Genomic DNA, 115,343 nt, shown 5'->3' on the forward strand with positions numbered 1-115,343 from the left:
TGATGGTTTCGTTAAAGGTGCGCTCCCGCTCTTCTACGGACGAGAGCCTGTCGTCGAGCTCCTGGGAGACTTGCAAAAGTTCGTTTTCCTTTCGGACGAGTCCCTCTTCCCGGAGGTCGAGCTCCTGCGAGCGCAGTTCGATCGCCTGCAGGCGTTTGGCGATGCGGTCGGCGTCGAGGTCTCCGTCGTCCACCGGAAGCGTGGACACGCCGGTTCTCGGATTCAGGCCGAACAGCGAATAGACGGGGGCGAAGATATGCCGGGACTGGAGGATTCCCAGATAATCGAACCACAGGATGCCCCCGGTCGCCAGGACGAGAATCAATATGAGAAGAACAAACACGCGTCCTATCGTACCTCGACCAGCCACTTTTCCTCCCTCCAGCGAAAGCTTGCGCCCTCAATCTCGACAATTATATCCGTCTGCATCCAAGCGCACAAGTATTATTTACGGCCGCCCGCAATAAGTTCTTGAATCGGGCGCTCGAATCACAAGTCAGAGTTGAACACGGCGCCTACGGACCAATAACGGGAACCGCCCCGGAGAGGCACCGTGTATTGGAACTCCGCGCCGAACACGGTTCTTGAAAGGATGCCGATTATCGGAGTTCCGTGCAAAGAGGCCGAACCGTATACGGAGTCGAGCCACAGGGGGTCGCCGCCGAAGCCGAACAGGGCTCCCTTATACCCGGCTTCCATGAGGAAGCGGTTGAAATACACGGGAAGCAGGGGGACTCCCTCTTGTATCTCGAGAGAAAGAACCTTAAGCGTTCCTACCGCACCGAATGCGGTATCGGTAGCCCGGGCCGCTTCATAGGCGTTCTTGTACTCGGGGAAGAGGGGGATATAGCGCTTTGTTCCGGCAGAGTATTCACGTGCGCGGTCCGCATTAACCCAGGTTCCGTCGGGAGCGAAAACAAGCCCCCGAGCGGCAGAAGCCGAAAGAGAAATTTCTACGGGAAGAACAGGCGCAAACATGCGGAGGAGGCCGTGAAGAGCCGGAACCGGAGTTTCGCCCGGAAGGGGGAGAATCAGATCGCCGGAAACGGCGGAGAGCCAACCGGTGCTCGTGTTTCTAAAGAGGGGAAAGCCCTGCAAAGCCGTTGTTTTCACATCGGAGAATTCAAGCTCTCCGGAGAGGAAGGCCGAAAACGTTGAAAATTCTGCGGAATACGGGTCTGCGCCGACGATGCCTCCGGCGAAACCGCGCACGCCTGCGTTCAACGAAGAACTCAGGGACGTTCCGTAATTCCATGCAGTAAAGGTTCGGGAAATACCGGTTGAAAAAAGAAGCTCGCGGTAGGGATCGAAGACGGAGACGGCGGGAAGCAGGCGATCCGAGACGGCAGCCGATACCGTGCACGAGTCGAAGGCGAAGGCTGAGGAGAGGGAGTATTCCAGAAATCGAGGATCGACATGAAATACGGGACTGAAGGAGAGGGTCGCGAATTCTCCGGGATCTGACGTTATCCAGGCGAAGCCTCCGGTCCACTCCCCGTTTCCCGCTCCGAGGGGCTGGCTGGAAAAGAGGGGATAGAAAAAGCCGTCGCCGAACCATTTCCAGCCACGGTAGGGCTTCGCTTCTATTGCGCCGAGGGAAGCGCCTTCGACGGGGTTCCGGGCGCGGTTAACCGGTTTGGCATCCATCTGCTCCGTAGGAGGGAAACCTTCGGCGTAAGAGGCGGGATTCAGGGGGACGCGGTCGAGCCGGCGATAATCCGGGAAATCCGCTATCCATACGACCGAATCTCCCGAGGGGCCCAGAACGGGTGAATGCAGGACGCCCGGATAATCCTCCTCTTGGAGAAGAAAGGTTTCGGCATTCATATCGTAAAAGCCCCAGCGGATGAGTCCCTGTGGTCCTGTCCAGGCGAAGCTCAAGAAATCGCCGGTTTTGATTGAAAGCGATTGAAGGTCGCGTACCTGCGGAATCGCGCCGGTCAACAGCGAGACTTCTCCGGTTTCAGGATCTACCGAGCCGATCCAGCGGTTGGGGCCGTCGCAGCCGAGGAAGGCGATCGAGCCGGAAGGCATCCATGACGGAGAAAACACCAGCCCCGGACGCTCGGACAGGCCGGAGGTCATCAGCGTGCGCTCTTCTCCTCCGGAACGGGAAAGAAGCACGAGGCTCGATTCCTGGGAGCGGGTTCGCACGCCGACGATGCGCCGAGAATCGCCGGCGAAGGCGGCGTCGCGGAGGCCGCTGAAGCGTTCGCCGGTAAACCGCCGGTTTTCTACGTCGTAGACGCGTACTTCCTGGACGATCTTCCGCCCGCGCGCGGAGACGCCCGAAACGAGAAGAAAATTGCCGTCAGGGGAGAAGGAAAGGCGGTGCAGGCCCGAGGAAGCGCGAAAAAGGCGGTCCGGTTTCTGTCCGTCCCGCGCCAGAGTTACCGCTCCCGAATCCGGATCGAACCAGGCGACTCCAGTATTTCCGGAGGTTAGTACGGAAAATCTTCCCTTCTCCCCTCCGGGAACGGTTTCAGGAGAGCGGGAAGAGAGAACCGGCAGGGCGAAGGATTCGGAGAAACGCGTCCATGCGCTGTCGAGGGTTTCACCGTAGGCATCGCGAAAGACCGCGCGAAGCCCCGGATGGAGGATGTGGAGGCCTGAGCCTGTCTTCCATAACCGGGCGTACCGCTCCATCCCGTATTCCTTCTGAAGCCATGCGGAAAATGCGCCGCCGTAGATATAGGCGGTTTTTGCTCCCGGATAGACGTCGCGGGCGCCCGAGGCTTCCTTCCAGCTCAGGAAACGGCCGGAAAGCCGCTCATGGACAAGATAGGCTTGTATCCGGTCGTCGTTGAGACGGCCTTCGCCTTTCGCGCTCTCGAAGGAGACGGTGACGCCTTCGATGAAGGAGAGGGGCATGGTGAAAAACTGGTTCACGGAAACGATGTCGCCGAAAACGACCGATGCGAGCTGCCAGAACGGAGTCCGCATGGTCAGGGACACGGCGTGGGTGAGTTCGTGATAGAAAATCATGAGAAGGGAGTCGGAAAATACCGCGAGGGATCCTTCCAGGGGAACGGTGTCGTAGAGATATATCCTGCTGTAGGGATGCCCGGTATAGTATCCGTTTATGTCTTCGACGCGGGCGTCAAGGTAGACGGGGATACGGTCCTTCAACGGGGCGTTCAGAAATGAACAGATCTCGTCTGCGAAGCCGTCCGCGTATTCGGCCAGAAGCAGGGCCGCCGCTTCGGAGGGCGGCGAATAGATGATGTCGAAATGGCGGGTGGAGAGCACCTGTTCCGGGTCTTTAGCCGAAGAAAACGCGGACCACTGCAGGGAAACGAAGAGCAGAGCTGAAAGAAGTAATAATCGTCTCATAATGCGGATAAGGGTATCCCTTAGAGGGTTCTCTTTCAAGGGAGACGAAAAAAAAGGCTGATCCGCGTCGTACAGCGGAACAGCCCATTTTTAGATGCGTTGATCGATTATTTTGGCAGGAAGGTCAGGGCGCATCCGGTTTTTCCGGCCCTGCCCGTGCGGCCGATCCGGTGCACGTAGTCTTCGTACGTGTTCGGCTGGGAGTAATTGATGACATGGCTGATGTCCGACACGTCGATTCCGCGGGCGGCGACGTCTGTGGCCACCAGGATGTCGATTTCGTCTGCTTTCAGCCGCTTGATGGCGCGGGTGCGCTGGGCCTGGCTCTTGTCTCCGTGGATGCGGTCCACGCGGAAGCCGCGGGCGTCGAGCTCCTTGGCGAGGCGCTCGACGAGGCGCTTGGTGTCGTCGAATATGATGGTTTTAACGCATCCGTTTCCGATGAGGATGTCGTGCAAACGCTCGATCTTGTCGTCCTTATCCTTGTACCAGACCACGTCCTGGCTCACGTTTTCCGCGGTCGATCCCACGCGGACGGAAACGGTGACCGGATCTTTCGAGAAGCGGGAAATGAGGTTTTTCGTGTCGCCTTCCAGCGTGGCGCTGAAAAACAGGGACTGGCGGTCGGGATTGAGTTTCGAGAGAATCGCGGTGATGTCGCGAATGAAGCCCATGTCCAGCATGCGGTCCACTTCGTCCAGCACGAGGCGGTTGAAGCCGGAAAGGTCGAGCGTCTTCTGGGAGATATGATCCTTGATGCGGCCGGGAGTGCCGACTACGATCCTGGGGCGGGCGCGGAGGTCGCGGGTTTGGATGTTCATCGACGCGCCGCCGATGAGGAGCGCGATCTTGAGGCCGCAGCCCTTCGAGAAAATCAGCATTTCCTCTACGATCTGCTGAGCCAGTTCGCGGGTCGGTGCCATGACGAGGAGGCGGTTGTCCATGTGGGTGACCAGATCGTGGATGAGGGGGATCGAGAAGGCTGCCGTTTTGCCGGTGCCGGTATTGGCGATTCCGGTGACGTCGCGGCCGGAAAGCACCTGGACGATGGTCTGGTCCTGTATCGGCGTGGGAGTTTCATATCCGCGCGCGAGCAGGTTTTCGATGATCCTGGGATGGACCTTGAAGTCCTGGAAGCGGTGCTGGGGGATGTAATCGTCGCGGACAACCTGTTTGGCCTCGCAGACGAACTTTGACGGGTCAATGTACTGTTTGACGCGGCCTCCCCGTCCCTGCGCGCCTGCGGTCTGCGCGTTATTGGCGTTTCTCTGGCGCGGCTGGGAATAAGATGGCGTCTTCGCGGCGGGCGATGCCCGTCTTCCTCGTTCTGTAGAAGATGTTCTCTGTGCTATTGCGTGGTCCCGGGTTCCGGGAGCAGAATGTCGTTCTGTTGTTCTGGATGCCGAAGGGCGGCGAGGAAGGGCCGCGGAAGCGTCCGATGAGACTGCCTTGGCGGCAGAAGTTCTTGATTGCATGAAAATCCTTTTCCGTTTTACGGAAGTTTATGATAATATCTGACATATAATACCATTTAATTGAACGAGAGTCACCCTTCCCCGCTCTATTCCCCGCCAAATTTATCACTTTTCGGCGTTTCTGCTTTGCCATACCGGATATCCATGCTATACTCCGCATCCCATGACATTCGACTATCAGGCTGAATTGAATCCGGAACAGTACGAGGCGGTTTCTTCAATAGAAGGACCCGTATTGATCATCGCGGGAGCGGGATCGGGAAAAACCCGCGTCATTACCTTCCGCATGTCCTATATGCTCGACTCGGGCATTCCCCAATCTCAAATTTTGGCGCTCACCTTCACAAACAAAGCCGCGAAGGAAATGTCCGAACGGGTAAAGCAGTTGACCGGAAAAAAACTCCAGATGCTGACGGTGAGCACCTTCCACGCCTTCGGCGTAAAAATTCTCCGCGAGGACATCAACCGGCTCGGATGGCGGGAAAATTTCAGCATCTACGACGACGTGGACCGGAATCAGCTGATAAAAGAAACCGGGCGGGATCTGGGCTTCACGGCCGAGGCTCTGGACGTATACAAGATCGGCACCCTCATCTCCCAGGTGAAAACAGGCATGAAGCACTGGGGAGACGGCGCGAACGACCAGTACAAACAGCTGTACGAGGAATACCAGTCGGGACTGAAGCTCTATAACGCCGTCGACTTCGACGATCTCATCATCCTTCCCCTGAAACTCTTCCGGGAACACCCCGACGTTCTGGCAAAGTACAAGGACCGGTATAAATACATCATGGTCGACGAGTTCCAGGACACCAGCCTCCAGCAGTATCAATTCATGCATTCCCTCGCGGATCGCAACGTATGCGTCGTGGGCGACGACGACCAGTCCATCTATTCCTGGCGCGGGGCGAATTACGAAAACCTGGTGATGTTCGAAAAGGATTTTCCCGGACTGAAAGAGATCAAGCTCGAACAGAACTACCGCTCTACCGGCACGATTCTGGCCGCGGCGAACGGAGTGATTAAAAACAACACCAACAGAAAGGAAAAAGCGCTCTGGTCCGGGAACGGTTCTGGAAAGCCGATCGAGATTTACATTCCGGAAAACGAATCGACCGAAGCGGATTTCGTCGCCGAATCCATTCAGGGAATCAGGATGGAGGAAAAGCGGAGCTACGCTGATTTCGGCGTGCTGATACGCTCGAACACCCTGTCGCGGGCAATCGAAGAAGCCTTCCTCGAGCAGAACATCCCCTATGTCATGTCCGGAGGAACGAGCTTCTTCCAGCGCAAGGAAATTAAAGACGTCATCAGCTATCTCCGGGTGATCGCGAATCCGGACGACGACATCAATCTGCTCAGGATCATCAATACTCCCCGCAGGGGAATCGGGCGGAAAACCATAGAAGATATTTCAGCCGTGGCGAATGCCCAGCATTGTTCTCTCTGGACGGCGATGAACGCCCTAGTAGCGGCCGCCGATACGCCGATTTCCGAGAAAACCCGCGTCGATCTTGAGCTTTTCATCAATTTCGTCACCGAGCACCGCTCTACCATGCTTTCAGGAAAGGATCTTTCCGCCAAGGTGAAGAAAATGGTCGACGAGATCGACTACTGGAGCTATCTGGTGCAGGAATACCAGAAGAGCGAGAAAGCGGCGAGATACAAATTCCTCAATATCGACAGCCTCATCAATTCGATCTCGACCTGGGAGAAGGATCCGGACAACTTCAAGAAATCGCTGTACGATTACCTGAACCGCATTACGCTCATAAGCCGGGACGATATGGAAGACGACGAAGACAAGGGAAAGGTGAACCTGATGACGATCCACGCGTCCAAGGGCCTGGAGTTCCCGATCGTGTTCATCATCGGATGCGAAGAGGGAATCATTCCGCACGCCAGAAGCCTTGAGGAAGGCGAAGGAAACGTTGAGGAGGAGCGCAGGCTCTTCTACGTCGCGATAACGCGGGCCCGGGACAAGCTGTTCATATCGAGCTGCCAGAGAAGGCGGAAGATGGGAGGGGTCATGGAATGCACGCCGTCTCCCTTCCTTCAGGAAATACCGGAAAATCTGGTTGAATACCATGAACCCGCCGAACCGCTGGAAACTGAAGACGCCCTCGATGTTCTCGCTAAAATGAAAGCCCGTTTCATCATGTGATGCAGACGGGAATTCGCAATAATAAAACAATGCTCTTACACTTTAGTGCAAACCCATCCGGAGGTCTTGATGAAAAATATCTTCGCAAATCTGCGTTTAACCGCGAAAATGGTCCTCTTTATCGGAGGAGCCGTCCTGGCGGTGCTTTTCATAAGCGGATTCATGGTATGGAGAGGCGCCCGGGCCAATACACGGGCCATGGCGCTCGCGTACATGGCGACTCTGACGCAACGGGAGGCGGCGATGCTCGACAGCGAGCTCGAAGCCGCAGTGAATATCGGAAGAACAACGGCTCACAGCCTCGCGTCGCTTATGGGCGTAGACGCGGAAATCCGCCGCGCCCAGGGAAACGAACTGCTGCGGGCGGTTCTGGCCGGGAATCCGCGTTTCTACGGAATTTGGACCTGCTGGGAGCCTGACGCCTTCGACGGACTCGACAGCGAATACGCAGGATCCTTTCTGCATGACGAAACAGGGCGCTTCGCTCCCATCTGGAGGCGGGACGGCAGCGGCACCCCGAAAATATCCCTCCTCGACGGATACAGAGACGGCGGCTATCTGACAGAAGCGTACAACGCAAGCATTTCGTCCGCGGAAGAGAGCGTTCTCAAGCCATGGACGCTGATAACCGGCGAATCGACGCTGTTGATGACGACCTTCGTCCTGCCTATAAAGAACCGCTGGGGACGGGTGATCGGAACCGTGGGGCTTGAAATGAGGCTCGACGCCTTCTCGCGGATAATCGGAGACACCAGGCTCTACGAAACCGGCTATATGCAGCTGATGAACGCGGACGAGACGCTCCTGTATCATCCGATAGAAGAAAAAATCGGAACCGAAGCGATCGAATTCCGCGACCCAAAGGAAGCGCCCGTCTGGGAAAACATTCTCTCCGGCGCCCAGGAAACGAAAGAATATAAATCCTCCGTATCGACCGACCTGGTGAAAAGCTTCGTGCCGGTATTCATCGGCAATATTTTCGACCCCTGGGTAGTGTGTTCAGTCGTGCCTCTTCCTGAAACGATGAAAGAAGCGAACGCCCTCGTCTCATACCTGCTTCTGGTGTTCATGGCCGGTGGCGCGTTCATACTCCTCGCGGTTCTCGCCCTGGCGAGGTCGCTGTCCAGGCCGATCATCCAGGCAGGGGCCGCTTTGGAGGAAATAGCCGGAGGAGGAGGAAACCTCACGAACCGGCTTGCCGTCGCCGGAAACGACGAAATCGGAAAACTCGCGAAGGATTTCAACCGCTTCCTGGAAAGCCTCGCGCGCATCGTCAAATCGATACGCGGGTCGGTGCATCGGCTTGAAGAAGTGGGCATAGGACTCGCCTCCAGCATGGAGCAAACGTCGGCCGCGGTGTACCAGATCAACGCCAACATTGAAAGCGTAAAATCCCAGGTGATCCACCAATCCGCCGGAATCACCGAGACGACCTCGACGGTTGAGGAAATCTCGCGCAATATAGACGGACTCTCATCGGGCATCGAATCGCAGGTTCGAAGCATCACCGACAGTTCCGCAAGCGTCGAGCAGATGGTGGCGAACGTCGAATCGGTAGCGAAGAATCTGGAAAAGAACGAGACGCACTTCAACGGTCTGACGGCGGCCTCGGAAACCGGCTATTCGAAGATTAAAGACGTAATAGACCGGATTACCGTCATTGAAAAACAGTCTCAGGGCTTGAGCGCGGCGAACTCGATCGTATCGGCGATTGCAGCACAGACGAACCTCCTTGCCATGAACGCCGCAATCGAAGCCGCGCATGCCGGAGACGCGGGCAGCGGTTTCGCCGTCGTCGCGGACGAGATTCGAAAGCTTGCCGAAAACGCGGCTCTTCAATCAAAAACGATCTCCCGGGATCTGAAGGAGCTCAAACGGTCGATCGATCAGGTGGTCAGCAGCAGCACGGACGCGGGAGACGCCTTCAACGCCGTGAGAACCTCCGTCGAGACGGTTACCGAAGAGCACCGGCAGATCAAGATCTCCATGGAGGAGCAATCCGTCGGGAACATACGAATACTCGAAAGTTTGGGAAAAATGAAGGACGAGACGATGAGCGTGCAAACGCGGTCAGACCAAATCCGCGAGGGAAGCGGAGCGATACTTTCGGAAATGCAGGAACTAGTGGCCATCTCGCTGAAGATCAAGGAAAGCATGGATGAGATGACCGTCGGCACCGCGGAAATCAATAAGGCGGTCAGCGAGGTCGTCGCTTTGGCTCAGCAGAACAAGGAAGGAATCTGCGAGGTTTCGCTCGAGATAGGAAATTTCACCGTAGACGAATGACGGAAAAAAGGATTTCGGCAGGGCCTTTCAAAAGGGAGGCCACAAAAAAACGAAGATTCTAAAACGGCCGCCACTCCAAACGCCCTGACGAAGCGGCAAACAGGCTGTATTCGATTCCCGGTTCGAACGAACGGATCGTTACGCGCTCATGATGGAGGCTTCCGAGGATGCGGGGCATCCATCGTTCCGTCCGGACGATGAAAAACAGGCGAGACAGGGATTTTCTTTCCGCCTGCTGCAGAGCCCCCTTATCCCAGATTGCGGGGAATCCGTTTCGATTATAAATCTTCAACAGGTTTACGCCCCGATCAGGACTCGATTCGTCGCTGTAGAGCGTGTACGGAAAAACGAGCCACCCGTTCCCCGTTCCCACCACGATGCAGTCCAACACCAATTCCCAACCGCTCCAGGATCGCTCGACGGTTCCGAGGATTTCGCCCACAGGATTGTAGATCGTGAGCCGGGCGCTTATGGTGTCGCTCGAGCGGCCGAATACGGTTATGCCGACCGGCAGGCGGCCCGCCTCCATGGCGACGGACGGAAGGTGCTTCTCCAGCGAGCCGTTCCAGAAAAGCGAAGCGGACGCAAGTCCGGCGACTGCGCCGATGCAGAGCGCGGATGCAATCAAAACGAGGGATAGACGGATATGAACCGGAAACCGGTTCATAGGTTCAGCTCCATCTGCGGCGCCGCCGGGCTTCCCGCGGTTGAAGGACCGTCCTGCAAGAGAGCGAGGAACTCTTTTTCACCGATGACCGGGATTCCCAGAGACTCGGCCTTTCGGTTCTTGGAGGAGCCGGACGAAGGATCGTTGGTTACCAGATATGAAAGCCCCTTAACAACGGATGTTTTAATAATTCCGCCCAGATCCTTCACCTTCTGCTCGGCCTGAGGCCTCTTCATGGAGGAAAGTTCGCCGGTGAAGCAAAAGGACAGGCCGGACAGAATTCCGCCCGCAAGCGGCGGCAGTATGCGAACAGCCCCCGACTCGAGCAATCTCTCCATCTCCAGGCGGACCGAGGCGAGTCCTTCGAAGAAATCTTTCGCCATGATCGGCCCGAATTGGCGCACACGGGAGAAATCTTCCGCCGAGGCGGAAAAAAGCTTATCAATGGTATCCAAGCCGGCTTCCACCAGTTTTTCGACCATGGCCTCCCCGATGCCCTCGATGTCGAAACCCGCGATAAACGCGGGCAGGCTCACCTCGGGACGGGAACGCAGCGATTTGAGCACCTTCGCCGCGCTCAGCTCGCCCATGCGCTCGAGCGAGGAGAGTTCTTCCTCCGTCAGGGTATACAAATCCGGAATCGAGCGGACGCGGGATGAATCGAAAAGACGGCGGATTAATCCGGTTCCGAAATCGCGAATGTCCAAAACGGAAATCCATTTTTCCAATCGATGATGAATTCTTTTAGGGCATAAGGCATTGGGACAATAAAGCCGGGTGCCTTCGTCCGCGAGCGCAGTTCCGCAGGAGGAACATGAGGCCGGCTGCTCGATGGGAGCGGCATCAGGAGGATTTTCGACCAGGGATTCGATTTTGGGAATGATTTCACCCCGCTTTACGACGACAACCCTGCTCCCGATTTTCAGATCGAGCGAAGCTATTATGTTCGGATTCGCGAGATTTGCCCGTTGCACCGTCGTGCCTGCGAGCTGAACAGGATCGATTATCGCTATCGGCGTATAGGTGGCGCCCGATTCGCTCCATTCGACCTCCCGCAAAACGGTCACGGCCTCTTCGAGGCTGAATTTAAAGGCTATTTGTTTTTCAGGCCGAGAACGGGCCAGATCGGCGTAATCTATATCGAGTCCCTTGACTACCAGTCCGTCGATATCGTAGGGAAGAGACGGCCTCATGTCCATGACCCGGGAGCGGTGCGCGATCACTTCGAGGTCTCCCCGGCAGAGTTCAGCGGGCACCGTATCGAAGCCGGCATTTTTCAGCCGCTCGAGCTTCTCCTGTTCGCTGCGAAACAAGGGGTCATCCGATGAAGCGCCGGAAGACGAAGCGTCGTAGCAGATGACGCGCAGATGCTCGCAGCCCGCGCCGTCCTTGCGTTTCATAAGCCCGTTCGCGGCGTTCCTGCAATTCGCCTTGTCGGGAAAATAACGTGCATGAACGTCGCGCGTCATGATTACTTCGCCCCGGACGCCTCCGGTAAAAGGCGTTTTCCCCTCAGGACCCCAGTCTCCGGAAAGAACATGGACGACGCCCTTCATTTTTTTTGCGTTGAAACTGATGTCGTCCCCGATTTTTCCGTCGCCGCGGGTGACCGCGCGCGAAAAAACGCCCTTTGAATACTGAAGTTCCAGGCTCGCTCCGTCCAGTTTGTATTGGACGAAAAAAAGATCGAAGCTCATTTTTTTCGCCCAGGCTGAAAAGGATTCCGGGTCTGCGGCTTTTTCCTGGCTCCCCATCGGGATCACATGCGCGGCCTTTGGAAAACCGTCGGTTGATTCCGGGCTTACCTCTGAAAAAAGCGGATTATCGGGTTCTATCGAGCGAAGTTCATCCCAGAGAGAGTCGAACTCGTGATCGGGGATTTCAGGCTCCGCGTTGTAGTATTTGTCTTGATGATAGCGCACCAAGGCTTCGAGCTCGGCCGCCCTCGGACTCCGCGCAGGCATTCAGTCCTCCCCGGGAAGCTTCCGGAACATCAATTCGCATATCCGGTGATTGGCCTTGATGCCCTTCTCTTCGAATCTCGTCTCCGGCCGCCAGGTTTGATGAGGAGCGAATCCTTCGTACATGCTTTGCAGTCCGGGCGTGGCCGCGAGCTGCTGCCAGGCTTCCTCGCCGTACTCCTCCCAGTCTGTGGCCATGTAGAAGTAGCCGTCGGGCATGAGCTTGGACGCGAACAAATCGGTTCGCGGCCGCTGGACAAGACGCCGCTTATGATGGCGTTTCTTGGGCCAGGGATCGGGGAAAAAGACGTGAAAAGCCGAGATGGACGAGTCGGGAATCATGTGCGTCAATACTTCCAGGGCGTCGTGTTCGATGATTCTGAGGTTCGACAGGCCCCGCCGCTCGATTTCACCGAGAAGCCGGCCGACCCCGGCTCGGTGGACTTCGATGCCCAGGTAATTGCGGTCGGGGTTTTCAGCGGCGATTATGGCGGTTGCCTTGCCCATGCCGAAGCCGACTTCTATCGTGACCGGAGCCGTATTTTCGAAAATATCTGTCAAGTTTAATATCCGCTCCTGGAACGGAAGACACCAGCGGGCGGAATGAATGACGTAATCCCTTTTCTGGGCCTCCGTCATTCTGCCTGCGCGCAAAACGTACGTATGAATTTGCTGAGGATACAATACGCTCTTGGAATTATCTTTTTCCATAATTAGCACCGATTCTACCGTATTTTAAGGGGTGTCAACAATACCCCGGCCGTGCTTCCCGAGTTTTCGACATAGCAGCGGACCGTCTCGGCCTTCGAGGACAGAGACTTCAAACTGGCGACCCGGCCTTCGACGGTCGTCTTCGCGGCGGTGTCGGGAATGCGCCATGAATACAGCAAAACATCGGCCGAATCGTATAAAAAAAGATAAAAACGGGAAAAAAGCAGCGAATCGGGATTCTTTTCCATGATCCACTTATCTCCCTCGATGCGGAAACTCATGGGAGCACGCTCCGGAAAATCAGGCGGAGCGAGATCGAAATTCGACAGGGATTCGTTTCCCGCAAGGTCTGTCAAACTAAGCGTATACCGGCCGGTCGGAAAGGAGAGTCCTCCCGGCCCCAGAAGGCGGTTCGAACCGACCCAGCGATCCTTCCAGCGCAATCTCGCCTGAGCTTCCTGAGCCGGAACAGTCCATTGCAGGCCTGTTTCGTCGTGAAAAAGAGTCAACGAAGAAAAATCGGCTTCGCCGTCGCTGTCCTCGAAAAAAACAAAGAGAGACAGCCGCTCCACGAAAGACCCGTCGGCCTGCTGGTCGCGATACACCTGCCAGGAGGAGGAGCGGATTTCAGGATTTCCCTGAGAGCAGGCCGTTGCAATAATTGAGAATACAGAGAGAACCAGAAAAACGGGAGTTTTTACCGCCGAATGCATATAATCCTAAAAAAAGAAGGTTAGATTGATGACGGTCAAATCCGAATCCCTGAATTGATTCGCCATTGATTCAAATTTGACATTTACCTTATCGCACGCTTCGCTCAAATACGAAAGATAGTACATGCCGAGGTTCGTGTCTTCCTCGCCGTCGGGGGTTTCTTTGTAAAAATCGATGAGGGACTTCCGCTTGAGATCCGCGTTCTTTTTATCGTTGATGGTTTCGCGAACCTGCTCGGACTGATCGTCCTTGTTGTACAGGGTGATCTGGAGTTTACCCTGCGTTCCGATCGAGGTGCTGCCGCCTCCGAGCTTCCAGGACACGAATACCAGCTCGTGCTTGCGTTCAAGCTCCGCGATCACCTTTTTCCTGATGTTGGGATCGAACATGACCGTATTTGGATCGACCGTCCCCTTGTACATATTCTTTACTTCTTTGCGGAGATTGGTGTTCTCCGCGTTCACCACCAGCTCCATGAGCATCAGCGAGATGTATTCGGCGATCTTCGCCTTGTCCATATATTCGGTCAGGGCAGAGCGTATAGTGCGAAGGATAGATTCAAAGCCGTCGGCATCCTTGAACTTCGTGATGATGAACCAGGTGAACGGCCGTAGATTGTTCATAAATTTTTCGCTGAGCAGAAGCTGAATATTTTTTTCTTCGGGAAGCAGGGAATTATTTTTATTAATAAAGGTGTACAAGGGAGATAATATTTCCTGCTTCGCCTCGAAAATAATCTTTTCATTCTTTTTTAAGACGTTTCTCAGGAAATTTTCGTTGATATGCGTCTTTTCGTCGATAATATTCGCCGGATTCAGCCGATTCCATTTTTTAATCACATCGGAGCTGAGAACCTGATGGAAAATATAGGCGTCGTACTGTCGATATAAAACGGAATACACGATGAGCTTCGACAAATCCATCGTTTCCTGGCGCGAAGTAATGAACTCGGGCTTTGAAATTTCTATTTTCGAGATGTAATCGATGAGCAGAAGACGCTGAACAGTCGCCGGAGTGAACTGGTCGAGAGAAATCCCGTATTCCTCCACATTGTCCGCGAGCTTGAATTTCAGAAGCTTCTTGTTTTGACGGATGAAAAAAGTCGAGCCTTCTTGAGTAAGGATCAGCTTCAATGGAAGGTTCAGTATAGTCTTTCTCTCACCCGCTGCCATGCCATCTCCCCCGTCCAACCTTGGTAGGTGTTTTAGTATATCCCACTTCGATTTATTTGTACATGATTTATGAATTCGCTTCTAATATCGGCCTCGAACGAGGATATCTTGAACAAGCGAAAAACGACCCTTGACTGCGCGAGTCTTGAAACCCTATCCTATACCGATATGTCCCGAAGTGTTGGATTGATCGCACTGTGTTTTCTCCTCATTCTTCCCCGCATGCACGCTGACGGCTCCCCTTCATGGAGGGAGTTCGGCCCCTCGGACGGCAAAGCGCTGGTCGTCGCCTGGAGGGCCGACGCGGGAGCGGAGACGGAGCGGATCATAGACGCGCTTTCCGAAGAATTGTCCCGGACAGTGCTCGCCTCCCGGGTGTGCCTCGCGCCGCTCGCTTCGAATTCCCTGACCTTCCGCGGCGATTCCCGCGAAGAAATCGGGTATTCTTTAAAATCGCTTGCCGCTATCTCGGAAGCGGGGCCTATTCAAGCTGTCGTTTACATCGAAGCCGGAAATGACGATAACATCAGCGCTGAATGCGGCGCGGGGGGCCTAACGAGCCCGCGATGGCTTCTGGAAAAGGTTCTCGCCCTGGAGAATCCTCAGGTCCGTCTCGCGGAAACGCGAATGAGCCTCTACCGCCTGAAATGGGTTCCCGGCGACCCGGTGCTCGCAAACCTTTTAAATGACGGATATTCGGCGATTTTGCTCAGAGGCGGAGAGGGACTCGCAAGCGCGCTGAAGCGGCTCGCGGTTGACGACTCGAAACAAGACATGAACGGATACGACAGGCACTACCTCCTCTTTCAACGAACCAACGGATTGGCAGTGATCAGCGAAGGAGTCATCGTATTCGCAGCCATAACCGCAGCGGGCTTCGTGCTGTTCTCGGTCTTTTTCCTGGGTTTTCTGTTCGGAAAATCCCGCGACCAGAGGCTGAAGGATTTCCGGAGATTCTGGTGGCTTCCCCTGGTCTACCTGTTCGTAAACATACTCTGTCTAACCGCGGGAAGGCTTGCCGTCCAGCTGCTTCTTTCTTTCAGGTTCGCTCATTCGGCCGCATGGACGCTGCTGCCGCAATTCGCTCTCCTGGCCAAGCTGGCCCTCGCCCTTTTTCTCGTCGATCTCATCTTTTCCCTTAACCAGTTGATCCGCTTTCCGTCGGACGGCTTTATTTACGGATACTTCGCGAGCCTTGCCTGCGGCGTCAATATTTTTCTTTTTTCCGCTACGGACTTTTCGCTGACGTTCTACTTTCTCGCTTTCTATCTCGTTGTTTACATCGCTTCGCATAATTCGCATCCGGCTACGAGCTTCGCGGCGGCGATTCTCCTCGTCGCGCCGGTGATCCCCTGGGCGCGGGAGCTTCTCAAAAACGACTGGAGAACCATCTCTCCCCTTTTTACCGGAACCGATCTATGGGACGTAAAAATCTCCTTTTATCTGATACCGATCCAGTTTCTCGTATCCCGGCTTCTCCATTCGGCGGGAAGATTCGGAATGAAAAACAAACTGTATATTCCCTTGAATGCGGTGCTGATGTCGATACCCGCTCTCGCCTCGGCCTTCATGCTTTTATACGTTCCTGCATGGTCGGCGGATAGGCCGGTGCATGTGCTGATCAGACAACGCATCGGAAAAGAAGGTTCAAATCTTACGCTGGAAGCGCCGGCTGTTCCCGAAGGACTCTCGCCTGCCATGGATCCGGATGCGCGAACTTCTTCTCTTCCCGAAGATCCCGAAGCGCTGCTGCCGTATACGCTCGCGAATCGCCGTTTCCTGGAGCGGAACATCAATACCCTCGCTATCAGTCCCCGCATCTTCGCCGAGCGTCTTATCATAGAGGTACGCTCTGCAGAGGGGGTATCGGTTTTCAGCGCCTCGGAAAACTTCATTCTCGCGGACGCGGGAAAAACGGCAAGGTTCGGCATCGATACGCCGGACGGAAAAGGCGCGACGATAGAGTTCACATCCGAAGCGGGCGTTCCGCTTGAAATTTCGATCACGGCGTTGACGACGAAGAATCCGTGGGGGATTATCGTCGAGCATCCGGCCATCACATCGTCCTATATGCTGGAGGTAGAGCGCATCGTAGTCGCGAACGCCGCCGATCAAACCGGAGAAGCCGAATGACGGCGCAACCCGTTTTTTTTCATGCCGATCTGGACGCGTTCTTCGCGGCGGTCGAGCAGCTCGATCATCCGGAATACCGGGGGAAACCGGTCATTGTCGGCGGTGAGCGCGGGAAGCGCGGGGTGGTCTCCACCTGCTCCTACGAGGCCCGCGCATTCGGCGTGCATTCTGCGATGCCGATGAACCGGGCGGAGGCGCTCTGCCCGGACGGAATATACGTTCGCGGACGAATGCACCGGTACCATGAAAAATCGAGGGAGGTGATGGCGGTATTCAGCCGCTGGTCTCCCTCCGTGCAGCAAATCTCCGTCGATGAAGCCTTCATCGACATGACCGGGACCGAACGGCTATTCGGTCCTCCCGAATTGGCGGCGGCGAAGCTCAAAGCAAGCGTAAAAGAGGAAACAGGACTGACCGTTTCCATCGGCGTCGCTCCTAACAGGTATGTAGCTAAAATCGCTTCCGGATTGAACAAGCCCGACGGACTGACGCTCGTCCCCTCCGGCGGAGAGCAAGAGTTCATGAGAGCCCTCAGGCTGAAGGATGTATGGGGAGCCGGGGAGAAGACGAGGCAGAGGCTCGAGGAAGCAGGACTCGGGACAGTCCCGCTCTTGCTGGAATGCTCGGAACCGCTGTTGCAGGGCATACTCGGAAAAGCGGGCGGTTCGTTTTTGTTCAACGCGCTCAGAGGCTGCGATCCGGGGATTTTCACCGGATCTTCGGCCAGCCGTTCGATATCGAGCGAGCATACCTTTCCCTTCGATATAAAAGATGCCGAAACCGTCGAAACGGCGATACTCGAACTAGCGTCGGACGTGTCCTACCGCATGATGGACTCAGGACTTTCGAGCAAAACAGTGCACATTAAAATCCGCTACGACGATTTCACGACGGTCTCGATTCAGGAAACCTTCGACACAACGATCAAGGACATGGACGATCTCTTCCGGCGTTCATGCCTCCTTTTCCGCAGAAAATACGCGAACGGCGTTCCAGTCAGGCTCATCGGCGTCGGCGTGTTTAATCTGACGGACAAACCGGAAGCGGATCAGCTGGATCTCTTCGCCGCGCCGGATTCCGGGAAAAAGCGCAAGGTGCAGGAAGCGGTGCGCGCGCTTGAAAAAAAGCGAGGTAAAGGCCTTGTAACCCGGGCGCGCCTCCTCGACCGCCCGGGAGGGCGGGAAGAATGAAAACCCGCGGCGCGGCGCTGTGCGCATCTTTCCTTCTCGGCCTCTTTCCGCTTTCGCAGGCTCAGTCTCAAACCGCCGACGATCCTGTTCACGACCTTCCCGAAGGGTTGGATCCGGACGCCGCGCTCCTTGCCAGAATCAGCGGTCTGTTCAGCAGAGAGGATCCGACCTCTCTGTATCAGTTCGGAGTCTACGACGAGGAAGTAGAGTTCATACTCGACGGTTCATGGGAAGCTTCGTTCACCGGTTCGCTCGGCCTGGCCTTCTCGGACGGAGCGGCAGCACTGTCTTTTTCGCCCCCCGTATTCACCCAAAGCGTCGACATGTCTACCTGGATTTTCATAGACGGGCGCTGGTATTTTGAAGCGAATTTCGCGGAAGGGTTCTCAAAGAACACCGTCGCCGCCGGATATGTCGGAGGAGAAGACGAAAACGTGAAGCACGTTCGCCTGGGAAACAGCGGGATCGCCTTCCCCGACGAGTATCCCTTTATCGCTGCGGGCGGCGGCAAAGCTCCGGGACCCGGTATTTCTGGAACATTCGCCGGGAAAAAATGGAAAGCCGACGCGGTAGTCAGATGGGACGCGGTGTCATCCGAGGAGCTTCTGCTTTCCGGAATGAACGAAGCCGCTGATTCATGGGTTTCGGCGGCTAATCCCGTGCGCGGCAAATGGTTCATTCTTCCCGTGACAGCGGCGACGGGAGGGATAACCGTCTACGTGGAAGATTCCAAGGGAGACTTCAGCGACTCGGAGGAAGGAGTTTCCTGGAGGCGGTTGAACGAGGCCGAGTACTCGCTCGACGGCTTAAGCGGCATGCTCGAGCTGGCCGAAAGCGCCTCAGGCAGGGTCGCGGTCGAACATCAGCAAAGCGTTTCGCTGCCTGCGTTGACTCAATTTCTGGAACAGGAGCGGGCGTGGTTCGAGTCCGTTCTCGGCGACGAAACCATCCTTGCCCGCTATTTTCCGGAAGGCGCCGACGAAGCGGCCGTAACAAAGAAATACCTCAGGACTATCTCAGGCCGGACAGCCCTGGTTCTCCGGCAAAAAAGCGCCTTCTCTCCCTTCGAAATCCTATCGCGGTACGACACCGGCGGAGAAGAAGCCGAGCCCGTGTGGAAGGAAAGCGGAATCGCCGCGAAGGAATGGATTACGCAGATCATCGAATCCGAGTGGACAGCCCTCCTCCCCGCGGAAGGAATCTCTTCGCCCAGGGATCAGCAAGCGCGCTATCCGCTTCTTGCGGGCAAAGAAGCGCTCTGGATTCCGGAGATATACTTGAGCGCGCTCGGAGGCGGAAAGGCCGAAACCGATTTGTCACTGCGCGCAAGAAAATGGCAGGCGATCGAAACGATAAGCCTCGGAGAAGACGCGATAGCCGGCACCGTGCAAGTCTACAGAAACGGAATCAGATCGGCGGATTTTACTCTGGACGACGCGACCGGCATCCTCTCTCTCGGACAACCGCCCCAAACCGGCGAAACGATACGCATCACCTGGAAGAAAACCGACGCCTCCGCCCGCAACGGCACGCTCACCGCAGCCGGAGGAATAGCCTGGACCCCTGTGCCAGAACTGAATCTCCACGCGGCGCTGGGCTTGATCTGGAACCTGTCGGGCGCATCGTGGACGGACTCGGCGAACGACAGCCCGGGAACCTTGACTGCGGCAGCCGGGGGTACATGGACAAAGGGAAATCTTGAACTTTCCTCCGACTTCGCATGGCAGGTTTCAGTACCGGACACCACCGGCGTGTATCGGATCGACGGAATGGAAACGACGCCGACGACCCTCTATCCGGACAGCTCCTGGTACGCACCGATAGCGGCGAATCTCCTGCCGGACATTTCGGAAGCGCATAACGCCGAGACTACGCCCGTATTAACCCTTGACGGCCGGGTGGAGCCTTCTTCCGGCGGAACGATACTTCCCCGAACCGAATCGGGAGTATCAGGATTCATCCTGCCCATCGCCGCGACGATTTCAGCCGGAGAATGGACGGGAGCGGACATACTCGCCGGGGACGAAACCGGCCTTACATTCGCAGAAGCCGCGTCAGTCTCCGTAGCGTTGAAGAACAACGGTTCGTCGGCGCCTCCCGAATACGATCTCTGGATTCAGTTGGGAGCGGCCCGAAAACAAAGCGATGAATTGCCGCCGTACATCAGAACCTGGAAAATTCCCGCATCCGAGCTGCCCTCCGGAGGAAGCGGATGGAAAATCATCACCATTCAACTGGACGACGAGGACAGGTCACTCCTTGCCTCCGCGGGCAACATACGGCTTTTGGCTACGCCCACAGACGGGATCGGAGCCTTCGATTCCGCGGAAGTTTCCCTCCTTTCGGGTCCGCTCGAATTAGGAAAAACGGGATACTCCGCGCGCGCCTTTCCGTCGATCGAGGACGCTTCGAATATCCGGCTCGAAGAATCGACAGGCTCCGAGGCCGACACCCTCGTCAAACAGTTCGACATGCCTTCGCGCTTCAATGCCGGAGGACGAAACAGCGTCCTGAAGCTCTTCTTTTCGCCCGAGCCCGATACCGAAAGCCTGAGCATTTCCCGGACAACAAGTCTGATGCCCCTACATTCCTATGAAAAACTGATGTTTCATGTATTTCCCGTAGACACGGGAGAGGATTCTCAATCGCCGGAAGGACTGCCCGACGACGCGATGCTCGCGCTTTCTTTAGAAGGAAGATCAGCCGATACCGGAGCGGCCGTAGTCGTCGGGAGGCTCGAAGTCCGGGCGAACTCGCTGAAAACCGGCGTGTGGCAGGAACTGGCGGCAAATATGACAACCGGAGAGGTATCTCTCGACGGGACTGTTCTTCCGGGGGCGCAAGCCCGATTCAGCTATGCGAATCAGCGGGTATCGCCTAACCGGATCATCATTTCCCTTGAAGGCTGGCCCGACGCGCTAACCTCGACGGGAGAAGACGCGGCATACGAACTTTTGCTCGACGAACTCTATCTTTCAGGCGTTCAATCGATAACAGCGCTCCGGAACAGAAGCTCAGCGGAGTGGAAGAAGGACGGACCGGTTATCGGTTCAGGATCCCGCGCCCTGCTGGCGAATCCCTCGTTCTCGGGGGTCTTCGAATCCGTTGCCGTGCCGGGAGAATCGCAGACGACGGCGAGCGGCTCGCTGAAAAGCGGCGTTTCGGTTCTCGGAGCCTCCCTCGAAGGAGGGATCGCGGCCGCGTCGACTACAGAGGGGGCAATCTCTTCCGCATGGCATGGAATCGCGGTTCCGCTCGCCTTTATCGACGCGAAGGAACGGTTTTCAGTGGATTTCGCCGGAGAAAGCGTCGAGAGATTGAACGAAGTGTCCGTGCAAGGACCGGTGCCGCTAAAAATGATCGGCAGCGTCTCGCGGAGTTCCGTAAAGGAAACCTCGTCCGTCTCGGCGAGTTCGGCGCCCTCGATTCGGCTTCCGGGAAACGCCGCGCTCGGCTTTTTCGCGGAAACGAAACTGTCTCAAACGAACAGCGCCGACTTCGACAGCGGCAGGGACTGGTTCGGTTTCTGGCGCTCGAGCGGCGAATCCTTTCTCTCGGAGGGCGAAGAAAGCGCGCTGAAGAGAAAAGAAAACGCCTCTTTCAAAGCCGAACTTTCGCGGCAGAAAGGCGACCAAGGGAAATTCAGCTTCGCAGGAGCCTCGGTGAAGGCCGAGGGAATAAGCGAGTACGCCGCGTCGTCGGGGCGAGAGGCTGCGGGAAAGCTTTCGATAGCGATACCGGTTTCAATCGGCTATTCAAGCCTCGAGTTCATTCTCGCGCGCAGCTATGCGCTCTCCACGAGCGGGTATACGGGCGGCAACTACTATTCCGACGCAGACAACCTGAAGGAAGCCCTGAACTCGGGCGGATGGTTTTTCGCGTATTATCCGTTCATCGATCTATTCGACGAGACGCTCTACGCCGAGGCATTGCGTAAATCGGAGACCCCTGCGGTCCTCGTCAGCCTCTATCAGGCGGTGTGGAAACGCCCGTCTCCGGGGCTTTTGCAGGACTTGTTCCTTCCCTCGTCCCTTACCGCGGAAACGGGAAGAACGGTCAAGGCCGATCCGGTTTCGCAAACAGGAAGCGATATTCGCAACGCCTCGGTCCGCATGGGTTTCAGCGCCCTGAACATGGCGGGGACGGCGGGAATCGTACCGCTGTTCGACTGGTACGAACAGGATGAGATCTCGCAATTGTACAGCGCGTCGTTTGAGTGGGGAAGCGGATTTAAAACCTGGAACCTCGACGCGTGGCATTCGGTAACGGTTCTCTTCCCTCTTTCCGGATCGGCGGCGGCTGAAAACAGTTTCCATTACAATACGCCCGATATTTCCGGAAAGGACGAATCCATCAGCAATACTACGAGGATGATATGGAAACGCCCCGGAAAAAAATCCTTTCCCGGGTCTCTTCTCGAGAAATACTTGAAACGGAAAATTCCCGCGAGCCGGGAGAATACGCTCAGCGGAACCTGGGAGCGTACGGAAGGAAGCTCGGATATACAGGAATCGCTTCGCGTAGAGGCGACTCATCTTCTGGCCCTGCATATGTCTGCGAAGGCCCAGGCGCGGCTGTCGGGTTCGTTCGCCGTCGACCGGGACGACGAAGAAACAGTCCTCATGCTCAGCCTCGGAATCGGCGGAAAAATAACCTTTTAGGAAGCGCAGAGATGCGCGGCGCTATTGAAGGGGAGCGAAATACCCCGTTTCGTCGCGTCCGGAGCGGTTCATCAAATAGGATTCGACCTCGACGGGAAGAAATCTTCTTCCAAAGTCGGTCGGGAGAGCCGAAGTATACGAAAGTACGTAGCAGCCGTTCGCCGCGGTGCGCAGTTGATCCACCGCGGCCGACAAGCCTTCGTTCCGCCATATATACCAGGATTTTCCGCCGGTCGCCGAAACGAGGTATTCATACTCTCCAGGCGGCGCGGCGCGGTCCAGATACACGGCGGAGAACACCACGCCGTTGTTTCCCATATTTGCGGCCAGATCGTTTAAGCCGTAGCGATTGAAGCCGTTCGGAGAAACTTCCCCCGTTGTAAGGAAAATGACTCCTCGCTTCTTTGCGCCCTTCACTAAATCGTTGACGGACAGCCTGAGCGCGAGATCGAAGGACCAGGACGGCGACGGCTCGTTGCCGAATGAAAGAAACTGAAAATTTCCCGCGTCGGGAGGTCCGGAACCTTCCTGTACGGGAATCTTCCCGGCGGAAATTATCCTGAGCGTTCCTTTTCCCTTCATCGCGGCCGCGATTTCCGCGATAGCGGATTTGATCTCCTCCTGAAAGGATAGCGAACGCTGAGATCGTTCCACGATCACCGTGATATCGGACGAATCTTCAAGATAGCCGGCTCCCATGAACTGAAAATCAGCAACCGGCCGTTTTTCCTCGGTTACGAAAAAATTGGCGGATTTCAAGCCGACCAGGGGATTTCTCGAACGATCCTCGACCCTGACTTCCAGCACAACCTTGGGAAAGGCATCGGAATGAACCCTGTCTATCTGAACGAATAAACCGCCCGCAAGATCGTTGGTGCGCGATACGATCTGCACGGTGTTTCCCTGATAATCGGCGAGAATCAGGTTTCCGTTCGCGTCGGGAGCCGCTCCCGTTATTCTCATGGGAGCGTTTCCAAGCCGCGATGCGTCGAAAGAGGCTCCTGAAGCCGGATCGACGACGAGCACGCGGTTTTTCAAGGCCGCCAGAAGATAGCCGTTCCACACGCGGAGCGATTCTGCTCCTTTGATGCTTCCCGCCGGCAACAGGGTTTCGCGGTAATTACCGGAAGTATCGAAGACATGGAGGGCGCCCGAAACGGAATCGGCTATGTAGAGCCGTCCTTCGAGGAACGCTATCCCGGCGGGCGCGGCGAAACCGGCAAAGGCAAAGCCGGCCGTGCCGAAGGAAAACAGGGGCTTCCCTTCAGGATCGTACACTCCTACCCGCGCGTTGCCGTAATCGGTGACGTAAAAATTTCCCGCGTCGTCCGCGGCGACAAATTGAGGGCCGGATAAATCGCCGAGCCCCCGGCCCTTTTTCCCGAAGGAGAAAAGAAAGGAGCCGGAGGGAGAAAGCACGCTTACCCGGTCTGCGGCGACTTCCGTCACGGCCAGACGGCCGTCTTTCAGGCGAATAATATCGAAGGGACGATCGAAGCCTCCGACGGGACCGCGGGACCGGTCCGCCACGATTCCGTTCACGTCGAATCTGAGAATTTCATTGGAACCGTAGGCCGCTATCCAAAAGGAGCCGTCGCTCAAGGGAGCGACCGAAACCGGTTGGCGGAACAATATCCCGTTTTCGTTTTTTGCCCGGATAGACGCTGTTTCAACGAAGGGAGGCGCGTCGATGAACGAAGGCCTCAGCGTTCTCCGCTCGCGGACCACTTCGATGCGGTTCGATAAAAGGGTTCCCCCGTAACCTGCGTCCAGGGCGAATTGCCACTGTTGCAAGGCGGCGCCTTCGACTCCGGTTCGAAAATAGGATTTGCCCAGCCAGTCGAGAATGAGAGGCTCTCCCGGTATGAAGGAAAGAGCTTTTTCGAACACCAGAACCGCGTCGTTGAACGCGCCGCGGTGAAAGGCCTGAACGCCGCGCCTGAATTCCTCTTCGGCGAAGGCCTTGTCCGAAGCGGAAGGAGCCTGCGCAAAAACGGACGCGTGAATAAGGCCGATGCAAGAAAAAACGAAAAGGGTTCGCACGAGTCTGTTCATCGTCTCGCTCCCGGTGAGTTGATCGAGTGTTCAAGTATCTCCCGGAGATGGGAGCCGATTATCTGATTGTCCGGGGCGAACTCGCGCGCGCGCCGGGTATGATTCTTCGCCTCCGGCGAGAGTCCCAGCTTGAAATACACCCATCCCAGCGAATCAAGGTACGCCGGGTTGTCGGGCGAAGAATCGAGGGCTTTTTTGCAGAAGGATAAGGCCCGGGTGAGATCCCTGCCGGTATCGGCCAGAACATAGCCCAGCCCGTTCAAGGCGGTCGCGTTCGCCGGTTCAAGGCTCAACGCCTTTTCGTACCACTCGATGGAGGAATCGACGTCTCCGGTCTCCCAGGCGATGTATCCGAGAGAACAGAAAACCTGAACCGACTCGTATCCGGAATCGATGAGTTTGCGCAGCTCGAAATCGGCCAGGCGGGTTCTGCCGGTAAGGGTGTAAATCACGGACAGAAGCATCCGGCACTGGTAGACCCTGGCGAGATCGGTATCCGCGGTGACGACCTGCTCAAGATACACGAGGGCGTCGTCGTGGCGCTCCAGGCGGGCATAGCACAATCCGATGTAATAGGCCAGTTCGAGGTTGTTTTCGGGTTTGCCCGAAGGCACCTCGAGAAAAGCCGCGAGAGCGTCCGTAAATTTGCGTTCCTTATATAACTGAATGCCTTTTTTCATCGTATCAGCCATGGCTCCCCCCGGATCGACCCATTATAAACGAAACAAACGCGCTTGACCCGCATCGGGCTCGAGCGCGAACGGTTGGGACGCGATACGGGAAATCGACACGCAGCCCGACTCCACCGCTTCGAAATCGCTCTTTTCATCTCCGTCCGTTTGAATGTCTCCGCCCCTGAAGAAACTGTATTTGCAGCCGTCAGGCCCGTCGTGCATCAAGATGCTGTCACGGTAATCACGGCGGGAGACTCCGGTCATGCGGACGCCCGCGTATTCAGAGATTGAAGGCGCGTTCACATTTACGAACACATCCCGGGCGCACAACGACAGTAAAGCGCTGAGATTGTCGCGTATGAAGCCGGCGAGCGGCTGCCAGAGATATTCGTCCGTTTTGCTCACGAGGCTCACCGCTATCCCCGGAATTCCCGCGAACGAAGCTTGGCGGGCGGCGGCGGCCGTTCCCGAGTAGACTATGTCGGTGCCGAGGTTCGCGCCGCGGTTAATGCCTGAAACGATTGCATCGGGAATACAGGGCATGATGCCCTGGGAGCCGGTGATGGAACAGTCGACGGGCAGTCCGGTGCAGGAAAACTCTTTCGGACCGGATTGCTTAAAGCGCAGCGGTTCGTCCATGGTGATGCCGTGGGACACGCCCGAACGGTTCATCGATGGAGCCACGATCCACACGTCGTGATCCCGGGAGAGAGCAGAAGCGAGAACCTGCAAACCTTCAGAACTGAGCCCGTCGTCGTTGGTAACCAGAATATTCATAGGGCTCAGTATATCATAAAACCCGGGCGCCGCCAGCGGGCGCGACGATATGGCGGACCGGCTTGAAACCGAATATCCGTTCGTATTCCTCGGTGCGCTGGATATACACTGCCGCGTTTTCTTTGGGAACGATGGCGTAGGTGCAGCCGCCGAAGCCCCGTCCGGTCATGCGGGAGCACACCAGATCCGGCTGATCCGGAACGATGAACTCCAGAGCCCGCTTGACCAGCCAGTCGAGTTCCGGGCAGGAAATCTCGAAGCGGTCGCGCAGGCCTTCATGGGAGCGGTTGACGATCCGCGAAAAACCGAAGAGATCTCCGGCTTGGAGTGCGTTTACAGCCTCCCGCACGCTCTCGGATTCCCGTATGATGAAGATAACCCGGCGGCGAACCGATTCGGGAATCGATACGATTTCTTCCAGAATCTCTTCCGTCAATTGGTTAAAATCTGCAGGCGCGTCCGGATCCATTTTCACCGTCTCGTAAGCCCGTATGCACTCCTGTATTCTCCGGTTCAGCTCCTCGCGGGCGAGGAGGCGGGGAACGCTCGTGTCGGTGAGCACGATGGAATAGTTTTCGGAGGGAAACGCGATGAGTTCGGCCGTCACCCGGTTATGGTCTGTTTTTACGCAATAGCCTTCCCGCGCGGAAAGGGCGCACAGAATATCGGCCCGATGGGCGTAGGTTTTCAGGAAATGAGTGTTGGCGCGCTCCAGGATGGCGACGAGGACTGCTTCTTCCAGATCGGGAGCGTAGAGTTTGCGCAGAACGAGGGCGGTCGCCACTTTCAACGCGTTCGGCGTGCCGAGGCCGGCGTCGGCGGGAATCTCGGAAAGGATGGTGAAATTCAAGCCGGGTATCTGGATGCCGTATTCCATGAAGGAAGAAATCACGGCCTTCACGGAGTTAGCCCAGCGGTCTTCCTTGCGGTATTTCAGGTTCGATGCGGATATTTTCTTCCGTTCGTTGAGAGCCACGGAGTACAACCGGTAATTGGAATCCGTCCGGTGAGACACGCCGACAAAAAGCTCATGATTTATAGCCATCGAAAGGGTGTTTCCCCGGGCGAACCAGGTATGCTCACCCAGCAGGTGAAAACGTCCCGGTACAGCGGCCATCGCCTCCGGTTCGGTCTCAAATTCGCTGACATGGAAGGGCACAATTTTCTGCATAGCACTATAATATGGTCAATATTGAAACAATTCAACAAAAAACAGTAAAATAGATTCAATTATGACCCTACCAACCGCTCTTTTCATGACGGTCCTTTCGGCCGGTCTTCTGGTGCTGTCCATTCCGAACGAACTCATGCCCTTAGGTTCGTTTTCGATCGGCCTGATCGCGCTGGCCCCTCTCTATCTGGCTCTTCTCGGCAACAAAGGGAAAAGCCGCGCCGGATTGATGGGCGGACTGTTGATGCTGCTAGTGCATCTGGGGTCGAGCTTTTGGCTCGCGTACTTTAAGGAATTCGCGATATTCACCCTGGGGGCCTCGGCTCTCGGCTGTTTTCTCATCGGCGTACCGGCGGGCTTTGTATTCCGCTCGAGCGTAAAAATACGGCGTCCGTTGCGTCCCTTTCTGTTCGCGGCAGCGTGGACTGTGTGGGAATGGGGAAAATCGATCGGTTTTCTGGCCTACCCCTGGGGAACGGTGTCGATGTCCGCGCACCGGGCCTTGATTCCGGCTCAGATCGCGGAAATCACCGGCACCTGGGGAATATCCTATCTCATGGCTCTATTCTCCGCGGTTTTTGCCGAATGCGTATTCTCTGTCGCTTCAGGATCGATCAGAAACGATCTGAAGCGCAGCGCACCGCTTTTTAAAACGCTCGCGTTCTCCGCCTTTCTCTGGGGCGCGGCACTCTGCTTCGGTTCTTACCGGCTCGTCGCCCCCCGCTCGCCGTCCGGAACGCTCGCGGTGACCCTTGTGCAGCAAAACGCCGATTCGTGGGCCGACGGCGGGGCGAAAAAGGCGATGGAGACATCGCAGCGGCTGACGGGAGAATCCATCGCCGCCGCGGGCAAAAAGCCCGATCTCATCGTGTGGAGCGAGTCCACCCTTCCCTTTCCCTTCGCCGAATACCGGAACCGGTTCAAGCGCTTTCCTGAATCTTACCCCTTTCTGGATTTCTTGAAGGATACCGATGTTCCCCTCCTTGTCGGCGCTCCGGTGGTAGTGGACGAGGAAAACTGGGGGCTCTCGAATTCGGCCGTTCTCATTTCTCCTGAAGGAGTCGTGACTGATTGGCACGCAAAGGTTCAGCTGGTGCCCTTCGCCGAGTACATGCCCTTCACGGAATACGAGTGGGTGAGGAATTTCTTCGACGCCCTCGTCGGTTTCTCGCGAGGCTGGGTTCCCGGAACGAAGATCAAAAGCCTTGTTCTGCATACCGAAAATGCCGGAACCGTGCGCTTCGCCGCGCCCATTTGCTTCGAGGACGCGTTTTCTTCGCTGGTTGCCGGCTTCCATAATACCGGGAGCAACCTCCTCATAAACATGACGAACGACTCATGGTCGAAAACCGACAGCGCCGAATATCAGCACCACGCCGCGGCTCTCTTCCGGGCGATAGAACTTCGAACGACGCTTATCAGATCGACGAACGCCGGCTATTCGACCGTCATAAACGCCGAAGGCAGAATACTCGCCGATATGCCCCTGTTCGCAGAGGCCGCGATCACCGTCGACGCTCCTCTGTATCAGAACCGAACGACCTTCTACGCCCGATTCGGGAACTGGCTCCCCGCCCTCCTGGCTCTCGCCCTGATATTCGTTTTTATTTTCGTTCCGGAAACCCGAAAAAGAACTGTCCTTTTGGAAAAATGAAACAACGCCCCCTATTTATTGACACTTTCCGCCTCTTTCGTTAACCTGTTTTCATAAATGGTTAACAACAACTATTCCGACACTTCTGTATCCCAGCCGATGAAACACGGCTCGTCTGAAAGCGCGGCCGAAGGCCGCGGAAAGAACACCCGGGCGAAGGTCCTGGACATGCTGAGAAGCGCCGCGGGTGGCATCTCAGGCGAAGCAATGGCGGCCCAAATCGGAGTCAGCCGCGTAGCAGTGTGGAAGGCCGTCAAGGGACTGTGCGAGGCGGGATACGAAATAGCGGGAAATCCCGAAGGCTATGCGCTGGTGCGCGATAAGACGGACAGCATCGACGAATGGGAGTTCGGAGCGGACGCCCCGCGCTTTCGCCATCTTGAATCGACCGACTCGACGATGAACCGCGCGTTCGACGAGGCGCTCCGGGGAGCCGCGCACGGATTGGTGGTCACCGCCGACAGACAGCTCACCGGGCGGGGCATGTCCGGGAAAGCCTGGAATTCTGCCGCGGGCGGGCTTTTTTTCACGATTGTTACGCGGCCCGGACTCGCCGTATGGGATTCCCACCGCATGGTCATGGCGGCCCAGTGCGCCGCCGCAGAGGCTGTCCGCTCGGCGACGGGAGTCGAGTGTTCTCTGGATTGGCCGAACGATCTGCTTGTCGGATCAGGCAAAATCGGAGGAATTCTCGGAGAAGGACTGTTTTCAGGAACCACCCTGTCCTTCATGAATCTGGGGGTTGGCATCAATACCGGCGAACGTCCGGACATGCCCGGCACAGGCGCCGTAAACGGCGGCAGAAAAGAAATTCTCGATTTCTTTTTGAAAAATTTCGATCGCATTGATCCCGAGTCTCCCGGCCTCGCCTCGCGCTGGAATTCGAAGTGCCCGCGGATCGGACAGAGCATAATCGGGAAAACAGTCGGCGGCGCCCGGGTAGAAGGAGCTTTTCTCGGCATCGATGAAGCAGGACGCGCGCGGATACGGGAAGATAAAGACACAGGCGGTTATGGAGAACGGCTTTTTTCGCCGGGTTCCTTATCAATAGAAACAAAAGGATGGAGAAGATGAATCAACTCAAGACCAGCACCCTCAAATCGGTGTTCACCGCGGTATTCGCGGCTCTCATTTGCGCAGGATCGATTATGGCCGTGCCGATAGGGCCTGTCCCGATAGTCCTGCAAAACGCCTTCGCGGTATTGGCGGGCCTCCTGCTCGGACCGGTCCAGGGAGCCGGGGCGGTGGGACTCTTCCTCATCGCGGGGATGATCGGGCTTCCGGTATTCTCAGGCGGTAAAAGCGGATTCGCCGTGATCGCAGGGCCTACGGGCGGATACCTCGCAGGATACTTCATCGCCGCTCTTATCGGCGGCTACGCGGTGCAGCGCGCGTCCAAGGACAATCCGAAGCAAGCGCTTCCGATAATAATCAGCGCGTCGATAGCGGCCTTCGCCTGCATTTACATACCGGGAGTCCTCGTGCTGAAGAGGAGCCTCTCCTTGAGCCTCGCGGACGCGATCGCGAAGGGATTCATACCCTTTCTCATCGGCGACGCCGTGAAGATCGTCGCAATCGTTCCGATAACCCTGAAGCTCCGGCCGATAGTGGCGAGATATTTGTCCCAGGATGATTAAGCTGGATAACCTCAGGCGACGCTTTCCGGGGCAGGATAAGGACGCGCTGAAGGGCGCGACCTTCTCGGTACGGGACGGCGAGTTCGTCGTCATCGGCGGGGCGAACGGCTCCGGAAAAAGCGTGCTCATGCACCTGATAGCCTCCCTCGACAAGCCGACTTCAGGCATAGTCTCCTGCACGGACGCCGAAGGAAGGCCTGCTCGCGTGGGCCTCGTGTTCCAGGACGCGGACGCGCAGATTCTCGGCGACACCCCGCTTGAGGACGTTTCCGTGGGACCGAAGAACCTCGGCTTCTCCCGAACGGAAGCCGCCGCTATCGCGCGCGGGGCTCTCGCGCGTGCCGGTCTCGAAGGAAAGGAAGGCTTTCCCGCGAGAAGCCTTTCAGGAGGAGAAAAGAGGAGGCTCGCCGTCGCGGGGATTCTCGCGCTAGACGCCCCGATAATCATCCTTGACGAGCCGTACGCGAATCTCGACTGGCCCGGAGTCGCCCAGGTAAACGGAATAATCAGGCAACTGAAAAACGAAGGACGGACAGTCATCGTGCTTACCCACGAGCTTGAAAAGGTGCTGGCTCTCGCCGACCGGCTGATGGTTCTCTATCAGGGAGAAATCGTGTGGGACGGGGAACCCCGGGAGGGACTGCGGAGCGCTCCGCTTGAAAAGTGGGGAATACGAAATCCGCTTGCCTCGTATTCGGGCGTCCAGGATCTTCTGTGGGAGTCCGGCGTATGAAATCCGGCCATCTTTTTTCCTATAATACAGCCGAAACTCCCATCCACCGCCTGCCCGCGCTTTTAAAGCTCGCCTGCGTTACCGCTTTAACGGCGGGGGTGTTCTTTTTTCCCGCGGCAGCTCTCGCGGGAGCGACCGTTTTTCTGGCCGTTTCGGCCGTTATCGCGATGATCGGCCTTGATCGCGCCGCTGCCCTGGCAAAAACGTTCGCCGGATACAGCCTCTTTATCGTTCTGGTCCGCTTCCTTAAAATCCCGGAGAGCACTGAAACCCTCGTCCCGGAATTGCGGGATACCCTGCTCTATCTGTGGCGCCTCTTCCTCGCCCTCGGCTTTGGAACGATTCTCTACGCCACCACTTCCGCGCTCGAATTGCGCAACGCCCTGGAAGACCTGCAGAATTCGATATACTCGCGTCTGAAATGTTCCGCCTTTTTGCCGGACATCGCGTTTTCGCTCTCGCTCACGATCGCCTTCATCCCGAGAATTTTCGATCTTTGGCAGGAAATCAATCTCGCCTGGAACGCCCGGGGAGGCGGCCGTTCGCGAAGCCCGGCAGCCGTATACAGGCGTATTGCTTCCCTTGTGCCCCTGCTGCTCATTCGCCTCCTCGACGCGGCAGCCCGCACCGAGCGCGCCATCCGCAACCGCAAGCCTCTGTAGCGAGAAACCGTTTCTTCAGGAAGAGTCAAGCTCTCTTCACCACAAAAAATTCCCTATAAATCTCATTGTCAAACACCAGCAATGGTGTTATAGTGAGTCTTGTTGTTCAGATACACCATATCTGGCACACTACAGATAGAGGTAATAAAGATGAGATGTCCCCACTGCGGGAGTTTTGACGACAAGGTCATAGAATCGAGAACCCTTGCAAACGGAGACAGCATACGGCGCAGACGGGAATGCATCGGCTGCGGCTACCGTTTCACCAGCTATGAACGGATAGAAGAAAAACAGTTCATGGTGGTAAAACGGGACGGAAGACGCCAGCCCTTCGACCGGAAAAAACTGGAGCATGGAATCCAGCGGGCCCTGGAAAAAAGACCCGTCTCCGGCATGACGATAGAAAACATCGTTAACGAGATAGAGGACCAGGCGGTGATGGCGGGCAAGGCCATCCACGAAATCCCGACCTCCGATCTTGGAGAAATGGTGCTCGCGAAGCTCTCGGCGGTCGATAAGGTGGCCTATATCAGGTTCGCCTCGGTATACCGGCATTTTGAAAATATGGATGAATTCATAGCGGAAGTTAATAAAGTGGGAGGCGAACATGGCAGCATCTGAATCTACGGAACAAACTCAGGGAGTTTTCCCCGAATGGAAGCATTTTCTCGGCACCTCGAAGGACCCGGAGACGCAATCGTTCATCCGCAACGTTGTAAAACGATCCGGAGAAATCACCTCCTACGATAGATCAAAGATAGAAAACGCCGTCGGGAAGGCCCTGGCCGCCGTAAAAGGCGCGGCTGATCCCGACCGCGCGAAGGAACTCACCGACAGAGTCGAGGAGCGCCTTCGCGTCATGATGGCCGGCAGGCACTCCCACTCCATCCCCGCGATCGAGGAAATTCAGGATATTGTAGAAAGCGTATTGATCGAAGAGAAGGAAGTCCAGGTTGCGAAAGCCTACATCCTCTATCGAGCGCGACACGACGCAATCCGCGACGCGGAAAAACTCCTCCTCGACATCGACGAGACGATGGACGGATACCTCAGCCAGGCGGATTGGCGCGTAAAGGAAAACGCGAACGTCAATTATTCGCTCGGAGGCCTCATACTCCACAACTCGGGAACGATAACCGCGAACTATTGGCTCAAGAACATATACCCCGAAGAAGTGGCCGAGGCTCATAAAAGCGCGGCCTTCCACATCCACGATCTATCGATGTTCTCGGGATATTGCGCGGGATGGTCGATCCGCCAGCTCATCGCGGAAGGCCTCGGCGGTGTTCCCGACAAAATCACCTCGAAACCGGCTCGGCATCTTTCGACCCTCATACAGCAGATAGTCAACTTTCTGGGCATCATGCAGAACGAATGGGCGGGAGCCCAGGCATTCAGCTCCTTCGACACCTATCTCGCTCCCTTCGTTAAAAAGGACAGCCTTACGGACAAGGAAGTAAAGCAGTGTCTGCAGAGCTTCATTTACGGAGTCAATACGCCGAGCAGATGGGGAAGCCAGGCGCCGTTCACGAACATCACGCTCGACTGGAACTGCCCGCTTGATCTGGCTTCCAAGCCCGCTGTGGTCGCCGGCGAGGACATGCCCTTCACCTACGGCGAATGCCAGACTGAAATGGACCGAATCAACCGCGTGTTCATCGAGCTTATGCTCGAAGGAGACGCGGCGGGACGCGGTTTCCAGTATCCCATTCCGACCTATAACATCACGGCCGACTTCGACTGGTCGAGCCCGAACGCTCAGCTTCTGTTCGAGATGACGGCCCGATACGGAACCCCGTATTTCCAGAACTTCCTCAATTCGGATTTGAACCCCAGCGATGTGCGCTCCATGTGCTGCAGGCTCCAGCTCGATAAGCGGGAGCTCCGCAAGCGAGGAGGAGGACTGTTCGGCTCGGACGAGTTCACCGGCTCGATCGGCGTAGTCACCATAAACATGCCGCAAATCGCCTATCTTTCACGCACAGAGTCCGAGTACTTCTCGAGGCTCGACTTTTTGATGGAACAGGCGAAGATCAGCCTTCAGCTCAAGCGCAAAGTAATCGAACGCCTGCTCGAGGGAGGTCTTTTTCCCTACACCCGGCGATACCTTACCCATCTCAACAACCACTTCTCTACCATCGGAATCTGCGGCATGAACGAGTCGTGCCTCAATTTCCTGGGCGTCGACATCGTCAACCCGCGAGGCAAGGCTTTCGCCGAAAAGGTGTTGATGCACATGAGGCAGAAACTGGCCGATTTCCAGGAACAAACCGGAGACCTGTTCAATCTCGAGGCGACTCCCGCAGAAAGCACCTCGTACCGCCTCGCGCGCCACGACAAGAAAAAATATCCGGACATCATCGTCTCGGGAGACGCCGATCCCTTCTATACGAATTCGAGCCAGTTGCCGGTGCAGTACACCAGCGACATATTCGAAGCCCTGGATCACCAGGAATCGCTTCAAACGAAGTATACCGGCGGAACCGTGTTCCACATCTATCTCGGCGAAGCGGTCAAGGACTGGGAATCATGCCGGGACTTGGTCAAATCGGTCGCGGCGAACTACCGGATACCCTATTTCTCGGTATCCCCGACTTTCTCGGTATGCCCCATACACGGCTATATCAACGGGGAGCATTTCGAGTGCCCGACCTGCAAGGCCGAGCGCGAGGAAGTGCTGGCGATGCGGCTTTCCGAGCTTGAACTCGAACGAAAAACCGCGGAAAAAAGCGTATAAGCGCGCAATGAAAACACGCAGATTCTGTTCGGGCTGTCAGCAAGCGAACAGGATCGAAAAAATAAAAACGTCCCGGGAGGGGAAAGTATGAGAACAGTAACAGAGATCGACGCCGACATCGCGAGGGTCAGGGCAGAGATGCAGAACGTGCATGGAACCACGACGGAAGTCTATGCGCGGATCGTCGGATACTATCGATCGGTGCGGAACTGGAACCGCGGAAAACGTGAAGAATATAATCACAGGAAATTGTTCATCGCCGATGAACAAAGAATTGAAGAACATATGGGCGCTTTCGACCTCGTCCAGGTTCCCGGAAAGAACAGCAACGCCGTAATTTCGGAAACCTGCGCTATTGAAACTGCTCAGGCGGAAGGCGAGGCGCGCTACGAACTGTATGTGCGGAAAACCTGTCCGAACTGCCCCCCGGTAAAAGAATGCTGTACATCCCTGCCCCTCTCCGGCGAACAGATCGACGTGGACACTCCCGAAGGATTCGCCCGCGCGTCTGCGCTGGGGGTGTTTTCGGCGCCGACGGTGATCTTCTTCGATCAGTCGGGGCATGAAACCGGCAGGGCCCATTCCGTTAAAGAAATCCGTTCGCTGTCGAACGCGTACGCGGGCGAACCGGTTCTCTCCTTTTAAGGCGACTGCGCTATGAAAGTCGGGCTTTTAAAAACAAGCCTGGTAAATTTTCCGGGCCGCGTTTGCGCGGCCGTTTTTTTACCCGGATGCAATCTTCGCTGTCCATTCTGCCACAACGGCGAGCTCGCTTGCGCCCCGGTCGCTACAGGACCGTCCGGCGGAACCGGGGAAACGGAATCCTATGTGGAGATTGAGGAAGCGTATGCCCATCTTGAAAAGAGATCCAGGGTTTTAGGCGGTCTTGCGATCTCGGGCGGCGAGCCCTTTTTATCCCCCGCCCTGCCGGATCTGATACGAAAAGCCCGCAATCTCGGCCTGCAAGTCAAAATCGATACGAACGGTACGCTCACGGACAGGCTGAAAACCTTTCTCGCGGACCCTGAACTGAGGCCGGATATGATAGCGGTGGATGTGAAAACCTCTCTCAGCCGATACGGAGAATTAGCTATCGAAGAACGCGCAGGACCGCGGTTGGCCGAAGAATTGCAGAAAACGCTTCAAATACTGAAGGACGAAGCGTTGCGCGGCGGCAACGCCTCTCGCCCGCTTCGCGTAGAATACCGCACGGTATTGGTACCCGGTCTTGTCGGAGAAAAAGAATTAAGGGAAATAGCGTCTCTGCTTCCCGAATCGGCCGACTGGGAACTGGCGGGCTTTATAAGCGGAGTCTGCCTCGATCCGGCATGGAACGAGAAAACGCCGTACGGACCGGAAGAAACCCGCCGCCTCGCCTCCCTTGCCCAAAGCCTCATTCCCGGAGCAAAACTGAGATAATCAGTTCTTCCCGTAGAATGGATCGACGCAATCCGCTCCCGGCGTATGCTCCCCGAGAGCGGACTTACCGGTTTTATTTCAGCAACATTTTCGCGGCTTTCGACGTAACCTCGGAGAAATCAGTCAAATCGGCGCTGAGCACAACTTTCGAACCTTCCACCGCGATTCCGCCCATGGCGTCTATCCAGTTTTCGGAAAGGCGCAGATTGGCCGCTTCTTTTCCCCCGCTCATGCTGACGGCGGCCGCTACCTTTCTGATTCCTTCTGCGGTTGCCCGCGCGACAGCGACAATCTCGGAAGCCTCGCCTTCCGCTTCATTGATCATCCGCTCCTTTTGGCCTTCGCTCAAGTTTACGGCTTCCTCATAGGCGCCCTTTGAAAGATTGATTTTCGTTTCCATCTCTCCGAGCGAACGGGCTATTTCAGCGCGCTTTTCTCGTTCGGCCTTCATCTGAGCTTCCATCGCATCCATAATCGAATCCGAAACTTTAATATTCTGTATTTCGTACCGGTTCACCTTGACGCCCCAGGGATCAGAGGCCTCGTCGACTGCCTTCACCACAGAAGCGTTGATCATCTCGCGGGCTTCGAAGGTGTTGTCGAGTTCGAGCTGGCCGATCACCGAGCGCATCGTCGTCTGCGCGAGGAGCACGGTGGCTACTCCGTAGTTCTTGATGCCGTAGCTCGCCTTCTTAGGATCCATTACCTGAACATAAAGCACGCCGTCAACCCGCACCTGCACGTTATCCTTCGTAAAGCAATCCTGGGCCGGAACGTCGATGGACTGTTCCTTCAGAGTCTGGCGATACCTGACCTTGTCGAGGAAGGGAAAAAGCACGTGAAAACCAGCTTCCAGCGTTCTGCTGTAGCGTCCGAGCCGCTCCACGATGAGGGCGGTCCGGTTCGGTACGACGCGTACGCTCCGGAACAGCGTGACCACAAAAATAAAAGCGAAAACAGCCAAAAAGACTAACAAGGGCATAAACGGATTCATCAGGATTTACCTCCACGCGCAACGGTGTTTTTCACGAGATCGGCGACTACGGCCAGGCCGGCAAGTTCTTCCGGATAGACGGAAACGTCGCAGCGTTCAAGCACGGATCTGAAACGCTTGATGTAGCCTTCCGCAAGACGGATTCCCATGGCGGTTTGTCCGCCGGGAACCGAGAGCGCTTCGGCCACAAGGGACAAGCCTTCAGCCGTGGCGGTGCTCGTGATTTCGATCGATTTGGCCTGTCCTTCGGCTATGTTGATTTTGCGCTGGCGCTCTCCCATGGAGCGGTTGATCGCGTCCTGCTTGTTTCCCCGGGAAACGTTGATGAGGGCTTCGCGCTTGCCCTCGGATTCCAGGATGTTCGCGCGCTTGATTCGCTCAGCCCGCATCTGGCTTTCCATCGCTTCAAGGATAGTATCGGTCGGGGTGATGTCCCTAATTTCGTAGCGGGTAACCTTGATGCCCCAGTTGTCGGATGCTTCGTCGAGGGCCCTGACGATGTTGTCGTTTATCGAGTCTCGTCCGCAGAAGGTTTTATCCAGCTCGAGCTTGCCGATTTCGCTGCGCATCGTGGTCTTCGCGAGCTGCGCGACCGCGTAGCGGTAATTGTCGATGCCGTAGCTCGCCTTGACCGGGTCGTACACTTTCAGATACAGAATTCCGTCGACCTCGACCTGCACGTTGTCCGAGGTGATGCACACCTGCGGATCGACGTCGACCGCTTCCTCTTTCAGGTTCTGGCGGTAGGCGATCCGGTCGATAAAAGGAAACAGCAAATGAAAGCCTGCCTCGAGGGTTTTCGTGTATTTTCCCAGGCGTTCCACGACAAAGGCTTCCTGTTCGGGAACCACGACTGCGATCTTGAACAACACGATAACGAAGATCGCCGCAATCAGGTAGACTAAAAACACATCCATTTCAACACTCCTTTTTCAACATACAGACTTTCAGGATTTTTCTACAATATAAGTCACGTTGTCTCGCGCTACGATGCGGGCATGGCTTCCCGCCGCGATTGATTCGCCGGTCGTCCGCGCTTTCCATGTTGTACCCCTGAAGCGTATCCTGCCTTCCGCGGGAGGCTCGATGGCATCGACTACATCCACCACTTCTCCGACCCCGTCTTCCGGAGAAGTCCCCGAAGCACCGTTGAAAACAGTCCCTTCGAAAATTTTCGCGAACTTTTTCCGCATGAAAACAAGAGAAACGATGGAAAAAAGGACGAATAACATAATTTGAAGCCATACTGCGGCCCCTACGAAGGGAATCAGCGTGCATAATGCGGTCGCCAGGGCTCCAAGGCCGAAAAAGAAAATAACGAATCCCGGAATCAGCATTTCAAGGCCGATGCAGCCGACGCCGATCAGAGCCCATATAAACCATGATCCTATCATGAAAACCTCCGAATGTACCTTTAGTATAACACGCGGCCGGCCGATCCTGACCTTGACTTTTATACTTTCCCGGAAAATACTTAAGAAACAGCGATAATCCCAGGGGAAGGCCGATGATCAATACAAAAATAGCGATGCGCCGACTGACCGACGAAATACAATATCTTACGCTTTTAATATCGAGCCTAATAATCATAGTGGTGCTGGTATCCTTGATCGGCCTCATCACGCTGAATATGTTGAAATCCCATCAGGAACAATCCCTTGTGACCGCAGATGAAACTGCGGCGATTCTCAGGGAGCCGCTGTACAATCTGGACGAGGTGCAGGCAGTCAGAATCGGAGAAGCGCTTCTCTCGTCGGGAAGAATTTCGGGCATTACGATTTCCTCTACCGCCACCGGCTTGATTCTCTCCACCAAAATCGCAGAATCGTCGCCTCTCATTCCGTCGATACAGAAACAGATTTATTACAACGACCTCGAATTGGGCATTATTACCCTCGAATTTTCGGACAAGGACATCAGAACCACCGTGATGCCGCTCTTGCTGTTCGCGGTCATCGTCATCCTCGCCGTAATCATCGCGAATACGCTCGCTCACCGGTGGCTTCTTACCCGGCGCATCGCGGCGCCGCTGAAAGCGATTCTCAACGGACTGAACGACATAGCAGCGGGAAACTACGAATGCGTTATACCGGAAACGCCCTACAAAGACGTTAATCTTCTGGTAAGCGTCATCAACGATATGGGCGCAAAAATCCGCGCTAAAAATCTGGAACTCGTTGAGGTGAACAACTCCCTGGAGCTTCGGGTGCAGGAACGGACGGTCGAGCTGCAGAATTCGATTCAAGAATTCCACCTTGCGCAAGATAAGCTGATCGAGTCCGGGAAACTGTCCGCGCTCGGACACCTGTCCGCCGGCATCGCGCACGAGCTCAATACCCCGCTCGGAGCCATCCTTTCCTCGAATAATCTCATCATGAATTACTTCGACCGGCTGGAGCTCAAGCTCGCCGAGTTCCTCATCGAACTGGAGCCTCACGAAAGAGAGCTCTACCAGCAGATGCTCGAGCAGGGTTTCAAAGCTTCCCATAACCTTGAAATCGTCCGCCAGGATAGACAGAAGCTGCGGCAAATGGAAGCTGATCTGGAATGGAACGAAATTCCGAATCAAAAGAGAGTCGCCGAACTTCTTTCAGATATCGGAATCAATCAGCTCGTCCCCGATACCTTGTTCCTCCTTAAAACAGAGAGAAACGCGGCAATACTCGAGCGGGCCTCGGAAGCGGTGCAATCGCGAAAAATGTCGGAGATAATCAACGTTGCCGGGCAGAAGGCGTCGACCGTGGTTTCGGCGCTTCGCTCGTATCTTTCCTCCGAACAGAATGATGAAAACACTGAAATCGACTTGAACGACAACATAGACCGCATACTGACCCTCATGAACAACATGCTGAAATACGGCATAAAAATTGAACGCAAATACGGACTCGCCCGCACCATGGGATCGGCCGACAAGCTCGGCCAGGTATGGATGAACATCATTCGAAACGCGGCGGAAGCAATGAATTTCCGCGGCGAATTGACCATCACGACCGGTAAAAAAGGAGACGCGGTATTCGTAACATTCGAAGACGACGGGCCGGGCATTCCGGAAGAGCATATAGATAAAATTTTCACCCCTTTTTTTTCCACAAAGAAACAGGGAGAAGGCATGGGTTTGGGACTGGATATTTGCAAACGCATCATCGAGAATCATGGGGGGACAATAGAAGTGCAAAGCAGGCCGGGCTCGACGATCTTTACGATAACTCTCCATACCCTGCAGGAGGAAACGGCCAATGGATAAGAAAAAAGCCATCCTCTGCGTAGACGACGAGGCTATCATACTCCATGCTCTTGTTCATGAACTTAAAAGCAGTTTCGGCGACGAGTTCATCTATGAAAAAGCGACGGACGCGATTTCAGCTTTCGACATAATCGATGATTTATCGAAAGAAGGAGTCAAGCTCATACTCATCATCTCCGATTGGCTCATGCCGGGAATACGCGGAGACGAATTTCTGGAAACGGTAGCGAAAACGCATCCGGACGTAAAAGCGATAATGATAACCGGACAGGCGGACGAAGAGGCAATGAAGAAAGTAAGAGGCAACTCTGCCGTTTATGCCGTCCTCCGCAAACCGTGGAACAGCGAAGAATTGCGGAGCATCGTGCGGTTCTGCTGCACAGGAGATCGACATGAATAAGCCCCGCATCATTTGCGTGGACGATGAGGCCATTATCCTTCAAAGCCTGAAGCAGGAACTGAAAAGCGATCCGTTTTTTCAGGATTACGCCATCGAAGTCGCCGACAGCGGTCCGCGCGCGCTGCAGCTGATCGAAGAACTCTTACAGGAAGACATTGAAATCCCTATCATAATCTCGGACCAGCGCATGCCGTCGATGAAGGGAGACGCATTTCTCGTCGCCGCGCACAATATAGTTCCCGACGCATATAAAATCCTGCTGACAGGCTATTCCGATCTTGAGGCCGTCGTTCATCTCGTAAATCATGACATACTCTACCGATACATCTCAAAGCCCTGGGATAGAAACGATCTGTCCCTTACGCTCAGAACGGCCTGCAAAGCATGGAACCAGAAAAGGTTGATCGCAGCTCAACAGAATAAAATTGAAAACTTGACGATGGCCATGGTCACCACCCTTGAAAGCGCGAATTTCTTTTTCGACGAAGAAACGGGAAACCACATCCGGCGCATTTCACGAATCTCAGCCTTCATCGCGGTAAAAGCGGGTTGCGACGAAGAATTCGTCAAAAACATCAGGATGTACGCTCCGCTCCACGACATCGGCAAAGTCGGCGTGGGCAAGGAAATTCTCTTGAAGCCCGCAAGTTTGACGCCGGAAGAATTCGAACAGATCAAAACTCATGTCGTCATCGGCCATCAAATCATCAATAGCGAAGCCATAGATTCCATCGCGAAGAACATCGTCCTCTATCATCATGAAAAATGGGCAGGGTCCGGCTACGTCAACGCACTTCAGGGGAAAGATATCCCCCTGGAAGCGCGCATCGTCTCCATCGCGGACGTATTCGACGCCTTGGTGAACAAACGCGTCTATAAGCCGGCGTTCAGCCTGGAGAAAGCTTTGGAGATTATCGAAAGCGAACGCGGAAAAAGCTTCGATCCGCATCTCGTCGAAACATTCCTCCATGCCGTCGCTCAGCTCGATGATCCTCTATCCTACTTTGAAGAAGACCACTGAGCGAGACGTTTCATTTTTTCGAGTACTGCGCAGAATAGCGGGCCGCCAGGCGAATAGCCTCTACCATGCTCGTTTCGCGTGCTATGCCCTTCCCCGCGATATCCATTGCCGTACCGTGATCCACGGAAGTCCGCAGAATCGGCATTCCGCCGGTCACCGCTATGGTGCGGTCGAAATCCACCGTCTTCGTGGCGATATGCCCCTGGTCGTGATAGAGGGAGAGCACGCAGTTATACCTTCCGGACAACGCAAGATGAAACACAGAATCCGCGCCTATCGGACCTTCTATCCGATATCCCATTGCCTGCAATTCCTTGACAGCGGGCTCGACCTCCTCGACCTCCTCCGTTCCGAAAAGTCCATGCTCCCCGGAATGCGGATTCAAACCCGCCACAGCCATCGTCCCTTCGGTTACGCCCAGCATCCGCAACGCTTCGAAGCACCGAACCGCGTACTCGATAATCCGGTCCTTCTTCACCAGATCGCACGCTCTTCGGAGCGAAACATGGCGCGACAAAAAAAACACGCGCATTCCCCTCACCTCGAACATCGTGAGGGGATCTTTTGTTCCGGTCAACGAGGCGAATATCTCGGTGTGGCCGATAAAATCGACCCCGCCCGCCTTCAAGGCTTCCTTGTTGATCGGCGTCGTCGCAACTGCGTCTATCCGGCCGCTCATAGCGAGCTCCACCGTCTTTTCAATATATTCGTAAGCGGCGCGACCGCACATTCCCGAAACCTCGCCTTTTTTGAATACCGAAAAATCGACATTGGCGAGGTTCAACAGATTAAGAACATCCGGCTCCCAAAGAGCCTCCGCCGGAGTCGAAACCTCCCGTATAACGAACGCAACTCCGGTCGAATTCATCGCGTCTTCAATCACCCGGCGATCGCCTACCACAAGCACGCGAGCAGAAGCCGCGACTTCTGCCGATTTCAACGCCTTTACAATAATCTCCGGCCCGATTCCCGCAGGATCGCCCAGAGGAACTCCAATAATCGGTAGAGCCACTCGTTTCTCCTTTTGATAGCCTCGTATAACATTTTTCTTCTTTTTCTTTCCCGACTGCCGTATATTATAAATATAACTGAATTTTGGGAGGACGTTTATATGGAAAAGAAAAAACCTGAAGCCGTAGAGGCAACACCTGAAAAAGACTCGAAATCCGCCGCTCTGGAAGATGCACCCGTGTGCACAAAATCCTTCGATCCGGAAAACTCGCGCTACGCCGACGACGACGATGCATGTAAAAACGGAGAAGGATAATTCATATCGAGGCAGGGAGCGATACGAAGGGAGCACAACCAACCGCGCAGCCGGCGCGTTCGCTAGTCGATGCAGGGGCGCGATCGTCATCGCTGAACTGTTAGGTGATTTCGCATAAGATGGTGTATACTATTGCATAATGATGCAGAATGTCGAACGTACTTTCATACGAGAGATACTCACGGCTATGCTATTCTTGCTCCCGTTTCACTATCTCGCAGGACAACCGCTTACACTTCTTGCCTTTGAGTATCCACCGATATATCAGAATGAGGAAAACCCGGGAGTAGCGTGTGAAATAGCTCTTGCCGCTTTTAAGGAAGCGGATATAGAAGCTGTATTGTCTTTTTTACCGGTAAAACGCATGATAGCGTCGCTCTCTGCCGGCGAAGCCCATGCTGCGATCGGAGGAAGGATCCTTTTTAAACACGAGCTAACCTCGGGAACTGTTGCGCCTTCGAACACAATCATGCATGTCCTTCAAACATTTATCTACGATACCCGAAGATTTCCCGAAGGTTTGAACTATTCGTCATTAACTGAGCTATCACCTTACCGAATCGGAGTATTGAACGGAAGCGGAATAATGGAGTTTCTAAAAAAAGAATCAGCCCTTACATTGATTCCCAACACAATACACGAAGGATCGGCAAGGCAGTTATATCATGGATGGATAGATTTGTGGGCGATTGTAGACCTGACGGGATTAGCGTATATTCGAAACCTCTACCCGGCCGAAAATAAATCGTTTAAAGCATATTCCCTGCCGTATGAAATCGGAGATATAACTGTTTTTTTCTCGGCAAAACAAGATCCCGAAGGAATATTGAATGCAAGTTTCACAGAAGGATTCAAGAAGATTCTCTCAAACGGAACCTATTTAAAAATCCTCCAGTCGTATTACGGCGAAACATCGAGTATCCCTGAAGAAGCATTAGCTCCCGAATTAATACTTCATTAAATTGTTATAAAACATTACACTGCTGTCCAAGATAAATAGAACTATTTTAAAAACCCGATTTCCGTGATACAGTTTTGTTACCACACAAACCTTTACCACAAAAGGAAATCGGGTATGAATAACTATAACACACTTTTTGGACAGCTTCTATCACAAGTTAAGAGACCTGAATTTGATAAACTGTGCAAAACGATGGAATCAGACAAATTCCGAAAAGATTTCAATACATGGGATCAATTCGTTGTCATGGCCTTTGCGCAAATAACTAGACAAAACGGCCTGCGTAGTATTCAAAATGCAATGAATTGCCAAAAAAAATCTTTTTACCATCTCGGCCTGAACAAAGAAATAAAACGATCAACGATTTCATACGCAAATAAAAATCACGGCTCCGAGTTTTTCGAGTCCTTGTATTATCAATTATTTTCAACGCTTGAGCGCGGCGCACGTAAGTTGACGGAAAAGAAACTGTATGCCGTAGATGCAACCACAATCGGATTTTCTCTGAATGATTTCCCATGGGCGAAATTCAGATCGACAAAAAGCGGTGTTAAGATCCATGTGAAATATGACGTTGGCGAATCAGTTCCGGAATATTTGTTCATTACTAATGCAGAAGAGCATGAGAACAATACGCTTGGAAAAATGAATCTTAAGAAAGGCGATATTGTTACCTTTGATAAGGGATACAATAACTACGCTCAGTTTTCTGATTTTTGTGATAACGGTGTCTATTTCGTTACCAGACTTAAAGATAATGCCTCTTACAAAGTAATTAAACGAAGAAAAACGCATACCACAAAGATATCGAGCGACCATATCATTCAGTTTACCGGCCAGGTTGCAAAAAGCAAATGCCCAAATGAACTCAGGCGTATTCGGACCGTTGATAATGAGACTGGAAGCGCAATTATTTTACTTACGAACATGATAAGCTGCAGCGCGGAAAAGGTTGCTGAAATATACCGAAAGCGTTGGCACATAGAACTCTTTTTCAAAACTATTAAGCAAAACCTGAAAATAAAACGTTTTTATGGAACCTCTGAGAATGCGGTAAAAACGCAGATTTGGATTGCTATGATCGTTTACCTTTTGTATATAATGCTCAAAAAATCGACAGGCAGTATAACGAAATGCTTCACACATTTTATTTCGGAAATCTCTGTTTCATTATTCCAACGTATTGATTTGAACCTTTGGTTTGCCGGGTCGTCGCCGCCAGTTTCTGTTCACGCTCCAGATGTCAGTTGTATGCAATTTGAGCTTTGTCTATGAAATTATCTTGGACAGCAGTGAAAACATTAACAAAATTTGACCTTGCTAGCCCAATAATGTATCTTTACTACACAAGGAGAACAACAATGTTGTCGGAAAAACTGAAAAAAGCGTTAAACGAGCAAATTAACAAGGAATTCTATTCATCGTATCTGTATCTTTCCATGGCGTCTCATTTCGACGCTAATGCACTTCCAGGATTTGCGAGCTGGATGAAGATGCAAGCGCGCGAAGAATGGGAACACGGAATGAAGTTCTATGAGTATCTGTACGAAGCAGGTTCTGAAGTACAGCTGGAAGCGATAGCGAAACCGCCCGTAAAATTCGGAACGCCGAAGCAGATATTCGAAGAAACATACAAACATGAACAGGGAGTGACGGCTTCGATAAACGCTCTCTTTGAATTGGCGAAGGCGGAAAAAGACCCCAAAACAGAAGTAATGCTCCACTGGTTCATCAACGAACAGGTTGAAGAAGAAAAGAACGACAGAGATATTCTGGACATGCTTGATAAAGTTGGCGACAGCCATTTCGGACTGCTGCAGCTCGACCAGCAGGTCATGGCCCGGCGCGCCGCAGACTGAAATAGTTAGTCCCTCTGATGAATGAATCATCGGAGGGACGTATTTTGCAAGTAATTATATACAAAAAAAGGTACTTACCGCGATGCAGTAAGTACCTTTCTAATCTTAGCGGCAATAGGGCTTGAACCTATGACCTAACGGATATGAGCCGTTTGCTCTACCGACTGAGCTATACCGCCGTGATGTAGCGACACAGTATCAAATCGTAAAAAAAAAGTCAAGCAGACTCATATAAGCATATTTTCGCGCGCCGCCCTCCATAACCGGGAATTGAACGTTGGCGTCTGCATAAATTCTTCCCTCATGCCGTTGTCCGATATATAATTCGCGCGCTTCTGCATATACTTGAACGCCATGCTCAGCCATACGGACATATCCGCCGCAGGAACCGTGCCCGCTCTGAGGCCGTAGTCCCAGGCGAAATAAAAATATACGGCCGCCCAGGGATCCTTGGCGTCCAGCGCTTCGCGGGAAAGCACGGCGAGTTTGGAAATATCCGGGGAAGAATTAAAACGGACATCCCATACTGCCTGATAGAAAGAATACATTCTTTCCAGAACGGAAGGTTCACCGGAAGCGCAATAACATCGGTCTTCGGCAAGCGCGAATCCGCTCGACCAGTCGAAGGTTGCTGGAGTAAACAGTCGCCGCTTCGAATCGACGGCTTCCTGAAAGAGCGGATGCTTGGCCGGAGAAAACCCGGCCAGAGGGCGGCCGGACAATAAAGCGGACTCGGCAAGAAACACAGCGGCTTCGGGAATCGCGCCAAGATGAGAAGATAATATGCTTTCCGCCGAGGCGAAGCGATTTTGATGCATGATGGAACGCGCATACCAGACGCGGCAGAGCGGATCGGCCCCGGGGATTCCATGCGCATCGGCAAGCGCTGAGGCTGTCTGGAAAAGCAGTTCGGCCTGCCTGTAGGCTCCCAGTTCGAATTGAACGCGGCCCTTCATGAACACATGCAGAATTTCTCTATCCTTGGCGTAATACTCCCCGACAGGCTTATCAAGAGAATCGAGCACGCATAATGAAAAATGATAATTCCCCATCACGAAATAGACCATCGCCATGTCGAATCTGGTCGCGATAACGGCCGAAGGATCATGCATCTTTTCGGCGTTTTCAAGCGCATACTCCAGATACACGATGGAATCGTCGGCTTTCTTTTGCACCAATGACAGAAAGGCTATCAGGGAAAGAGAGCGATATTCGCCGGAGAGCGCGCCCGCTTTTTGAAATCTGTGAAGGGAGCGGCGGACGAGCGCGGCGGACTCGTCGATTTTCCTGTCCTGATACGCCGCTAACGCTTTTAGGAATTCCGTAAGAGATTCCCGCACTTCCGGCGAAGAAAACGAACACGAGTCGTCTGAACAAGACTCTAATGTTTCCGTACCGCGTAAAAGACAATTTAGTTTAAAATCGTCGGGAATCGAAAACGAAAGAGTTTCCAAAACCTTGGACAACGATGAAACGGGCTGAAGCTCGCCCTTCTCGTATTTTTTCCACAAATATCCGGCAAACGTCTTGTCGAGTTTAAATACCCGTTCGCCTAAGCGCTTTCGAAGACTCTCGATTAAAAGCCGGTTGAAGGTCCGGAATTCACGAGAATCGGAGAGCATCCCTTCGGAATAAAGCAAGGTGCCGAGTGGAATCAAAAAAGGGGAATCCTTTCCCAAGTACTTAAAAAACGCAGGCAGTTCGTCAGTAAAAAGACAAGATAAGGCGCGGTACATAAGCCATGCCAGTTCAGCCAGGTCTTCAGGCATATTCGCGGCGTTACCGGGAAGATATACGCCCTTAGCACCGGATTCCACAGCGCAAAACCCGGATATCGAATCGAAGAACGCATGCAGGGCGGCTGTGCTTTCCGGCTTCCCGTATAAAACAAAAACCGGCGGAGCTCCGCAGGCTGCCGTTATCATTTGAATACGGTAAGTAAACCATTCATGGCAGGCTGAAATCAGATAATCGGGCATGGAATCTTCATATCGTCTTGAGCAAAAAGCGTTCATCGCCGCCTGCGCATCGAAAAACTTCACAGAATCTTCCGGAGAAAGCAATGACGAGTCGGCATCCGGAAACGTAGCGCTCACGTCTCTCAACGCGAACAGCGGATGAAGATTTTCTTGCGCGAACAGGGAAAAACGGGAAGCAGCGCCGGCCGATTCATCTTTATTCGGTTCAACATATTCCGTTAACCGCAAGCCGGCAAAAAATGAAAACTGCGAATCCTGGTGGGAAACGACGGATATATACGGATTCAATACTGCAAGCGCGTGCGGCGATATTAAAATTCCCAGATCGGGAAAGAGGGTGTTTTCGTATTTTGCAAGATGCTCGTTCAAAGAATCCGGCGTGCAGTCGTCGGAACATATATCAACAATTACCAGGCACTCTCTGACTCGCTCGCGATGCTCTTCCAACAGGCTTCGGATATCCGATAAAAATCGGGATGCGGAAAAAGCATATCCCACGGAGCGGTCTTCGAAAAACCAGGCGGATCCGCCCGAAAGCCGGATGAGACGTCCGCCGTTGCCCGAGGCATATGCTCCCGCGTCGCGGAAGAAGGCAGCGGGTACATCCGGACAGATCAAATTCAGCTGGCGTTGATAGCGCATATCTACATAGACAAAGAGCATTCGTACCTCAAATGCAAAACGCGCTCTGATTGACAGCGTTTCTACAGGTAGTTATTATAAACCGAAAGGTCGAATTTGCAAAGTCCGCCATTGTACGGTTTAAAAAGGAGCGAACACATGAACCCGGCAACACTGAAGGGAAGATCACTGGTGACTTTTAAAAACTGGACTCCTGAGGAAATTCAATATCTGCTTGAATTGTCTCATGAAGTCAAGAAAGCGTCCCGTACCGGCGACATTCATCAGCGTTTCCAGGGAAAAACGATCGCGCTCATTTTTGAAAAAAGATCGACAAGGACGCGTTGCGCCTTCGAAACGGCTTTCGGCGAGGAAGGCGGCCATCCGGTCTTTCTTTCCACCCAGGACATTCAGCTGGGAGCGAAGGAATCCGTTGAAGACACGGCGAGGGTTCTCGGCAGAATGTTTTCTGCAATCGAATTCCGCGGCTATAAACAGGAAACCGTGGAGATTCTTGCCCGGGAAGCCGGCGTGCCGGTGTATAACGGATTGACGGATCAATTCCACCCTACTCAAGCCCTTGCGGACATCATGACGCTGCAGGAGATTTTCGGAAAACTCTCTGGATTGAAGCTGTGCTTCGTCGGAGACGGAAGAAACAATGTTGCCCGTTCTCTGCTCATCGTCTGCGCTAAACTCGGAATACATTTCACGGTGGTTTCGCCGAAAGAGCTCCAGATGGATGCTCAGATTCTGGCAGAAGCCGCGCCCTGGGCGGCGTCATCGGGAGCATCCATCCAGGTAACGGAATCGCTCGAAGCGGTTGCCGGGGCTCATGCAGTGTACACGGACGTCTGGGTCTCCATGGGCGAAGAAGCCTCGCGCGATGAAAAAATCGCGATGCTCAGGCCCTACCAGGTTAACGCCGGGCTAATGAAGAAAACCGCAAACGATTCGTGCGTGTTTCTGCACTGCCTTCCTGCGGTAAAAGGCGAAGAGGTAACCTTCGATGTGATAGAAGGACAGGCAAGCAGGGTATGGGATCAAGCCGAGAATCGCAAGCACACCATCAAAGCGATAATGCTTGCAACTTTGTAAATCGTAACACTATAATTGGGTATACACGGAGGTTACTAATGAAAAAGGCCATGATTATAATGCTGGCGGTTCTATTAGCCGGGACTGCACTCATCGCATCTCCGGCCGTCGCCGCTGAATCCGAGATGTATTATACCAACGCTCAAATTATAAAGATTTTCCCGCATCAGTTGGGATATTATATCATCTATAAACGAACCAAACTGAAAACGGGCGAAGCGTTCATACCCAAGGAATGGTTCGATAGACGCAATTCGAAGGCTGTGATGAACAGATATACCGGAGATATTGCTCCTTATTTCAGCTACATGACGAAAAACGGCGAATTCGACCATATTCGTATCTATGTGCCGGAAGATATTTTTCATCCGGTTTGGGGAACTCTTCAAAGCGGCGCCAAGTATAACGATAAATTTAATGTGGAAACCTTTGAAATGCAGTATTGACGCAGTGCATTCTGCCTAGTTTTTTTTATTGCTTTGCTTACTTGGAAAAACCATCCGGAGTCGATGTCAACGGATGGTTTTTTTGTTATTATGTGTCATTGAACTGATTTTCAAAGAAAAGCAAGGATGAAGATGAAAACAATACCCCCTGCATATGCCGATTTTTTCCAACGGTACGATGCGTATATTCTGGCAAGCCACAAAGAACCCGACGGAGATTCGATTTCAAGCACGCTCGCGTTAGGTTCATGGCTGAACCGCATGGGAAAAAAAACGATACTTCTGTCCGCAGGCCCCTTTAAGAGACCCGAAATTCAAGAATATGAACCATTGTTCATTCCGAATATCAGCGCAACAGCTGTTCCGGAAAATACCGCAGTGGTAATTCTTGATTGTTCAGGAATCGAGCGCATCGGCGACGCTGCACAAGGTTTGGAGATCTTTCCTATGGCGGTGATCGACCATCACGCAACCAATGAACATTCGGGAGATCTTGCCTATGTGGACGGCTCTGTTCCCGCGACTACCGTGCTTGTTCAAAACATCATCGAAACCTTCGGAAACTCCCTGTCCAGGGACGAAGCCGAGATGCTGTTGTTCGGTTTATGCACGGATACCGGATTTTTCCGACATCTCGACGAGCGAAGCGCTGAAACATTCGCTTTCGCGTCACGCCTTATTGCTGCCGGAGCAAACCCGAAGAGTGTATTCGCCCATATGAACGGAGGAAAATCCTGGGGCTCGCGTATACTCATCTCCCGGATTCTCTCTCGCATGCGGCCGTATTACGACGGTAAACTGATTGTATCCTGGGAATCGAAGGAAGACACAGACGAATACGGCCTGGAAGGAAGGGATTCCGACAGCCTCTATCAGCTGATACAAAGCATCCGCGGAGTAGAAGCGATAGTCATCGTTCGACAGGAAACAGAAGACCGCTGCTCCGTGGGATTCAGATCGCTGAATAAAATCGATGTAAGCATAGTCGCAGCGTCCTTCGGCGGAGGAGGACACCGCCAGGCGTCGGGACTCAGCATCGAAGGAAAAATCGAAGACCTCATCCCCCGCTTCATCGAAGCATTCAAACCGCAATTCCAAAACTGACAGAGGCTGTTCAACCGGTTGAATGTTTTTTTAAGACCGTTTATCCTGTTATTCATTCAACCGTTCATCCTCCCATACACTGTTTTACCTCAAAAAAAATTCGGCAATTACTCTTTATATTATAAAGATTTCCAACCTCTTTCCCGCAGCTGATCACCAAAATATTTTTCACTTTCTGCCGTATCGCATTTTCACTATTCGCCTGGCATGATTTCTGCTTACAAGATAACGACGAAATCTGTAAAACAGATTGGTTTTTTAACCGACGGCTCGCATTTTAATGAGCCGTTTCGCGTAATGTAAGGAGGAATACAATGACGGCAGACGATTTAGAAAGGCACTTGCAGAATACGAGAGAGAACAGTTGCGAACAATCTAAACAACAGGCCGCAGACGCGGCTGCGGTGTATGTGTATGAAAGGCTTTCCTACTTTGTAAGCTCTAATCGGGACGAAGACGAGGGCGGCGATTTTTTTCTCTGGCTCTATCCGCGAATCAAGAGGCTCATTCTCTCCTTTAATCCTTCTAAAGCTTCGCTGTCGACATATATGACCAAGTATGTTCAGTTCTATTACCGATCGTTTCTGCGGATCAGATGCGCTCAGGCGGCTCACCGAAACGCTTTGGAACAGGAAGAATGCGTTCGTGTGTTATCGGAAACCGATGAATCCCATGATGCATCGTCGGCTTTGGAGTTTCTGCGCGATCCGGAGGAAACATACGGCGGGAAGCTGGATCTATCGACCAGGGAAGGGCAAATATACGCGAGAAAAATACTTCTGCTCGCCTGCAAATCAAGCCTGTTCATCGATGACCAGGCAATACGCAAAGTTGCGTATCTTACAGGCTGCGATGAAGCATGGCTAATGGAAAAATGCGACGCGCTGAGGAGGCACTGCAAAGAAAAGGAAGAACGATTCAAAATAGAACGCGAGCGGATGAACGGTTATTACATCCGGGCCCGCAGGTGCGAACTGGAATTGCGCAGCCTTGACCGTTCCTCCGGACGCTTTGCACAATTGGAAAAAGAACGCAGTTATTGCTTGCTGCAATGGAAAAGACTCGAATCGGAACAGTCCAGGCACATCAGAGCTCCCAGTAATCGATGCCTCGCGGCGACCCTTGGAATCAGCAGGGGAACGATAGATTCGACGCTTGCATATACAAATAAACATGCGTATTCTGGTGCGATATGAAGATCTATTTTGCATCGGGAAACGCCCATAAAAGGGAAGAACTTTCCAGAATACTTGCGCCCCACTCAATCGTTATTCCGCCCGACGAAGGAATTGCTTTCGACCCCGAAGAAACCGCGGCAGACTTTTTCGGAAACGCGCTGATAAAAGCGAAAGCCCTGTTCGACCTGGTCGGCAAACCGGTATTGGCCGACGATTCCGGAATTTGCGTCGACGCTCTCGGCGGAGCCCCCGGTGTGTTATCGGCAAGATACGGTTCGGACAATGGAATAAAGCTCACCGATTACGAACGAAACCAGCTGCTGCTTTCGAATATGAAAGGAATCAAGGAGAGAAGCTGCAGATTCGTCTGCAATATGATTCTCTACCTTGGAAAAGACCGCTTCTATTCGGTACAGGAAACTCTCGAAGGCACGCTTATCGATGAACTCAGGGGATCGGGAGGATTCGGCTACGACCCGCTTGTGCTGGTCGAGGAACGCGGACTTACGGTAGCTGAATTGCCGGCGGGTGAAAAAGATGCAGTGTCCCACCGGGGAAAGGCCGCGAGACGTATTCTACAATTACTGGATGAGTAATCGAATCCAAGCCTCCTCCGAGAGAATAAAAAGGATGGAGGAGGCCTTATCCTTTTTTCTGAAATACATATTCGAATTGACCGATCTTTCCCCGAAAAACGAGGTCTGCGGATGCTCCGACAATCTCAAGGGATTTTTCAGAATAAAATGAAACATGAGTAATGTCGCTCCTGTACCACCATTTCTCGAAATCGCATGACATCGATTCAGCAGGATGCGTTCCTACGACGAGATAGCCCGATGGCAGAAGAAAATCTGCCATGCGCCGAAATTCGTCTCTCGGCGACAAAAAGTGCTCCGCAACTTCCAGGCAAACTATCGTTTCGAAACGGACAGCCGCGTCGGGAAGAACAGGCTGATAATGCAAATCATACGGATACGCCTCGAATCCCTGCTCCTGCAAGAGTGTCGTCAAGGAAGGAACGGGGCCGCTTCCCCAATCGAGAATAGAAGCAGGCCTAGAACGAAGCCCTGCGTCCGTACGAAAAAAATCTAGAAACGTGTCGATGAAATTCTGCAAGTAATTTCTGTACCCCGGATCGGAGAGCTCATTATTATGATGCTCATACCGTTCGCGGGACTTCTGCGATGAAGGAAAATAGCGAGAAAATAAAAAAAATCCTCCGCAAACTTCGCAATTGCCGTATACTAGAGAGGAGCATTCTATTTTCCTGATTCGCTGAGAAAGGCAAAAGGGACAATCAGTTTTCATTAAAAAAAATAAAAAAAAGTTTAAGCTTCAGGCAGAAGCTGCCGACATACATAAGGTAAAGGTGTCTGTTTAAGCGTTTACCCCTAGCAAGGTTACGTAAAAACAGATTTCTTTGCAAGTCCTGATTGAAGGCGTCCGACAGAGGCAGTGTCCGATGGATGTTGCGCGGGAGGGTGCCTGAAATGAGGCCGGGAAGCAAGGATGCATCCCGAAAAGACTATTCCATGGAGGAATAACTATGGTTATCAACCACAATCTCTCTGCAATGTTCGCACAGCGAACTCTCGGCGTCACCAATGGTGCCATCGGCAACGACATTTCCAAACTGTCGAGCGGTATGCGCATCAACAAAGCAGGCGACGATGCTTCCGGTCTTGCCGTTTCCGAAAAAATGCGCAGCCAGATTCGAGGCCTCAACCAGGCTTCGCAGAACGCGGCGAACGGAATCAGCTTCATCCAGGCTACCGAGGGTTACTTGCAGGAAACTTCCGACATTCTCCAGCGCATCCGCGAACTCGCGGTACAGTCTTCGAACGGAATCTATTCATCCGAAGACCGCATGCAGATCCAGGTTGAAGTTTCTCAGCTCGTGGCGGAAGTGGACAGAATTGCGAGCGCCGCTCAGTTCAACGGCATGAACATGCTCACCGGCCGTTTCGCGCGGGAAACCGGCGAAAACACCATCACCGGATCCATGTGGTTCCACATCGGCGCCAACATGGACCAGCGAGTGCGCGTGTACATCGGTACGATGACCGCTACCGCTCTGGGAGTACGCAATGTGGGAGATGGTTCGATCATGACTCTTGAGAATGCTGATTCTGCTAACCGCAGCATCGGAACTATCGATGAAGCTCTGAAGACCATCAACAAGCAGCGCGCGGACTTGGGCGCATATCAAAACCGGTTGACCCACACGATCTCCGGCTTGAATATCGCTGCCGAAAACATGACCGCCGCCGAATCACGCATCCGCGATACCGACATGGCGTCTGCGATGGTCGAGTACACCAAGAATCAGGTGCTCTCGCAGTCTGGAACAGCGATGCTTGCGCAGGCTAACAGCAACAGCCAGCAAGTATTGTCTCTTCTGAGATAACGTAGTATACTGAGATATGGGGGTTTCCGGTTTTCCGGGAACCCTCTATCCAGTTCCTTTAACGACAGCGGGAAAATCCGGCTATCGAGTTAAGGAAAAACAAAAAAAGCAGCTTATCAGCCGTTTTTTTTACTTCGATCTTTGAAAAACACCTTCCTTTTAGGAAGCTTGTCGCGGCACAGACGGTTTTGTTACCCCCTTATTTCAGGGCGGCAGCGAAACCATCCGTGCCGGTACGTATTCATGCCGGATGGGAGAGGCGCTTTCGTCTTCCAATGGAATGAAAGACAGGCATATCGAGGTCTGGCAAGGATTGCCGGACCACTAAGACTTCAAGGAGGGTCATAATGGTCATCAACCACAACATGAGTGCTATGTATGCTCAGCGGCAGTCAGGCGTATTGAACGCCAACCTGCAACAGAACATAGAGAAGCTCTCAAGCGGTCAACGCATCAACAAAGCCGGAGACGATGCTTCGGGATTGGCTGTATCTGAAAAGATGCGAAGCCAGATCCGCGGCCTCAATCAGGCGGGAAAAAACATCCAGAACGGTGTTTCGTTCATCCAGGCAACCGAAGGTTATCTGGCGGAAACCACCGACATCGTTCAGCGTCTGCGCGAACTTTCCATTCAGTCTGCGAACGGAGTCTACTCCGCTGAAGACAGAATGCAGATTCAGGTAGAAGTTTCCCAGCTTGTTGACGAAGTTAACCGCATCGCTAGCCATGCGCAGTTCAACGGCATGAACATCCTTACCGGACGTTTCGCCAAGGACTCCGCGACAGGGCCCATGCAGATTCAGGTCGGCGCGAACGTCGACCAGAGCGAAACGGTGTTTATCGGGACCATGACCGCACAGGCTCTTGGTCTTAGCGGAACCCAGGGAACGGAAAACTCCATGATTTCACTTTCATCTGTTGACGGCGCCAATATGGCTATTGCATCCCTCGACTCAGCCCTGAAGACCCTGAACAAGCAGCGCGCCGACCTCGGCGCCTACCAGAACAGGTTCGAAATGGCCGCCAAGGGAATCGGAATCGCGGCGGAAAATATGCAAGCCGCCGAATCTCGCATTCGCGACACCGACATGGCACAGGAAATGGTGGATTTCACCAAAAACCAGATCCTCAGCCAGGCAGGAAACGCGATGCTCGCTCAGGCCAACACCCAACCTCAATCAGTCATGAGACTGATCCAGTAGATGGGCGGCAGGGTATAAAAGAGAATTCTGGACGTCATCTCTTTTTTCTTTATACCCTAATTTCGGAGGGGGAAGAAGCGCCCTTCCTCCTTCGTTTTTTTGAAAATAGCTGTAGCTTTGCTACAGTGTATATATAGTTGTATCAGGGACGATACAGAAAGACCTTTCTTTCAAGGAGGTTGTCGATGAGCTTAGAAGTATCAGGCATCGGACAGCAGCTCGCGGCGATGGATCGCCGGCTTGAAGGTTCTGTTAATTCAACTTTGCGTACCACATCAGCAGCCTTGCAAACCTCGGCTCAAAGCCAGGAAATCGAAAACGAACAACAAGCAGCTTCGGATAAAACCAAAGCGTCTGAATTTGTTCAACAAATGCAGACCATTTCCAGCATGTTTGATCGAAAACTGCAGTTCAGGATTAACGATGATCTGAACCGTGTTGTAGTCAAGGTGATAGACTCAAGCACCGATAAGGTAATAAGGGAAATTCCCTCTGCCGAGATACAGCGTTTGCAGATAAGGATCAAAGAGGCTCTTGGTCTCCTTTTCGACGAATCAATTTAGACACTGATTCTGCTCAGCCGCGGTACCTCTGCAACTTATTCATGAGGAGGTCAGGTTGTGTCCGATATCAGCATTCCCGGCGTAACAGCCAGCAAATACAAGACCGACCAACTCATTGAAGGCCTTATGAAGGTCGAGAGAATTCCTCGCAACCGCGAAGAGGAACAGCTTAAGACATATAAGGCCCAGCAGTCTGCATGGAGGGATTTAACCCGGCTCAGCACGACTTTGCGCGATACGGCAAAAAACCTCTTCTCTTTTAATAATCCTTTTACAGAAAAAAACGGCGAAAGCACAAACGACAGGGCTGTCAGCGTTTCCGCCACCCGCGAAGCGAGAGAGCAAAGCTTTAAGCTAAAAATCAATCAGGTAGCGGCCGCCGACAGTTTTCTGTCTTCCGAAATTCCTCGGGACGGAAAAGTACCTCCGGGGAGCTACAGTTTCGCCGTGGGCGATAAAACGCTCCAGTTTCAATGGAAGGGCGGAACCTATCAGGATTTTTCCGATGCGCTCAATAGACGAGGAACAGGAATGCTCCGGTCCTCGCTCATTCAAGTTACGCCGAACACACGAGCTCTGTTGATTGAATCTCTGAAAACTGGTGAGAAGCATCGACTAAGCTTCGAAGACGACGCGAAAACATTCGCGTTAGACGTGGGACTCATCAAAAAAGACGAAGCGAACGCGATTGAAACATCACTTTCTGACGTGTACGCGCCGCCGGTCTCGAATTCACTGGTTGAGTTTTCCTCTACCGCTCGAGCTAAAGACGGACTTGTGCTCGAATACCGGATATCATGGGAAACCACTGAAGCAGGGGAAACAGAAGTCTCTCCCGGAGCTTCAGGGCCCGTCATCGGCACGCCGCCTGTTCTCGAATGGAAGGGAATCACGATTCAAAACACGCCGTCGGAAACGGCTTTGACTCAGACTGCCCCTCCCCAGCCGAAAGTTCCAGTGACTGATCCCTCGGTTGTATCGCTTCGTTCTTCTCGCGGCCAGGCCATGCCGCTCCCCCCTCCTCCGGAAGGAGAGTTATCAAGCGACGTATCAATCAATCTTTCGGAATTCGGAGATGTGAACGCCCTGGTGATTCATAACAGAAATACCGAACGAAGCTATAAAATCGAGAATATTATAATCAAGGATCCAAAGGCGTCTAACGGGTATGTCCCGGTCAATCCTGTGTCGGTCGCCCAGGATGCGCGCTTTACCTATGAAGGAATTCAGATCGTTCGAAGCACGAATTCGATCGACGATCTCATTCCCGGCGTCACCCTGACGCTGCAGGAACCCACTGAAAATCAGGAAACGATCACCATCAAGCCGGATACGGAAGTAGCGAAAGAAGCTATTATTTCGCTCGTGGGCGGCTACAACCGTCTCATGGCTGAAATCAATATATTAACTCAATTAAAGCCTGAAATCATCTCAGAAATTCAATACTTCACCGAGGAAGAACGCAAAAGCTCGGAAGAAAAACTCGGAATGATGCAGGGAGACACTACGTTAAACGGCATCAAGTCGTCTCTTCAAAGAATTACGAGCGGTTCTTATCCAGCGATTGAAGGCAGCGCATTGCGTCTCTTGTCGGATTTGGGCATATCCACAAAATCGAACGCCGGAGGAGGGGTGGACTCAGCCCGATTAAGGGGATACCTGGAAATCGACGAGAAAAAACTGGATGAGGCATTAAAAAACAGAATGCCGGAAATAAAAAGCCTGTTCGGATTGGATACCGATGGAGATCTCATCATCGACGCAGGAGTAGCTTTTTCGATCGATTCCCAGCTAACGCCCTATGTACAGACCGGCGGAATCTTCTCGACCAGAACAAACGGTCTTGCGTCCAGAATTACGAATTCCGAAAAAAAGATAACTCAATTAGACAAACAGCTTGAAGACAAAGAAGATGAACTGCGAAATAAGTACGGAAAAATGGAAGGAACGCTGAATAATCTTCAGAATCAATCTAATTCGATTTCCAATTTCAATAAGCAAAACAGCAATTAGCGCAAAGGAGCACGCGATGATTTTACGAATAAACGGAGAAATGATAGATTTCACCCCTGAAAACGAGGCTACGCTCGGAGAAGTTCTAGGATCGCTCGAATCTGAATGCGAACGTTCGTGCCAGACTATCACAAATATAAAAATCGACGGAAATATCATACCGGCGGAACATCTCGACGAGGTTTTTTCCCGCAAACCGGAAAGCGTACAATCGATCGAGCTTGAAACGATTAACGGAGATCATATCAGAACACTGCTGGCGGAATCAGGCGCAACTCTTTTGGCCTTCATTCCGCGGCTTGAGCAAATACCGGTTGAACTTCAAACCGGCAAGGATATGGAAGTAATGGAAAGCATCAACGCGTTCTCGCTGGAGCTGCAGAATCTCTACCGTCTGCTTCCGCTCATGCCGTTGACGGGGATTCAATACGAGGAGGTGTTGTTTGAAGACCGCCCCATCCATGAATGCCCTAACCTTTTATCTCCTCTTTTAGAGGATTTGCTCTCAGCTCTTAAAGAAAACGATACTATAATGATAGGCGATATTTCAGAGTACGAACTTGCGCCTCGCATATCCCGGCTGGGCGAAACTCTCTCGCAGTTACGGCAAAAGTAAGGAAAAAAAACATGAACGGACCGATGCCTTTTTTACAGGTACTCCCCTACCAGACGAGCATGAACCCGAAATATGTGGCGCCCATTGCCGTTCTTATCGGCATGGTCGTCGTTCTCAGGATCTATCTCACCTGGAAGGAAACCCGCAAGACTGCTACAAAAAAGCAGAAAGCGCCGGTTCGCGGAGAAGTTCCGCATAGTACGCAGGTACAGGAGACCGTGTCTTCGAAGGAATTGAAGGCTGTCTCGAAGCTTTTTTCGTTCACTGCAGAGCAGTCTGAGTTTTTCGCGAAAATATGCAAAAAAAAGAACATCATCCATCCGGCCCAGTTCATCCAGGATAAAGCCGCTGTAGACGCTCTATTTACAAGTTTGCTCCACGAACTAGAGGTTGCCGCCGCAAGCAGAGAATCGGAACGCCAGAAAACCCTCGTTTTTTTTATAAGGGAAGCCATAGACAACCGTAGAAAAGCCGGCGAGCTGATTTCCTCCACGAGAGCGCTCAAAACGGGGATAGGCTTTTCCATGACGGTAGAATCAGGCGAGCAGTATCAGTCGGCGGTAACAGAGAACAGCACCGAGGGGATCCAATGCCTCATTCCCAGAGATCTTTTCGGCAATGAACTGCGCCTCCCGATCAGATCCCAGTTAGAACTGTTCTTTACCGGGGCTGGAGGACAATCCTACCGCTGCAAAACCAAAATTCTGCAATACAGATCGCATCGAACCGGAACTCATTTTCTGCTTGCCCATACCGATTCGGTAACAGCATTGCCTAATCGGAAACATGACAGAAAAAGCATTCAGGTTGAATGTACGTTCTGCCATGTAACGGTCGCTAATGTGGTCAACGGAAAAAAAACAGAACATAAATTCTTTCCTTCCAAGAAAACATATCCCGGCCTGATCCATGATATTTCAGCCGGAGGGTGCAGCATATCCGTCTCGGAGCAGCTTCCCATTGGCGAATATCTGCAAATACAGTGTATACTTATGCCAGGAAACACGGATACGATCATCGGCAAGGTTGTCCGGATTACCGGCGAGGTCGGGACAGGAGACTTGAACATGCATATCCAATTCGCGAAAATGCCCCGGGTGACGATGAACAGGATATATTCGATAATTTACCACAGAGAAGGAACTCGATGACACTATTGAACATATCCGACATAATCCGCAAAGAGAACTATATTTATTACCGCAGAGAATTCACGGCTACGGTAGTATTTCAGTTGGGAACCGGAAATTTGAGCGGAAAAATCGAATTCACCATAGAAACCGCTCCGACCGGAAAAAAAGATATACAAATAAAGCTTATCGACTCTATCGATTACCCCCTGCTCCCCCTTCTGCGAAGCATTAAGGATGCAGTGACGGAGCTGGAAAAAGAAGGGAAACTGCCTTAAAAGTCATCGCCTTGACCCGAAACTTAGGATGCGGTAATTTCAAGGTATGATTCTTGAATCCCATTCACGCGAAGAAACGCTGAAAATCGGCTTTGAAATTGGAAAACGTCTGCAAAAAGGCGACGTGATCGCGCTGCAGGGAACCTTGGCCGCGGGAAAAACGACGCTAACCCAGGGAATTGCCTTGGGCATGGGGATTGACGAACAGATTACAAGTCCTACGTTCACGTTGATTTCCGAATACCCGAATAGAATTCCCCTATATCATATGGACGCCTATAGACTCGACTCTGTACAGGATTTTCTTGATCTGGGCGTCGAGGAACTGTTATGGGGAGACGGCGCGTGCGTCGTTGAATGGAGCGAAAAAGTCATGGAAGCCATGCCGAAAAACGCTATCGTTATTCGATTAAGCGTCGACCAATCGGGAGTTCATCGAATCGAATCGGAAAATTGGCCTTGGGGAGATGCATTCTAAGATGAACATCATCGCGATAGACACTATTACCCCTGCACTTTCTGTATCCGCGAAGGGACCGAAAGGTACGGCGACTATAGAGCTTGAAGAGTCGGGACAGCACGCCCAATCGATAATCCAGATTTTGGATACGGCAGTCTCCCTCGCAGGTTTCTCCGCGAAAGAGACCGAATTGGTCGTCTGTCCGTCGGGACCGGGGTCGTTCACCGGACTGCGATTAGCCTGGTCCGCGGCCAAGGCGATTCAGCTGAGCGCAGGCTGCCCGATGAGAGTTATTCAAGCTCTGGATTGCTATGCGCGACCTGTGCTCCATTTCCCCGGATTAGTCGCGTCGGTTCTCGACGCAAAAAAGAACAGATTCTACGCTCGCTTGTACAGACAGGGAAGCCCCTGCTCAGAGCCTCTCGATATTTCGCCGGAAACTTTTTCCGGCTATGCCGACCCCGAAGAGCAGATTCTCGTCGCGGGACCGGATTCCCGGGAATTCTCGGACAAACTGAGGGATTTTTCGCCGTTGCTCTCGGTCCAGTATGTAAAAACAGGCCATATTGGAATCGCTCGCGAGCTGCTATTAATTGCGGATTCCAATCAATTACAGTATACTGAATACGTGACCGAGGATTCAGGTCCCTTATATGTGAGGAAAAGTGACGCAGAAAACGGATAAGACTGACGAAGGAATATTGGAAGAACTACCGGAACTCCTCGAGGAATGCGCGTTATACGATGAACACGACGCTCTTGTTCCCGAGCCTTTAGAGGAACGCACGCACCGCAGAACGAAAGAAACCGTCGGAATCATCCAGCTTTTAAACAATCCGAACATTCCGTTGATGATACTGGATAAGAATTTAAGCGTCATTCATACGACGCCGAAGACTCATCAGCTTTTTTCAGATTATTATCGCATTACTGAACGCCCTTTTTTCAATATATTCCTCAATACGCTTGAACTGAAAGAAATGCAGGATTTCCTGGTTGCATTGAAATCCTTCGAGCGGGGCTACACTTGGTCCGGAACTTTGCGGCATAAAACTCCGACGACAAAAACACTGTATACTCATACGATAATCAGCCCGCTGTTTTCAGCATCCGGAAGCCTTGCCGGCTATCAGGTATTCTTCGAGGACATCTCGCACGATCATTTCAAGCAATTGCAGTCTACTTTTAAGAGCATCCTTGAAGCGGCAAAGCTCAAGGATAACGATACGGGAATGCACGATGAACGCGTCGGCTATTATTGCCGAAAGATGGCCGAATATTTATATGCCATAAAAAAATACCCCCAAATCGATCCGGACTTTATCGACAATATCGGATTTCTCGCATGCATGCACGATGTGGGCAAAATCGGTACGCCCGATTACATTTTGCAAAAACCGGGAAAGCTGAACGAGCAGGAATGGGAGATTATGAGGGAGCATACGATCAACGGAACGTTTATACTATCGTCCTATCCCATTCCCATGGCCAAGGAAATAGCGCTGAGCCACCATGAGTGGTGGAACGGCAACGGTTACCCGTTCAAGCTCGACGGAGAGATGATCCCTCTTTCAGCAAGAATAGTAACCATTGCGGACGTATACGACGCGCTGAGAATGAAACGAACATATAAAAACGAATGCACGCACGAAGAAACAGTAGCGAAAATCCTGGAAGGGAAAGGGACACAGTTCGACCCGAATCTGGTGGATGTATTCACCAGAATACATCAGGACTTCGACGACATATGGCTGCTTTTAAGGGATAACGGCAATCCCGGAGCGGTCATGAGAGACCGATCTCCGGAATACGGATCATTGATCCAATAAGATTCCGGACAAGCCTGAAAGATCCGGCTGCGAAACGGCGGCGGCCTGGTTTTCGCTCTTGATCGCTTCAAATACTTCATGTCTGAAAACTTTCACCGATTTAGGGGCTTCCACTCCGATTTTAACCTGATCTCCGCGGATTTCTATGATAGTCACGGAAATATCGTCTCCGATCATTATCTTTTCATTAATTTTTCTCGATAGTATCAGCATCAGCGGCCCCGCTTCGAAGCCGATTCGGCGGCGATATCGTGTTTAGTCTGCCAACGCGGATCGCTTAAGACAGCCTGCAACGCCTTGTTGTTTTTCTTGTTTACGATCAAGGGACCCTGCAGATTGGCGGTTATAGGAGATCCGTTACCGGGGATCGTTACGAGGACAAACACCAGAACGTCCGAAGGAGAATCGATTTCAAGGGACGAAAGAAGGGAGTCGTCGACATCGATTTCATAATCGGGGCGGAAAATGAAGGGATCGAGGACTAAAAAGGCCAAATCTTCTTTTTCAAGGGATTGAACCCAGATGAAAGGTTTTTGCTCGGCGTCCAGCAGAGCAAATCGCTTGAATTGCGCAAAGCCGTAGAAACCTAGTTCAAGAGTAATTATCTGTTTTTCCACGATGGAAACGGTTCCCATCGCTTTAGTCCGAATATCCATTACAAATCACCTTATCTCATGTAGTTCAGCAATGTATTTGAGTACAGCTTGCCGGCAGTGCTGAGAGTAGCCTGCTGAGCGAGTTCGTACATCTTAAGGTCTGTGACGGCTTTTGTAAAGTCGATATCGGCTTCCCGAGACTCCGCCGCTGTCGTATTAATCTGCTGGACTTCCAGCCGCGCAATGGTCGCCTTCGTCCGTTCGTATCGCGAGCCGATGTCGGAAAGGCGCGTTGCAAGATTTCCGATTCCCGCATCGAGAGAGCCGAGAACCCTGCTTCCTACGGCCTCCTGGTCGCCCTGCATAAGGGCGTCGCGGAGAGCTATGACCGTGTCGAAAAGCGAACCTCCGGAAATCTTCGTCGAGGGGGACAGATTGTATGGAGGACGCTGGTTTGTCTTGATAATTCCGAGCGACGAAAGCGTGTCTCCGCCGGGAGAATCGGAAAGCCATAGCTGATGGGCGTCCGTCGTCTCCATATTGAGACCGTTCGTCACGGGATCAAGGTACGCTTTCACCGCGGCGCCCGAATCGTTAATCTTGGCGATTATTGAATGCACATTGTCTCCGGCGGACACAGGAACCCGGATTCCGTCTACGTCGAAGGACGAATCTGTCTTAGCAATGAATGCAGAGGCATCGACTTCCGAGAACAGCGTTTGCTGCTCAGCCCAGAAGGTTTGATTGCCGGGAAAGCCTGCTTCAAGAAATCCGAGTTCGTCGATTTCAAGCTCGGAACCCTGGACTGAGCCGTTGTAGCGAACTTCCCTTATGAGAGGATTTCCTGCACCGTCGACATCGCCGAGCACGGTCTCGAAGGGCTCGGTGAAAGATTTAGTTCCGGCAAACACGCGCGATCCGTCAGGACCCTGCACGTTCGCGTTCTGAACCAGTTCCTGCAGCAGCTGATCCACCTCGACGGCAATATTCTTCATGTCTTCGGGCGTGAAGGTTCCGTGGGCGCCAGTAAGAGCCAGCTCGCGGACCCGGTGCATGATCTGAAGAGATTGATTGACATTTCCTTCCGCGAAGGAAAACCGGTCAATAGCGGTTTTACCGTTGGTTTCGAACCGTTCCAGACGGGCGAGATAGGACTGATACCGCACCGCGTGACCCGCAGCGAGCGGATCGTCCCGGAGATTCTGAATTTTACGGTGATTTGAAATCTGGTTATTCAGATTTCCTGTCCGCGCCTCTTGTCGGCGCAGGGCGGCCTGAATATCGTCATGCTGTAAATTTGAACTGATTCGTCTCATCGGCTACTCCCTACACCTTCAACCGGTTGATTACGGTATCCAGCATTTCGTCTATAGTGGTGATGAATTTCGCCGCAGCGTTGTATCCATGCTGAAATTTGATGATATCCGCCAATTCCTCATCTACGTTCACGCCCGAGATCGAGTCTCGAAGCCCGTGGAGTTCGCCGAGGATCGCAAGCTGCGTGTCGAGAGACCTGCTCGCCTGTTCTCCCTTCAACCCGGCGCGGGTAACCGCCTCGGCGAAGTAATCGTCGAAAGTTCTGCTGTCGCCGACCATGACGGGCGTATTCCTGATCGAGGATATCGCCAAAGCGACCCGGTTGTCGCCGGGGTGCAAAGTTCCGTCGCTTTCCGCTATGCCCGCCGCGATGCTCTGCACGTCCTGCTTCATCAACGGATTGATTTCCATCCAACCGGCAGGATGAGCGATCGGAGAGACGGATCGGGAGGGATTTCGTTGCGACAAGGCATCAACGGCGTCTGCTCGATCCCAGGAATACGCGCCTTCCGCTCCCCGTTGGTCAAGGACTCCCGCATAGCCTGTCAAGAAATGACCGGAGTCCTCCATATAGCGGATGACGAAGTCGGGATTATCCGGCGATGATGATGTCGTCGCCTTCATCACCAGGCGGCCCGAATCGTCGAGGGACGAAACGACCTCTGCGCCGGAATCATTGATTCGCCGGACGACGTCCGCGACCATATCGGTAGGGAAGTAGGGAACATCGACAGTGCCCGACGAGGAGGATAGACGGATCGATCCGCTCAAGCCGATTTGCTCGCGAGGATTAAGAACGTTGGCTCCCGTAATGCGGTAAATGTATGAAGAATCATAGGCTCCATCGCCGTCGCGGTCGTAATTGCCCGCGACGTTATTGATGAAATCCTGTTCGGTGAAAAAATCCAACCCGGTTTTGCCGTTCGCTCCGGTTCCGTCGCGGTGAATATCGTTCACCAAATCCACGAAGGTCATGGTCATGGTGTCGAGATTTTGAACTTCTTCGCGGAGATCTCCGTCGCGCAAACCGATGAGCGCTCCCAGCTTGCCGCCTGAAAAACTCGCGGTTTCGCCGGAATCGCCCCAGACAACGGCGGCGTACCCGTCGTTCGTTACGCCGGATTTAAGCTCGAACACTCTTCGGGATCGCCCCTGGACAAGCTCCTGTCCGTCGACATGGATAACGTATTCTTCGTCGACATCCCTCTTATCTACTGTTATGTTGATGAGATTCGACAGTTTTTCAGTGAGAAGATCGCGGGAATCCATAAGATCGTTCGGATTGTCTCCCATTGCTTTCACTTTTACGATTTCTTCGTTCAATGCCGTTATTTGTCGGGTAATATCGTTTACCTGGGTGGTGACGGCTTCGATGTCGCCGTTAAGCATATCCCTTATACCCTGCAAGCCCCTGTACTGTTGATGAATCGAATCCACCAGGGTTTCGCCGCGGCTTAGAACGGCTTGCCTGGCGCTGCGGGAATCGGGATACAGAGAAAGTTCCTGCCATGAGTCCCAGAATTGATCCATACGAGTGCGCACGGACTGATCGGCAGGCTCGTTAAAAACCTGCTCCATCTGCAGTACATAGGAATCTCTGGTTTCCCAATATCCTTTCTGGTTCGTCTGCGCGACGATTCTCGTATCCAACAGTTCGTCGCGGAGCCGATTTATGGATTCCACCGAGACTCCCTGCCCTATCTGACCGGGGGTTTCGGCCCGGGACAGGTCGGGGCGGTATAACGGATCAGTAGCCTTCAGCTGAACCCGTTGCCGGGTATATCCTTCCGTGGAGGAATTCGACAGGTTGTGGCCTGCGGTTTGAATCGACTGGCTATGAGCGAAGAGGCTTCGCTTTCCCATCTCTATTCCGGAGAAAGTTGACATTCGGCCCTCCTTACATGGACTGGTTCAGCACGAGGCTGTCCAGATTCGGAGAGGCGATGCTCCCCCTTTTCGTGTATACCTTGCTGTTTCTGACGGGAACCAGAGTGTCCACGATTCCGGAAACGACAGCTCGAGCGTTCGTAACATAGACTCGAAGCACCTCGTTTTCGGCCCGGGATAGAAGCAGAAGCTTCCGCAGCTCTCTGAAAAGAGAGTTCACCTTTTCACGCTTCTGCGGCGGAAGCGAGGAAGTTAAACGATAAAATTCGGTATTCACATCTATATCTGCAGACTCCCCGGTCATTTCCCGGGATTTCATCTGTTCAAGATCGAGAAAGGCGTCGCCGATCCGGCTTGAAAGCATCAATTCTTTTTGAAAAGCAATCCAATCGCGGTTTCGCACAAAAGCATACATCCGCTTTTGGCAGGCGAGCAGGTTTGTTATCGTCTGAATTTCCTTAACGAGCAATTCTTCCAGATGTTTCATGAAAAAACTCCTTCATTTGAGTATCGGAAGCTGAGAATGAAACTGAACCTGAAAAAGTCTAAATCGGTTATTGACTTTTTCCGCCCGCTCTGGCACTATACTTTTCGTCACATCAGTGATGGTGGGTGTAGTTCAGGGGTAGAGCACCAGATTGTGGATCTGGCTGTCGTGGGTTCGAAACCCATCACCCACCCTACGAACGCGTCGGCGGCCGGCGATCAGCCGGCTGCCTGCGTTTTCATGAAATCGGAAAACTTGCGTTCGTAGCTCAGTTGGATAGAGCGACGGACTTCGAATCCGTAGGTCGGGGGTTCGAGACCCTCCGGACGCATAAACAACTCTTTACAATGTAAGGAGTTAGCAAATGTTGAAGGATTTAATGTTCTTCGACACCGCAAATTGTGAGCAACTTTGTGAGTAACTCTGGCTATCCTCTTTGAGAATGTGCGGATGAGTTTAAGCGGTTGAGTACAGATAATCTATGGTTTCGCGTAGCGGAACCGGTACTTTCCCCTATCGACGGGCGGTACCCGAGGTCCCGTACTCTACCAGAAGGACACGCGCTTCTCAGGAGCCGCATACAGCCGATCCCCCTCGGCGATGCCATAGGTTTCCAAAAATTTCCCGAAGTTTGAAAGAGTTCTATTCACTCGAATAACCGGAAGGCTATGGGGATCCCTGGTAGCGATCAATTTTCTCATCTTTCGAGTCTCTATCTGTCTATGAAATTGAGCAAAACCCTGAAAAAACTCGCGATAGTCGGGATTTTCCGTTCTTTCAAGAACCTTTAACGCGCATTGAACTCCGTTCAAGTCTGCTATATTCTCGTTAAGCGTCAGCGCTCCGTTATTTTTAAGCCCGAAGCCGAAACCGGACTCGATGGGCAAACCGTCAAAAAATTCCATGCATGAAACGCATCGATTGTCGTATTCGGAGCGATCGCGCTGGGTCCACCAATAGCGCTGCGCGCCGTTCGCGTCGTAATTCGCCCCGACAGAGTCGAATGCGTGGCTGATTTCGTGGCCGATAACGCTGCCGAGCATCCCGAGTTTTTTTGATTCGGAGTCATCGCTTACATATATGGGAGGCTGAAGAAAGCCCGCAGGGAAGATGATTTCGTTCCTGGACGGGTTGTAGTAGGCATTGACGGTAAAGACTGGAATCTGCCATGCGCGTCTATCAGCGTTTACAAGCAGCATTTTACGGCCCTTTTCCGTTAGAGCGAGATTGAGCACGGCAATGTTCTTACAAAGATCAGTTCCCAACGCCGCGCCGTCCTCCGCGGAATTCCACTCTTCCGGATACCCTACCTTTACATCAAGCTTATCGAGCTTTTCAATCGCGCGGGTTTTCGTTCTTTCGCTCATCCAGCCGCATGACGCAATGTCGGTTTTGTATTGTTCGACAATGCGGGCGATTAAACCCTCGACATCCCGTTTCGACTCCTGAGTAAAACTGCGCTCGACAAAGGCTTTTCCCAGATCGTTCGGAAGCCAGAAGCACGCCGCGTCGAGAGCATATTCTCTGAGCCAGTCCGGTTTGGAGGTAATATCTTTGCCTCCGTACAGCTTAGCTATAAAAGCCGCGTTCGATCGAACAAAGTTTTCCGAAAGCCATCTGCTATAACTATGAAGAAGTCTCGCCTCAGCGTAAAGCGAAAGCTCTTCCCGGTGTTCTTCCGTAAAGAAGGAAGCGCCTTTTTCAAGCATTCCCTGATCGCTAACATTAACATATTCGGGGATCCTGAATCCCATCGTCGTAAAAATATCCGCAAAATCCACAGAGCCGTACAACGTGCGGAACAAATAAAACGGATAGCTTATCCAGCTTGAATCTTTTTGAGCTTCTACCGCAGATTGCGCCGATGCCGCGATTTGAGATTCGAAAGCGTACACCGCGCGGGCCTTTTGTTTTGCGTCTGCAGGGGAACTGCCTGAAAGAGCGAACAGTTCGGAGAGATAGACGAAATAGGGATCAGAATAATTTCCCGTCCGGTAAGAAACGTGCTCCATGGGGAGAGGACCGGTGTGAGTTAAAGTCGGAACGCCGCCGCTCATCGGGTTTACCGAGAATACGAGAAGGAACGAACGTCCGAGGCCTTTGAAGCAGTTCATATCCGCTTCTATAAGATCTTTGATGCTTTGGGCGTTCCGATACTCGTCGAGGTAGGGCCGAACCGGCTCGCAACCGAGCGCGTTGCGATCTTCCATCCGGAGTACCGAAGAGTACAAATCTGAAAGACGCTGTTCCGAAGAACCCTCGCGTTGCGGAGATGAAGCGAACTCTTCGAGCATTGCAATCTGCATCTTGCGATTGTTCGAGGAGATCTCTGTAAACTGATTCCAAACCGCGTATCCCCGGGGAATGTTGCGGTTTTCCGCGAACCAGGCAGCGTTGGCCGCACGGTAATAATCTTCGCTAATGGAAGGCTTCGGCGCGAACTGTGCTGGTATCCCGCATGCAATCGGCAGAGACAATGCGAGCAAAAGAAGCAAAGACGCCGCGGAAATAGATTCCCGGCGGCGTATATCCGTTTTTATTATTTCAAGCATGAGCAGACCTCTTTTTTTATTTTTTAGTGTAAAGCCGCTACCCTCCCCCGTCAATCATTGTTTTTGCGCGATACGCTTATAGCTGGACGGACAGATTCCGCCCTTGCATGGACCCGCGTACGCGGGGGCTCCGCGCTGAGTCTTTCGCCCGGCGTAAAACGTTCTGCCTCGTCCTTGAGAAAAAAACTTCCGGCATAATTGACACTTTTTTGTATTTGGGATAATAATATCGAGCGTTGATTGACCGCGCAGGTTGATTGATGGCAGAAGCCGAGCGGGATTGAAAAACCGCGTGACGCGAAAAAGTCAAGTTGGTTCGAAAGACTGCTTGACAAAAAAAATGGTTTCCGGTATAACGGATAACCGTAAAGGATGCAAGAGAAGCCGTAAAACAGCATCAAATGCGTCGAATACCAGGGCCATTAGCTCAGCTGGTAGAGCAACAGACTCTTAATCTGTGGGTCGAAGGTTCGATCCCTTCATGGCTCAAAGAACTGTACAGAAGGTGCTTGACACAGTCTTTCCGGTTCGGTAGTATGTTGAAACTCTTAAGTAGGATTCCGAACAAGAGCGAGAGTGGTGGAATTGGCAGACACGCCAGACTTAGGATCTGGTGCTTAGGCGTGAGGGTTCAAGTCCCTCCTCTCGCAGATTCCGCCGATCGTTTTAACGTGCTGCAACATTTGATTTTGCGGGAATAGCTCAGTGGTAGAGCGCCACCTTGCCAAGGTGGATGTCGCGGGTCCGACTCCCGTTTCCCGCTCTTACTCGGAAGGCGATTCGGTGAAATCCGGATCGCCTTTTTTTATTATGCAAAATAACCGGTTAAGCCGGTACAACTTAATCAATGCAAGAGGACACCACAATGAATTTGAACAAGCAGTTCACAAAGCTCGAGAAATCGCGCGTACAGCTTGATGTTACCATCGGCAAGGAAGAAATCGCCAAAGGCTATTCCGATCTGTTGCAGAAATATTCCCGCACCATGCAACTTCCCGGATTCAGAAAGGGAAAGGTGCCCGTCGCGGTTCTTGAAAAAAAATACGGCGAAGCGCTCAAGGGCGACGTAGCCGGAGACATCATGGAGAAGGCTCTGGGAGAGATCTTCGAGGCTTCCAATGAGCACGAGCGCCCCCTCCCCTATTCCCAGCCCGTGCTGGACAAGGCCCCCGAATTCGATCTTGAAAAAGACCTTTCATTCTCCGTCACCTACGATGTATTCCCCGAGGTAAAGCTCGGCAAGGTAGACGGATTCAAGCTCGCTCTTCCGGTCGTCGCGATCGGAGACGCCGAAATGAAGGAAGAGCTTGAAGCCATTCGCGAACGGAACGCGATCGTCGTAGACTGCAACGACGGCGACAAGGCGAAAAAAGATTTCATCGCCACGGTCAATTATTCGGAACTCGACGATTCGGGAGCCGAGATCGCCGGAACCCAGCGCCAGGATTTCGTGTTCACCATCGGAACCGGCTACAACATCTTCAAGTTCGACGATGAAGTCGTCGGCATGAAAAAAGGACAGACCAAGGACTTCACGAAGTCCTTTCCGGCCGATTTCGAGGATAAGGATCTTGCGGGAACTACGAAGAAGCTCCGCGTGACCCTTACGGCTCTGAAGGCGAGAAATCTTCCCGCCCTCGACGACGAACTCGCCCAGGACGTGAACGAGAAGTTCAAAACCCTCGACGATCTGAAAGCGGACATCAAGAAGAATATGGAAACCGCTCTTGAGAACAAGATGAAAGAGCTCAGAAGCAACGCGCTTCTGGAGAAAATCGTCGAAGAGAACTCGTTCGAGCTTCCCGAGTCCATGATCGGAGCCGAGCTTGAATCAAGATGGCAGATGCTCGCCCAGCGCTTCCGCACCGACGCCGCCCAGCTCGAAAAGCTGATGATCGCCTCCGGACAGTCGAAGGCTTCCATGCTCGAATCATGGCGGAGCGAGGCTGAAAAGCTGCTGAAGAGCCGCGTTGTCGTAGAACTCCTTCTCAAGGACCGTGAGATTGCCGTTACGCCGGAAGACGTCGAAGCGGAATTCGCCAAGATCGCCGAGGGCGCCGCTATTTCCGTGGAAGAAGTGAAAAAACACTATGCGGATCCCCGCCGAAAAGAGTATCTTATCGATGACATCAAGGAACAGCGCCTGTACGCGCAGCTCCTCGAGAAGTGCACTATAACCAAGGGCGCTAAAACAGCCTTTGCTGATCTTTTCAAGAACGAGCAGTAAACATGAATGAACAAATGAACAACCTGGTACCCTACGTAGTCGAACAAACCGGAAACGGCGAGCGTTCGTACGATATTTTCTCCCGGCTTCTCAAGGACAGGATTGTTTTCATTGACGGCGAAATAAACGACGCAACGGCCGATCTGGTCGTCGCCCAGCTTCTTTTTCTGGATTCGCAGAATCCGGAAAAAGACATCAACCTGTACATCAACAGTCCCGGAGGCTCGGTAACCGCCGGCCTCGCGATCTACGACACGATGCAGCAGATCAGGTCCGATATCCAGACTTATTGCCTCGGCCAGGCGGCCAGCATGGCGGCGATTCTTCTCGCGGGCGGAAGCGCCGGCAAGCGGAACGCCCTTCCCTCTTCCCGGGTGCTCATACATCAGCCCTGGGGCGGAGTGCAGGGCCAGGCCGTAGACATCGGCATTCAGGCTCGCGAGATTATCAGGTTGAAAAAACTGACTATCGAGTACTTTTCATACCACACCGGCAAGGCGCCGGAGGTGATAGCACAGGACATGGAGAGAGATTTTTTCATGTCCGCCGAAGAAGCCAGGGACTACGGAGTGGTAGACCAGGTGATGACCCGGAGGAAGCATGGCGCGGTTCAAAAATGAAAAAGAGCAGATCTGCTCTTTTTGCGGAAAAGCAGCGGACAATTCGCGTAAGATCATAGCCGGTCCCGGAGTATTCATTTGCGATCACTGCATCGACGTATGCAAGGGAATTCTTGAAGAAGAAAACCAGCAGCTGTCCACCGAGTTCACCGGCGATATTCCCACGCCCAAAGAAATGAAGGCTCATCTCGACCAGTTCATCATCGGGCAGGAGAAAGCGAAGAAAACCCTTTCGGTGGCCATATACAACCACTACAAGCGCATAGCGAATCCGAGCAAAACGCCCGACGACGTGGTGATCGAAAAATCGAACGTCCTCCTCATCGGTCCGACCGGATCGGGAAAGACCCTTCTCGCGCGGACTATCGCGCAAAAGATGAAGGTACCCTTCGCCATTGCCGACGCGACCACTCTCACCGAGGCCGGCTACGTCGGAGAAGACGTAGAGAATATTCTTCTCAAGCTGATTCAGAACTCGGGCGGGAACGTAGCCGCCGCCGAGAGGGGAATCATTTATATCGATGAAATTGACAAGATCGCGCGCAAGGGCGAGAACGTCTCCATCACCCGGGATGTTTCCGGAGAGGGCGTTCAACAGGCCTTGCTGAAGATCATCGAAGGAACGACGGCTTCCGTGCCTCCCCAGGGAGGCAGAAAGCATCCTAATCAGGAAATGATCAAGATCGATACGACGAACATCCTTTTCATTTGCGGAGGGGCCTTCGTCGGACTGGACAAGATGGTTGAAACCCGCGTTGCGCAGCATCCCATGGGTTTCGGAGCGGACATCAAGATTCAAAAGGAGCGAAGCCTCGAAGAACTGATGGCCCAGCTTTCCCCGGACGATCTGATCAAGTTCGGCTTGATTCCTGAATTCATCGGGCGGCTTCCGATAACTGTATCGCTCAACGAACTGGTGCGAGAAGATCTCAGGCGCATACTCACCGAGCCGAAGAACGCCATAATCAAGCAGTTCCAGGCGTCGATGGACATCGACAAGGTTGAACTTGTGTTCGAAGAGCCGGCGATAGACGCGATAGCCGATCTGGCAATCAAGCAGAACACGGGAGCACGCGGTTTGCGCGCGATCGTGGAAAACATCATGATGGAAATCATGTTCGACATTCCTTCTATTGAAGGACAAAAACGTGTCGTGATAACGCGAGAAGTTGTCGAGAAAACGGTTAAACCTGAAATTAAGGTGCTGTCGCAAAAAACAGCATAATATGAAGAGGCTGTCTTGCACGAAGGTGCCGGACAGCCTTTTTTTTATAGCGTTCGAAGAGCTGATTCGATGCAGTCGACCGTTTCCCGCGCGCAGTTCTCCCAACTGAAAGAAGACACCCAGCCGGAAGCTTTCTGAACAAGGGAAGAGCGAAGGTTGTCGTTCTCGCCGTTCTGTTTGCGGACGAGCTGTTCGATGCAGGCGGCGATTTCCTCCGGATTCGTATGATCGAAGTACAGGGCGCAGTCTCCCGCGATTTCCGGAAGCGCTCCGGAGCGCGCGCAGGCGACCGGAATGGAACAGGCCATCGCTTCCAGAACGGGCATTCCTACGCCCTCAGCGGAAGAAGGGAATATGCACGCGTCCGCGGCAGAATATAATTCAGGCAGATTTTGATGAGGAAAATAGCCGGTAAGAAGAATATCCGACGACACGGGCGAATTGAGCACTTCGCGATGAACCACCTCGGCGTTGACTCCGTCGGCTCCTGCCAAAACGAGGCGATGAGGTGCGCCGGTTTTTTGTTTGAACAACGCGAAGGCCTTTATAAGCTCGACATGATTTTTCGAGGGATACGCCACTCTTGAGGCGTAAATGATGTACGGTCGTCTGATGGAAAAAGGATGTATGAGTATCGCTTCCGAGTCCGAGGTCTCTCTCGGATAGAACAGAGAAGTATCGATTCCGTGATGGATGACGGTGATTTTTTCCGCAGGGATTTTTTCGTTTACCAGGTCGTCGCGGACGCTCCGGCTGGCGGCGATGATTCGGGAGGCTTTTTTGAGCTGTCTGCGGTAGATGCCGAAAATCGCGCCGTCGTCGGAATTTCGGTGAAGATCGGATACGAGGTCTTGAACTACTACGAAAGAAGGAACATCGAACGAGAGGGGAAGAAGCTTTGTTCCGGAGGGAAACAGGACCGCGTCGTATTTTCGTTTTCGAACGAAGGAGCCGTAGGAAGCGGCGTGCCACAGACGCTCGGCAAAGAGGGAATCGCCCGTTGATACTCCGAAATAACTGATTGAATCCATTCCGGAAGTATAGGTGTACCGATCCAGCTCTGGTCCGAATAGTTCTATTTCATGGGGTATGTCGCCCAGATTCTTGATCAGGGACGACAGATAGGAGCCTGTCCCGGATCTTCCATGATCGCAACCGAAGGCATTTATGCCGATTCTCAATCCGTAATCCTCCAATCCAGCCCTTCGTATTTACCTATCATAGCACTTTTGTCCCCTTTATGCTATCCTCTGTCGTATGAATACTTTTTCCGGTCTTTCCGTGCGCACGGAACTTTGCGCAGCTCTTGAATCAAAAAAAATAACCGAACCGACCCCTGTCCAGGAGCAGGTCATACCCCGCATCATCGCCGGGGAAAATATACTTTTCCAGTCTGAAACAGGCACGGGCAAGACATTTTGCTATCTGCTGCCCGCTTTTATGAAAGCCCTTGAAATGGAAGGAAACGTTACGCCGAAAATTCTGGTGTTGGCGCCGACCCATGAACTCGCTTCTCAAATCAAGGGAGAAGCAATGTCTCTGGCAAAAGATTCGGGGCTTCCGGTTACCGCGGCGCTTTGCATCGGAGGCGCTCCGTTGAAGCGCCAGATCGAGATGCTCAAGGCGAAACCGACTATTCTGGTGGGAGGCCCCGCCAGGATAATCGAGCTTATCAGGCTGAAAAAACTCAAGGTTCACGGAATCGGCATGGTAGTGCTCGATGAAAGCGACCGGATGCTGGCTCCCGAGATGCGCGATCTTATCTCGGAAATTCTGTCTCTCATGCCCGCGTCCGCCCAGTATATTGCATGTTCGGCCACTTTGAGCACGCATCACGCCAGTTTGCTGGAAAACATGATACCCCAGGTTGAAGCGCATCAACAAGCCGAAGAGCCGGCCGAGGGCGGAGAAGAGATTGCCAAAACATCCAAAAAGGCCAAGAAACCGTACAAACTCACCCTTCTCACGCTTCCCCCGGAAGACGTGCTGAAGCGGAAAATTTCGCACTGGGCTTTTTACGCGGAAGGCCGCGATAAAATCGACACCCTGCGCAGATTTCTGCTCGCGGCGAAACAGGAAAAGGTTCTCGTATTCACCGCGGTAGCCGGACAGGTCGATATGATTGTTTCGAAGCTACAATGGAGCAAAATAGAATGCGCCGGGCTGCACGCTAAAATGGACAAAATATCGAGAAAAAAAAGCATCGACGATTTCAGGAGCGGAAGAAGCAAGGTGCTGGTCACGAGCGATTTATCCGCGCGCGGACTGGACATTCCGGACGTAACCTGCGTGGTGCAGCTCGATGTGAACGAAAACAAGGACTTCTTTATCCACCGGGCTGGAAGAACAGCCCGCGCGGGAAAATCCGGAATCAACGCGATATTCGGCGACGAAAAAGAGCTCAGATCCCTGTCGCGGATAGAAAAGAGCCTCGGCATCGTCATCTATCCCAAGGTCATTTACAGCGGCCGGATTCTCGCCGCCGACGAAGACGGCGAGCAGACCCGCGAATAACTGTACGAAACGGCTTACTAGTAATAGTACTCGAAGCCGACTGTGATGATGTTGTCGATTTCCCTTCCGCCCGCGTTTGCCTTCCATTCGGCGAGCTGCGCGGCTGCGGCGGCATCGACTGCGGCGGTATCGTCCGGATCAAGCGACGAGTCACTGGCATACACATTGCTGTTGATGCCGTCGTTCAAATTCAATTCAAAACGGTATCCAAGCTTAAAGAGCATGTATCCGCCCGTCTTCAACACGGGCAGGCGGCATTTTACGTCGAAACCGGTCTGCCAGATGTATTGCAGGGTATCCTGCGTGAGGAAGGGCGTACCATGGTTATAGGCATGTCCGGTTTTCGTATACGATGAGTTGTTCACCGAACCGTCGGTGACGTAATCGAGCGAGCCTGCCACATATTCGCGAACCCAGTCTTGTTGGATGTTCTCGTTGACATTGCCGTGTCTGATGAGCGTGCCGACAATATCTACGTCGAGCTTCTCCAGAGGGGTAACGGTTACGGAAAGATTCAAGCGGTCGGAGTTCGGCTCAAGCGACGCTCCGAGAGCCTGTCCCGCATGGGTGTAATTCTGATAGTTCGGCGCTGAGGAATCGAGAGAGTCGCTTTCCTTATGCGAATAGGTGTACGGAGTGACCATGGTGTAATCCGCTTTGAGGAAGCGAAGCATCGGATGGATTTTAGGCGCCCAAGAAGCCGCGAGCTGGCCCGCGATGCGCCATTTCTGGTCTTTGTTGAACCGGATGACGTCGTTGAAGCCGATATCGTCGGTGTACAGCACTCCGTCGATCTTGACGCCCTTTGCGGGAAGCACCGAAAAGGTTCCGCCGATCATGCTGTTGTCCGCAAATCCGACGAGCCCCTGGCTGGTGAAGTAGACGGAAAACGGAAGAAGATAGAGGGGCTCGATCCTGTTCCCGTACACGACCGATTCGACAAGGCTGAACGAGAGCCACCTATACGGCCTCCAGTCGATGGAGTGTACTGCCAGGAATTTCTCGGGATTAAATTCGACTGGATTATCGATCGAGGTTGCGACCAGGGAATACAGGGCTGTATCGAACCCCCATTTTTCCTTGTTGATCGCTACTGTGTACTGACCGGTGTGAAACGCGCTTGAAGGGAGAATGACTCCGTTCGAATGAATGGGTCCCCAGGAACCCCTCATTAAACCAGCCTGGGCGTAATATTCCGTGTTTCCGACAGAAAAAGATGAATTAATTGAAGGCAGTATGTAGAACGGCCCGGCCTTTACCTGATCTTCGATAAGGTCCTTCGATGATAGCGTATTAGAGGGCAACAGTTCGTTGTTCGGAAGGCGGTTGATCGCCCATCCGTCTATGGACGCGCTGACGGAGAAGAAATCTTCAATCTGATAATTCGCGTCGAGGGCCATCGCGACGCCGAGCTGTTTCGAGCTGTCGGCTAGGTTGTATGCGGCTTCAGTTCTGACGCCGGGAGACATTACCCTTCCGAAGATGCGATCAAGATGTTCACGGGCGATTGCGCGGTCCGAATTATCGCCTTTTTCGAGCACGATCTGAAGGATTTCCTTAACCATCTGCATGGGATACGGACGGGATGAAGGAAGATTCGTAACCAGGCCGAGCGTTTCCCACCTATTCAAATCCGTATAAAAAAAATCGTCCGGATCCGCGGAAACTTGCGAAAACACAGAAGAGGAAAAAACAATAAAAAGCAGCGCAATCACGGCTGTATTTCGAATTCTCATAACGATCCACTCCTGCTAATAAAGGTTCGATTTAATAATCATGAATGAAACGGACGATGTCGTCGATGCCGTTTCGTATCTGCAAGGCGTCTATCTTCTCGAGAACAGACGAGTTCAATCCGGAATTTTCAAGAACGTTTCTCGCCTGCGCGACTACTTTCGCAGGATCCGAATAATACCAGCCGACCTTGTTTTCTACTATAAAAAGCATGTTGCCCCGTTCCTGAGGCCTGATAAAGGTGCTCAGAATAACCGGTTTTCGAACTGCCAGGGCTTCCATCACGGTGGAAGGGCCGCCCTTGGTGACGATGCAATCCGAAACGTTCATCAGATCGCTCATAAAATCGACGAAGCCGTACACCGACAGGCGTCCGGGAGGAAGGCGCGAAGAGAGGGAGTCGAGAGACTTCTTTAAAAGCCTGTTTTTCCCGCAAACTACTGCGATATGGACTCCTAAATCCTGCTTCAGGAAGGCCTTCACTAAGTTCCCTGCGCCTTTCAAGCCCTCTCCGCCTCCGGCGATGAGAATAATTTTCGTATCGGGGGAAAACCCGAGGCGCTTGCGGGCGGCTTGTTTTTCTTCTTCTGTAAACGGCTTGGAGAAGCGGGGGGAAAGCATAAACGGGAACAAATGAATTTTATCCGCCGGGAAGGAGTATCGGTCGGTCGCCTCGCGAAGCAGCTTGCGGGAAAATACGATAAGTTCGGTGCGTTTTTCATAAAACCATCCGTAGTGCGCAGAAAACGGATCCATCACCACCGTGATCAGGGGAATCGACGGGTCGACGGAGTCTATCGCGTCGCGGGCCATGGTCACCAGAAGGGAATGGAGAACGACAACCTTGGTGATGCCTTCCCTGCGAATGAATCTGGCCAGGTTTGTCGAGATCTGGCTCGACATGACCGGCTTGAGAAGGCGAACTAAAAAGGTATTGCGCGTCAGATAGTAAAAAAGGACGTAAAACGATTCGAAATAATTCGTGGAAAACTGGTAGCCGAATTCGAAAAAGAACCGATGATGGCGCATCCTGCCGGTGAAGCCGTCATGAAGAACGGGGACCGAGGTATCGCTATAGGATTCGCTCAGCACCCGGGAAATGGCTTTTGCGCCTGAAAGATGGCCTCCTCCTGTTTTAAGATACAGGAGCGCAATTTTCTGTTTCATGTGTGCCACAATATACCCTGAAATAAGGGCATGAACAAGGGTGATTCAGAATTGCTTGAAATCACTTGTCCCCTACCCTTTTTTGAATGAATGAATAAAGCGGGCTACTTCTTCAAGTCCGTTGCGGAGAGCGAGACGGTCGATTCGGGATCGTATTTTCTCCCGAAGGGAAGAATCTTCAAGTATTTCATAAGCTTTATCCAATATCTGCCGGGGCTTGGTCAGATGCCAGCCTGCGCCGGAGTTTACGGCGAAAAGAACGTTTCCCCATTCCTGGCCGCGTATAAACGTCGAAAATATGACCGGCTTCTTTGCCGCAAGGACTTCCATTACGGTCGAGGCGCCGCCCTTCGTTATAACGCAATCGGCGATATTCACCAGATCGCACATGAACGGAACGAAGCCGTACACCCTTATGTTTTTTGCGCGTTTCGACTCTGCGATGGCTTCAACCCGCCGGCGGAGGATCGAGTTTTTCCCGCAAACGACGACCAGGGTTTCGGATCGTTCGTCGTCTGCGAAGCGCGAAACAAGGCGATCGGCCTTTTTCAGCCCCTCCCCGCCTCCCGCGACGAGAAGGATCTTCCCGTCCTGCGGAAATCCGAGGCGTTCTCGGGCGAGACGTTTTTCTTCTTCGGTATAAGGCTGGTCGAATTTTCTCGAGAGGATGAAGGGAAATACATGCAGGCGGTCTTCGGGGAATCCGTGCTTTTCGATCGCTTCCGCTCTGAGTTTCTCTGAAAAAACGACGAGGTTATTCCGTTTTTCGTAAAACCAGAGGCCGTGAGCGGTGTAAGGATCAGTTACGACGGTTATAAGGGGTATAGACGGATCGACGGCGTCGAGGGCGGCTCTGGTGATCAGGATCAACACTTCGTGAAGGCATACGACCTTCGTGATGTTGTTCGACCGGAAAAATCTGATGAGATCGGTGATGCCGTGGACGGAAATCAGGTAGTTTCCGAAATGAATCGCGATCGGCCAGGCAGTCATTCTATAAAAAAGGACGTAGCCCGACTCGAAATAATTCGTGGTGAGCCTATACCCGTCTTCGAAAAAAAACCGGGACGCCTTCATGCGCTCGCTGAATCCGTGATGCAGGACAGTCCCGCAATCGTCGGGAAACAGGCGGTTTATTTCTTTTTCCAGCGCGCGCGCGGGAGCGATATGTCCGCCTCCGGTATTCATGTACAAAAAGGCGATCTGTTCCTTCATTTTCGGAAACCTTTCGGATGGTCCGAGATGAGACCGCGATAGATGCGTTCCAGACGCTTCGCCATGGTTCCGATAGTCCATGATTGGGCGTGGACGCGCGCTTCTTCGACCTTGCGCTCGTACAAGGCGGGATCTCCGAGGAGGTCGCATACGCGCGATGAAAACTCCGCCGGATCGTTTTTCACCATGAAGCCGCCGTTGTCGCCGCCCATTACGGTTACAGTTCCCATCTCGCCTATCGCGACGACGGGAATGCCGGAAAGCATCGCTTCGATCGTGACGAGACCCTGTGTTTCGGTGCGAGAGGGAAACACGAACAGTTCAGACATCGCGTAAACGAGAGCAAGGTCTGATCGATCGAGATAGCCTGAAAAAACGCAATGCTCGGCTACTCCAAGATGTTCCGATTCTTCGACGAACCGGGGAAGATCGGGACCATTTCCCGCGATGAACAAGAGGACGTCGGGATGCTTCTCTACGATTCCGGGCAATATGCGCAGGAGAAAGGAAAGGTTTTTTTCGTTGCCGACCCTTCCGGCGAAGAGAAGGAGGCGTTTCCCCGCGATCAGCGGATATTTTTCCTCCATCCTGCGCCTGAAATCTTCTACTTCGCTGGGGTGCTTGTTGAAAAGGAGCGGATCGATGCCGGTAGGCAACAGATGCGTTTCCTGTTTGATTTTATACCGCTTCAATACTTCAAGAATTTCCGCCGAGGGAGCGATGATCGCGTCCGCGCGCTTTGCCATGTTCCGGATGATATGCCTGGCGACGCGCCTGAGCAGGATTTCCGGCACATAGGGGATGTAATTTGCGGCGTAGTCCTCCCAGAGCGTATGAAAGGTATATACGACGGGGAGATTATGCAATTTCGCGTAGTAAAAACCGAATTCCCCTATCACGAATTCGGAGTTGACATGGATAATATCGGGATTAAAGGCGTTGAGCTGTTTGGACACCCAAAACCATTTATGGAACTTAGCCAGACGGTCTTCCCGGGATATCGGCAAGGGATAGGAAGGGACCCGGATGACGACGGGATCCATCTCGTTTTCGCGCTTGTCCATGGTGGGGGTCGACATGCGTTCGACAGCCTGCGATTCGGGATAAAAAGAACAAATGATGACCACTTCATGGCCGAGGCGGATGAGCTCTTTCGAGAAAGAATCCACGGAGACGGTGACGCCGTTGACGCGCGGCCAATATGCGTCGGAAAACATGACTATTTTCAACAAAAGCCCCTTTTTTCCGAGTATATCATATTATTGCGCCCCGGGGAATTCAGGATATAGTGGGGACACTCATGAAAGCTCAGGAAAAATCAGACATATACGACTTTTTAACGCTCGCACAGGGTTGGGTCGAAGGCAGGAAAATCGAAGCGAACCCGCCGGTTTTCCGGGATTCGCCGGACCCGGTTCCGTTCTGCCCGACGCATCGGGACTTCGCCGAGGCGCTTGAAAGCTGCCGCCGATGCGAAGATCAAAGCGGGAAGCCGCATCCGGGATGCGGAACCTTCGAACCGGGCGCCGTTGAGGTGCTGGTAGTATCCGAGCGTCCGCTGAACACTGACGAAAGCTCTCCCGAATATGCGCTCCTTTTAAAAATGCTTTCAGCAATAGCTCTCGATCCGGGTACGAATTGCAGAATCACCGCGTTGATCAAATGCGCAGACTCGCAGGAGTCTAATACCGGAAGATTCGGCGCGGACGGTTGCGCGCCCTGGTTCGAAAGCGAGCTTCGTCTGATTTCGCCTCTGGCGGTTCTGTCGCTCGGAGAAGGCGCGGCGAGGCTTCTGGCAGGAAGCTCCGAACCCGGAGAAATGATGTTCGGCAGGAAGACCCTCTGGAAAGGAACCCCTGTTATCGGAACCTACCATCCGGCCGATCTGCTCGCCGATCCCCAGCTGAAAAGACCGGCTTGGGAACATTTGAAGACGCTGAAAACAATACTCGATTCGGCCGGCAGGAGAGACTTCTGATGCCCGCCTGGGTTGAAGTCGTTTTGAATGTTCCGGTCTATCAATCGTTCACCTATAAAAATCCGGCTCCCGGGGAAAGCCTTCTGGGGAAACGGGTAGAAGTCAGATTCGGTTCGCGGATCCTGATCGGCTTCGTTATAGCCGACAGGGAAGAGCTTCCAGAGAATTTTCCGCTTGAAAGCTCCGCGGTCAAGCCGATTCTGCGGGTCGTCGACAAGGAATGCCTCTACGGTCAAAACGAGGCCGACCTATCAGCATGGATCTCCTCGTTCTACCTCTGCGCTCAAGGAGAGGCGCTTTCGGCGATGCTGCCCTCCGGTAAGCGCGAATCCTCGGGTCCCGGATTTTCCTTCGAGGACGAAGAGTTCGCGGACCTCGCGGTCTCGCTGTCGGAAGAACAGACGCAGGCCGTGCGCGGGATTCTCGACGCGGAAAGCGGAACGCCCTCCTACATCTACGGTTTGACCGGGACAGGCAAAACAGAGGTATTCCTCCAGGCCGCGGAAGAGATACTCAAACAGGGGAAAGGGGTCATCTACCTCGTTCCGGAAATCGCGCTTACCCATCAGGTGATAGAGGCAGTCGCGAAACGGTTCGGAAAGACCGCCGCGGTGCTGCATTCGGGGCTTACCGGCAGCCAGAAGCTGACCGAATGGATGCGCCTGCGCCGTGGAGAGGCCCGCGTCGCCGTGGGCGCCCGAAGCGCGGTATTCGCTCCCATCGAGAACCTCGGGCTCGTCATCATCGACGAGGAACACGATAACTCATACAAGTCGGGCACGACTCCCCGCTATCACGCGCGGCAGGTCGCCATGCACCGCTGCGCCCGCGCGGGGTGCGCCCTGGTTATGGGAAGCGCGACGCCCTCGCTCGAAGCGTGGCATCAGATGAAAAACGGACGTATCCGCACCTTCACGCTCACCAAGCGTTTATCCGGCGGAGCCCCGCCGGAAATCAAAATCGTCAATCTGGGAGGAGCCGACGGAGCCCTCTCGGATGAACTTGTAACAGAAATTCAGGCGACGAAAGAAGCGGGACGCCAGACGATACTCTTCCTTAACCGCAGAGGTTTTACGCATTTTTTCCGCTGCAATACCTGCAGCTATGAAATGAAATGCAAAAACTGTTCGGTTCCCCTCACCTGGCACAAGGCTCAGGGAGTCATGAAATGCCATTATTGCGGCCTTCAGCTCGCGCCTCCGAGGTCGTGCCCGGAATGCGGATCGCTCGACGTCGGATACGCGGGATTCGGAACCGAATTCATCGAAGACGAGGTGGCTCGAACCTTTCCGAATCTCTCCGTAAAGCGTCTCGATACCGACTCGCTCGGCGAGAAGGGAGCGCTGAAAAGCGTGCTTGACGAATTCAGATCGGGAAAAATCGACGTTCTGCTGGGTACGCAAATGATCGCGAAAGGCCTCAATTTCCCCGGAGTTCGCCTCGTGGGAATCGCGCTCGCCGATACGGGCCTGCATATGCCCGATTTCAGGGCGGCCGAGCGGACGTTCGCGCTCATCGTACAGGTCGCAGGAAGGGCCGGCAGATTTTTTCCGGACGGAAGAGTCCTCATTCAAACATGGAATCCAAGGCATCCGGCCATCGTCCATGCGTCGAAAATCGATGTGGAAGGCTTTTACGATTGGGAGCTCGAGCAGCGCGAAGAGCTCGGGTTTCCGCCCTTCTCGCGGCTTATCAGGCTCGTATTCCGGAGCAAGGATCAGGGAAAAGCCGAGGCCGCGGCCGAGGGCGCGGCGAAAATAATGGAGAAGCTGCTGCCGGGCGAATGCGAGCTGATGGGCCCTTCAGAGTGCCCGCTCGCGCAGGTTTCGGGGAACTGGCGCCATCATTTGATTCTGCGGGGAAAAACGCTGGGGCCGCTTCTGAAGGCTGCCCGTTCCTTCCAGACAGGTTATAAGCCCCTGCCGGGGATTCATCTCGAAATAGACGTAGATCCGGCTGCTCTTCTGTAGGACGGACGGAGATGCCGGACTCGGTACATCAGTATCGGACATCCCAGAGAAAGAGTCCCGTACCGGGGGCTGTCGGGCCCGCGCGCGAACGGTCGCGGGATTCGAGGATGGCCGAGAACTCTCCCGCCTGTGCGCCGCGCCGCTCCAAATCAATCAGCGTTCCCAGAATCGAGCGGACCATCTTCCAGAGAAACGCGTTCGCGGAGATTTCGAAAACAAGCTTTTCGCCTTCCGGAAAAAAGCGCGCCCCGTACAAATAGCGGGTGCGGGTTTTGCTCTGATCGCCCGAGGCGGTGAAGGCCGAACAATCAATTTCGCCGCGAAGACAGGAAGCCATCCGGTTCAAGAGACGGACATCGGGCCATCTGCCGAGAGCCCATACATAGGGCATTTCGTGGGCGCAGGGCCTCGATCCGCAGTACAGAAAAAAGCGATACGTCCTGGCCCTCGCGTCGAATCTCGCGTGGAAGGAAGGCGGAGCCTCGCAGGAATCCATGATGCGCACGTCGAGGGGAAGCAGGGAATTGAGAGCCGGGACGAAACGTTCCGGAGGAATGCGGGCGATATCGGTATGGAAATTCGCGGCTTGCCCCGCGGCGTGGACGCCCGAGTCCGTGCGTCCGGAGCCGATGAGGGGAACCGGGTGGCCGTGCATCTTTTCCAGCGCCTTTTCAATCTCTTCCTGCACGGTTCTGCCCTTTCCGGCGGCCTGTTCGCTTTGGCGCTGCCAGCCGAGAAAACGGGAGCCGTCGTAAGAAATTTTGAGCTTTATGTTTCTCAAGGGGAGCGATTCTGTTTCCGGGCCTTTCATTCGTCTTCGGCGTCCTCGTTGATTTCTGCAACGATCGAATCGTAGAGATTCCGCGCGTGTTCGAGCAGCGGCCCCGGCTTATTGCGGGACGATCTTCCCAGCCCGAACATCTTCGCGAGCGATCTGCGATGATAGGCGAGAAGCTCGCGCCTTTTTTCAGGGTCGGTGCGGGACCCGTATTTTACTTCGAGCAGAGCAGCCAGATACAGAACGCCGTCGAATCCGTAGTTCTTGTCGAGATCAGGCCCGAAGGATTTTAAATTCGCTATCATCTCCTGCCCGGAGGTTTCGAGCTCGACCGCCCTGCGGTAATAGAAGAGGGATTTCCGGTACAATAGATCGGCGATATAGGAATAATTCTCTTCAGGAAATTTTCTCCCCATATCGGAAAACAGCCAGGCGCCCCTGAGGGCGCACAAGCCCTGCTTGATATGCGGCGAGTACTTCGTGTCTACGCTTTCGTAGCACAGAAGCGCGAGATAGTAGGAAGCGGCACCCTCGTTGAGAGTACGGGACCCGGCATAATCGATTTTAGAAAAAAGCTGTTTGACGGAGGTAAACCGGTCCTGCATGCCGTCGTATATTTTGTTGAGGCTTTCCTTGTCGAGGACGCAGAAATCCTGGGGAAAGGCGGCGTACAGGCATTTAGGGCAGACGGTCATCGCGTATACGAGGGGCAGAACCTCGCCGAATTTGGCTGAAGGTTCGTACAGACGCCTCAATTCGTCGGTAAGGCTTCCGGCGATGAGCCGGCCTCCGCCGGACATCACTTTCTCCTGCTTGAACTTCGCGTTGCAGATGGGGCACTGGGTCTGTTCTTTCGTATAAAAGGTAATGGAAGGCGCTTTATCATCCTTGGACGCCATGCAAGCCTCCTTCGACGACGACCATCGCGAGGGCGTTGTCCCGTTCGTGGGTGAGGCTCAGATGCACCTGTTCTCCACCCGATTTTTCGAATGCTTCCAATGCGTTGCCGAACAGGTGAATGCACGGCTTTCCGTTGTGATTGTTCAGCACGAGGATGTTTTTCAGCGTGATGCCGCTCAGCCCCGTTCCGATGGCCTTGCCGAAGGCCTCCTTCGCGGCGAAACGGGCGGCGAGGGAAAGAGTCGCGCCGCTTCCCCGGCTCATGGCGGCCGCTAATTCTTCCGGGTGGAAATACCGATCGAGCAAGCCGGGGATTTTTTCCCAGCGCTCGAGCCTTGAGACATGCACTACATCGAGGCCTATTCCGACGATCATTCCTGTTTTTTCCTCACTGTCAGCTGTATTTCGGACGGAGTGCTCCGCAGAACTTCGAAACGCTGCGGAACAAGGGCGTGCACGGGAAGGCTATAGACTCCCGGAGAAACCACGTTTCCGCACAGAACCGTCAACGCGTTTTCGGGAAGCGTCCATTCGGACAACTCGTTCTGCGTTCCCTTCAGCTGGATCGAGCCGACGAGCTGGTCCGCTTCGATTTCGAAATCCGAATCGAGGTTCTCGAAAAAGAGGGGCACGTCTTCGAATGTGCGCAGCAGGGTCGTCTCGTTGATCGTTACCCGGTACGAGATTTTTCCGCCGCCGGATAATCGGACGAGGGGGGAACCCGAACCGACCGTTACAGATCCCTCGAAGGAACGGTTCACGCCTGAAAGGTCGATGCTGTCTGTCACGAGATCCGTAATCGATTCGACGGCCGAACGGGGGCCGTCGATTTCGAGCAAGGTAGGATTCAAGCTGTAGCCGGAAAATTCGAATCCCGCTTCCGGATATCCGCGGAAGGCAGGAGTAACGGCAACCTTGCGGGAGAGGCGATGCTCGACCTTCATGACGATTTCCGCCGGATCGAGGGTGATCTCGAGGGGCACGACGTTCATGGCCGTCCCCGAAAGACGGGCGCGGACAGGCACCCGGTATTCGCCTTCCCGTTGAATGCCGGATAGATCGATATAGGTTTCGATGTCTGATTCGAGGATCGGAAAGATGCTCGTGGATTCTCCGCGCAAATGCACCTTGATCATGCGCGGGTATGCCGATGCCGGCAGCATCAGCGCGTCTCCTTCTATTTTCAGGGGCGCGGAGAAAAAGCGCTCCTCCAGCGTGCTCATCCGATAAAAGAGAAACAGAAGGAGAGAAAGCGTGAGGCAGATTATCTTAGCCGGCCAGTTATCAAGAGACCGTTCAATCAAATTCCGGGCGTTCATTGCCGCTATCCTCCATTGCGGAGGAGTCTCCTCCAAGATCCAGGAGGCCCTCCAGCTGGCGGGTGATTTCCGCAGACGTTAAATCGTAATACAGCTTCGAATCGTAGGCCAGACTGATGGCGCCGGTCTCCTCGGATACGATCATGACGACGGAGTCGGTTTCCTCCGACAAGCCCAGAGCCGCGCGGTGGCGGGTTCCGAAGGACTTTCTGATGTCCTGCTGTTCCGAAAGGGGAAGAAAGCATCCGGCGGCGACGACCCGGCCGCCCTGAATGATGACGGCTCCGTCGTGAAGGGGTGTGTCATGGCCGAAAATAGTCACGAGGAGGCTTGAAGAAAGCTCGGCGTTCAGCCGGGTCCCCGTTTCAACGATATCGCGCAATCCGTTTTTTCGGGTAAAGACGGCAAGCATTCCCCTTCTCCGCTTGGACAGGATTTCCGCGGAGGTAAGGACGGAATCGAGATGGCTGTGAGTGGACCGCTTGCCCATTCGGAACCAGTCGCTTTGTCCTATCTTCAAGAAGATTTTCCGCAATTCCGGCTGAAACACGATCGCCACGCCGATCAAAAGACCGGGAGCGAGGGTGTTCAAGAGCCATAACAGCGTATTAAGCCGGAGGATGAAGGCGACGGCATAGATGATGAGAAGCGATACCGCTCCCTTCAGCAGCTGAACCGCCTGGGTTTTTATCAGGATTCCGTATACCTGGTACAAGAGAAACGATAAAACCAGGATGTCCAGAACCGGTTGCACAGTCGTGTACAGCCCGGCGAGGCGTTTAATGAATTCCATAAGTCTGCAACTCCTGTACGACTGCCAGCATATCCCGCGTTTCGCCCACATCGTGCACCCGAAGCCATTGCGCGCCCAAGCCGACGGCGATCTGATTCGCGGCGAGCGTTCCCGCCAACCGGTGCGAAACGGGCTTTCCGGTCATGTCGCCGATGCAGGTTTTCCGGGACAGGGCCATGAGCACCGGATAGCCCGCGGCGGTGAAACGGCGGGTTGCCGCGATGAGAGCGAGGTTGTCCTGTTTTCGTTTGCCGAATCCGATTCCCGGGTCGAGGATTATCATGTCTTTGCGGATTCCGCGCGTTTGAGCGTATTCGGCTCTCTCCAGAAGATAAGAAAGCACCTCCGCGGCTGGATCGGCGTACCGGGGATCGAGCTGCATAGTATCGGGAGTCCCTTTTTTGTGCATCAACACGACCGGAGCCCCGGCCGCAGCCAATAGATCGGCAAGAGCGTGATCGTCTTCCAGGGCGGAGATATCGTTGCACATGTCTGCTCCCGCATCGAGAGCGGCCTTCATGACAGCGGCTTTTCGGGTATCGACGGAAATGGGGACGGCGGAACGCGAACGTATTCCTTCTATCACCGGCAGGACGCGGGAAAGCTCCTCCTCGGCGGAAACGTAGGCGCCGCCGGGCCGGCTCGATTCGCCGCCGATATCCACTATGTCTGCGCCTTCCGCTTCCATTTGCAAGGCGCGCTCGACCGCGTCCTCGACGCTCCCTGCCCTGCTTCCCGGATAAAAGGAGTCGGGGGTGGCATTGACTATGCCCATGATAAAAGCCGGAGCCGAGGTGTAAAGGATTCTGTCTCGCAGGGGAAAGGATAGACTCATCGGCTCTGACCCGCCGCGATATACGAGCGGAGCTTTAAGGCTTCGTCGTAGATATGGACCGCGGACAACCCGGCAAACGAGAGAATTTCCTGGCGGGTTCCCTGGGGGTAGAAAATATCCGGGAAGGCCATGGAGGCAGCCAGTACATGGGGAAGCCGTTCGCGTACGATAGACGCGAGATCGGAAGCGATGCCGCCGGTTTCGGAGCCGTCTTCCACGAACAGGACGGCGCGATAGCCGGAAGCGCAGGAAACAAGAAAGTCTTCGTCCAGGGGCTTGATGAATCGCAGGTTGTACGTATCGACCGGAAGGCTTGAACGCGCGAGCATGTTCGCGGCTTCATGCACTTCGGCGTATATGCCGCCGGTGCAGGCGATGAGGATGTCCGCGCCGTCCCTCTGGGTGAATACGCCTTTTCCCGTTTCCAGGGGAAGGTCGAAGGCGCTCTGTTCGGTGGGACAGGCGGCCTTGGGATAGCGGATGATCACCGGTTCGTCGCGGCCAAGAGCCCACGAGAGCATAAGAGACATCTCCCGGGCGGAGGCCGGAGCGAGTATCGAAACTCCGGGAACCGGCCGGAAAAGAGCAATATCGAAGAGTCCCTGATGAGTTTCCCCGTCGTCCGGAACGGCTCCGGAGCGGTCGAGGGCGAAGACGACCGGGAGCTTTTGAAGTGCGGCGTCGTGGACGAGCTGGTCGACCGCGCGCTGCATGAAGGTGCTGTAAATCGCGACTACCGGACGCATTCCGCCTGCGGCAAGGCCTCCGGCGAAGGTGACCGCGTGCTGCTCGGCGATGCCGACATCGAAAAAACGGTCGGGATATCGATGCTGAAAAGCGGCAAGTCCGGTGCCCTTCGCCATCGCGGCGGTGATCGCGACGATGCGGGGATCGTGCGAAGCTTCTTCAAGCAATGAGCGGGAAAAGGCTTCGGTGAAGCTGGTGGTATCGAATTTTTCTACCTTTCCGTCGCTGATGCAGAACGGGCCGATGCCGTGAAAGGTCGACGGATCGTTTTCTGCGAGGCTGTAGCCCTTCCCTTTGCGGGTCAGCACGTGAACGACAACCGGGCGCTTCAGGGCGCGGACGTCGCGGAGAACCTTTTCCAGCTCTTCGATATTGTGGCCGTTGAGAGGCCCGACGTATTCAAACCCCAGATCGACGAACAGGTTGTCCTTGAATACCAGGCCTTTCAAGCCTCGTTTCATCCTGTGGACGATTTTTGCGAGAAAGACGCCGATCAGGGGAATCGAACGAACCACGCGGTCCACCCGGTAACGGAAGCGCTGGTACGAGGCTCCCATCGTGAGGCGGCTGAGGTATTCGGAAAGGGCGCCCGTATTGGGGCTGATGGACATCTTGTTGTCGTTGAGGATCACCACGAGATCGTTCTGGCCCTGCCCGGCGTGGGACAGCGCCTCGAGGGCCATTCCCCCGGTCAGAGCTCCGTCGCCGATGACTGCCACGACCTTTCCCGGTTCGCCGCGAAGCTTTTTCGCGGTCAACAGGCCGTAAGCGGCCGAAATCGAGGTCGAAGAATGGCCGGTATCGAAGGAATCGTGCGGACTTTCTTCGCGCTTGGGGAAGCCGGAAAGACCGTCTTTTTTGCGTATCGTGGAAAACCGTTCAAAACGGCCGGTGAGCATTTTGTGCGTATAGCACTGATGACCAACGTCCCAGACGAACTGATCCTGCGGGCTTTCGAAAACGCGGTGAAGGGCGATGGTCAGCTCGACAACGCCGAGATTGCTGGAAAGATGGCCGCCGTTTGTGCCGACGACCTCTATTATCTGTTTTCTGAGCTCATTGGAAAGATTTTTCAATTCTATATTCGACAGAGAGCGTAAATCCTGCGGAGAGCGAATTCCTGAAAGGATTGAATGATTCATAAGTCAGAAGTGTACCATACCGTACCGTAAAAAAAAAGACCGCAAACACGAGGTTTGCGGTCTCTTATGCGTATAAGCGCGCTCGAGACAGTTGCGCTCCGGCTAGCCGGAGGCATACCGCTAGAAGCTGTTACCCGAAAAGAACAATTCCCGGCAGCGCTGCCGTCGGGCCGCCCTAGCACGGGATTCGGATTATTTCTTCTTGTGCCGGTTCTTTCTGAGTTTTTTCTTCCGCTTATGCGTCGCGATTTTCTGGCGTTTTCTTTTTTTTCCGCAGGGCACGGCCGCACTCCTTATCAAATAAACTTTACGAAGTATGCACAGAATCCCTAAAGGCGTCAAGTACCGCGTTATAAATTGACGGGAGATCTTCGGGATTCCAGCGCTCCACGCCGGGAATAGAGGACATGAACACCTCCTGCCGCTTGGCGTATTTTCTGCTGTTCCGGGCGATTTCCTCACGGATGCGCGAAGGGTCGGCGCCGGGCGGATCCGTGAGGAAAAACTCGCGGTAGCCGATCGCCTGCATGCCGGGCTCAGCCTTATCGTGCCCCGCTTCCAAAAGCCGCGCGAATTCTTCCGGCAAGCCCTGTTCGAACATCTCGGCGACGCGGAGATTAATCCGGTCGTAGAGCTGCGCGCGCGGACGGTCAAGAAAGATCACCTTGAACCGATATCCCGGGCGCAGACGCGATGACAGATCGTGAGCGCTGCGGGGCTTGCCCGATTGCAGGAACACCTCAAGGGCGCGAAGTATGCGGTATTCGTCGTTGGGATGGATTTTAGCCGCGCTTTCGGGATCGACCGCCGACAGCTCGCGGTGCATAGCCGCCGTCCCCTCTATTTCGGCCCTGTCCTGAAGATTCTTTCTGAGGATCGGGTCCGATTCGGGAGTGGAAGGCAGGCCGCAGAGAAAATTTCTGATGTAAAAGCCGGTTCCGCCGAGAATTACGGGAAGACGGCCTCTCCCGGAGATCGAACGGCACAGTTCGTCGGCTAAGCGAACGAAGTCGCCGGCGGAAAACTGTTCGCGGGGATCGCGGATATCGAAGAGATGATGGGGGAGACGCTCGAGAAGGGAGCGCGGCGGCTTTGCCGTTCCGATATCCATGCCGCGGTATACTTGCATGGAGTCGGCGCTGACGATTTCGGCCCGGCCTTTAAAAAAAGAAAAATCTTCTCCCGGGCAGGGAGAAGAGCTCTGTGAAAAAAGGGTGTCCGCAAGAGAGGTTTTTCCGGATGCGGTCGCGCCGAAAACGACGAGAACAGGAATATCCCGCGCATCGGTCATATGGAAGAAAAAGCCTTATTTGTCTTCGATCTGGTACTCGACGTTGCGGGTAAAAACCTGCCGCGCGGCGAGAGAAACGACTTTTCCGTCATTTTCTTCGATCTCGGGATCGCGAACCATGGAAAGCTGATAGGCGCGCCTGATCGAAGCGCAGGTGATTTCGTATACGTTGCCCGTAAATTCTACAAGATGTTCCAATGGAAATATCATAGTTCGACTATACCCAAATTACGGCGATTATTCAAGAGAAACTTGCCCTGGACCCGTAAAATGGATAAATTAGAATGATGTTTCAAGGAGGATCTATGGAAAATAATGCCCGACGGCCTGAATGGTTGAGTCCGACCTTAGTGCTGACGCTGGGAGTATTGATTGCTGTTCTGGCGGTAGGCTTCACCGGCTTCATCGTCGTCGATCAGACGGAAGAGGCGGTCATTACGAGATTTGGAAAATATAACCGGACGGCAGGACCCGGACTGCATTTCAAAGTTCCGTTGGGAATTGAAAAAAGCTGGAATGTTCCGACAAAACGGATTCAAACCGAACAATTCGGCTTCCGCACCGTAAAGGGCGGCATCAACAACACCTACGAAAACAATCTGACCCGAGAGTCGACGATGCTGACCGGCGACTTGAACATAGTAGACGTTGAATGGATTATCCAATACCGGATACACGATCCGCGCGCCTGGCTTTTCAACGTGCACGAAAGCGTGCGGAACTCGACCATCAGGGACATTTCCCAATCGGTCATCAACATGCTCGTGGGAGACCGCGCGATCCTCGACGTAATCGGACCGGAAAGAACCGCGATAGAGAACAACGCGATAGTCATGATGAACGAGATTCTCAAGCAATTCGAGCTCGGAGTGACGATAACCACCGTGCAGCTCCAGAACATAGTGCCTCCTCCCGGAGTGCAGCCGGCCTTCGAAGACGTCAACAAGGCGATTCAGGATATGAACCGCTTGATAAACGAAGGAAAGGAATCCTACAACGCTCAGATACCGAAGGCGTCCGGCGAGGCGGAAAAGCTGATTCAGCAGGCGCAGGGATACGCGGCGGAACGCGTAAACCGGGCTCGCGGAGACGTTGCCCGATTCAACTCGGTGTACGACGAATACCGGAAGGCTCCGGAGGTAACAAGAAAACGCTTGTATCTGGAAACGATAGAAACCCTCTTTTCAGGCACTACGGGAACCACTCTGGTCGATAAAAAACTGGACAACTTCCTTCCGTTACAGAACATCTCTAAAGGAGGCGCTCAATGAAGCAGGCAACAACCCGAATTTTAATCGCCGCAGGCGCTATGCTCGCACTTTTTTTGATAGCAAATCCTCTCTATATCGTTAACGAAGGCGAGCAGGTAGTGGTAACCCGCTTCGGAGAAATCGTCGATTCGACCGACGAAGCGGGCTTGCACGTTCGCCTTCCCTTCGCCGATTCGGTGATTACCTATCCCCGCAAGGTGATGGCGCTCGACGGAGACTCGCAGCGCATACCGACTAAAGAAAACCAGTTCATCATCGTGGATACGACGAGCCGATGGAAAATCACCGATCCGGTGAAGTTCTACGAATCGGTCACTTCCATTGAAGGAGCCTACTCGCGCTTGAGCGACATCATCGATTCCGCCGTGCGCACCGTCATCACCTCCTCGAGTTTGAACGACGTTGTGCGGAATACGAACCTCATCAACGAACTCCAGCATACGGAAAACTTCGCGCTTGGAGCGGACGCCGAAGAAGTGCAGCTCAGCCAGATCACCGGAGAGAAGATCAATTACGAGGCGATCTCGCGGGGCCGGCAGGAGCTCAGCAAGGAAATGGCCGCGGCCGCGAGCGAGAAGGTCGCGGGATTCGGAATCGAGCTGCTGGACATCGTGCTGAGGCAGATCAAATATTCGGACGAGCTGACCGAAAGCGTGTATAACCGCATGATAAAGGAACGGAATCAGATCGCGCAGACCTTCAGATCGACCGGAGAGGGAAAAAAAGCCGAGTGGCTGGGAAAGCTCGAAAACGAGCAGAAAACCCTCCTCTCGAGCGCATACAACCGCGCCGAAACGATCAAGGGAACCGCCGACGCCGAAGCTTCGCGCATCTACGCAGACGCGTATTCGCGCGATTCCGAGTTCTACGGATTCTGGAAGAGCATAGAATCGTATAAGTCGACGCTCGGCAGCTTCGACAAGGTTCTTACCACAGACATGGACTTCTTCAAGTACCTGTATTCTCCGAACGGAAGATGATGAAACAGCTGATACGAAGAACCGTTCACAACGGAGAGCCGGTGCTTGCAGTCGACGCGGCTCTCTCTCCGAGGGCCTTCGCTCAAAGCGGACTGCCCCGGCTCCAGACAGAGTCGGGGTATCTCATCGGAGCCGACGACTCGCTGCAGCCCTGGAACATGAACGGAACCAGATGCGTCGAGGAAGACGGCAGGGAAACCATGGAGTTTTTCGGTCCCGATATGCAGGGGAAACCTCTTCTGGAGGCGATCGAAGGGGAACCCTGCGAAACGGCGTGGCCGAAGCTGCACTCTGCTTTTTCAAAGATTCATCGCGCGCTAATGAACGGGAACATTCCGCGGTCCGCCGCGGCTCATCTCGGTTCCGCCGGTCCGGCCGCGGTGTTTTGCGGCGACGACGGCTCGGTTCTTGTTCTTCCGCCGCAGCTGATTATCAGGTGCGCCGGAAACAGGGGCGAGCAGGAAGAAATAGATCTCCGCCTTAAATGGATACATCCGGACGCCCACGCGCAGGATCCGCTGAGGGCCTTCGCCTTCGCTGCGGGAACAGCCGCGTACCGGGCATTATCCGGATCATCCGCGTTCAGCGCGGACGGGGACAAGAAAAGCGAAAATCTTGCGGAGAAGCAAAGACTGGGCCTTTTCGAATCCCTGGATTTCGCAGCGCCCGGCTATTCAGGCGTATGCGCCCGGGCTGTGGATTCGCTCGTCACCGCGGATAAGGCGGCTTCGCTCGATACCCTCCTCGCCTTCGGACCCGATCCTTCAGCCTTCGTCGACGCTAGCCGGTCGGAATACGCGGGCACTCAGGCTTTTGCGACGGCCCGCGAAGCCGCTCGAAGCAAGCGCGAGGGCATCGTCAAACGACGCCGTTTCGCGCGCAAGCATAAAACCGCGTTCATCGCGGCGGCTGGTTTGGCGGTCGTCGCGGCACTGGTTGGAGCGACCGTCGCCGGGGATATGAAATCCAAGCCGACGACGCTCGGAAAAGAGCCCCTGACGATCGTACAGGAGTATTACCGCGGGCTTCATCAGCTCGACCAGGAAATACCCCGGGCGTACTCGCAGAAGGGCGTCAGAACCGATTACGACGAATATGTGACGAATCTCTATGTGACGTCCCGGATGAGGGACGCCTACGAACGGAACGGCGGCATTCTTGCTCCTGCGGAACTTTTCTTGCGAAAGGAAACGAACAACCGCATGATTTGGGGCCTGACCAAACTGAAAATCGAAGGCGAAAATACATCCTCGGACGGAACAGGCAGTGCCGCAGCCGCGACCGAAGTCCGGCCCGGCGAAACACGGGAATTTATCGTGTCATTCTGGCTGTGGATGCCGAATACGCCCGGAATGGAGGAAGGATATCCGCTTTCAGTCTGGAGATACGTAGATCGGGTAATTCTGGAATACGGCAAGGACCGCTGGCTCATCCGTGAAGTGATTCCGGAAACGAGAGAGATGCGGGAAAGCGATCCCGAGGATATTCTGAAACGAACCTTCGCGCCGGAGGGTCTTTCAGAGCCATGGGCGCCGGACGAGGCAGAATTGGCCGAAGCGCGCGTTTTGCTCGGAATAGACTGATTCAAGTACTTTTTTGATGTAACAAGGGCTGGCTCGACATCGGGCCGGCCCTTTTTTTTAGGGGTTCGATCGACAATGAAAACGATCATTCGCGCGCGGGCGCCGACGCGCGAAGGCCGAAGGGCGTCCGTTACCGGGGAATGCCGATGCGGGAAAGCGGCCAGAACCGGAGCGCGGCCGATCCGAGAATCGAGGACGCGTGAACGTATCTCGGGTCGAGATTTGATCGATACCGGAATGAAGACGGATCGCCTGAATCGACCGGAATCAAACGGCTTTTATAGGAATGCCTCATATCAAGCGAATTGAAGCGGTTGTCTCCCATCATAAAATAGCTGTCCTCGGGGATGAACTCGTCTCCGGAAGGAAATTCGAACATATTGCGCTGGTCGTGTACAGCCATGAAGAAATACCAGGAATCCGCCTCGGAAAGCAGGGAGAGGCGAACCTCGTCGTTCATGTAGGCGGAAGAAGGCGTTCCTGCCGCTATCATCTCGGCGTTCCGGACAACGAGTTTTCCGAAGGTTAACTTCAGCAGGATGTTCATCTGCATCGATCTTGTTTCAAACAGAGTGTCCCGTTCGGCAGAAGACGCCCAGCCGGTCATAAACTCGCGGAACCAGAGAGCTCCGCCGTTCGTAGTCAACAGAAGCCGGGTGACGTCGTCGACGGCAAGAAAGACGGAAGATATCTCGAGTTTCGCGGAGGGGATCAGATCGGGAGCGGTAGTCACCGTATCGGGCGCGCTCTTCAGCGCGTCAAAGCGGTCCGCGAGAGCGCGCGCTTCGGCGGCTGCTGCAGGGGCATCCACCGACGAGCGGATGGATTCTACCGACTGGAGAATGTCGAACTGCTCCGAGCTCAGCGGAACGTTTTTAACGAGGGCAAGCTCGGAACGGGGCAGAGATGCGACATTCCAGGCGGCCCATCCCGAATCCTCGGCCACCGGCTGAAACTCGGCCGATTCCCTGGTGCGGGAGTAAAGAACCCCGTCGACCATCATCAGTTTTTCTCCGGGAACGCCGGTCACCCTCTTTACCAGAGGGTCAGCCTTCGGCTGTCCGAATTCGTCCCGGTTGATCTGAACCTGGGTAAAGGTAAGCATATATACGAACTGGGAAAGAAAAGACTTTACCCGGGCTTCTTTTGAGTCGTTGTAATGCGGATTGCTGAAGATGACGATGTCTCCGCGCTCATAATCCTTCATGCGCGGAACGCCGACGGACGAGAGCGGAAATTTTGGGCCTGAGGGGGTTTTGATCACCACGACGCGGTCCTTCACCATGAACTCGGGAACCATGGATTCGGAAGGGATGACATAGAGCTGAAAGAAAAAAAGCTGGATGAGAAGCACCAGACAGGCAGCCTGCACGAGGGCGTCGATCCATTCGACAGCCTGCGTCAACAGGCCTTTTTTTCGGGGCTTGGCTGCTTCGATGCCGGGAAAGGTTATCGCGATTCTTTTCTCCGAAAGCTGCCTGAGCACGGCCAGGTTAACGCCCGCCGACGCGAGCCACAAGAGAACGGAAGCGAGGTCGAGCAGAAAAAAACCGTCGGCTTCGCCGGTGCGCCGCAGGATAAAACCGGCGAACAGGACGAAGGGAAGATACTCGAGTATTTTACGCAGCCGGAGAGCCCGGAAACGGGACGGATTCTTTTTCAGAGAAATCGTACAGAACAGGACTATCAGGGAAAAGGACAATACCGCGAGGAATCCGAAAAAAGCGGGAGTCGGAGGAAGATACACGCAGGATGCGGAATACAGAATCGCCAGAAGAGCGTTAAGAACAGGCAACATAGTCACAGAACCTCCCTAATCAGGAAAGTATAGCAAAAAGGATATCGGACGGCTATACTGAAACGCATGGACTTCGATTTGATACCCAATACGGCTCCGGAAGCGGCGGCGAATAGCGCGATTTCGGTAGGCGATGAAACGCTCTCGCTGCTCGCGGAAAAAGCCTTCGAGCGTCTCTCCTTTACCTTTACCGAAACCCATTTGAAGCATATGCTGGACGCGGCGGCCGATTCCCGTTCAAGCGAGAACGACCGGTTCGTCTGCTCGTTCCTGCTGAAAAACGCGATCATAGCGGCCCGGGGAGAACTGCCTCTGTGCCAGGATACCGGAACCGCACAGATTTTCGCGTGGAAGGACGAAGGCGTGCTGTCGACCGGCGATCCCTACGCCGCTCTCGAACGGGGAGCCAAGAAAACCTGGGCGGACAGAAATCTGAGAAATTCTACGAACATCCCGCTGTCCCTGTTCGAGGAAACCGATCCGGGCGACAACATGCCTGCCCAGATCGCCCTGTTCGCGGGCAGAGGCGCAGAAAAGTCCAGCGGAAATCCCGCCTGGCATTTTCTGTTTTGCGCGAAGGGCGGCGGCTCATCCAATAAAACGCAGCTCTTTCAGGCTACGAAGGCTCTCCTCGAGCCGAAGGCCTTCGACGCTTTTCTGAGCCGCCAGGTGCCGGCTCTCGGAACCTCGGCGTGTCCGCCGTACACCGTCTCGGTGGTAGTCGGAGGGCTGAGCCCCGAACAAAACCTGACGGCGCTCAAGCTCGCGACCGCCGGCTTCTTCGACGCCGACAGCCCGGTGCCCGACCGGCAGGTGTTCGGCTTCTCCCCGCAACGCTGCCCGGACTGGGAGAACAGAGTCATGGAGATCGCGCAGGGCTGCGGCCTGGGGGCCCAGTTCGGAGGCCGGGCGTTCGCCTCCGGAGCGGTCGTGCTCAGGCTTCCCCGACACGGAGCGAGCTGTCCCGTGTCGATCGGCGTATCATGCTCGGCCCACCGCAACCTCTTCGGCAGAATCGATTCCGAGGGCGCGTGGCTCCAGACGACTGTCGATAATCCTCTTTCGATTCCCGGACTGAAAGAAGCGGCGGCTCTCTGCGAAAAGCCCGCGGAATCTGCAGTCGATATCGATATGGATAAGGGAATTCCCCATATGCAGGACAAGCTCCGGGCCCTGCCTCCGGGTACGCCGGTCCTGCTGACCGGCACCCTGCTGGTCGCCCGCGACGCGGCCCACGCGCGATGGAGAGCCCTCATCCGCTCCGGTGAACCACTCCCCTCCTACATCGGCCTCCATCCCATTTTGTACGCGGGCCCCGCGAAAACGCCCGAAGGAAAGCCGACCGGAAGCTTCGGTCCGACTACAGCCGGCAGAATGGATGAATACGCGGAGGAGCTGATGAGCCGGGGAGCGGCCCTCGTCACCCTCGCGAAGGGAAACAGGAGCGAAACCTGGAGATCCGCCTGCCGGCAATGGGGAGGCACCTATCTGGGAACGGTCGGAGGTGGAGCGGCTCTTCTCGCGGAGGAACACATCCGGTCGAGCGAGATCGTCGACTATCCGGAACTCGGCATGGAAGCGGTGAGAAAAATCGTCGTCGAGAAAATGCCCGCCTTCGTCCTGATCAACGATTCAGGCGAAGACTTTTATGCTCCGCGGCCGACATAAGGAGACCATGCTTTTACAAATCAAGGATATAACAGAGCGGTTTTCCTCCGAGATCGGGCTCTATAAGGAGCTTGCCGCACTGTTGTGCGAACGCGAAGGGGAAATCGAATCGCTGAATGCTCTTGCGACCGGTAGAGACGCCGCGCGGATAGCCTATATCGCTCATAAGCTTAAAGGCGCTGCGGGAATTCTGGGAGCGGAGCTTTTGGCGGACACAGCGGGAGAACTCGAGGAAGCCGCGAGAAGCCGGACGGAAATCGATTATGATCTTGTGTCCGAACGGATTCGGGAACTGAAAAAAAACTATAGGGAAACCTGCGAAGCGATTCGCGAGTTCGTCAGGGAAAACGAAAAACCGTCGTAAAATTGGTTTTGATCCGAGAAACGAAGGCCGAAAGGTCGGTTCCCGCAATGCCGGCGGCTGCCCGGGCCACCGCATCGATATCGGCGGGCTGGGTGCTTTTCTCACCCCGAAGCGTCATGTACGGAGCATCGGTTTCAGTGAGAATCCTGTCAAGCGGCAGCGCGGCGACTGTTTCCGCGGCGGACCGGTCGCCCCGAAGCAAGGCCTTCCCGATTGAAAAATACGCGTTTATTCCGCGCGACAAAAGCGAGCGGGCTTCGTTCGCCGATCCCGGCCATCCGTGAAAAACAACCGCAGAGATTTTTTTAAGCCGGCGAAAATCAGCGAAAATCAAAGGAAGCCCTTTTCTGCAATGGACGACAAGAGGAAGGCCGTTGTCGGCTGCGAGCGAAACTTGAGCGTCCCACGCGCGTTTCTGCTCGTCCTTCCGGGCCGAAAAGCGTTCCTCGTAAAAGTCGAAACCGCATTCGCCTATCGCCTGCACTCTCCGGTCGCGGACGAGCCCTGCAAGAAATTCGAGACGGGATTCGTCTGGGTCCTGCGGATGAATGCCGAAGGACAGAAAGATTCTGCCCGGGCGGGAAGCGGCATACGATTCCTGCCAGAGGAATTCGTCCGGCCGGCAGGAGCTCGCGCACAGCAGGTTTTGCCCGCCCGAGTCCGGTTCGATTCCGCTTTGAACAAAGCAGTCGTATAAATGAATATGCGCGTCGGTATACACAAATGAATTATATCCCTAAAGGCCAGGGCCGCGAAACCCGAAAATAGATGCAACGGGAGGTTTTGATGAAAAACTACTATATCAGGAGCGGCAACGGCTGCGCGGATTATCTGAGGGTTCTCAGCGAAACCGAAGAAGGGTACATGGTTCGCATTTATCGGGATATGGACGGATATGAAAAAATCATCGACGACTTCATGAGTCTGTCTCTCTTTGAAAGCTGCCTCCGAACCGGCTACATCGCGGAAATGGAAGAACAGAAAGAAGTCGCCACCGCGTAGAAGCCGGCATGCCGGAGAATGAAAAATATTCTTCCGCAATCGCATCAACACAAAAAGAAGACAAGCCGTGAGGACCTCGTGCCGAACGGCTTTTTTTATCGGCAGGCTATAAAAGTTCCGCCTCGACGATAGCCCGCGCCTCATCGTAGTTTCCGCGCTCGATCCAGCGGACGGCAACGCCCTTGCGCTCCATGCCCCTGAACCAGGTTTCCTGGCGTTTCGCGAACTGGCAAATCGCCGTGTACAGCGAATCGATCCATTCCTGCCTGTTCTGGATGAGTCCCTGAAGATATCGTGCGGTGTAGCGGTACTCAAGACCGAGCCGGTCCAAGCGGTCCCATGAATAGCCTTCGCCGTGAAGGCGCTCCACTTCCTCCGCGAGGCCTTCCTCGACGCGGGAAAGAAGACGGCTTCGTATCCGTTCGCGCAGCTCGTCCCGCGGATAGCGCACGCCGAGAGTAAGCGGCCGCAATACGGGACGGCTTTCGGCTTCTTCTTCTGCTGGCGAATCGCGCTCGTATTCGGCGATTTCAATTGCGCGCACAAGACGCGCTCTGTCTTCCAGATCCGTCCGATTGTGAATTTCCGCCTTGACGCTCAAAAGGCGGCGTGCGAGTTCGTCCAGCGTCAAAGGCGCAAGCTCTTCCCGCAGCGGCGGATTTTCAGGAACCTCGACGAGCGGATACGAGCGGAGAATAGAATCGAGATACATCCCCGTGCCGCCGACCATCAGCGGAAACGCCGAACGATCCGAAAGGCTCCGATACGTCCTGTAGAAATCTCGTTGAAAGGAAAACACGTTATATTCTTCGGCCAGGGTCGCCACATCGACCAAATGATAGGGAACTTCTCCGTATTCGGCGAGGTCCTTGCCTGAACCGATGTCGAGCCCACGGTACACCTGACGGGAATCTGCGGAGATTATTTCGCAGGGCCTTCCCCTGCCCGCCAGATCCCGCGCGAGGCGGACGCCCAGCGAGGTTTTTCCGCAGGCGGTGGCTCCGAGCACTACGAGAATATCGAAGGAGCTCATGGATTCGAATCCTTTGCCGTCACCATACTCTGCAGAGGGCGCATTTCAGATAATCCGATTCAGGATACCCCGAAAGAGCGGGGTGGTCGGGCCCGGGTCCGCGCTTCTCGAGCACCTGGACCGTGCGATGCGCGTCGCGCGCCGCGTTCTGAATCATCCGGTAGAAATGATCCGAGGTAAAAAAATGCGAACACGAACAGGTCATCAAAAATCCGCCAGGGCGGAGAATCTTCATCGCGCGCAGATTGATTTCCTTATAGCCGCCGTAGGCCTTGTCTATCATCTTCGCGCTTTTGGTAAAGGCCGGAGGATCAAGGATAATGAAGTCGTACTTCTTTCCGTCTTTTTCCTGCGCCTTGAGAAAATCGAACACGTCGTGGGTTTCAGCCCGCATAGCGGCTTCTGCCCCGTTGCGGGCGATGTTCCCTCTGATTCCTGCAACCGCATCCTCCGAGATATCTATCGCCAGAACGGAAGATGCTCCGCCTTTCCATGCGTTGAGTCCGAATGCGCCGGTGTGGGAGCAGGTATCGAGCACTTCCCTGCCCTTCGATATCCGGGCGGCGAGGGCGCGGTTGTCCTTTTGATCGAGAAAATATCCGGTTTTCTGGCCGTTTTCGAGGTCGACCGTCAATTCGATTCCGTTTTCGCGGATGACGATGCGGGGATCGAATTCAGCGCCGATCCAGCCTTTCCGTTCGGAAAGTCCCTCGAGGGCACGTACGTGGACGTCGCTTCGTTCGAATATTCCGGCAGGGCGGATCACTTCCTCAAGGGCGGCGACGATATCGTCGCGGAAAGAATCCACCGCAAGGGTCAAAAACTGAACAACCAGGAAAACCCGGCCTTCAAGATCGACGAAGCGTTCGACGACCAGTCCGGGCAAAAGATCGGATTCCGCGAACAACAGGCGGTACGAATCGCCTTCGCCGTAAAAAAAGGAACGGGTTTCAGCCGCGGCTCGAATGCGCGAGGCGAAAAAGGCGCGGTTAATCTGTTCGTCTTTATTCCGGGTAAACAGCCTGACCGTTATGCGGGACGAACGGTTAATCACGCCCCTGCCGAGAAAATGGCCGGACTTCGTCAACACATCCACCGGAGAACCGTCGGGACAATCAGCCGGCAAACGGCCGATTTCATTATCGAAAATCCACGGATGACCCAGGAGAATTCTGTCCTCTTCCCCTTCTTTCAGAAAAAGCTTGTGCATGGGCGCAGTATAGACCTTTCGTTGCCTTTTAGCCAACTGGTGTGTTATTGTCAGTATATGAAGACTTTTGCATCGCTCGCTCTTGTTAGCGCCGTAGCCCTCTTCGGCATCCGTCCCGTCCAAGCTCAAAACACGGGCCTTCAGGAACAACTGAAGATGCTTCAGACCAAGGCTGTGCGGAGCGGTGATCTGGGAGACTGGGAAGCAGTTCTGGATTCGGCCGCTTTCAAGCTCTACCGGATGACCGAGCTCTGGAGAGGCGTCATCGATATACTCCCGCTGAAGGACGACTCCATCGATACCGGCGTTTTCGCAAACGCTACCGTAGTCGTCACGACAGGACTGCTCGATCATATCGACGCTGAGATCTTCGAGTCCTCTGCCGCCTCGGGAAGACGCATCAGATCCCTGGAAAAAGAACGGGAGGAACGCCTTATCGGATGGCTCGCCGCTGACGCCGCCCGTTTCGCCCTGGGCTTGCACGAAGCCGGATCAATGACCGACGAGCAATGGCATCAAGCGGACGCCTTCGCGGCGGCGCTGTTCGCCGTATTAGGGAAAAACCCCGAATCCTACGCCCGCTGGGTCTCGTCGCTGGGAGAACTGTACTCGCCCGGGAACGAGGCCGCGCGCTCGTATTTTCTGCAGCGGCCCTCGGTGGAAAACAGAATCGCCGAATTGGCGAAGCGGGAAGAAGAGACAGACGTCTGGACATCGTCGCTTTCAACGCTTCTGATCTGCCTTAAAACGGGAACGGTTTCAGCAGAAAATCTCGACTCCCTCGCGGCGCTCAGGGAAGCATGGCCCCGATCCCCCTACCTCGCCCGCCTTGAAGCGCTTTGCGCCCATCAAGCCTGGCTCGCCGGACTGCAGCCTGAAACGCAGGGGATAAAAACCGTTCTTCCGATAGCGGCCGACCGGGACCCGGCGGCGGCCATGTTCAAAGAATACCTGCAAAACAACCAACCGCTCTTCCCGTCTTCCGGCTTTCTGGATGACGAAACCGCCATTCCCGGAGACTCGCTCTTGTTCATGAAGGCGGCTAACGCGTATAAGGCGGCCCTCGCGGAGAGGCCGGATTTTCTGCTCGAGTCGGCCGAGGCGATGCTTCTCGCCAGATCGGGAAACACCCAAATGAGAAACTACGCGTTCAAGAGGGCCGAGTCCGCCGCGGCGGCAGAGGAAGGAACACAGTCCTTCGCGGCCCGGGCAAATTTCGCGGCCCTTCTCTATCTCTCCGGCAGGGACTACGTACGCTCGCAGTTCATGCTGGAAGCCTTGGCCGCGGCAAGCCGGGGCGGAAAAGAACGGCAGGGGCTCAGGTCCTACCCGGGCGCCCCGGGCAACGAACTTGATCTTCTGATTAATCTCGCGTGGATGCAAAAAGCCCTCGGCGAAGAAACACGCGCGCAGGCGACTCTCGACGCAGAGCGGAACCTGGCCGCCGCCGGGCGCAAAGCGGAGAACGCTTCCGTCGACGAGGCAAGAGTATCTTTCAGAGGCCTTTCGACCGGCATGACACAGGAGAATCTCCTTGAAACATGGGGCGAGCCCGACGAGATACTCTATACGTATTACATGGAAAGCTGGACATACCGATCTCTGGGCGCGATTGTTCTTCTGCGTCCTGCCGAAAACTCGAACGCCGGACGCATCATTGCGATAAAACTGCTTGAGGAATCCCCGATATCGCCGGGCGCCGACATACGGCTCGGCGACGATTCTGAAGAACTGGAAAAAGCATTCGGTCCTGCGCGCTACCGCGCCCACGACGCTCTGGTGTTTTACGGAACCGGCTACTCAATCAGGGCAGTCGTGCGCGGAGGAAGAATCCTGGGAATCAGCGCGGTCGAATGACCGCTTCTTCAAGCATCTTTCAGACTTCGCTGAATACGTCGTTCATGGTGTACACGCCTATCCTGGCATGGCCGTCGGGACCGGGACTCGCCAGCCATTCCAGGGCGCGGACAGCTCCCAGCGCGAAGCCTTCGCGGGTTCTCGCGGTATGCGTCAACTCGATCGTATCGGCCGCTGAGTCGAAATACACGGTGTGAGTTCCGGGAACGGATCCTACCCGAACGCTCGCGAGATGCAGCTCGGACGGCTCAGGACGGCGCGTGAACGAATCGGTGAACAGCGTAGTCTTTCGGGGAAGATTCTCCATAATTCTCCGGGCGATATCGAGTCCCGTGCCGGAAGGGCTGTCGGCTTTCTGATTATGGTGCGATTCGAACACCGCGACGTCGTATTCCTCGAATTCGGCCATAAGACGGGCGGCTTCCGAAACCATTTTATAAAAGAGATTCACGCCGACGGAAAAATTGGACGAATACAAAAAGGCCGTTCTCGTATCGTCTACGAGACGGCGGACTTCCTCGAGGCGGTCCACCCATCCGGTCGTTCCCACCACGAGGGGGATGCCGGTAGGCACAAGCGAGAAAATATTGTTCGTAACCGAGGCTGGATGCGAGAACTCGATGATCCCCTCGGCTCCGGAATCGCCGATAGCCTTCAGCATCTCTTCCGAAACGGCTGTTACGCAGGAGGCGTCTTTTGCGTAGGGATCGACGGTGCAGACGACCTCGTGGCCTCGCATCAATGCGGCCTTTTCGATCATATGCCCCATCTTTCCGTAACCGACAAGCGCTATTTTCATTGATCTGCTCCCTCGGGCGTCCAGAGTCCCGGCTTGTCGGGCGTTCCGAAATATCGGGCATGGAGGGCCTTGACCACAATATCGGCCTCGTCGGAGTCGCAGATGAAGCTGATATTCACCTTTGAGGCTCCCTGGCTGATCATCTGGACGTTGATTCCTTCCTGATTGAGCGCGTCGAAGGTCGCGGAAAGGATTTCGCTCGAACGCTTGACGTCGCAAATAACGGTCACTATCGCCTTGCTCTTCCTGATGTCTATGCTCGCGTATTTTTCAAGATCATGGCGGAGGCCTGAAAAGTTCGCCTTGCTGCTGTCGACGGTAAGGGACACGGACACCTCGGAAGTAGCGACCACGTCTACGCTGATGCTGTGAGAGGCGAAGGATTCGAACACCTTCGCGAGAAAACCGTATTGGCCGAGCATGCGGGTGGAAACGATATCGATCAGGGTCACGTTCTTTTTCGACGTAATCGCGCGAACGGGAACCGGCTTGGTTTCATGGCTGGTTACGATGATCGAACCGGGAGCCTCGATGTTATAGGAGTTTTTCACGCGGACAGGGGTTCCCGTCTGGAGGCAGGGCTGCATCGAGCGGGGATGCAGAACCTGAGCGCCGAAATACGCCAGCTCTGCCACCTCGTCGTAGGTCGCGACCGGCACGGTGCGGGCCTCCTTGACGATGCGGGGATCGGTCGTGAGTATTCCGTCGACGTCCTTCCAGGTCTGTACTTCTTCCGCCATCAAAGCCGCGCCGATGAGCGTCGCGGTCAGATCGCTTCCTCCGCGTCCGAGTGTGGTGATGAAGCCCTTGGCATCTTTCGCGATGAAGCCTGTAACGATCGGCATCGGCATGCCGTCGCCCTTTTTGCCTTCGGCATAGGGAGTCAGGTTTTTGCGGATGTTTTCCCATGTCTCCGGGAGAAGATCTGCTCCGGTATATTGAGAATCGCTGATAAAGCCGATATCCCAGGCATCCTTGAATTCGGCCCGCACATTCAGCGTATTCAGATACGACGCCATCAGGCGGACGGAAAGACGCTCGCCGAAGGAGACAAGGTAATCACGCGAACGGGGAGTCACTTCGCGGAGCATGGAAATGCCCGTGAGAAGAGTCCTCAGCTCTGCGAGAAGAAAATCGATTTCCGAAACAGGGATGCCGAGTTCAGCGGCTGTGGTTTTATGGAGTTTTTCGATCGCGTCGACACTCACCTTGCCGTTCAAGGCATCGTCCGCCGCGGCGAGAAGGTCGTCGGTGGTGTCGCCCATTGCCGAAAGCACGACGATCGGACGGCGATTTTCAAAACTGCGGATGATTCCCGCGACATGACGGATCCGCTCTGCATTTGCAACGGACGACCCGCCGAATTTCATAACAATCATGACTTCCCCCGAAATCTTATAATTATTCACTGTAAAGCAAAACTTATGAATAAATATACCAAACTGCGGCAAGTTATACAATACCATCTTGTACCCGCATTACGCACATGGTAGAGTAGCGTATGAAAATTTCGGAACGCAGCCTCGTACTGTATAAAACCCAAGCCGCAGTCGTAACCGGCTTATCTGGAGATAAAATCGATATTGAAACGCCGGGAGGATCGAAAAAAGTCCGCGAAAAGGACGTCGAACTCCTCCACATCGGCCCGGTGAAGAATCTCGACTCCGTTCTTCGCTCGAAAGTTCCTGAAGCCGACCTGACGGAAGCTTTTCTTTTTTTTCAGGGAGAAAGTCCTGCGCTGCAGGATATTATCGAGCTGGTCTGGGGCGCCTGCCCCGCTGAACAATGGTGGCCGATATGGCAATATCTCAGCGCATCATTCGAGTTCGTCTGCAAAAGTCCTGAATCACCCGTTTCAACGAGAACACCGGATGAAGTCCAGACGCTGAAAAACCGCTCTCGCGCGAAAGAAATGGAAGAAACGGAACGGGCAGCCTTCCTCGCGCGGCTCAAGGAAGTGCAAAACGGCAAACGGGAAACCCTCGATGCCGACGATTTCAGATATCTTCAGGAAGTCGAAGCGTTCGCCCTCGGGAAAACCGATAAATCCAAAATTTTGAAAGACTCGGGCATCGCCGAAGATCAAGCGTCGGCCCACGATATTATGTTGAAAACAGGCTACTGGAAGACTCACTTTAATCCCTGGCCCGCGCGCCATGGCTGCAGTTTGAAATCCGCATCGGTTCCGGTCAGCGCGCCGGATGATTCAAAAGAGCGCCTCGATTTGACCGCCCTCGATTCATGGGCGATCGATAACGAATGGAGCAGCGATCCGGACGACGCAGTTTCAATAGAAGGCGACATTCTGTGGGTTCACGTCGCCGATCCTGCGGCCACAGTCGTTCCCGACTCGAGCGCCGACAAGGAAGCCCGTTCCCGGGGATCTACCCTCTATGTTCCCGAAGGCGCCTCGCGCATGCTCCATGAAGACTCTCTCGGGTTTTACGCCCTCGGTTTGACGGAAACATCGCGGGCTCTTTCATTCAGAATACGCTTCACCGAAACCGGCGCAATAGAAGAAGCCTCGATCCATAGAACTCTGGTGAAAGTAACCCGCCTCACCTACCGCCAGGCCACGGAAAGAAAGGACGAAAGCGGCCTGGCTCCCTTATTCGCCATAGCCAGAAGGAACATCGAAAGACGCAACGCCGCGGGAGCCGTTCAAATAGATTTGCCTGAGGTGCATTACTCGGTGAAGATGCCGGATGAGGGCGAACCGATCGTTTCGATAGAGCCTGTAGCGGAAGAAGAAGCGGCGGACATGGTCAGGGAAATGATGCTGCTCGCCGGCGAAGCTGCTGCCCGCTTCGCCTTTAAAAACAAGATTCCGTTTCAATATGTGAGCCAGGAAGCTCCTGAAATCCCCAAAGACCTGCCGGAAGGGCTCGCCGGAGAATACCGGAAACGCCGCGGAATGAGGTCGAGAAAGGTCGGAACAATCCCCGCGGATCACGCAGGCCTCGGCCTGGGAATGTACAGCCAGGTGACCAGCCCCTTGCGGCGGTACGGAGACCTGGTCTCGCACCAGCAGCTCCATCTGTTTCTGGACAAAAAGCCCCTCATGGATACCGACGATATGCTGACCCGAATCGCCGCGGGCGATTCGGCCGCCCGCGAATGCACGCTGGCTGAACGCGAAAGCAATATGCATTGGACTCTTGTCCGCCTATCACAAAACCCGCAATGGACGGGAACCGCCGTCGTTGTCGAGAAAAACGGCCCGCAGGCCGTAATCATGATTCCCGAACTTGCCCGGGAAGCGCGAATCAATCTCAGAGATGACGCGCCCTTGAACAGCACGCTTGCCGTTCGTGCGGGCAACATACATCTATCTTCGCAAAGCGTAACTTTCATCCCCGTAGAAGACTGACCTTCCGAAAACGAACGAAACCGGACATAAAAAAACCGGGACCCCGTAAAGGGTCCCGGTTCGACAGGAACGCGCTTTTTTGCAATTTCTATTCAGAATATCTGCCGCCGGGGGATCGCTTGGCTTACCCCCGGAAAACCGAAAATCCGAACAATCTATCAGCTTATTCCGATTTTACGTCGTCGCAGATGCTGCGCTCGGTTTCTTTGTCGAAGAACTTCGCCTTCTCCATAAGAGGTTCGAAGTTGACAGTGTCGCCGATCTGGAAAATGATGTCGGGAGAGCAGCGGGCGATAACTTGCTGGTTCTTGGTAGCAAGATACAGGTGGGTTTCGGCTCCGAGGGGCTCCTTGACGGAAACCTTCATCTGCATATTGTTCTTTCCTGCGGGTGACTTGAGATAGGTCATGTCTTCCGGGCGGATTCCGAAATATACTTCCTTGCCGATGTAGTCCTTGAGGATCTTCTGTTGGTCTGCGGTAGGAACGAGCTCGAAAGAGCCTTCGTCTGCGACCAGCTGTCCGCCCTTCTCGAGGATCTTCACGGAGAGGAAGTTCATGGGCGGGGATCCGATGAATCCGGCTACGAACTTGTTGATAGGATGATTGTAGAGATACAGCGGAGAGCCGATCTGCTGAACTTTTCCGTCCTTCATAACGACGATCTTGTCGCCCATGGTCATGGCTTCTACCTGATCGTGGGTTACGTAGATCATGGTTGCCTTGAGGCGGTTGTGAAGATCGGAGATCTCCGCGCGCATCTGAACGCGGAGCTTCGCGTCGAGGTTGGAAAGGGGCTCGTCGAAAAGGAATACCTTGGGATTGCGCACGATCGCGCGGCCTACGGCGACGCGCTGGCGCTGACCGCCGGAAAGAGCCTTCGGCTTGCGGTCGAGGAGCTTTTCGATATCGAGGATGCGGGCGGCTTCGTTAACGCGGCGCTCGATTTCCTTCTTGTCGGTCTTGCGGATCTTGAGACCGAAGGCCATGTTGTCGTATACGGTCATGTGGGGATACAAGGCATAGTTCTGGAAAACCATCGCGATGTTGCGGTCTTTGGGAGGAACATCGTTCATCCTCTCGCCGTCGATGAACAGTTCGCCTTCGGAAATTTCTTCCAGACCGGCAACCATTCGAAGGGTTGTGGACTTTCCGCAACCGGACGGTCCGACGAATACGACGAATTCCTGATCGTCGACCACGATGTTGGCATTATCCACGGCGCGCACGTTGCCATCGTACACTTTGCCGATGCCTTTAAGTTCTACCTTTGCCATTTAAGGCCTCCTTGGGAGTTATCTTATTAGGACTATTTTACGGTCAATATCGCCGGTTGTCAAACAAAAAGTTCGGCAATTCTTGAAATGAACGGATCGAGCAGCACGAACAGGGTAAGGATGATCAGGCCGGGCAGATAGTTCGCCGTTTTCAGTTTTTTCAGTTCGAGAAGGTTGATTCCGATCATGATGACCAGAGCGCCTCCGAGTCCGGTCAGTTCAGAAATCATCTGCTCCGAGACCCAGGGCTTGATCCATTCTGAAAGCAGCGTCAACGCGCCCTGATACGCTAACAGGGAAAGAGCCGAGAAAGCGGTGCCGATTCCCATCGCGGCGCTGAATACGATCGCCATGAAGCCGTCAAGAACTGATTTGGTGTACAAGATCGTATAGTCGCCCTCGGTACCGGCCTTGAACGAACCGACTATAGCCATCGCTCCGACGCAGAAGAGCACCGACGCGTTGAGAAACGCGTAGGCGAACCGGGATTCTTCCGGAACCGCCGCGGAATCTGAAGAAAGCTCGCCCTCGGACTGCGCGGATGCTTTTGCCCGAGCCTTCTTTTTACCTCCCCCGAAATGGTATTCGAGGAATCTGCCGAAGGCGAGGATCTTTCCGTCGATGTCCCACCATGCGCCCAACAGCCCGCCGATGATCAGCGAGAGCGCCATATAGATGATGTTCTGGGTTTTAAAGGCCATCTGCATGCCGATAACCAGGGTGATTACGCCCGCGGCTGATGAGATGACCGACGAAATTTCGGCAGTGATTTTACGGGCGAACAGAATACCGGCCATTGTGCCTAAAATGACGGCAATGCAGTTTACGAATGTAGCTATCATGATACTATCGATAGTATCGAGGGGCTATCGAACTGTCAATGCGAGAGCCGTCGATGAGAGAGCCGTCAAGCCCTGGAGAACCTCTTGCGGGAAGCGAAAAAGATTCCGATTCCGACGAGGGGACACAAACTGAACAGCACGAACAGAGGCCGGTAACCAAGGGAGTCAATGATGATTCCGCCGCCGATATTTCCCAGAACCGAAGCGAGTCCGACCGAGACCGATGTATACAGAGTCAGGCCGACCACCATGAGCCGCTTGGGAGCGCGTTCGGAGACGAAAACCACCGCTGCCGGATGGAAAAGGCCGAAACAGACGGAGTGAAACAGCTGTCCAGCAACCGCGCCTCCAAAGGATGGGAACACGGCGTATACCAGATTCCGCACGGTAATAGCCGCGAGCGAAAGCAGCAGAATCCGCTTGGTGCCCCACCGCCGGATGAACCAGCCTGAAAGAAACATGAACGGCACTTCTGCCGCGGCCGACAGCGCCCAAAGACCGGCGTAGGACTGCAGATGAAGGTATTCCTGCACATACAGCGAAAAGAAGCGCTGGGTCGGCGTCATGCCGAGAAAACCGAAAAAGATAAGTGAAATGCCGGCCCAGAAAGCGGGAGGAAATTCTGAAAGCATTTTCACCCCCCGTTCTGAAGCGGGAGATTCAATGCTTACGGGGGCTTCAGGATATTTCTTCAGCAAACCGGGCAGCAGGAGAACCGACAGAGAAAAGAGAATCGCCGGGAAGCCTATCCAAAAGGCGATCGAAGCCGGGGATTCGGCATTCACTAATGGAGTGAACTGGAGAAGGAGGGTGATGCAGACGAAGCCGATGCTTCCCATAACCCGCACTTTTCCGTAATTGACGCCGTCGTGGGCGAGGATGCGGTTTACCAGGGCGTCGGCGACGGGAACGGCGCCCTTATAGCCAAGAGCGAACAGAGACAAAACAAGGGCGGTCGCCCATGCGTTCCTGAAGGCAACCAGAGGAGGCAATACTGCGGCCATTAGCAGCCCCAGGAGGATCATCACCTGGCCGTAGTTTCCTTTCCGGTCCACGCGGGAACTGATGAATATCGGGAAGACGAGTCCAGCGGCTTCGAAAAGCCCCTGCAAAAAACCGATCATGGTGGCTGTATAGCCCAAGCGGAATAAAAGAATCGGGAGATATGCGTTCACCACGCCGTAGACGCTGAAAAGAAGAAACAGAGGCAAACCCATCAACATGCTTAAATCTCCACTCCGAGAAACTGTTTCACGAGAACGCCGACGCCGAAGGAAAGCAGAGTGACGCCGAGGCTCACCGCAAGCATTTCGAGGAAATGCCGGCGGAACGGGAGATCCCTCGCGGTGCACAAATAGAAATTGAAGCCGAGAATAATGACGACGACGATCGCCAGGGTGATCGCAAGGGCTGCGATAAAGTTTGCGGTCAGAAAGAACGGCAGAACGAGCAGAACCACGGTAACCAGATACGCGCCGCCGGTATAAAGGGCGGACTTGCCCGGCTTCACCGAACCGTCGCCCTCGGATCTTTGCGAAAGATATTCCGAAGACGCCATTGAAAAGGCGGCGGAAATGCCGGTGATCAAACCGGTCATCGCGATGAGGCGCGTGTTCTGGAAGGCGAAGGTGAAGCCCGCCAGGGCTCCGGTTAATTCGACGAGGGCGTCGTTCAATCCGAGGACGACGGAACCGGCGTAGCGCAGGCGCTCCTCGTCGATCATGGCCATCAGCTCCTGTTCATGGCGGTGTTCCTCATCGATGATCTGCTGGACGTCGGGAAATTCCTCAAGAACGGTCAAATATCCGCCCTGGGCTTCGGATTCGCTTTTTTCAAGAAGTTTAATCGCGAAGGTCAGGCCGATAAAACGAGCCAGAAAAACGAAAAACGACACGAATAAAAAGGACGGCGCAATGCGTTTGCCGGTGACTGCTTCCCAGCGGGCTGCGTGTTTTTGTTCTTCCGCGGCTATTTGAATCAGGACATCGGCGTTAGCCCTGTCCGGTATTATTTTTGCGATTCTGTTATAAATTGCCGCGCTGTTGACCTCGTCTTTTTGGAACGTGATCAGTTTGTCGAGTACATCGCGAGAAAGATTCTGTTTTGTCATATGAAGCTCCTCTCCGCACAGGGTAACGGAAGGCCGGCAAGCTTGCAAGACCCGGCGGAAAGGACTGTCCGCAGGAGCCTGCAGCAGCTGCAAGCTCCGTACGGAAAACTGCTTAACGCAACGATTCGGAGCGGATTAAAACACTGCTTCGCTTTCGATTTCGCTTTCTTCGGGAATTTCCGCGACCATATACGATATCAGGTCTGAATCGTCCTTCGAGGCTGAAGAGCCCGGCTTGCCGGCGTCCGGCGTCTTGAAACGGGGCTTGAATTCGACATGCTCTGCGACGACCTTCACCTTGCTGTAGTTTTTTCCGTCGGCGCCTGTCCAGCGGTCCTGCTTCAAACGGCCGACAACGCGCACGCCGCGTCCCTTGCCGCAATTCTTTCCGCATGCTTCGGCCAGCTTCGACCAGCTTTCAACCTCGAAAAACGAAGTTTCCTGTTCGTACTCGTCGTCTTGTTTGAAATAACGATTCGAAGCAATGGAAAAGTTGCAGACCGAGCTGCCCCGCGGGGTTTCCTTCAAAACAGGATCGCGCACGACGTTACCTTCGATCAAAATAGAATTAAGAGCATTCATCAATATTCCTCCGAGATAGTATTGCCGGAAGCGAAGGACATCGGGCCCAATGCGTTTCTTCGCTCCGGCTTACCGGTTCTATAGGAGGATATCTGGTTTTCTGCCCGGCGGATCACAGAGGAAGGCGGTTTTTTATCACGAAATCGTTCAAGGCGGCGATCTGTTCGCGGACGCGGTCGGGATTCGGGCCGCCGGGAAGATCGCGGGCCTTCACGCAAGAGGCCGGTTCGAGCAAAGGATACACGTCGGGCTCTATGAGATCCGAATGAATCTTCATGCGGTCGAGGGGCAGATCGATCATGTCAGGGATTCCGGAATCGATGCACTCGCGGACGACTCCCGCGGCCGCGGCATGAGCTTTCCGGAACGGCAGGCCTTTGCGCACCAGATAATCTGCAAGATCGGTAGCGTTCGCGTGGCCCCCCGTGCAGGAGGACTCGAGGCGCTCCGTATTCCAGCGGATCGATGCGACCATGTGGGTGAATATTCTCAGGCAGGAAAAAGCCGTGTCGTACGCGTCGAAAAGATTTTCCTTGTCCTCCTGCATATCCTTGTTGTAGGAAAGCGGCAGGCCCTTCATCATGGTGAACAGGGCTATCAGATCGCCGTACACCCTGCCCGTCTTGCCGCGGATGACTTCCGCGAAATCGGGATTCTTTTTTTGAGGCATGATGCTCGAACCGGTGGACCACTTTTCCGAAAGCTCGATGAATTTGAACTCTTCGGTCGACCAGATGATGATCTCTTCGCAGTAGCGGGAAAGATGGGTCATCAGGATCGCGATGGCGGAGGCAAGCTCGAGGCAGTAGTCCCGGTCCGATACGGCGTCGAGGGAGTTTTCCGTGAGGGCGGAAAAGCCCAGTTCGTCGGCGACGAGGCGCCTGTCCAAGGGCAACCCGGTGCCGGCGAGAGCGCCCGACCCAAGAGGCATGCGGTCGATGCGCGCGAGAGCGTCGGAGAAACGGCCGTAGTCGCGCACGAGGGGCCACGACCAGGCGCACAGATGATGGGCGAGCGTCACGGGTTGCGCGCGCTGAAGATGGGTGTAGCCCGTCATCAGGGTTTCCGTGTGTTTCGAGGCGATGGACGAGAGAGTCTCGACGAGAGAGAGAATTCCGGTTTGAAGCTCGGGCACGATCCTTCTGAGATAGAGCCGTTCGTCCAGGGCGACCTGGTCGTTCCGGCTGCGGCCGGTGTGCACCTTGCGTCCTGCGTCTCCGAGCCGTTCGGTCAGCACGCCTTCGACGAAGCTGTGAATATCCTCGGCCGCCCAGTCGATCTTTAGGGAGCCTGATTCGAGTTCTCCGTATATGGAGCGGAGCTCCTTGACTATGGCCGCCGATTCATCTGCCGGAATTATTCCCGCCTTTCCGAGCATGAGGGCATGCGCGATGCTGCCGCGAACATCGTCCAGGGCCATGCGGGAATCGATCCCGATCGATGATTGAAACGCCAGCGCGTCGGCGTCGGGTCCGTCTGAAAAACGACCATGCCACAGGGGAGATTTTTTTTCGCTCATTTTGCAGTCCTCGCTTCGTCGTTGCCCGCAGCCGGAGTCCAGCAGCGGAGAATTTCGCAGATGTACATCCGGTGATAATCCTTCAGTTCGTAAAAGGAATCCAGGCCTTTATCGATAAAACAGGCAGGG

Annotated in this window: 101 protein-coding genes and 6 tRNA genes (2 of these 107 running past the window's edge); 55 read left to right on the forward strand and 52 right to left on the reverse strand. The window is 54.0% G+C overall.

Annotated elements, in window-relative coordinates; genetic code table 11:
* The 3 genes from K7J14_RS08885 to K7J14_RS08895 all read right to left on the reverse strand — a co-directional run.
* On the reverse strand, positions 1-370 hold the 5' portion of the coding sequence (locus tag K7J14_RS08885; RefSeq protein ID WP_230755413.1) for a periplasmic-type flagellar collar protein FlbB. Its footprint begins 254 nt before the window's first position; only the first 370 of its 624 coding nucleotides appear in the window; it begins with the start codon at positions 368-370; its stop codon lies off the left edge, out of view.
* A 119-nt stretch (positions 371-489) separates the two neighbouring features.
* Entirely contained in the window at positions 490-3,333 is a 2,844-nt protein-coding gene (locus tag K7J14_RS08890) for a TolB family protein (protein ID WP_230755415.1), read from the reverse strand.
* A gap of 107 nt (positions 3,334-3,440) precedes the next feature.
* The gene (locus K7J14_RS08895; RefSeq protein WP_230755417.1) at positions 3,441-4,808 is read right to left on the reverse strand and encodes a DEAD/DEAH box helicase; all 1,368 of its coding nucleotides are present in this window, start codon (positions 4,806-4,808) and stop codon (positions 3,441-3,443) included.
* A 163-nt stretch (positions 4,809-4,971) separates the two neighbouring features.
* Between K7J14_RS08895 and K7J14_RS08900 the strand changes: the two genes are divergently transcribed.
* Positions 4,972-6,972, forward strand: a complete 2,001-nt coding sequence (locus K7J14_RS08900) for an ATP-dependent helicase (RefSeq protein WP_230755418.1) — start codon at positions 4,972-4,974, stop codon at positions 6,970-6,972.
* 69 nt (positions 6,973-7,041) lie between these two features.
* The gene (locus tag K7J14_RS08905; protein WP_230755419.1) at positions 7,042-9,258 is read left to right on the forward strand and encodes a methyl-accepting chemotaxis protein; all 2,217 of its coding nucleotides are present in this window, start codon (positions 7,042-7,044) and stop codon (positions 9,256-9,258) included.
* 58 nt (positions 9,259-9,316) lie between these two features.
* Here K7J14_RS08905 and K7J14_RS08910 read toward each other — a convergent pair whose 3' ends face one another.
* From K7J14_RS08910 to K7J14_RS08930, 5 genes are read right to left on the reverse strand one after another with little or no spacing between them, the layout of a single operon-like run.
* Entirely contained in the window at positions 9,317-9,925 is a 609-nt protein-coding gene (locus tag K7J14_RS08910) for a hypothetical protein (protein WP_230755420.1), read from the reverse strand.
* Positions 9,922-11,889 carry an NAD-dependent DNA ligase LigA gene (gene ligA, locus K7J14_RS08915; RefSeq protein WP_230755421.1) on the reverse strand — a complete coding sequence of 656 codons (1,968 nt, stop codon included), beginning with the start codon at positions 11,887-11,889 and terminating at the stop codon, positions 9,922-9,924. Before ligA ends, K7J14_RS08910 begins: the two co-directional genes overlap by 4 nt.
* Positions 11,890-12,597 (reverse strand): tRNA (guanosine(46)-N7)-methyltransferase TrmB, encoded by a 708-nt coding sequence (trmB, locus tag K7J14_RS08920; RefSeq protein ID WP_230755423.1) that lies wholly within the window; start codon positions 12,595-12,597, stop codon positions 11,890-11,892.
* 14 nt (positions 12,598-12,611) lie between these two features.
* Positions 12,612-13,310, reverse strand: a complete 699-nt coding sequence (locus K7J14_RS08925; RefSeq protein ID WP_230755425.1) for a hypothetical protein — start codon at positions 13,308-13,310, stop codon at positions 12,612-12,614.
* 6 nt (positions 13,311-13,316) lie between these two features.
* Positions 13,317-14,483, reverse strand: a complete 1,167-nt coding sequence (locus K7J14_RS08930; RefSeq protein WP_230755427.1) for a hypothetical protein — start codon at positions 14,481-14,483, stop codon at positions 13,317-13,319.
* A gap of 168 nt (positions 14,484-14,651) precedes the next feature.
* On the opposite strand from K7J14_RS08930, the gene K7J14_RS08935 reads away from it, so the two are divergent.
* From K7J14_RS08935 to K7J14_RS08945, 3 genes are read left to right on the forward strand one after another with little or no spacing between them, the layout of a single operon-like run.
* Positions 14,652-16,616 (forward strand): hypothetical protein, encoded by a 1,965-nt coding sequence (locus K7J14_RS08935; RefSeq protein ID WP_230755429.1) that lies wholly within the window; start codon positions 14,652-14,654, stop codon positions 16,614-16,616.
* Positions 16,613-17,806 carry a DNA polymerase IV gene (dinB, locus tag K7J14_RS08940; protein ID WP_230755431.1) on the forward strand — a complete coding sequence of 398 codons (1,194 nt, stop codon included), beginning with the start codon at positions 16,613-16,615 and terminating at the stop codon, positions 17,804-17,806. Before K7J14_RS08935 ends, dinB begins: the two co-directional genes overlap by 4 nt.
* Positions 17,803-22,467, forward strand: coding sequence for a hypothetical protein (locus tag K7J14_RS08945; protein ID WP_230755433.1), 4,665 nt, complete (start codon positions 17,803-17,805; stop codon positions 22,465-22,467). The genes dinB and K7J14_RS08945 overlap by 4 nt, the downstream gene beginning before the upstream one ends.
* Before the next feature lie 21 nt (positions 22,468-22,488).
* Here K7J14_RS08945 and K7J14_RS08950 read toward each other — a convergent pair whose 3' ends face one another.
* Genes K7J14_RS08950 through K7J14_RS08965 form a run of 4 tightly spaced genes read right to left on the reverse strand, consistent with a single transcriptional unit; the run spans position 22,489 to position 27,144 of the window.
* Positions 22,489-24,522, reverse strand: a complete 2,034-nt coding sequence (locus K7J14_RS08950) for an NHL repeat-containing protein (protein WP_230755435.1) — start codon at positions 24,520-24,522, stop codon at positions 22,489-22,491.
* A complete protein-coding gene (locus K7J14_RS08955) occupies positions 24,519-25,214 on the reverse strand; it encodes a tetratricopeptide repeat protein (RefSeq protein WP_230755437.1) in 696 nt (231 codons plus the stop codon). The genes K7J14_RS08950 and K7J14_RS08955 overlap by 4 nt, the downstream gene beginning before the upstream one ends.
* Before the next feature lie 21 nt (positions 25,215-25,235).
* The gene (gene surE / locus K7J14_RS08960; RefSeq protein WP_230755439.1) at positions 25,236-25,973 is read right to left on the reverse strand and encodes a 5'/3'-nucleotidase SurE; all 738 of its coding nucleotides are present in this window, start codon (positions 25,971-25,973) and stop codon (positions 25,236-25,238) included.
* Between the two features lie 13 nt (positions 25,974-25,986).
* Positions 25,987-27,144, reverse strand: a complete 1,158-nt coding sequence (locus K7J14_RS08965; protein WP_230755441.1) for a galactokinase — start codon at positions 27,142-27,144, stop codon at positions 25,987-25,989.
* Between the two features lie 61 nt (positions 27,145-27,205).
* Between K7J14_RS08965 and lnt the strand changes: the two genes are divergently transcribed.
* The 9 genes from lnt to K7J14_RS09010 all read left to right on the forward strand — a co-directional run bounded on the left by lnt (position 27,206) and on the right by K7J14_RS09010 (position 35,986).
* Positions 27,206-28,798: an apolipoprotein N-acyltransferase gene (gene lnt / locus K7J14_RS08970; protein WP_230755443.1), complete on the forward strand. Its 1,593-nt coding sequence runs from the start codon at positions 27,206-27,208 to the stop codon at positions 28,796-28,798.
* 57 nt (positions 28,799-28,855) lie between these two features.
* The gene (locus K7J14_RS08975; protein ID WP_230755445.1) at positions 28,856-29,872 is read left to right on the forward strand and encodes a biotin--[acetyl-CoA-carboxylase] ligase; all 1,017 of its coding nucleotides are present in this window, start codon (positions 28,856-28,858) and stop codon (positions 29,870-29,872) included.
* A complete protein-coding gene (locus K7J14_RS08980; RefSeq protein WP_230755447.1) occupies positions 29,869-30,435 on the forward strand; it encodes a biotin transporter BioY in 567 nt (188 codons plus the stop codon). Before K7J14_RS08975 ends, K7J14_RS08980 begins: the two co-directional genes overlap by 4 nt.
* On the forward strand, positions 30,428-31,168 hold the full coding sequence (locus K7J14_RS08985; protein ID WP_230755449.1) for an energy-coupling factor ABC transporter ATP-binding protein: 741 nt from the start codon (positions 30,428-30,430) through the stop codon (positions 31,166-31,168). Before K7J14_RS08980 ends, K7J14_RS08985 begins: the two co-directional genes overlap by 8 nt.
* Entirely contained in the window at positions 31,165-31,830 is a 666-nt protein-coding gene (locus K7J14_RS08990) for an energy-coupling factor transporter transmembrane component T family protein (protein WP_230755451.1), read from the forward strand. Before K7J14_RS08985 ends, K7J14_RS08990 begins: the two co-directional genes overlap by 4 nt.
* Positions 31,831-31,980: 150 nt before the next feature.
* A complete protein-coding gene (gene nrdR, locus K7J14_RS08995; protein WP_230755453.1) occupies positions 31,981-32,451 on the forward strand; it encodes a transcriptional regulator NrdR in 471 nt (156 codons plus the stop codon).
* Positions 32,438-34,567, forward strand: coding sequence for a ribonucleoside triphosphate reductase (locus K7J14_RS09000; protein ID WP_230755462.1), 2,130 nt, complete (start codon positions 32,438-32,440; stop codon positions 34,565-34,567). Before nrdR ends, K7J14_RS09000 begins: the two co-directional genes overlap by 14 nt.
* 87 nt (positions 34,568-34,654) lie before the next feature.
* A complete protein-coding gene (gene nrdD, locus K7J14_RS09005) occupies positions 34,655-35,212 on the forward strand; it encodes an anaerobic ribonucleoside-triphosphate reductase (RefSeq protein WP_230755464.1) in 558 nt (185 codons plus the stop codon).
* Positions 35,213-35,224: 12 nt separating this feature from the next.
* Positions 35,225-35,986, forward strand: coding sequence for a radical SAM protein (locus tag K7J14_RS09010; RefSeq protein WP_230755466.1), 762 nt, complete (start codon positions 35,225-35,227; stop codon positions 35,984-35,986).
* Positions 35,987-36,059: 73 nt separating this feature from the next.
* Here K7J14_RS09010 and K7J14_RS09015 read toward each other — a convergent pair whose 3' ends face one another.
* The 3 genes from K7J14_RS09015 to K7J14_RS09025 are packed head-to-tail and all read right to left on the reverse strand — an operon-like array spanning position 36,060 to position 38,374.
* Positions 36,060-36,980, reverse strand: a complete 921-nt coding sequence (locus K7J14_RS09015) for an SPFH domain-containing protein (protein WP_408033984.1) — start codon at positions 36,978-36,980, stop codon at positions 36,060-36,062.
* Positions 36,980-37,891, reverse strand: a complete 912-nt coding sequence (locus tag K7J14_RS09020) for a stomatin-like protein (RefSeq protein ID WP_330165609.1) — start codon at positions 37,889-37,891, stop codon at positions 36,980-36,982. The genes K7J14_RS09015 and K7J14_RS09020 overlap by 1 nt, the downstream gene beginning before the upstream one ends.
* 36 nt (positions 37,892-37,927) lie before the next feature.
* Complete coding sequence (locus tag K7J14_RS09025) at positions 37,928-38,374, reverse strand: NfeD family protein (protein WP_230755468.1); 447 nt, start codon at positions 38,372-38,374, stop codon at positions 37,928-37,930.
* A gap of 113 nt (positions 38,375-38,487) precedes the next feature.
* Here K7J14_RS09025 and K7J14_RS16230 point away from each other — a divergent pair, with 113 nt between their 5' ends.
* Genes K7J14_RS16230 through K7J14_RS09040 form a run of 3 tightly spaced genes read left to right on the forward strand, consistent with a single transcriptional unit; the run spans position 38,488 to position 41,645 of the window.
* A complete protein-coding gene (locus tag K7J14_RS16230; RefSeq protein WP_330165596.1) occupies positions 38,488-40,224 on the forward strand; it encodes a sensor histidine kinase in 1,737 nt (578 codons plus the stop codon).
* Positions 40,217-40,624 (forward strand): response regulator, encoded by a 408-nt coding sequence (locus K7J14_RS09035; protein WP_230755469.1) that lies wholly within the window; start codon positions 40,217-40,219, stop codon positions 40,622-40,624. The genes K7J14_RS16230 and K7J14_RS09035 overlap by 8 nt, the downstream gene beginning before the upstream one ends.
* Entirely contained in the window at positions 40,617-41,645 is a 1,029-nt protein-coding gene (locus tag K7J14_RS09040; RefSeq protein WP_230755470.1) for an HD domain-containing phosphohydrolase, read from the forward strand. Before K7J14_RS09035 ends, K7J14_RS09040 begins: the two co-directional genes overlap by 8 nt.
* Before the next feature lie 10 nt (positions 41,646-41,655).
* Here K7J14_RS09040 and pdxA read toward each other — a convergent pair whose 3' ends face one another.
* On the reverse strand, positions 41,656-42,657 hold the full coding sequence (gene pdxA / locus K7J14_RS09045; RefSeq protein WP_230755471.1) for a 4-hydroxythreonine-4-phosphate dehydrogenase PdxA: 1,002 nt from the start codon (positions 42,655-42,657) through the stop codon (positions 41,656-41,658).
* Between the two features lie 99 nt (positions 42,658-42,756).
* Here pdxA and K7J14_RS09050 point away from each other — a divergent pair, with 99 nt between their 5' ends.
* The 4 genes from K7J14_RS09050 (at position 42,757) to K7J14_RS09065 (ending at position 45,732) form a co-directional block, all read left to right on the forward strand.
* Positions 42,757-42,912: a hypothetical protein gene (locus K7J14_RS09050; protein WP_230755473.1), complete on the forward strand. Its 156-nt coding sequence runs from the start codon at positions 42,757-42,759 to the stop codon at positions 42,910-42,912.
* A 139-nt stretch (positions 42,913-43,051) separates the two neighbouring features.
* Entirely contained in the window at positions 43,052-43,873 is an 822-nt protein-coding gene (locus K7J14_RS09055) for a substrate-binding periplasmic protein (RefSeq protein ID WP_230755474.1), read from the forward strand.
* 114 nt (positions 43,874-43,987) lie between these two features.
* Positions 43,988-45,148: an IS4 family transposase gene (locus K7J14_RS09060; protein WP_230755476.1), complete on the forward strand. Its 1,161-nt coding sequence runs from the start codon at positions 43,988-43,990 to the stop codon at positions 45,146-45,148.
* Positions 45,149-45,234: 86 nt separating this feature from the next.
* Entirely contained in the window at positions 45,235-45,732 is a 498-nt protein-coding gene (locus K7J14_RS09065; protein WP_230755481.1) for a ferritin, read from the forward strand.
* Positions 45,733-45,838: 106 nt separating this feature from the next.
* Here K7J14_RS09065 and K7J14_RS09070 read toward each other — a convergent pair.
* A tRNA-Met gene (locus tag K7J14_RS09070) sits at positions 45,839-45,911 on the reverse strand.
* A 48-nt stretch (positions 45,912-45,959) separates the two neighbouring features.
* Complete coding sequence (locus K7J14_RS09075; RefSeq protein WP_230755483.1) at positions 45,960-48,374, reverse strand: hypothetical protein; 2,415 nt, start codon at positions 48,372-48,374, stop codon at positions 45,960-45,962.
* A 117-nt stretch (positions 48,375-48,491) separates the two neighbouring features.
* On the opposite strand from K7J14_RS09075, the gene argF reads away from it, so the two are divergent.
* The 5 genes from argF (at position 48,492) to rdgB (ending at position 52,754) form a co-directional block, all read left to right on the forward strand.
* Positions 48,492-49,430 (forward strand): ornithine carbamoyltransferase, encoded by a 939-nt coding sequence (gene argF / locus K7J14_RS09080; RefSeq protein ID WP_230755485.1) that lies wholly within the window; start codon positions 48,492-48,494, stop codon positions 49,428-49,430.
* Positions 49,431-49,468: 38 nt separating this feature from the next.
* Complete coding sequence (locus K7J14_RS09085; RefSeq protein WP_230755487.1) at positions 49,469-49,876, forward strand: hypothetical protein; 408 nt, start codon at positions 49,469-49,471, stop codon at positions 49,874-49,876.
* 132 nt (positions 49,877-50,008) lie between these two features.
* The gene (locus K7J14_RS09090; RefSeq protein ID WP_230755488.1) at positions 50,009-50,980 is read left to right on the forward strand and encodes a DHH family phosphoesterase; all 972 of its coding nucleotides are present in this window, start codon (positions 50,009-50,011) and stop codon (positions 50,978-50,980) included.
* 314 nt (positions 50,981-51,294) lie between these two features.
* Positions 51,295-52,176, forward strand: a complete 882-nt coding sequence (locus tag K7J14_RS09095; protein ID WP_230755491.1) for a hypothetical protein — start codon at positions 51,295-51,297, stop codon at positions 52,174-52,176.
* Entirely contained in the window at positions 52,173-52,754 is a 582-nt protein-coding gene (rdgB, locus tag K7J14_RS09100; protein ID WP_230755493.1) for an RdgB/HAM1 family non-canonical purine NTP pyrophosphatase, read from the forward strand. Before K7J14_RS09095 ends, rdgB begins: the two co-directional genes overlap by 4 nt.
* A gap of 46 nt (positions 52,755-52,800) precedes the next feature.
* Here rdgB and K7J14_RS09105 read toward each other — a convergent pair whose 3' ends face one another.
* On the reverse strand, positions 52,801-53,466 hold the full coding sequence (locus tag K7J14_RS09105; RefSeq protein ID WP_230755495.1) for a class I SAM-dependent methyltransferase: 666 nt from the start codon (positions 53,464-53,466) through the stop codon (positions 52,801-52,803).
* 238 nt (positions 53,467-53,704) lie between these two features.
* Here K7J14_RS09105 and K7J14_RS09110 point away from each other — a divergent pair, with 238 nt between their 5' ends.
* The 10 genes from K7J14_RS09110 to K7J14_RS09155 all read left to right on the forward strand — a co-directional run bounded on the left by K7J14_RS09110 (position 53,705) and on the right by K7J14_RS09155 (position 62,656).
* A complete protein-coding gene (locus tag K7J14_RS09110; RefSeq protein WP_230755496.1) occupies positions 53,705-54,565 on the forward strand; it encodes a flagellin N-terminal helical domain-containing protein in 861 nt (286 codons plus the stop codon).
* Positions 54,566-54,912: 347 nt separating this feature from the next.
* On the forward strand, positions 54,913-55,767 hold the full coding sequence (locus K7J14_RS09115; RefSeq protein ID WP_230755498.1) for a flagellin N-terminal helical domain-containing protein: 855 nt from the start codon (positions 54,913-54,915) through the stop codon (positions 55,765-55,767).
* Between the two features lie 185 nt (positions 55,768-55,952).
* On the forward strand, positions 55,953-56,330 hold the full coding sequence (locus K7J14_RS09120) for a flagellar protein FlaG (protein ID WP_230755500.1): 378 nt from the start codon (positions 55,953-55,955) through the stop codon (positions 56,328-56,330).
* Between the two features lie 57 nt (positions 56,331-56,387).
* On the forward strand, positions 56,388-58,343 hold the full coding sequence (gene fliD, locus K7J14_RS09125) for a flagellar filament capping protein FliD (RefSeq protein ID WP_230755502.1): 1,956 nt from the start codon (positions 56,388-56,390) through the stop codon (positions 58,341-58,343).
* A 16-nt stretch (positions 58,344-58,359) separates the two neighbouring features.
* Positions 58,360-58,959, forward strand: a complete 600-nt coding sequence (locus K7J14_RS09130; RefSeq protein ID WP_230755504.1) for a hypothetical protein — start codon at positions 58,360-58,362, stop codon at positions 58,957-58,959.
* Between the two features lie 11 nt (positions 58,960-58,970).
* A complete protein-coding gene (locus K7J14_RS09135; RefSeq protein ID WP_230755506.1) occupies positions 58,971-60,110 on the forward strand; it encodes a PilZ domain-containing protein in 1,140 nt (379 codons plus the stop codon).
* Positions 60,107-60,367, forward strand: coding sequence for a hypothetical protein (locus K7J14_RS09140; RefSeq protein ID WP_230755507.1), 261 nt, complete (start codon positions 60,107-60,109; stop codon positions 60,365-60,367). Before K7J14_RS09135 ends, K7J14_RS09140 begins: the two co-directional genes overlap by 4 nt.
* 46 nt (positions 60,368-60,413) lie before the next feature.
* Positions 60,414-60,845, forward strand: a complete 432-nt coding sequence (gene tsaE / locus K7J14_RS09145; RefSeq protein ID WP_230755508.1) for a tRNA (adenosine(37)-N6)-threonylcarbamoyltransferase complex ATPase subunit type 1 TsaE — start codon at positions 60,414-60,416, stop codon at positions 60,843-60,845.
* Position 60,846: 1 nt separating this feature from the next.
* Positions 60,847-61,512, forward strand: a complete 666-nt coding sequence (tsaB, locus tag K7J14_RS09150; RefSeq protein ID WP_230755509.1) for a tRNA (adenosine(37)-N6)-threonylcarbamoyltransferase complex dimerization subunit type 1 TsaB — start codon at positions 60,847-60,849, stop codon at positions 61,510-61,512.
* Positions 61,493-62,656 carry an HD domain-containing phosphohydrolase gene (locus K7J14_RS09155; protein ID WP_230755510.1) on the forward strand — a complete coding sequence of 388 codons (1,164 nt, stop codon included), beginning with the start codon at positions 61,493-61,495 and terminating at the stop codon, positions 62,654-62,656. Before tsaB ends, K7J14_RS09155 begins: the two co-directional genes overlap by 20 nt.
* On the opposite strand, the gene csrA is transcribed toward K7J14_RS09155, so the two are convergent.
* Genes csrA through K7J14_RS09180 form a run of 5 tightly spaced genes read right to left on the reverse strand, consistent with a single transcriptional unit; the run spans position 62,642 to position 66,943 of the window.
* Complete coding sequence (gene csrA / locus K7J14_RS09160; RefSeq protein WP_230755512.1) at positions 62,642-62,869, reverse strand: carbon storage regulator CsrA; 228 nt, start codon at positions 62,867-62,869, stop codon at positions 62,642-62,644. The genes K7J14_RS09155 and csrA overlap by 15 nt on opposite strands.
* Positions 62,869-63,312: a flagellar assembly protein FliW gene (fliW, locus tag K7J14_RS09165; protein ID WP_230755514.1), complete on the reverse strand. Its 444-nt coding sequence runs from the start codon at positions 63,310-63,312 to the stop codon at positions 62,869-62,871. The genes csrA and fliW overlap by 1 nt, the downstream gene beginning before the upstream one ends.
* Positions 63,313-63,323: 11 nt before the next feature.
* Positions 63,324-64,568, reverse strand: a complete 1,245-nt coding sequence (locus K7J14_RS09170) for a flagellar hook-associated protein 3 (RefSeq protein WP_230755516.1) — start codon at positions 64,566-64,568, stop codon at positions 63,324-63,326.
* 10 nt (positions 64,569-64,578) lie between these two features.
* Positions 64,579-66,456, reverse strand: a complete 1,878-nt coding sequence (gene flgK, locus K7J14_RS09175) for a flagellar hook-associated protein FlgK (protein ID WP_230755518.1) — start codon at positions 66,454-66,456, stop codon at positions 64,579-64,581.
* 10 nt (positions 66,457-66,466) lie between these two features.
* Positions 66,467-66,943 carry a hypothetical protein gene (locus K7J14_RS09180; RefSeq protein ID WP_230755520.1) on the reverse strand — a complete coding sequence of 159 codons (477 nt, stop codon included), beginning with the start codon at positions 66,941-66,943 and terminating at the stop codon, positions 66,467-66,469.
* A 121-nt stretch (positions 66,944-67,064) separates the two neighbouring features.
* On the opposite strand from K7J14_RS09180, the gene K7J14_RS09185 reads away from it, so the two are divergent.
* Both K7J14_RS09185 and K7J14_RS09190 read left to right on the forward strand, forming a co-directional pair.
* Positions 67,065-67,136 (forward strand) — tRNA-His (locus tag K7J14_RS09185).
* 64 nt (positions 67,137-67,200) lie between these two features.
* A tRNA-Arg gene (locus K7J14_RS09190) sits at positions 67,201-67,274 on the forward strand.
* A 214-nt stretch (positions 67,275-67,488) separates the two neighbouring features.
* On the opposite strand, the gene K7J14_RS09195 is transcribed toward K7J14_RS09190, so the two are convergent.
* Positions 67,489-69,495 carry a M13 family metallopeptidase gene (locus K7J14_RS09195; protein WP_230755522.1) on the reverse strand — a complete coding sequence of 669 codons (2,007 nt, stop codon included), beginning with the start codon at positions 69,493-69,495 and terminating at the stop codon, positions 67,489-67,491.
* 416 nt (positions 69,496-69,911) lie between these two features.
* On the opposite strand from K7J14_RS09195, the gene K7J14_RS09200 reads away from it, so the two are divergent.
* The 6 genes from K7J14_RS09200 (at position 69,912) to clpX (ending at position 73,567) form a co-directional block, all read left to right on the forward strand.
* A tRNA-Lys gene (locus K7J14_RS09200) sits at positions 69,912-69,984 on the forward strand.
* Between the two features lie 81 nt (positions 69,985-70,065).
* Positions 70,066-70,145: transfer RNA gene (locus tag K7J14_RS09205), tRNA-Leu, on the forward strand.
* Between the two features lie 41 nt (positions 70,146-70,186).
* Positions 70,187-70,258: transfer RNA gene (locus K7J14_RS09210), tRNA-Gly, on the forward strand.
* A gap of 102 nt (positions 70,259-70,360) precedes the next feature.
* Entirely contained in the window at positions 70,361-71,722 is a 1,362-nt protein-coding gene (tig, locus tag K7J14_RS09215) for a trigger factor (RefSeq protein ID WP_230755524.1), read from the forward strand.
* Between the two features lie 2 nt (positions 71,723-71,724).
* Positions 71,725-72,342 (forward strand): ATP-dependent Clp endopeptidase proteolytic subunit ClpP, encoded by a 618-nt coding sequence (clpP, locus tag K7J14_RS09220; RefSeq protein ID WP_230755526.1) that lies wholly within the window; start codon positions 71,725-71,727, stop codon positions 72,340-72,342.
* Positions 72,323-73,567 (forward strand): ATP-dependent Clp protease ATP-binding subunit ClpX, encoded by a 1,245-nt coding sequence (gene clpX, locus K7J14_RS09225; RefSeq protein ID WP_230755528.1) that lies wholly within the window; start codon positions 72,323-72,325, stop codon positions 73,565-73,567. Before clpP ends, clpX begins: the two co-directional genes overlap by 20 nt.
* Before the next feature lie 44 nt (positions 73,568-73,611).
* Here the strand turns inward: clpX and K7J14_RS09230 are convergent, their stop codons facing one another.
* Positions 73,612-74,748, reverse strand: a complete 1,137-nt coding sequence (locus tag K7J14_RS09230; protein ID WP_230755530.1) for a glycosyltransferase family 4 protein — start codon at positions 74,746-74,748, stop codon at positions 73,612-73,614.
* A 76-nt stretch (positions 74,749-74,824) separates the two neighbouring features.
* Between K7J14_RS09230 and K7J14_RS09235 the strand changes: the two genes are divergently transcribed.
* A complete protein-coding gene (locus tag K7J14_RS09235) occupies positions 74,825-76,081 on the forward strand; it encodes a DEAD/DEAH box helicase (RefSeq protein WP_230755532.1) in 1,257 nt (418 codons plus the stop codon).
* Positions 76,082-76,098: 17 nt separating this feature from the next.
* Here K7J14_RS09235 and K7J14_RS09240 read toward each other — a convergent pair whose 3' ends face one another.
* The 4 genes from K7J14_RS09240 to K7J14_RS09255 form a co-directional block, all read right to left on the reverse strand.
* Entirely contained in the window at positions 76,099-77,817 is a 1,719-nt protein-coding gene (locus tag K7J14_RS09240; RefSeq protein WP_230755534.1) for a hypothetical protein, read from the reverse strand.
* A 31-nt stretch (positions 77,818-77,848) separates the two neighbouring features.
* Positions 77,849-78,982 carry a glycosyltransferase gene (locus tag K7J14_RS09245; RefSeq protein ID WP_230755535.1) on the reverse strand — a complete coding sequence of 378 codons (1,134 nt, stop codon included), beginning with the start codon at positions 78,980-78,982 and terminating at the stop codon, positions 77,849-77,851.
* A 72-nt stretch (positions 78,983-79,054) separates the two neighbouring features.
* On the reverse strand, positions 79,055-80,197 hold the full coding sequence (locus tag K7J14_RS09250) for a glycosyltransferase (protein WP_230755537.1): 1,143 nt from the start codon (positions 80,195-80,197) through the stop codon (positions 79,055-79,057).
* Entirely contained in the window at positions 80,194-81,426 is a 1,233-nt protein-coding gene (locus K7J14_RS09255) for a glycosyltransferase (RefSeq protein WP_230755539.1), read from the reverse strand. Before K7J14_RS09255 ends, K7J14_RS09250 begins: the two co-directional genes overlap by 4 nt.
* A gap of 71 nt (positions 81,427-81,497) precedes the next feature.
* Between K7J14_RS09255 and K7J14_RS09260 the strand changes: the two genes are divergently transcribed.
* Together K7J14_RS09260 and priA are read left to right on the forward strand one after the other, a co-directional pair.
* The gene (locus K7J14_RS09260) at positions 81,498-82,175 is read left to right on the forward strand and encodes a uracil-DNA glycosylase family protein (protein ID WP_230755541.1); all 678 of its coding nucleotides are present in this window, start codon (positions 81,498-81,500) and stop codon (positions 82,173-82,175) included.
* Complete coding sequence (priA, locus tag K7J14_RS09265) at positions 82,175-84,145, forward strand: replication restart helicase PriA (protein WP_230755544.1); 1,971 nt, start codon at positions 82,175-82,177, stop codon at positions 84,143-84,145. Before K7J14_RS09260 ends, priA begins: the two co-directional genes overlap by 1 nt.
* 28 nt (positions 84,146-84,173) lie before the next feature.
* Here the strand turns inward: priA and truA are convergent, their stop codons facing one another.
* From truA to K7J14_RS09310, 9 genes are all read right to left on the reverse strand, one after another.
* Positions 84,174-84,956 (reverse strand): tRNA pseudouridine(38-40) synthase TruA, encoded by a 783-nt coding sequence (gene truA / locus K7J14_RS09270; protein ID WP_230755545.1) that lies wholly within the window; start codon positions 84,954-84,956, stop codon positions 84,174-84,176.
* Positions 84,953-85,822, reverse strand: coding sequence for a DUF2225 domain-containing protein (locus K7J14_RS09275; protein WP_230755547.1), 870 nt, complete (start codon positions 85,820-85,822; stop codon positions 84,953-84,955). Before K7J14_RS09275 ends, truA begins: the two co-directional genes overlap by 4 nt.
* Positions 85,806-86,198, reverse strand: coding sequence for a holo-ACP synthase (locus K7J14_RS09280; RefSeq protein ID WP_230755549.1), 393 nt, complete (start codon positions 86,196-86,198; stop codon positions 85,806-85,808). The genes K7J14_RS09275 and K7J14_RS09280 overlap by 17 nt, the downstream gene beginning before the upstream one ends.
* On the reverse strand, positions 86,195-87,142 hold the full coding sequence (locus K7J14_RS09285) for a CdaR family protein (RefSeq protein ID WP_230755551.1): 948 nt from the start codon (positions 87,140-87,142) through the stop codon (positions 86,195-86,197). The genes K7J14_RS09280 and K7J14_RS09285 overlap by 4 nt, the downstream gene beginning before the upstream one ends.
* Positions 87,120-87,935 carry a diadenylate cyclase CdaA gene (gene cdaA, locus K7J14_RS09290; RefSeq protein WP_230755553.1) on the reverse strand — a complete coding sequence of 272 codons (816 nt, stop codon included), beginning with the start codon at positions 87,933-87,935 and terminating at the stop codon, positions 87,120-87,122. Before cdaA ends, K7J14_RS09285 begins: the two co-directional genes overlap by 23 nt.
* Complete coding sequence (folP, locus tag K7J14_RS09295) at positions 87,922-88,770, reverse strand: dihydropteroate synthase (protein WP_230755555.1); 849 nt, start codon at positions 88,768-88,770, stop codon at positions 87,922-87,924. Before folP ends, cdaA begins: the two co-directional genes overlap by 14 nt.
* Entirely contained in the window at positions 88,767-90,659 is a 1,893-nt protein-coding gene (dxs, locus tag K7J14_RS09300) for a 1-deoxy-D-xylulose-5-phosphate synthase (RefSeq protein ID WP_230755557.1), read from the reverse strand. Before dxs ends, folP begins: the two co-directional genes overlap by 4 nt.
* 307 nt (positions 90,660-90,966) lie before the next feature.
* Positions 90,967-91,950 carry a tRNA (adenosine(37)-N6)-dimethylallyltransferase MiaA gene (gene miaA / locus K7J14_RS09305; RefSeq protein WP_230755559.1) on the reverse strand — a complete coding sequence of 328 codons (984 nt, stop codon included), beginning with the start codon at positions 91,948-91,950 and terminating at the stop codon, positions 90,967-90,969.
* 15 nt (positions 91,951-91,965) lie between these two features.
* Entirely contained in the window at positions 91,966-92,160 is a 195-nt protein-coding gene (locus tag K7J14_RS09310; protein ID WP_230755560.1) for a DNA-directed RNA polymerase subunit omega, read from the reverse strand.
* A 95-nt stretch (positions 92,161-92,255) separates the two neighbouring features.
* Here K7J14_RS09310 and hflK point away from each other — a divergent pair, with 95 nt between their 5' ends.
* Genes hflK through K7J14_RS09325 form a run of 3 tightly spaced genes read left to right on the forward strand, consistent with a single transcriptional unit; the run spans position 92,256 to position 95,784 of the window.
* Positions 92,256-93,221, forward strand: a complete 966-nt coding sequence (gene hflK / locus K7J14_RS09315; protein WP_230755561.1) for an FtsH protease activity modulator HflK — start codon at positions 92,256-92,258, stop codon at positions 93,219-93,221.
* Positions 93,218-94,201, forward strand: coding sequence for a protease modulator HflC (gene hflC / locus K7J14_RS09320; protein WP_230755562.1), 984 nt, complete (start codon positions 93,218-93,220; stop codon positions 94,199-94,201). The genes hflK and hflC overlap by 4 nt, the downstream gene beginning before the upstream one ends.
* The gene (locus tag K7J14_RS09325) at positions 94,198-95,784 is read left to right on the forward strand and encodes a hypothetical protein (protein ID WP_230755563.1); all 1,587 of its coding nucleotides are present in this window, start codon (positions 94,198-94,200) and stop codon (positions 95,782-95,784) included. Before hflC ends, K7J14_RS09325 begins: the two co-directional genes overlap by 4 nt.
* Before the next feature lie 130 nt (positions 95,785-95,914).
* On the opposite strand, the gene lepB is transcribed toward K7J14_RS09325, so the two are convergent.
* Positions 95,915-97,582 carry a signal peptidase I gene (lepB, locus tag K7J14_RS09330; RefSeq protein ID WP_230755564.1) on the reverse strand — a complete coding sequence of 556 codons (1,668 nt, stop codon included), beginning with the start codon at positions 97,580-97,582 and terminating at the stop codon, positions 95,915-95,917.
* A gap of 66 nt (positions 97,583-97,648) precedes the next feature.
* Between lepB and K7J14_RS09335 the strand changes: the two genes are divergently transcribed.
* Positions 97,649-99,250, forward strand: a complete 1,602-nt coding sequence (locus K7J14_RS09335; RefSeq protein WP_230755565.1) for a FumA C-terminus/TtdB family hydratase beta subunit — start codon at positions 97,649-97,651, stop codon at positions 99,248-99,250.
* A 7-nt stretch (positions 99,251-99,257) separates the two neighbouring features.
* Positions 99,258-99,614 (forward strand): Hpt domain-containing protein, encoded by a 357-nt coding sequence (locus K7J14_RS09340; protein WP_230755566.1) that lies wholly within the window; start codon positions 99,258-99,260, stop codon positions 99,612-99,614.
* Here K7J14_RS09340 and K7J14_RS09345 read toward each other — a convergent pair.
* Entirely contained in the window at positions 99,589-100,335 is a 747-nt protein-coding gene (locus K7J14_RS09345; RefSeq protein ID WP_230755568.1) for a TatD family hydrolase, read from the reverse strand. The genes K7J14_RS09340 and K7J14_RS09345 overlap by 26 nt on opposite strands.
* A gap of 65 nt (positions 100,336-100,400) precedes the next feature.
* Between K7J14_RS09345 and K7J14_RS09350 the strand changes: the two genes are divergently transcribed.
* Positions 100,401-100,616: a hypothetical protein gene (locus K7J14_RS09350; protein ID WP_230755569.1), complete on the forward strand. Its 216-nt coding sequence runs from the start codon at positions 100,401-100,403 to the stop codon at positions 100,614-100,616.
* A gap of 106 nt (positions 100,617-100,722) precedes the next feature.
* Here K7J14_RS09350 and miaA (K7J14_RS09355) read toward each other — a convergent pair whose 3' ends face one another.
* On the reverse strand, positions 100,723-101,649 hold the full coding sequence (gene miaA, locus K7J14_RS09355) for a tRNA (adenosine(37)-N6)-dimethylallyltransferase MiaA (protein WP_230755571.1): 927 nt from the start codon (positions 101,647-101,649) through the stop codon (positions 100,723-100,725).
* Between the two features lie 19 nt (positions 101,650-101,668).
* Positions 101,669-102,859 carry a class I SAM-dependent rRNA methyltransferase gene (locus K7J14_RS09360; protein ID WP_230755573.1) on the reverse strand — a complete coding sequence of 397 codons (1,191 nt, stop codon included), beginning with the start codon at positions 102,857-102,859 and terminating at the stop codon, positions 101,669-101,671.
* Positions 102,860-102,916: 57 nt separating this feature from the next.
* On the opposite strand from K7J14_RS09360, the gene K7J14_RS09365 reads away from it, so the two are divergent.
* Positions 102,917-104,716 carry a hypothetical protein gene (locus tag K7J14_RS09365; protein ID WP_230755576.1) on the forward strand — a complete coding sequence of 600 codons (1,800 nt, stop codon included), beginning with the start codon at positions 102,917-102,919 and terminating at the stop codon, positions 104,714-104,716.
* Between the two features lie 19 nt (positions 104,717-104,735).
* On the opposite strand, the gene dapB is transcribed toward K7J14_RS09365, so the two are convergent.
* The gene (gene dapB / locus K7J14_RS09370; RefSeq protein WP_230755578.1) at positions 104,736-105,515 is read right to left on the reverse strand and encodes a 4-hydroxy-tetrahydrodipicolinate reductase; all 780 of its coding nucleotides are present in this window, start codon (positions 105,513-105,515) and stop codon (positions 104,736-104,738) included.
* A complete protein-coding gene (locus K7J14_RS09375) occupies positions 105,512-106,894 on the reverse strand; it encodes an aspartate kinase (protein ID WP_230755580.1) in 1,383 nt (460 codons plus the stop codon). Before K7J14_RS09375 ends, dapB begins: the two co-directional genes overlap by 4 nt.
* 122 nt (positions 106,895-107,016) lie before the next feature.
* Between K7J14_RS09375 and K7J14_RS09380 the strand changes: the two genes are divergently transcribed.
* Positions 107,017-108,885, forward strand: coding sequence for an RNB domain-containing ribonuclease (locus K7J14_RS09380; RefSeq protein ID WP_230755581.1), 1,869 nt, complete (start codon positions 107,017-107,019; stop codon positions 108,883-108,885).
* A 163-nt stretch (positions 108,886-109,048) separates the two neighbouring features.
* Here the strand turns inward: K7J14_RS09380 and K7J14_RS09385 are convergent, their stop codons facing one another.
* The 7 genes from K7J14_RS09385 to K7J14_RS09415 form a co-directional block, all read right to left on the reverse strand.
* Positions 109,049-110,161, reverse strand: a complete 1,113-nt coding sequence (locus tag K7J14_RS09385) for an ABC transporter ATP-binding protein (RefSeq protein ID WP_230755583.1) — start codon at positions 110,159-110,161, stop codon at positions 109,049-109,051.
* A gap of 59 nt (positions 110,162-110,220) precedes the next feature.
* On the reverse strand, positions 110,221-111,003 hold the full coding sequence (locus K7J14_RS09390; RefSeq protein ID WP_230755585.1) for a DUF554 domain-containing protein: 783 nt from the start codon (positions 111,001-111,003) through the stop codon (positions 110,221-110,223).
* Positions 111,004-111,068: 65 nt separating this feature from the next.
* Entirely contained in the window at positions 111,069-112,226 is a 1,158-nt protein-coding gene (locus K7J14_RS09395; protein ID WP_230755587.1) for an MFS transporter, read from the reverse strand.
* 2 nt (positions 112,227-112,228) lie between these two features.
* A complete protein-coding gene (locus K7J14_RS09400; RefSeq protein ID WP_230755589.1) occupies positions 112,229-113,113 on the reverse strand; it encodes a VIT1/CCC1 transporter family protein in 885 nt (294 codons plus the stop codon).
* Between the two features lie 135 nt (positions 113,114-113,248).
* Positions 113,249-113,695, reverse strand: coding sequence for a single-stranded DNA-binding protein (locus tag K7J14_RS09405; protein ID WP_230755591.1), 447 nt, complete (start codon positions 113,693-113,695; stop codon positions 113,249-113,251).
* A gap of 112 nt (positions 113,696-113,807) precedes the next feature.
* A complete protein-coding gene (gene argH, locus K7J14_RS09410; RefSeq protein WP_230755593.1) occupies positions 113,808-115,214 on the reverse strand; it encodes an argininosuccinate lyase in 1,407 nt (468 codons plus the stop codon).
* Positions 115,211-115,343 carry the final stretch of a flavin reductase gene (locus K7J14_RS09415; RefSeq protein ID WP_230755594.1) on the reverse strand. 428 nt of this gene lie beyond the right edge of the window, so the window shows 133 of its 561 coding nt (coding positions 429-561); its start codon lies beyond the right edge, outside the window; its stop codon occupies positions 115,211-115,213. Before K7J14_RS09415 ends, argH begins: the two co-directional genes overlap by 4 nt.

The organism is Teretinema zuelzerae (assembly GCF_021021555.1).
In the GTDB taxonomy this organism is placed as follows: Bacteria; Spirochaetota; Spirochaetia; order Treponematales; family Treponemataceae; genus Teretinema; species Teretinema zuelzerae.

Bases quoted from the DNA above. Each gene is read 5' to 3' on its own strand.
- lepB (WP_230755564.1), bottom strand. From the start codon at position 97,582: ATGTTGCCTGTTCTTAACGCTCTTCTGGCGATTCTGTATTCCGCATCC.
- K7J14_RS09235 (WP_230755532.1), top strand. From the start codon at position 74,825: ATGAATACTTTTTCCGGTCTTTCCGTGCGCACGGAACTTTGCGCAGCT.
- miaA (WP_230755571.1), bottom strand. From the start codon at position 101,649: ATGAGCTCCTTCGATATTCTCGTAGTGCTCGGAGCCACCGCCTGCGGA.
- K7J14_RS08965 (WP_230755441.1), bottom strand. From the start codon at position 27,144: ATGCAGAAAATTGTGCCCTTCCATGTCAGCGAATTTGAGACCGAACCG.
- K7J14_RS09195 (WP_230755522.1), bottom strand. From the start codon at position 69,495: ATGCTTGAAATAATAAAAACGGATATACGCCGCCGGGAATCTATTTCC.
- K7J14_RS09135 (WP_230755506.1), top strand. From the start codon at position 58,971: ATGAACGGACCGATGCCTTTTTTACAGGTACTCCCCTACCAGACGAGC.
- K7J14_RS16230 (WP_330165596.1), top strand. From the start codon at position 38,488: ATGATCAATACAAAAATAGCGATGCGCCGACTGACCGACGAAATACAA.
- hflC (WP_230755562.1), top strand. From the start codon at position 93,218: ATGAAGCAGGCAACAACCCGAATTTTAATCGCCGCAGGCGCTATGCTC.
- truA (WP_230755545.1), bottom strand. From the start codon at position 84,956: ATGAAAGGCCCGGAAACAGAATCGCTCCCCTTGAGAAACATAAAGCTC.
- hflK (WP_230755561.1), top strand. From the start codon at position 92,256: ATGGAAAATAATGCCCGACGGCCTGAATGGTTGAGTCCGACCTTAGTG.
- K7J14_RS09310 (WP_230755560.1), bottom strand. From the start codon at position 92,160: ATGATATTTCCATTGGAACATCTTGTAGAATTTACGGGCAACGTATAC.
- K7J14_RS08910 (WP_230755420.1), bottom strand. From the start codon at position 9,925: ATGAACCGGTTTCCGGTTCATATCCGTCTATCCCTCGTTTTGATTGCA.
- K7J14_RS09340 (WP_230755566.1), top strand. From the start codon at position 99,258: ATGCTTTTACAAATCAAGGATATAACAGAGCGGTTTTCCTCCGAGATC.
- K7J14_RS09075 (WP_230755483.1), bottom strand. From the start codon at position 48,374: ATGCTCTTTGTCTATGTAGATATGCGCTATCAACGCCAGCTGAATTTG.
- argF (WP_230755485.1), top strand. From the start codon at position 48,492: ATGAACCCGGCAACACTGAAGGGAAGATCACTGGTGACTTTTAAAAAC.
- K7J14_RS08975 (WP_230755445.1), top strand. From the start codon at position 28,856: ATGGTTAACAACAACTATTCCGACACTTCTGTATCCCAGCCGATGAAA.
- lnt (WP_230755443.1), top strand. From the start codon at position 27,206: ATGACCCTACCAACCGCTCTTTTCATGACGGTCCTTTCGGCCGGTCTT.
- K7J14_RS09130 (WP_230755504.1), top strand. From the start codon at position 58,360: ATGATTTTACGAATAAACGGAGAAATGATAGATTTCACCCCTGAAAAC.
- K7J14_RS09060 (WP_230755476.1), top strand. From the start codon at position 43,988: ATGAATAACTATAACACACTTTTTGGACAGCTTCTATCACAAGTTAAG.
- dapB (WP_230755578.1), bottom strand. From the start codon at position 105,515: ATGAAAATAGCGCTTGTCGGTTACGGAAAGATGGGGCATATGATCGAA.
- K7J14_RS09285 (WP_230755551.1), bottom strand. From the start codon at position 87,142: ATGAACGCCCGGAATTTGATTGAACGGTCTCTTGATAACTGGCCGGCT.
- K7J14_RS08890 (WP_230755415.1), bottom strand. From the start codon at position 3,333: ATGAGACGATTATTACTTCTTTCAGCTCTGCTCTTCGTTTCCCTGCAG.
- dxs (WP_230755557.1), bottom strand. From the start codon at position 90,659: ATGAATCATTCAATCCTTTCAGGAATTCGCTCTCCGCAGGATTTACGC.
- K7J14_RS08950 (WP_230755435.1), bottom strand. From the start codon at position 24,522: ATGAACAGACTCGTGCGAACCCTTTTCGTTTTTTCTTGCATCGGCCTT.
- K7J14_RS08980 (WP_230755447.1), top strand. From the start codon at position 29,869: ATGAATCAACTCAAGACCAGCACCCTCAAATCGGTGTTCACCGCGGTA.
- K7J14_RS09390 (WP_230755585.1), bottom strand. From the start codon at position 111,003: ATGATAGCTACATTCGTAAACTGCATTGCCGTCATTTTAGGCACAATG.
- fliW (WP_230755514.1), bottom strand. From the start codon at position 63,312: ATGGATATTCGGACTAAAGCGATGGGAACCGTTTCCATCGTGGAAAAA.
- K7J14_RS08985 (WP_230755449.1), top strand. From the start codon at position 30,428: ATGATTAAGCTGGATAACCTCAGGCGACGCTTTCCGGGGCAGGATAAG.
- K7J14_RS09375 (WP_230755580.1), bottom strand. From the start codon at position 106,894: ATGATTGTTATGAAATTCGGCGGGTCGTCCGTTGCAAATGCAGAGCGG.
- K7J14_RS08935 (WP_230755429.1), top strand. From the start codon at position 14,652: ATGTCCCGAAGTGTTGGATTGATCGCACTGTGTTTTCTCCTCATTCTT.
- dinB (WP_230755431.1), top strand. From the start codon at position 16,613: ATGACGGCGCAACCCGTTTTTTTTCATGCCGATCTGGACGCGTTCTTC.
- K7J14_RS08955 (WP_230755437.1), bottom strand. From the start codon at position 25,214: ATGGCTGATACGATGAAAAAAGGCATTCAGTTATATAAGGAACGCAAA.
- K7J14_RS08905 (WP_230755419.1), top strand. From the start codon at position 7,042: ATGAAAAATATCTTCGCAAATCTGCGTTTAACCGCGAAAATGGTCCTC.
- K7J14_RS09000 (WP_230755462.1), top strand. From the start codon at position 32,438: ATGGCAGCATCTGAATCTACGGAACAAACTCAGGGAGTTTTCCCCGAA.
- K7J14_RS09350 (WP_230755569.1), top strand. From the start codon at position 100,401: ATGAAAAACTACTATATCAGGAGCGGCAACGGCTGCGCGGATTATCTG.
- K7J14_RS09090 (WP_230755488.1), top strand. From the start codon at position 50,009: ATGAAAACAATACCCCCTGCATATGCCGATTTTTTCCAACGGTACGAT.
- K7J14_RS09015 (WP_408033984.1), bottom strand. From the start codon at position 36,980: ATGAATCCGTTTATGCCCTTGTTAGTCTTTTTGGCTGTTTTCGCTTTT.
- argH (WP_230755593.1), bottom strand. From the start codon at position 115,214: ATGAGCGAAAAAAAATCTCCCCTGTGGCATGGTCGTTTTTCAGACGGA.
- surE (WP_230755439.1), bottom strand. From the start codon at position 25,973: ATGAATATTCTGGTTACCAACGACGACGGGCTCAGTTCTGAAGGTTTG.
- miaA (WP_230755559.1), bottom strand. From the start codon at position 91,950: ATGACCGATGCGCGGGATATTCCTGTTCTCGTCGTTTTCGGCGCGACC.
- K7J14_RS08990 (WP_230755451.1), top strand. From the start codon at position 31,165: ATGAAATCCGGCCATCTTTTTTCCTATAATACAGCCGAAACTCCCATC.
- K7J14_RS09240 (WP_230755534.1), bottom strand. From the start codon at position 77,817: ATGAGAATTCGAAATACAGCCGTGATTGCGCTGCTTTTTATTGTTTTT.
- K7J14_RS09105 (WP_230755495.1), bottom strand. From the start codon at position 53,466: ATGAAAACTGATTGTCCCTTTTGCCTTTCTCAGCGAATCAGGAAAATA.
- nrdR (WP_230755453.1), top strand. From the start codon at position 31,981: ATGAGATGTCCCCACTGCGGGAGTTTTGACGACAAGGTCATAGAATCG.
- K7J14_RS09025 (WP_230755468.1), bottom strand. From the start codon at position 38,374: ATGATAGGATCATGGTTTATATGGGCTCTGATCGGCGTCGGCTGCATC.
- rdgB (WP_230755493.1), top strand. From the start codon at position 52,173: ATGAAGATCTATTTTGCATCGGGAAACGCCCATAAAAGGGAAGAACTT.
- K7J14_RS09245 (WP_230755535.1), bottom strand. From the start codon at position 78,982: ATGAAACAGAAAATTGCGCTCCTGTATCTTAAAACAGGAGGAGGCCAT.
- clpX (WP_230755528.1), top strand. From the start codon at position 72,323: ATGGCGCGGTTCAAAAATGAAAAAGAGCAGATCTGCTCTTTTTGCGGA.
- tig (WP_230755524.1), top strand. From the start codon at position 70,361: ATGAATTTGAACAAGCAGTTCACAAAGCTCGAGAAATCGCGCGTACAG.
- K7J14_RS08900 (WP_230755418.1), top strand. From the start codon at position 4,972: ATGACATTCGACTATCAGGCTGAATTGAATCCGGAACAGTACGAGGCG.
- K7J14_RS09400 (WP_230755589.1), bottom strand. From the start codon at position 113,113: ATGACAAAACAGAATCTTTCTCGCGATGTACTCGACAAACTGATCACG.
- K7J14_RS09325 (WP_230755563.1), top strand. From the start codon at position 94,198: ATGATGAAACAGCTGATACGAAGAACCGTTCACAACGGAGAGCCGGTG.
- K7J14_RS09335 (WP_230755565.1), top strand. From the start codon at position 97,649: ATGGACTTCGATTTGATACCCAATACGGCTCCGGAAGCGGCGGCGAAT.
- K7J14_RS09055 (WP_230755474.1), top strand. From the start codon at position 43,052: ATGATGCAGAATGTCGAACGTACTTTCATACGAGAGATACTCACGGCT.
- K7J14_RS09250 (WP_230755537.1), bottom strand. From the start codon at position 80,197: ATGAAGGAACAGATCGCCTTTTTGTACATGAATACCGGAGGCGGACAT.
- K7J14_RS09120 (WP_230755500.1), top strand. From the start codon at position 55,953: ATGAGCTTAGAAGTATCAGGCATCGGACAGCAGCTCGCGGCGATGGAT.
- K7J14_RS09040 (WP_230755470.1), top strand. From the start codon at position 40,617: ATGAATAAGCCCCGCATCATTTGCGTGGACGATGAGGCCATTATCCTT.
- K7J14_RS09170 (WP_230755516.1), bottom strand. From the start codon at position 64,568: ATGAGACGAATCAGTTCAAATTTACAGCATGACGATATTCAGGCCGCC.
- nrdD (WP_230755464.1), top strand. From the start codon at position 34,655: ATGAGAACAGTAACAGAGATCGACGCCGACATCGCGAGGGTCAGGGCA.
- K7J14_RS09365 (WP_230755576.1), top strand. From the start codon at position 102,917: ATGAAGACTTTTGCATCGCTCGCTCTTGTTAGCGCCGTAGCCCTCTTC.
- K7J14_RS09065 (WP_230755481.1), top strand. From the start codon at position 45,235: ATGTTGTCGGAAAAACTGAAAAAAGCGTTAAACGAGCAAATTAACAAG.
- K7J14_RS09095 (WP_230755491.1), top strand. From the start codon at position 51,295: ATGACGGCAGACGATTTAGAAAGGCACTTGCAGAATACGAGAGAGAAC.
- tsaE (WP_230755508.1), top strand. From the start codon at position 60,414: ATGATTCTTGAATCCCATTCACGCGAAGAAACGCTGAAAATCGGCTTT.
- K7J14_RS09035 (WP_230755469.1), top strand. From the start codon at position 40,217: ATGGATAAGAAAAAAGCCATCCTCTGCGTAGACGACGAGGCTATCATA.
- K7J14_RS09085 (WP_230755487.1), top strand. From the start codon at position 49,469: ATGAAAAAGGCCATGATTATAATGCTGGCGGTTCTATTAGCCGGGACT.
- K7J14_RS09050 (WP_230755473.1), top strand. From the start codon at position 42,757: ATGGAAAAGAAAAAACCTGAAGCCGTAGAGGCAACACCTGAAAAAGAC.
- K7J14_RS09110 (WP_230755496.1), top strand. From the start codon at position 53,705: ATGGTTATCAACCACAATCTCTCTGCAATGTTCGCACAGCGAACTCTC.
- tsaB (WP_230755509.1), top strand. From the start codon at position 60,847: ATGAACATCATCGCGATAGACACTATTACCCCTGCACTTTCTGTATCC.
- K7J14_RS09405 (WP_230755591.1), bottom strand. From the start codon at position 113,695: ATGAATGCTCTTAATTCTATTTTGATCGAAGGTAACGTCGTGCGCGAT.
- K7J14_RS09115 (WP_230755498.1), top strand. From the start codon at position 54,913: ATGGTCATCAACCACAACATGAGTGCTATGTATGCTCAGCGGCAGTCA.
- ligA (WP_230755421.1), bottom strand. From the start codon at position 11,889: ATGCCTGCGCGGAGTCCGAGGGCGGCCGAGCTCGAAGCCTTGGTGCGC.
- csrA (WP_230755512.1), bottom strand. From the start codon at position 62,869: ATGCTGATACTATCGAGAAAAATTAATGAAAAGATAATGATCGGAGAC.
- K7J14_RS09180 (WP_230755520.1), bottom strand. From the start codon at position 66,943: ATGAAACATCTGGAAGAATTGCTCGTTAAGGAAATTCAGACGATAACA.
- cdaA (WP_230755553.1), bottom strand. From the start codon at position 87,935: ATGGAATTCATTAAACGCCTCGCCGGGCTGTACACGACTGTGCAACCG.
- flgK (WP_230755518.1), bottom strand. From the start codon at position 66,456: ATGTCAACTTTCTCCGGAATAGAGATGGGAAAGCGAAGCCTCTTCGCT.
- K7J14_RS09140 (WP_230755507.1), top strand. From the start codon at position 60,107: ATGACACTATTGAACATATCCGACATAATCCGCAAAGAGAACTATATT.
- K7J14_RS09275 (WP_230755547.1), bottom strand. From the start codon at position 85,822: ATGGCGTCCAAGGATGATAAAGCGCCTTCCATTACCTTTTATACGAAA.
- K7J14_RS08945 (WP_230755433.1), top strand. From the start codon at position 17,803: ATGAAAACCCGCGGCGCGGCGCTGTGCGCATCTTTCCTTCTCGGCCTC.
- K7J14_RS09380 (WP_230755581.1), top strand. From the start codon at position 107,017: ATGAAAATTTCGGAACGCAGCCTCGTACTGTATAAAACCCAAGCCGCA.
- clpP (WP_230755526.1), top strand. From the start codon at position 71,725: ATGAATGAACAAATGAACAACCTGGTACCCTACGTAGTCGAACAAACC.
- K7J14_RS09010 (WP_230755466.1), top strand. From the start codon at position 35,225: ATGAAAGTCGGGCTTTTAAAAACAAGCCTGGTAAATTTTCCGGGCCGC.
- folP (WP_230755555.1), bottom strand. From the start codon at position 88,770: ATGAGTCTATCCTTTCCCCTGCGAGACAGAATCCTTTACACCTCGGCT.
- K7J14_RS08930 (WP_230755427.1), bottom strand. From the start codon at position 14,483: ATGGCAGCGGGTGAGAGAAAGACTATACTGAACCTTCCATTGAAGCTG.
- K7J14_RS09280 (WP_230755549.1), bottom strand. From the start codon at position 86,198: ATGATCGTCGGAATAGGCCTCGATGTAGTGCATGTCTCAAGGCTCGAG.
- K7J14_RS09385 (WP_230755583.1), bottom strand. From the start codon at position 110,161: ATGGCAAAGGTAGAACTTAAAGGCATCGGCAAAGTGTACGATGGCAAC.
- K7J14_RS09395 (WP_230755587.1), bottom strand. From the start codon at position 112,226: ATGTTGATGGGTTTGCCTCTGTTTCTTCTTTTCAGCGTCTACGGCGTG.
- K7J14_RS08925 (WP_230755425.1), bottom strand. From the start codon at position 13,310: ATGCATTCGGCGGTAAAAACTCCCGTTTTTCTGGTTCTCTCTGTATTC.
- trmB (WP_230755423.1), bottom strand. From the start codon at position 12,597: ATGGAAAAAGATAATTCCAAGAGCGTATTGTATCCTCAGCAAATTCAT.
- priA (WP_230755544.1), top strand. From the start codon at position 82,175: ATGCCCGCCTGGGTTGAAGTCGTTTTGAATGTTCCGGTCTATCAATCG.
- K7J14_RS09260 (WP_230755541.1), top strand. From the start codon at position 81,498: ATGAAAGCTCAGGAAAAATCAGACATATACGACTTTTTAACGCTCGCA.
- K7J14_RS09360 (WP_230755573.1), bottom strand. From the start codon at position 102,859: ATGCACAAGCTTTTTCTGAAAGAAGGGGAAGAGGACAGAATTCTCCTG.
- K7J14_RS08895 (WP_230755417.1), bottom strand. From the start codon at position 4,808: ATGCAATCAAGAACTTCTGCCGCCAAGGCAGTCTCATCGGACGCTTCC.